Below are 115,343 nucleotides of genomic sequence, written 5' to 3' on the forward strand. Positions count from 1 at the left end.
GTAATTTCAGCGCACACGCTCGGGATTCTTGTTGAGCCCGAATCCCCATCTGCCTTGCGAGATGGCATTGAAGCCGCCTTAGGTTCAGACCTGCTCGCATACAGGGAAAATGCAAGGAGATATTCTGAATTATATTTAAGTAAGGAAAGCATTCTAAAACAATTAGAGGCGGATCTGACCGACATTGCAGCAGGCAAACAGGGCGCACGGACAACATTAACGATTTGAATTCATGAGGCAATTTTTATTACTTCTTCTTTCCATATCATGCACAGCGGCTTTCAGCCAACGTTATCAGGAGGACACGGCCGGTGCACGGAAACTCTATAATGCTGAACTTAGCCTTGCCGCCTTTGCAACGAGCAATGATCAGGTTCCATTTTGGATGCGTGCGAATCAGTTTGGCAGCATTCCACTGGACGGCACTTCCGCATCTGTCATCGGAAAACTAAGCAAATCATATAATTACGACGGCACCAAAAGATTGCTTGATTGGGGGTTCGGTCTGGACCTGCGTTTGAATGCTGGTAAAGACTTTGAGTTTATTCCCGTTGAAGCTTATGTAAAGGGAAGATTAGGTATTTTTCAATTAAAGGCAGGTCGTTCCAAAGACATTTCAGGATTGGTTGACAGCACGCTTTCAACCGGATCTTATGCGATTTCCGGCAATGCATTGGGCATCCCCAAAGTAGAGTTAAGCGTTCCGGAGTTCTGGAATGTGCCGTTTCTTGGAAAAGTTGTTGCATTTAAAGGTTCATTCTCACACGGGTGGATGGGCGACTCTCCCATTCAATATGGCGAGTTCAACGGATCTTCTGTAGAAACTTATTTTCACAACGCTTCGCTGCACGGCCGGTTCGGAAAGGTGGAATGGCCGGTTAAATTTTACGGCGGCATCAATCACGAGGTTATTTGGGGAAGTGATAAGCTGATTTTTGGGGATCAATACAGCCTTTCCGGTGCGGATGCTTTCTGGCATGTGATAACCGGGAAAAAATATGTTAAAGATGGACTAAAAAGAGACATTTCTAAAATTGGAAACCACCTTGGCGCAATTGACCTTGGTCTTGAGCTGGAAACCGAAAATTTAAAATTCTTTGGTTATCGTCAGCAGTTTTACGATAAAGGTGCACTTGCGTACCTTGCTAATGCTGAGGATGGGTTAACCGGGCTGTCGATCACTAACAAACGGAAGTCGGATAGCCCGTGGCAATGGCAGAAGTTTTTGTTAGAGGTTTTTTATAGCAAAGGACAGGCAGGCGAAGCAAATGTAAAGGAGACCCCGTCCGGGGTTGAGTATTATTACAACCACGCCGTATACACAGAAGGCTATTCTTACCGGGGATTGGGATTGGGTAATCCACTGGTCACCTCGGCGAAGCTCGCGAGAAGGGATCTCCCGAATGATCCTATAAATTATTTTATCAATAACCGTGTAGTTGCCTTTCATTTAGGAACACAGGGCGTTTTGCAAAACTGGTCTTATCAGATCAAACTGACTTACTCACAAAATTACGGAGAATACAGGGCCAGTGACATTCCATACTGGTATAATGGCAACCGTTACGAACGTGTGCCGGAATATGGGATTTTTCCAAAAGTCAACCAGTTCTCCGGATTCCTGGAAGCAAGCAGACCATTGAAAAACGGTTTGTTCCTGGGCGTCACACTAGCGGGAGACCAGGGCAAGCTGCTTTACAATTCATTCGGTGGTTCGGTTAAAGTATTCAAAAGGTGGTAGAAACGCGCGGTATGAAGTGTATTCAACATTGCCTCCTGATCTTGCTGACATTCATACCTGGCTTAGCCAGCGCACAGTTTTTCTCTTCTTATAGTTCGGCGGGTTCAGATCCGGGCAGCGCGTTGTTCAACCCGGCGTCTCTCCACCTGCCTTACAAAAGATGGTCGTTGAATGTACTATCCGTGCAAGGCTCCATCGGCGCGAATACTGCTTCCATTCCTGTCAAAGAGCTGGCTCACATTAATGGCAACTTTCTCAGACAGAATGTACTTGGAACCCTCGACATTTCCACCGGCTCAGGCGTCATCGATGTGCGTGGACCAGCTTTCGCCTATGGCGTTAACTCAAAACTCACGGTTTCGGTCGGAGTCAGGACCCGGATGCATGCCAACTATTGGGACGCTGATGGCCGGTTGATCAGTGAAATCGGCGAAATTGTAAAAGTGCCTCAGGAATATCCTTACACGATGACGAGGGAAAATATGACAATGACTGCTGCCGTTTTTTCGGAAATTAATGCATCAGCTTCCTATCTGCTTTTCAGTGATAAAAAACACTTGCTTACCGGCGGCATATCTGTAAAGTATATCAATGGCGTGGCGCATTCCTCCATTGCGCTTCCCGAGCTGAGCGGGACCATCAATCGGATCAATGAATATCTGACGTCACTAAGCACTGCCGAAGGGTCGGTTGAGACGAGGACGGCAGGAAAGCTGTATTCTGATTTTGGCGTCAAAAATTTGGTAAAGTTCCGCAAGCCAGGCATCGGCGCTAATCTGGGACTTAGTTATGAATACATAACAGCTCCAAACCAGCCCTATAAATTGCGCCTCGGCATTGCAATAAACGATCTTGGAAGGATCCGTTACCAGGCAGACTCTGCTTATAGCAAATCTTACAACATCCAGATTCCCAAAGGCAAGGGCCTTTATTTTAACAATAATTTCAATAACTCAACATTCAGTCAAACCACAGAGGTTTTTGACCGCTATCCTGAATTTTTCGAGCGAACCAACCGCAACAATCAAACATACTCGATCGCATTACCAACGTCGCTGGCTATTTCGGCAGACTACCGCATCAATGACGCTTTTTTTGCCAATGCGCAAGCACTGGTTAGTTTGCAAAAAAGCAATCGGGCTTCCAAGCTCTATAATTACTCCGGATTTCTCCTTTCTCCGAGATGGGAAAAAGGAAAAGCTGCCATTTCCCTCCCACTTTCGGTCCAGGAATATGCCGGCTTCAATGCCGGACTAAATTTCAAATTGAATGGATTCTTTATTGGCAGTAACAGCATTATCGGCAACATTATCGGCGGCAGCAGACAGCTCGACATATTTGCTGGCTTCGTCATTCTGCCTTAGCACTTTTTGCGAGTGCCTTCCAGGCCGCATCGCCATAAACGCCAGCAGAACGATAATCAAAAGGTTTGAACTTAATCTGTTTCGCTGTTGATAAATTTGTTATGCGGAAATTGCCAGCCATAGCATTTACAAAAGCCGGATTTAGCAATTTGCTATGCAGATCTTTACTTTTGGCCTGCCACTCAGAAAAATTCTGCCTGGCAAATTTTGGCTGGACTTTGTTTGCAGTCCAGTAGGCATTGGAATCAGCCTTAATGTCCGCAGCGCTCCAATTGGATAGAAAAATTTCCGGTTTTTCGGAGTAAACAATGTTATTAGTGAATAGCAGCGACCTGTGTTTTTCGACCCTGGTTAATTGCAACTCTCCCTGACCGTTCAAGGCAAAAATATTGTTTCTGACAACATTGTCTTTACCAAAATGCTGGTGAAAGCCTGCGCTTCCACATTTGTAAACGAGGTTGTTTTCGATTTCAATAAAACTTGACCCTTGATCGCAATAAATTCCCCAGGCACCATATTCATGTGCTGATATATCATGAATTACGTTATTTGAAATGACCGTTTCCTCAGATGCGCCCAAGGTATAAATACCTCCCATATCGCTCAGGACTTCCTGCCCTAGATTATGTATATGGTTGTACAGAATCTTATTTCCCTTGCTTGGACTCGATGCATATCCCCAGACCCAACCAACGGATATTCCGGTGTAATAAAAGTCCGATATTTCATTATGCGTAACGATATTTTCACTTGCTTTAAAAATGATTACTGCAACTGCACAAGGCAATACTCGTCCGCCAGATCTAATAATATTATTATCTACCCTAATATTTTTGGTCAGATCATTGTCGTCTTTCCTTGTCTCGGTTTCACCGATCTTCACGGCTCCCGCACCAAGGTCATGCAGATAACAATGTGACACGCGACTGTCTCTGCAAGCGCGTCTGAACCATATTGCGTTTGCACCTGTCTGAGAAATTCGACAATTCTTTATATTAATATTGCTGGCAGAGTCTATTTCAATTGCTGCGCCTGCTCGGTAAGCTGCTTGAGTCGGATCAAATATTCCGCCGGGCAAATTGTAATTAGAAGTTCTAAATTCAATATTTTCAAAGGAAATATTTTTAAGTCTTGCTTTCGTAGATCCTTTTAATGTAATGAACTGATTTGTTAGAGGTGCTATGCATTTTACGTCATTAATGATTTCACCTTCTCTCGGAAAATAGTACAAGTCACCTTTTTTGTTAAGATACCATTCGCCTGGCTCGTCAAGAAAGGCCATAGCATTCTCAATTTCCAGAAAAGACTTTTCGGTGATCTTGTTCCACATTTGCATACCTTTTCCATGTATGCTTACTGTACAATCCGCCGGATTTAAATTTATGAAAGGTTTAAAGGTGTTATCCCAAAAGTGATAAAACTTCAAAAGTATGCCTTCCCTTTCTTCGGATGAAGTTTTGGTAAGCAGCTCAAATATGTCTGGCGCAAGCTTTATCTTTTGCACAGCTTCTTCTGCAACGCGACCTGTACCCTGCTTGATGATGTCCTCCGAAACAGCGAGCGGGTGATAAAAACCGTCATTAGGACTTTTAGCTCGCTGACTACGCTTTCCGTTTATATACAGCTGTTCAAATTGTGTCCCCGGGGCCGCTGCTTGGGGAACATGGACTTTCCAAAGCTTTTCGGAAATCTTTACAAAACCTTTGATTTCATATCCTCCGATAAAAACGGGCTTTGCTGCGGCATTTCCTTTGAAAATGACAGGCACATTGTTGAAATCATTCACACCTGCTGTAATGCCAAGGGGCCTGGCTAATGGATAATGTCCTTTTCCAATCAAAATTTTGATGGGACCTTTTGCGTTTTTTGCACTGATTTCTCTTGCAATTTCGGCCGCTTTATGGATAGAAGCTACCGGAGATTTGAGGTCTCCGGTATTTGAATCACTGCCATTTACGTCCACATATATCTTTTGGGCCAGGGCAGTGGTGGTTGCAAGAATCAACCATAGGAATGTTGTGGCTATCGGATGAAGAGTACGCTGGCGCATAAAAAGATTAATTTAATAATAAGAATATAAGATTGGCGACATAAATAAACCTTGCCAATGTTGTAAAAAACAGAAAACGCGAGTGATCACAAAATAAATTTTAAAATCGTTTTTACGTCGTGATAGAAATAAAACACGCATTGGAGACGCGTTTGGTAGGTTTCTTCAAAAGTGCCTGTTTTTGAGCATTCGTTTTGAAAGTAAAAACTTATAAATATTTGATGACGATAATTGAATTTATTCTATATTTGTCTAACTATCGGAAAAGACAGCTTTTTTGTACAATAGAAAGAATAGCCTGGCTTCATACTTTGCACAAAACGAGATGTCGGGCAGCGTACGGGCTTATGTCTTGTAATAAATGATTAAATCACGTTCTTCACAACTGCAAACAGTCGCTTTCCAATATTATATTACCCATAATGTCTACTCATCGTTTACACATGAATTCGTTTCCGAAAATTTTTAAGGGTTTAGGGTTTGCTTCGTTATTCGTCATTTCTTGTCTCATCGCCGGAACCACGTCGTGTGTCTCTCCAAAGTCGATTGTATATTTCCAAGGGGATTCAGCCCGGTATTACAGCCAGGAAATTACACAAAGCTACATTCCAAAAATCCAGCCCAATGACATACTTGCTATCATTGTCGGAAGCTTGAACTCTGAGGCAAATGAAGTGTTTAACACGCCGAACTTGTTTACAACAGCAAGCACAAACTACAGCTCGAATGGTGCTGGTGCCAAAGTACAACCGCTTGGTTATCTGGTAGATTCTGACGGCTCGATTGAAATCCCGTTGGTTGGTCGCGTTAAAATTGCCGGTTTGAGAACTACCGATGCTGCCGACACCATCCGTATCCGCCTGCAAAGCTATCTTAAAGAGCCAAGCGTGATCGTACGTAACCTGAACTTCAAGGTGTCGATTCTTGGAGAAGTCCATACTCCAGCCGTTTACACAATTCCTGACGAAAAGATCACATTGCCGGAAGTATTAAGTCTTGCAGGTGACCTTACCATTTACGGAAACCGCAGCAATCTAATGATCATCCGTGAAGAGAATGGAAAAAGGGAATATGCGCGTATAGACATGACTTCCAGAGACATTTTTAACTCTCCTTACTATTATATACACAAAAACGACGTAATATATGTAGAGCCGGTGAAAGCGAAAATGCTTGATACGGACAGCCGGATCAGAACGGTGCCTTTAATCGTCACCATTGTAGGAGGATTAAGCACCCTGGGGATCCTTATCCTCAACCTAACAAGATAACAGCCTAAACATTATATTTTACTCAACACGCTTACAATATTACTATGAATTCAAATTCGATCAACGGAAACATGGCGCAACCAGAGTTTTTTGAGGAAGAAGAGAAAGACTTCAGCTTAAACGATTACATCCGTAAGTATTTCAGGTATTGGTATCTTTTTCCAATTTTCCTTTTCCTGTGCCTTACGGCTGCATTCTTTTACCTGCAGGTTACCTTGCCTATTTACAGCACAAAAACTACGTTGCTGATCAAGGACGAACAAAAGGGACTTTCAGGAACGCAGGGTGATATCCTGTCGGAACTTGGTTCTCAGTTTGGAGGAAACAAGCTGGTTGAAAATGAATTGGAAATTATCAAATCGCAGGCTTTGATGGAGCAGGTTATCAAGGAATTGAACCTTGATATTTACTTCACGGCCAAAGACGGTTTACGTACAATCAATTTGTATAAAACCAGTCCGGTTATCATTAAAGCTGAGGTGGTTGCACCATTCGCTTACACGGAGCCGATGACCATTCACATGGAAGACAGTACTCATTTTCGCTTCAATGATGAAAAACAACTTTTCCAATTCGGGCAGCGCTTCAACAATCCCTGGGGAGCGTTTGTCATCGAAAAAGGCGTAGACTCTGAATTTAAGGAAGTTCAAGTAAACTTTACTGATGCTAAAAACCTAGCGGAAAATATGCTTGACAGGCTTTCTGTTCAGCAGCCAAACACGAAAAGCACGGTTCTCGAATTGACATTTGAGGATTCAGAAGTTCAACGTTCGAAAGACGTTTTGAATAAATTGCTGGACGTGTATGTGCAATCGTCATTGAATGATAAGAACAGCGAAGCGAGCAATACATTGAAATTCATTGAAAACCGACTAGGTCTGATCACAGGCGAGCTTGGTGATGTAGAGAGAGATGTTGAATCGTATAAAACAACGCAGGGCATTACGGACATTAGCGCAGAATCGCAATTGTTCCTTGAAAACATTAAGGAAAATGATTCGAAGCTGAATGAGGTGAACACGAAAATCAGCATTCTTGAAAGTGTTGACAATTACATTCAGAATGCCGGTCAAGGTGCGGTCGCACCCGCTACATACATGATCGATGATCCCGTTTTGGTTTCTTTGCTGACCAAATTCAATGAGCTTGAATTGCAGCGTGAGCGCTACGCACGGACAACCACTGCGAAAAACCCTTTGCTTGAAACCATTAATACACAGCTTGACGGCACGCGCCAATCCATTCGTGAGAACGTGCAAAACCTGAAACGTGGGATGGCAGTTACCAAGAAAAACCTGGAAGGGATTAACACGCGTTTTTCTGCCGGACTACGAAGCATCCCGAAAAAAGAGAGAGAATTCGTTGGCATCAAGCGTCAGCAATCGATCAAAGAAGAGCTTTATCTTTACCTGCTTCAAAAAAGAGAAGAAACTGCACTTGCTTATGCATCGACAGTAACGGACAGCCGACTGATCGACGCACCGATCGCAACATTCAACCCGATCAAACCTAAGAGATCATTGGTATGGCTTGGAGCCGGTGCTGCCGGAATGTTACTTCCAATCTTGCTGATCAACCTGCTCTTTATGCTGAACAATACGGTTCAGCGCAGAGAAGAAATTGAAAAGGTTACCCATGCTTCTATTTTGGGTGAAATCGGATTGATGAAAAACGTAGGCGGACAGCCTGGCGAAGATGCGATCATTAAAATGACCAGCCGCAGCGCTGTTGCGGAACAATTCAGAGCACTTAGAACGAACCTTCAATATCTGGGAGATGGAACATGCCGCGTGCTGATGTTCACGTCTTCGATTGGTGGAGAAGGAAAGAGTTTTGTGAGTATCAACCTGGCTGCCAGCCTTGCTTACTCCGATAAAAGAGTATTGCTTATCGGTCTCGATTTGCGTAAACCAACATTGCACGAAAGGCTCGGTCTTCCTAATAAGACTGGTGCTTCCAATGCATTGATCGGCCAGGGAAATGTGGAGGACTTTATTCAGCCTACCGGCGTCCATCCCAAGTTTGATGTGCTTACGAGCGGCCCTATTCCTCCTAATCCTTCGGAATTGCTGAGCAATGGCAAGCTTCCGGTGCTGTTGGCAGAACTTCGTCAGAAATATGATTATATTCTGATCGATTCCCCGCCTTACGGCTTGGTGACGGACTCGGCCCTAATTGCAGAATATGTACATGCAACGCTTTACATTGTCCGTTTTAATTACACTGTGCTCGACCATTTGCGCCGGATTGGCGAATTGCAACGCGCCCGCCGCTTCTCCAACCTTTCTGTGATCTTCAATGGTGTTAACTATGGAGCTGGTTACGGATACGGGTATGGATACGGTGGTTATGGATACGGATATTATACAGAAGAAACCAGCAGTTCCAGCGAATTTGGTAAAAAGCTGAAAAAACTGGTTGGTAAAAGTTAATCGAAACCGGCTTTACTGGAGGTCCATCCAACATATTTCAACTCAACGTTAATCTCTCTTCAAAGTGTCAAAGATTATTCACGTCATATTATCAGGTGGAGTGGGCAGCCGATTGTGGCCAGTTTCCCGAAAATCAATGCCTAAGCAGTACATTCCCATGTTCGGGGGCAAATCTTTGTTTCAGCTGACAGCGGAACGGAGCAAAGGTCTCACGCATCATCTGCTTGTTGTTGGCAACAAGGATAATTTCCTCTTGTCGCAAGCTGACTTGCTTAGAGCAGACATCTCGGAGTCTTCCGAAATTATTGAATCTTCACCGAGAAACACAGCTGCTGCGATTGCTTTTGCAGCATTTACAGCAAATCCAGACGATGTGCTTCTAATAACGCCTTCGGACCACATCATCACGGACGAAGCAAAGTACGCCCAGGCCGTTAAGGAGGCCGTGAGTTTGGCAGAAACAGGACATCTTGTTACGTTTGGAATCAAACCAAGCAAGCCTGAGACGGGTTACGGATACATCGAGTTTGATGGCAACCAGGTTGTTTCTTTTCAGGAAAAACCAAGCAAAGACAAAGCGCAGGCATTTTTAGACGCCGGAAGCTATCTGTGGAACAGCGGCATGTTCTGTTTCAAAGCGGGCGTATATCTGGACGAATTGTGCGCTTTTGAACCAGAGATTTTCCGTACGTCTCTGGAATGCTATGAAAAAACAAACGAAAATTTCCTTCCTGAAACGGAGACCATGCTGATCCCTTCAAAAAGCATTGACTATGCTGTGATGGAAAGATCCGCTAAGATCAAAGTCGTGCAGGCAGATTTCGGATGGTCAGATTTAGGATCTTTTGAATCAATCTGGGATCACTGGCAGGGGGAAGGTGAATTGCACCGCTTCAAAGACAACAATTGTGTGGTAGGCTCCACCAAACATGTTGAATTTTTGGGTGTAACCGGCATTGTTCTGGTGGAAACCGAAGATGCTATTCTCGTGCTCAATAAAAACAACTCTCAGGATGTTAAAAAAATTTATGAGAGGCTGGAAAAAGAAGAACCAAATTTGGTCCAGTAGTTAAAGCCTTTCACCAATACAACCAACCACCTCATGGCTAAAATCGCATTAATCACAGGTGTAACCGGACAAGACGGCGCATATCTGACCGAACTTCTTCTAAGCAAAGGTTATACCGTTCATGGTGTCAAACGCAGAAGTTCTCTTTTCAACACCGAACGTATTGATCATTTATATGAAGATCCGCACGTTACCAATGCAAGGTTTATCCTGCATTACGGAGACCTGACAGATTCCATGAATTTGACTCGTATCATTCAGGAAGTCCAGCCGGATGAGATTTACAACCTGGCTGCCATGAGTCACGTGCAGGTTAGTTTTGAAATGCCGGAATATACGGCCAATGCGGACGGGATAGGTACATTGCGTATCCTTGAAGCGGTTCGCCTTTTGGGATTAACCAAAAAAACTAAAATATATCAGGCATCGACATCCGAGTTATACGGGCTCGTACAGGCTGTGCCTCAATCTGAGACGACGCCATTTTATCCGCGTTCCCCATATGCGGTTGCAAAATTGTACGCTTACTGGATTACGGTAAACTATCGCGAGGCTTACGGTATGTTTGCTTCAAACGGAATCTTGTTCAACCACGAATCACCGTTACGCGGCGAGACTTTTGTAACCCGGAAAATTACCCGTGCTGCTTCTAAGATCGTTTTAGGCCTTCAAGATTACCTTTACATGGGTAACATTGATGCGCAAAGAGATTGGGGACATGCCAAGGACTACGTTGAGGCCATGTATCTGATCCTTCAACAAGAAGTTTCTGAGGACTTTGTTATCGCAACAGGTGTTACAACCCGAGTTCGTGAATTCATCAGACAAACATTTGCTTTTCTAGGTGTTGAACTAACTTTTACCGGTTCAGAAGAAAACGAGGAAGGAGCTATCGCTTCTGTTGATCCTGCCCGTTTGGCAGCATTAGGCATCGCTGATGGTGACCATCTCAAACCTGGAACTGTTGTCCTGAAAATCGATCCAAGATATTACAGACCTACTGAAGTTGAATTGTTGATTGGTGACCCGACCAAATCGATGGAAAAACTAGGATGGAAACCGAAGTATACCCTGGAAACGCTTATTGAAGACATGGTAAGCTCAGATCTTCGCCTATTTCAGAAAGATCAATTGCTACTTAAAGAAGGCTTCGGCGTACTGAATTATTTCGAATAGAATAGTTCGAACCACCATAAAGACATTTTATGTCTACCGCTAAACGGTTGATTTCTGGCACAGTGGCTTCCTGGGCGAGCATCTTAGTTACGATGCTCACCCAGGTTGCTTTAGTTCCAATATTCCTCACCTACTGGGACATAAAGACATACGGGATCTGGATCGCTATTCAAGCGCTGGTGAATGTCCTTTCTACCCTAGACCGAGGTCACAACGATTTCCTCGAATATGAATTTCTGAAACTAGGACCTGAGCACCGGCCCAAAATCGCCTTTAATCTCTGGTCCGGGATCAGGATCGCGGCGATTGTAAGTTTTATTGAGCTGCTTCTTGTGTATTTGCTGTCCATGCATATAGACATGAATTTTCTTTTCGGGGAAGACAGCTCGGATTCACTTAACCTACGTTCTGAAATTGGCTGGGCAATTGTCATTCAGTGGATTGGCTGGTCGTTAACAAATTTACTCGGCTTGTTTTTCAGGGCTTTAAGTGCATTTGGATATTATCCCCGAATGGGTTGGTGGAATGTGCTGCTTGCTATGGTTACCTCCTTTATTCCTGTTCTTTTCGTGATCAACGGCGCCAATTTGCTTCAAGCGAGCGCTGGCGCGATCGGAGGTGTTGTGGTTTTGCTTGGTTTCCAGTTAGCCGATATCCTACGACTGCTTCGAAAGGAAGGAATAGCCAGCGGCGACTACTCCTTCAAACAAGGTTTCCAAAATTTCGGCGTTTCAATGACACTTTCGGGTCGCTATTTTCTTGATAATTTCAAACAGCAGGGTGTTCGCCTACTCATGGCACCATTGACAGGCGCGGCAGGTGTTGCTGCATTCTCAACCATTCGCACTGTTGCTAATGTTACGCAACAGGGACTTTTAACAGTCACCCATCCCCTGTTGCCTGAGCTTATGCGCTTCCTTCGGGAAAAGAATCAGCAAAAAATGGAAGTCTCTTTTGGAACCGTGTGGTTTGTTCTCATTGGTCTGCTTGCTCCTGGCGTGCTCATCTTACAGTGTATAGCACCGGCTTTGTTCTCAGTCTGGACTAAGGGTCAAATTGAATTTGATCCTATTTTGCTCGCAGCATTGTCAACCGGCGTGTTATTCTTTGCATTGGCTCAGCCTGCAATGGCTGTGACGGTCGGGAATAATTTGCTGAAAGTGCAGATTTTGATTTCGTTCATTTCTTCGCTGGTTGTGGTTGGCGGGATACTTTTGCTTGTTCCTTATCTGCATATTCTTGGCGCGGGTATTGCCTTGCTGATGGCCGAAATCGTGGCGGCAATCGGTTTTCTTCATTATGCCAAGATCTGGTTAAAAGAAAACGGATTAATATGGCCTGCGAAAGCGTCTGGAATTGCCACTGCTTCCGTATATATTGCTGCACTGAGTATGAGCTTAATGATCGTGTTCCCCCAATATCAGTGGGCATCATTAATTATCGGCTTATTGTTGTTATGCTTGAATATATGGCGCTATTGGAACAGTTTGTCATTACAAATCAACGATCGCATTCAATCCATGCTTGCCAGACTTCCTATCATCAATAAACTTTTAGGGAAAAGCAAACCACTCTCTCAAAGTTAGCCCGCAACACCTGACCCGTGTTTCAAGTTATACGAATAACCCTCGTTTCACCTCCTCTTTATGAACATACTATATCTTGGCAACAGCGACCTCCCCTCAACGTGCTACCACCGTGCCAAAGCTTTGGAAAGGCTTGGGCATCAGGTTATGCTCGAAGATCCTTATATGGCGGTAATTAATACTTCCCTTGAAGATAAAATTCATTTTCGTACCGGCTACTTTCTTTTACAGGGACGAATTAACCGCTGGCTGAAAAAGCGTATTCCTCAGCTTGCCAGCATGCCTGATCTGATCTGGATCAATGGCGGCGAACTATTCGGCCCCAAAGCAATGCAATATCTCAGGACCTTAAATGTGCCGGTTGTTCTATATAATAATGATGATCCTACAGGCGGTCGCGATGGCAGACGGTTTGCGATGCTCATGAAGTCCATTCCGCAATACGATTTGTGCACAGTAATGCGCGAAATCAATGTTCAGGAATACAAAGATCAGGGAGCAAAAAAGGTTTTGAAGGTTACCATGTCTTACGACGAAGCGGTTCACAAGCCACTGACCGATCTTTCCCTGATCCCAGCCGATTTTCGTTCTGACGTCGCTTTTATAGGAACCTGGATGCGCCACGAGAAAAGGGATGAGTTTTTGTTGAAACTGATCGAAAAAGGAATTCCGATAAGCATTTGGGGAAACAGGTGGTCCAAATCGCCGCACTGGCCACGGCTCGAGCCCTATTACCGGGGCGGTGCATTAGGGGGAGAAAGTTACGTCTCAGCGATCCAGGGGTCGAAAATATGTATCGGTATGCTGTCCAAAGGCAATCGCGACGAGCATACACAGCGGTCTCTTGAGATTCCTTATATAGGCGCATTGTTCTGTGCCGAGCGCACGCCCGAGCATCTGGCCATGTATGAAGAAGGAAGAGATGCTGTCTTCTGGGACAATGCCGATGAGTGCGCCCAGATTTGTGCCGATCTTTTACAGGATGATTCGAAGCGAGAGCAAATCCGCCTGAATGGCATGAAAAGGGTCAGAGACAATAAAGTCGGTAATGAAGACATTTGCAGGAAAGTATTGCAGGAATTGGCCATCGCCCAACCCATTTAAGAATCTTAACCCGTACACTATGCGCCTCAGTGCCAGTACTCAATGTGATCAGACGATATGACCGAGAGAACCAAAATACAATTTTTGAATCTTATTGGAAGTCAATCCCTGGTAGACCAGACAAAAAAACAAAGTGCCTTCCTGCAAACCTTCACCCGCTGGTCGTGGCTTGCCGTGTTTGCCGCAGCATTTTTGCAATTGCTTATATTCTGGAGCGTTGAGAATTTCTTTGCAGTCTGCTGCATTATTGCCGCATGGTCACTGACTTATATTTTCATTATTAGCAGTAACAATTTCAACAAATACTCTCTTTCCACCTTCCTTATTACCGGGTTTGCGCTTACTCAGTATGTATTCCCAACGGTGTTTACATTAATGGAAGGAAAGCCACTGGTTTACAACCTCAAGTATCCCTACGAAGTCTTTCTGCATTCACTGCTTGCGCTGGCGGTTCTGATCCTGACGCATTCTATCTACAAGAAAATCTACCCGTCCAGGGTTAAAAGCAGCATACAGTCTTTTTTGAGGAAAAGGGAATTTTTTAAGACGCCTGCCAATTCGGAGATATGGCTGATGGGTATTATTGGCCTCACATCCATGTTTGTTACGTATTTTTTCAACAAACAATCATACGAGCTAAAAACAGAAGGCGCTGGCAACCACTTTATAGAGGGCCTTATTCCTTTTTCCTACGCGCCTTACTTTATATTAATTAAAAAGCTTTATAGCGCGGAAGAACCTAACTTAAAAGGCTATGCCGTCAAAATAATGGTGTTTACTGCTATAATTTTCGCAGTGGGCGTCGGAGGAAATGCCAGGTCTCTGTTCATCACCGGAATTGTATCCGCAGCGATGGGCTGTTTCCTGGGAATGCTACTGGGAAAATTCCAGTATAAACTGGTGACGGGCAGGAATATCCTAATTGTAACCCTGGCTGTATGGCTTGTTACCGGCCCCCTCTCAGACATCGGGACTGCCATGGTTATTGTACGCCAGCAGCGCGGATCAATATCGAAAACTGAAATGTTGCTGAAAACGCTTGACGTTTTTGAAGACAAAAAGGCTCTACGAATTTATAAAAGGGCAAACGCCGCCACCAATCAGGACATCCTGTATGACGAACACTATTTCGACAACATATTCCTTGCAAGGTTTTGTAACCTAAAGTTCAACGATTCCAGTCTCGAACAGTTTCACAAGATCGGGGTAGCCGATAACCAAGTCCAAGAATATTCGATTGATAAAATTTATGCGGAATTGCCTCAGCCAATCCTGAATATGTTGGAAATTAACATTGACAAAGAGGCTATCATTGGTTCATCATTTGGCGATTTCCTCATTTATAGAGCTGGAGGTGGGAACGCTGTTCTTGGCGGTTACACGCTCGGACAATTTGCGGGAACCGGAATGGCCGCATTCGGATGGTGGTATCTGCTGTTTTTAGGACTCGGGATGCTCCCGATTTTTTTCCTGCTCGACTTGTTTGTTATTGTGGCTCGAAACCGGGGACAAAAAAGCGGCATCACGCTGATCAGTCTTGCGGGTTTGCTGCCTATCAGCACCATTTTTATGTTTTTGTCCCTTTCCACGGTGTCTGAAAGCGTTGCAAATTTATTCTCATTCATCGTGAGAGGCTGGATACAAATGGTCATTCTTTACTGGATCATGTATTTTCTGGCCCGGAAATTCAACTTCGTATTAAGCAAGATGTTTGCACTTCGCTAATCATTACTTCATGAAGATTATATTTTTTGCCCACCCAAAATTCGCAAATGTCCGCAGCATTGACCGCTACACTTACTGGCTTGCAGACGGCATGAAAGCACGCGGGCATGAAGTTGAGATCTGGGCTCCTAAACCTGCGTTTCATAACCTGCCATTTCCCGAAAATATGAAGAAGTGGCCTGGCTACATGGATCAATACATTGTCTTTCCCATGTCGGTAAAAGGCAAAATCAGCAAATTGCCGAAAGATACCTTGTTTGTGCTGTCAGATCACGCCTTAGGTCCGTGGGTAACGCTTGTTGCAGACAAAATGCATGTTATACATTGCCACGATTTACTCGCACAGCAAAGTGCTATGGGGCTGGTTCCCGAAAACCCAACGGGATGGTCTGGACAGCAATATCAGCAATACATTCGCAGTGGTTTTAGCAAAGGGAAAAACTTCATTTCTATTTCAAATAAAACGCAGTCCGATCTGCACGAGATTCTTGGCTCCGCGCCACAAATTTCAGAAGTGGTCTACAACGGACTAGCACTGGATTTTCTGTCAAACATTGACATTACTTTGACACGTATTGAACTTGGAAAGGACATTCATGCCGACTTTTCAAAAGGCTATATTCTGCACGTTGGAGGAAACACCTGGTATAAAAACAAAAAGGGCGTCGTTGAAATGTATCTGGCCTGGCGCAAAAAATCGCAGTTGAAATTGCCATTGCTGATGATCGGAGATCTTCCGGAAGAAAGCATCAAGCGGGCTGCGGAACATTCCGACTACAAAAATGATATCTATTTTTTGAAAGGAATGTCCGACACATTCTTAAAAAAAGCTTATGCTGCTGCGACAGTATTTTTGTTTCCGTCATTAGCTGAGGGATTTGGCTGGCCTATCGCAGAAGCAATGGCATCCGGGTGTCCGGTGATCACAACAAACGAGGCCCCGATGAACGAAGTGGCCGCCAATGCCTGCATTTACATTAACCGGCGTCCGCTGGACGTAGAAGCCGCTGCCAGGTGGGCGATGGATTCTGCCGATACTCTTGAAAGGGCTGTGAACATGTCTTCCAGTGAACGTGATCAACTGGTTCGCGCAGGGACGCTCAATGTGAAACGATTTGATTCAGATAAAGCGCTCGATGAAATTGAACGCATCTACAAAAAAGTGGCCATGCACCCCACAGTTCCAAACCACTCGTAAGCAGAAGTTATCGCGTAACGCTGAGATTTCGACTCTAAGCGAGGAGCCGGATTTCGCTTCACCTTTATTGGGTTTTTTAATCGGTTTTCGACAGAAAACTCGTAAATACCGGAACCATTAAAAAAACTCCCATAAAACTGAAAAACATGGCTACTTCCTGTACCAATGACGCATCTATATGCGATTCGCGATTATTTAACTTGCAAGCAATCCTTCAGACTGCCGAAGGTGCCTTAAAGTCGAATCTACGGACAAGGGAAATAATGACCAGTCCGCCAACGATCACTTCATCCTCAACCGTTCCCGCTGGCCTGACCAAATCCTATTTTCCGGTTGTCTCGGGAGCGCTTAACCCGGCAAGTCCGTTCCTGATCACAGGCGGTACACCCAAAGTATTGTCGGGAGCGATCGGCGTGGATGCTGCTACCATGGGACCCACCGGAGGGAATTTAGGAAATGGTGAGCAGGGCACACTTTGGCGCATTATTCTTAATTCTGATGCCACGCAAATCTCTTTTCTGGTGCAGGGGTATTCTATTCCCTATCGGTTCATTGTTAATGGCCAATATGTTACTGCAGGGACTTCTTCAAGCTCTGTGGGTGGTAATGAATATCTTACGCTAACATTCGCGAACTCACAAATGCGTGAAATTGCGATTGAATCAGGCCTTGGCTATCTGTTTATAGCCACATACGTCGGACCGACTTTTAGCATCTGGAAGCCAACAACTGGAAAGAGGGTTGTTTTTGTGGGCGATTCATTCACCGAAACCACAGGCGCTACTTTCGCTCCCAATGGCTATGCGCGGGTGGCGGGAGATTTTCTTGGCGTTAAGGACGTGGTGGCAAGCGGGGTTGGGGGGACAGGATATACGAATAATGCATCCACAAAATATACCTTTCTTCAGCGCCTGCAGGATTGGACCACAAATGATCCGGACATGGTTGTGTTTGCCGGCGGTATCAATGATGCAAATGATGCTCTTCTGGAACCGGCAGTTTCTGTTGTTCTAAGAGAAACGAGGCGCATTTTACCGGCTGTGCCGATCCTCGTTCTGGGTGCCTGGTCCGGAAGTTCAGGACCTAGCGCGACGATCATTGGTGTCGAAAATAAGATCAAGGCTGCGGTTACCGCTATAAACGATCCTTACATCAGATTTATTCCTGTCTCAACAGATACGCGTGGAGCCTGGATCAGTGGAACAGGAAGGGTTGGAGCCCCTAATGGAACCGGGAATTCAGATATTTACACTTCTTCTGATGGCATTCACCCAGCTAATGAAGGCCATTTTTACTTGGGTTACAGAGTTGCTGTATCAATCTACGACACTGTTTTTGCCATGGTGAAAGAATTGGTTACCACCTAGGAAGTGTGACTTAACAGTCTTCGCTCTTCCCTGAACTTTGTGAATTTTTATTCACAGGTTCAGGGCATTTTTTTACATCTGGTCCTTTTAACAAATGTTGTTTCACGATTGCAAAATACTTTTACAAGTAGTAAATTAGTTCGTTTTCAACTAACCCACGTTCATATTGAAAAAACAAATTTTACTACTCGCTCCTCTTCTATTCCTTGTACTGAACACGTTTGGACAGGTTAAACCGAAGACTACAAAACCTTCTGCCGCCCGCACCGCAGCAACTAATGAGATGAAAATCTTTTCCGTCCTGGATTATGGTGCATTGGGTGACGGCAATCACGACGACACGGAAGCATTCCAGGCCGCCATCAACGCCTGCAAGCAAGCCAAGGGGACACTGCTGATTCCAGCGGCCAATGTCTATTACAAGATTAAAAATACGCTCCGTATCGTACCGGAGCCCGGCCAAAATGAGGTTTACATGGATATTGAAGCGCACGGAGATCCGCGTTATCAGATTGTGTACTCCGGTCCGGATGACAAAGCCATATTTTACATTAAAGGTTTGCGTTTTGCCAGAATTTCCGGCGTGAAAGTCCGTGTTGAAAGCGGCATTAAAAATCTTCAGGTGTTTGACCTTGATACAGACAGTCCCTCCTATTCAACGTCACACATTACTTTCAAGGATTGCCACGCAACGCTTGGCAATGGCGTCAATAGTGTTGGCTGGAGAATGGGCCACGTTAGCGGCGGAGGAGCTGATATCAGTAATTTGCAGTGGGAAAACTGCAGTGTTTGGGGAAATCATGGAAGTGTTGTTTCAGGCCAGATAGGCTGGCTGATTGAAGGTCCAAACACATTGCAAAATACATGGATCGGAGGTTTTGGCGCTTACCTCGATAAGCTTTTCAGTAATGTGTCACGGGCTGGCGCAAGCGGAACTGGAAATGGGGCAGTCTATTTTTATGGCCTGGGCAGCTCTCACAATAATGTTGAGTATGAAATAAACAACTCGCAGTCGTACGTTATTTCCGGCGGAAGATATGAAACAGGTAAACGGTTCATGACCGTAACCAACTCAAATGACGCACCGAGCATTATGATTTCCGGGATAGAGATTAATGACTTCGATCCACAGGATGATATTCTATTTTACATTGACCGTCCCTGCTCTATCATTCTCCAGAATGTCAACATTTTAAAGTCGAACCGCGCGGCCGCTTATAATTCTTCCATGATTACCTGTTACGGCGGTGGAGAAGGCACGGGAAAAGGAACGCTGATTGTGGATGGCGGCTCATTTGAAGCGTCGGATCCATTTTATCGCATCAATTTAAATGCTACTGAATGGAATGTTTTTATTAGGGGTGTCGGCAGACTTGCAGGTAATGTGAGGTCCAATTTCATGTCAACAATATCAACGGGTAAAACAACAACTTCTGATAATGTTGATATTTATGTAAGTCCTAATATCTACGTAAGTCCTAACGGAACAAAGTTCAGGATTACGGTTAATGACGCAGGCGAGGTAATATCGACGCGCATTCCATAATGATCTTTTTGGTTTGACCCCGCAATTAATATCCTTTACCCCATTCATTTCACTTAGAAATAGTAATGGGGTATTTTTATAAATAGTTTGATCGCTTTTTTGATTTATGTACACTATTCATAAGTGTAAATTAATTTTCCGTAGGACTTCATCCGGCTTAAATCATTTCGCGTACATACTTAGTACGATATTTGCTTACATATATCAACTCTTCGATTACTAAAATTTAAACGTTTATTTCTATGAAACTAACTTACCCCATTAAAGTTTGGAACGAACAAAGCGTTTCCGCCACGCTCTCTGCAATTATTCACTCTGACACGACTCACTTTCAGGTAGTTAACAGCGCAGAAAAAGCAGATGTAGTAATATTTGAAAACGACACGCCAAGTTATATACGTCGAACTAAAGAATATAAGCAATACCCGGAAAAATGTGTGGTAATTGGTGAATTTGATGAACCAACTTATTTTTTACCAGCTTGTTATGCTTCAAATAAGAGCGGTGTATTAAGCCATAAAAGAATTAAAACTATTCCATATTTCCTTTCTCAACGAAAAGTACCTAATGCTTTTGTTGATCATTCGGTCTCTGAGGAGCCAAAGAAATTCCTCTATTCTTTTATGGGCGGTTCTACGAGCTGGGTGCGAAAAAAGCTTTTTAAGCTGAAAGTTCCGGCAAGCGACGTCCGCATCAAAGAAACCAATAATTATCAACATTGGAATTATGAAAGCGATTATGTAAACCGCAAGGAACTTTCGCAGCGCCAATATGCAGATATGCTGGCGCAGTCCGCTTTCTTCCTCTGCCCGCGCGGAGCAGGAATTTCAAGCATCAGGTTGTTTGAAGTGATGAAAGCAGGAAGGGTTCCTGTCATTATTGCCGACAATTGGGTGCCAGTGGACGAAATTCCCTGGGACGAATTTTCAATCACTGTTGCGGAAAGTGATCTTCCCCGCCTCGATGAAATTATCCGTGCAAGAAAGGATGACGCCGCTGCAATGGGATTGAAAGCCAGGGAGGCATGGGAGAAATATTGTCATCCAGATGTTCATTCCAAGATACTTGCGAAATTCATCCAGGAGATTCAGGCGGAGCGGAACAAACGGAAAGAGCTATTACTGCATTCCATTTTTCCCGTCCTTGAAGCAACTTCCTATCTGAAAGCCAATTTGAGAGCCCAGCTGAAAATGATGATCCTTTACGCATTTGATGTTACCGGGTTCAAATTCCAATATTCGCTGAACCGGCCCATTGAAGAGCAACTCGGAAAAGAAAACGCACCTGCTAAAGCCAAAACATGGCATCTTAAAACTGGAAACCTAGAAGCAAAGCAGGCTTAGTCAGCAATGAGCACTATTCCTGCTCATAATAGATATAGCGATTCCACATATCGGTTTGGGCAATAAAGCTGTCATTCAATCTGACACCCAAGTCATCGAGACATAGATTTTGGACCACATGCAAAGTGTCCGAACTGGAAAGATCTAGTGATGGATATGGGTTATGCTGAATAAGCAGCCGTTTCAGCCCTTCGATTTCGCTTATTTTAATGCATTCAATGTGGTCTTCAACTGCCTCGATCTCCACAGTAAACTCATTTGGACCAGCGATAGCAAGCATTCCAGGCTTGCCATCGCTGGTCAAATTCATGATACGCGCGATACACTTGACCGGTACGGCATCATTAAATGATGTCTGGTGGTTGAAGTGATAATAAATAAGGTTGCCAATGCGGTAGTTGTTAACATCGCTCATGCCATCGATAATATCAATTTTGTGGTTTGGGTTATTCATCTTCAAACATTACAATTAAAGAACTAGTTTAATTATCGCGTAAACTATCGGCTCAATGCTTATTCATCCATGCTACAATATATTAGAATTAATTTTATAGTCAAAATTTTACTTCAATTTTTTATCGTATTAATTGGAAAAAAGTTACAACTGATCGCTATAAATGGCATATTTAAAATACAAAATAGCGTAAATTGGTAGCGCTATTCACTTCAATTACTTCTGTTCAATTTTAATGCGCTTAAAATAGTTAATCACAAGTTCCAAATTAGGTCTCGCCATTTTTGCAATTATCGGTGAAGTAATATGCCATTAAGCAGCAGGATATTTTTAAATAAGCTAAATAAAACTTTGACCCCAAAAATCTAGGTTTTCACCACTTAGATTTCAGTGGATTATCTAAATAAAGTACTTTTGAATCGGCTTAAAAATAACGTCTGATAAGCTAATTAACCCTTAGCAGTATTATGCTGCGAATCCATAACTACAAACTCAACTTCCCATGAAACTTCTACACGTCGTATCCTCAATGGACCCAAAGTCTGGCGGTGTAAGTCAAGCAGTTAGAACAATTATCGAAGGCCTTTCCACTGAAAATCTCATCAATGAAGTAGTTTGCACTGATACAATGCAGACTTATTCTGTTGGCGATAATTTCAAAACTCATTTTGTGGGACCGGGCAAAAGTTCTTGGCATTATACATCAAAATTGATGAGCTGGCTGAACGAAAATGTGTACAACTATGATGCTATTCTTGTTCATGGATTATGGCAATATCATACCTATGCTGTTTACCAGGCTACGAGAAAAATTGATAAAAAATTATTCAGAATATTTGTAATGCCACACGGCATGCTGGACCCCTGGTTTCAGCGCGCCAAAGGAAGAAGAATTAAGGCAATCAGGAATTGGATATTCTGGAAGTTTATCGAAAACCGGATCATTAATAAATCTAACGGCCTGTTCTTTACCTGCGAAACAGAAAAACTATTGGCCAAGGAAACTTTCTTTCCTTACACGCCAAAAACCGAACATGTTGTAGGACTTGGCGTCCAGTCGCCACCTGCGTTCAGCAGCCAAATGGAAGTTGAATTCACAAAAAAATGCGATACTAACGGAAGGCCCTACATATTATTCCTCAGCAGAATCAATGTAAAAAAAGGCGTTGACCTTTTAATCAATGCCTATCTTTCGCTTAAAGCAGCCGGCTGGAACTTACCAGTCCTTGTGATAGCCGGGCCCGATCTGGAAACCCCGTATGGCCAGCAAATGTTACAGCTGGCTTCTGTCGACCAGGACATTATCTTTCCTGGAATGCTTGCAGGAGATGCCAAGTGGGGCGCATTTTATGGCTGCGAGACATTCATTCTGCCCAGTCACCAGGAGAACTTTGGCATTGCTGTTGTAGAAGCGATGGCGTGTAGTAAACCTGTTCTTATTTCTGACCAGGTCAACATTTACAGGGAAATCGAAGAAGGTCGTGCAGGAATTGTCGCCACTGACAGTTTGGAAGGCGCAAAACAGCTTATAGCTAGTTGGGTATCCCTTAACGCATTGGAACAGCTTGAAATGGCAGAAAATGCTAAGGAATTGTATACTACGCTCTATTCGGTGGCACCGGCTGCCAGAAGACTCAAAGAAGCCCTGTCCTAGACACACCGCCGACTGATCGACCTGGATCAAGATTCCCGGTAGTGTCGTCAGGCATTCATATCTCCCAAAGTCCATTTGCACACACTAAGCTAACTTTAAGTCGAGGCTGGAAAGCGCATATATCTATGCTATACGCCTCGATGCATTCATCTCAATAAACCGTGTAAACCCAAATTTACACTGAAGCTAAATGGCACAATCTCATGTTGCGTGAGACAATTGCCTTTTCGAATATGAACACAGATTCTTTTGACGTTCCCGTACTTCTTTTGGCGTTCAATCGTCCAAATACAATTTGCGACGTGTTTGATCAGATCAGGAAAATCAAGCCAAGCACACTTTATATTTTTTCAGATGCACCGAGAGATGATCAGCCCGAGGACAACGAATTAGTTGAAATATGCAGGCATTTGATGGACGAGTCGCAGATTAACTGGGATTGTAAAGTAGCACGTTGGTATGCAGATAAACACATTGGCAGGGCTGTTGGGACATCCTCAGCGATCAGTTGGGCGTTCGAAACCTCGGACAGGTTGATTGTTCTGGAAGAAAATTGCGTGCCACACCGCACGTTCTTTACGTTTTGCAGACAAATGCTTGACAAGTACCAATTCAACGACCGCGTCATGCACGTTTCAGGGCTACGGCGAGTAGGTGAGCTGGAAGAAAATAATTTTGACCACTTCTTTATTCATGTAGCTGATATTTATGGCTGGGCAACGTGGAAGCGGGCCTGGAACAGATTTGATTTCTGGATGGAACAATATACGGAACCGGATAGCAAGAAAATTTTACAAAAATTGCTTGGAAGCGGGAGCACAGCAAAGTACTGGAATGGGAAGTTTTGCGAGGCTTACCTGAAGGAACAGAAGCAAAGCTGGTTTTATCAGTGGCAGTACGCCATTTTCCTGAATAATGGTTTAGCCGTGATACCTAATGTGAACCTGATCAGTAAGCTTGTACCCGAAGGCAGTGATCATGCATACAGATCACATTTCGACAGGAACGTTGCTTGGCGGAACCGTCTGACCGACGCACCATCGGTCGTGAAGACATCGCACAAGCTTTACCTTGAAGAACCGAGGTACAGCAAAGACAACCAAAGCATTAGACGTATATTAAACTACGTTCGTTTTTCTCTAAAAAAGTATAAAACATTCTAAGACATTGTAGAATTAGATTTTGAGAGACATCATTAACTTCCACTAAGTCGAAAATGAGTTTTTTTCCACTTCCTCCCTTATATCATGAGAACTTTTTATACCCAAGTCTTATCCAGGTTCCATTTGTGGACTGATCTAGTTTCATTAAATCTGTCTTATGTACTTGCAAGTATCATTGTCTTAGGCGGCGTCGACCGATTTGTTGATTTCGATTATCTCAATTTGTTGCTATTAAGTAACCTGATCTGGATTGCCTGCATTTACGTATCGGGCCTGTACACTTTCAATAGTAAAACCTACGACCCCTTTATTCATTTATGCAAGTTGCTGATCACGATTGCAGCACACTTTATAATACTTGAAATCGTGTTGTACCTAAATGGGGATATGTTTAATAAAAGAGAGCATCTGGCTTTCACTGCTTTCGAAATATTCTTAGCATTCGAATTGGCGGCGAACATCTTGCTAATGATCGTATCTCAATACTGGCAAAAGCTGGTTTATCGCCGGAAACGCTATGCTGTTATGCTGAATGGAAGTCCTACACGAGCGTTTGACGATTTCCACGAAGACAGAAGAAGAAGGGGTTTCCAGTTATGCGGCGTCTTTAATCTGGCCGAAACTTCTACACAGTATCAGCAATTACACAAATTCATCCAGCAGGAACAACCGGATTATCTCTATTGCTGGCTTAGCGGTATACAGCCCGAATTGCTGCAAAATATCATTGACTTCTCCGAAACGCAAAAAACCCACGTCAGATTAATCCCCGACAACATGAATTTTTTGGATCCTGATTTCCAAGTTGAATACACAGAAAAGAGCCCATTCATGTTTATTAATACGTGCTATGCGTCTGACACACATAGCCTGCTAATCAAACGCTCTTTCGACGTGGTCTTTTCCCTGATGGTTCTGGTTATTGGTTTTCCTTTGTTTCTTTTTATTTGTGCATTAGTAATAATGGCTTTCAGAAAATCCGTATTTTCTATGGAACAAAGGGTGGGAAGATCGGGCCGGACCTTCCGTATCATCAAGTTCCGTACGACAGAGAATGACGGGTCGGACGAAGCGCATTGGATGAACTCACAGACGCATTACCTAAACGCGGTCGGTTATTTCCTCAGACGCAGCCGCCTCGAGGAGATGCCTCAATTCATCAATGTGCTGAAAGGGGATATGTCCATCGTGGGTCCACGGCCCCTGTTGATGCAAGAGGCCGAAATGTTGATCAAAGAATCAAACGATGATTTACGTAAAATACTAAGTGTCCGCCCGGGCATAACATCTATTGGTCAAATCGAAGACGAATATATGAGAAGCGTAAACGGTAAAATGGGTCAGATCAAACAAGATATGTGTTATCTGGATTCATACAGCCTTACGAAAGACCTTCAGTTGATTCTGCTTACCATCCAGTTGCTTTTGGTTGGAAAAGGAAGGTAAGGTGGATTCATTGTCTTGCACAGCGGTTGCTCTAGGGTATTTTTACCACTCTTTCAGTGAAGGAATGACCGTCATCACTAATAATCCGGAACGTGTAAACTCCCGGAGCCAGATGTTTCAACGAAACGCCTTTTGTCGGAAACTCGCTTTCAGAAAAGACCTGCAGACCGGTTATATTATAAATTTCGACTGCATTTCTACCTTGTAATTCTCCCGACAGGTATACGGCATCAGCAAAAGGATTTGGATATAAAAACGGGCGCGATAAACTTTCGAAAGTAACGCTTGCAACTTTACTGTATGTGTAGTAGGTATCCTGATCTATCATTTTAAGGCGATACAGATTTTGCCCTGGTCCAGGAACCGTATCCCGGAAAGAATATGAACGCTTGTCATTGCTTTCCCCGCTAGCTTGAACCTCTCCGATTTTTACCCAGTCCAAAGGAATTTTGAAGCGTTGTATTTCAAAATAGCTTGCCTCCGATTCACTGCTTGTAAGCCATTCCAATTGTGAGAATCCTTCTATTTTCGACGCAGTGAAAGAAGTAAGTATTACTGGCAGCGGATCATCGTTACACATGATGGTGCTTACCGATTTGTGCACTATCCCATCAAAGCTTGCATCATCAATAAGATTGGGAGAATTCACCAATTCGGAGCTGCATATGAAGGTGTTGTACGAACCCGGATTGAGGTAAATAGCATTTTGACAATTAATAGCTTTATTGCCTTCAATGATACTACCCTGAATTGCCGGGATTTGGCGGTCAATGTAATTGGAAACAGGGTGAAATTCTAGATAATTCAAAAAACCCTCAGGAAATGGTGCATCAACAATAGCAGGCGTATTTGGTTGTCCTGCAACAACTGTATTTCCCCGCATTTCAAAACCAATGACCGACGTCCCGAAAGTTTCAGACTGCATGTGTTGTACAGTATGAATTCCGATAAAGTTGCCATTTGTCCTGTCAGTGTTGGATACCGAATTACCAATGACCTGATTATTGAACATTGGAACGAACTTTTGCCCGTTGTCAAACAGCTGATAAGGCGTCAGATCTATTGACCCGCTATTCACCAGTGTATTCTTAACGATTGCAACATCGGTTGTAGCATTATGGTAAAGTGTGATGCCCCGGCGGTTACCTTCAAAAGTGTTGCCATACAAAAGCCAGTTGCGTGAGCCCCAGTTGAAGATTGCATAGTGGCTTCCCGCGGTCGGAACTACGTCCCATGCTTTGTCAATTTGCATTACATTACCAGTCCGGCTGGTAATATTTCTCCACTGCCCCACTCCCCTTCCACTTACGATGGCAACGACCGGTCGTCGCCGGAAGCCCTGCCAGTTTTTACTGTTATCAACGATAGTCGTAGCAGAGGCGCTGCTAACAACACCAGCTTCTTCATCAATTTTATCAATTCCGCCACCTTCACTGATAATGGCTTCTCCATCATTCCTGTTTTGAGCAGGGCCGTTGATTACTTTAAAAAGATTGTTTTTAACGGAGAGGTTCTCAGAGAAGTTTAAAATCAGCACGTGGTTGACCAGATGGCCAGGATACCGCGCAGCTCCATCACGACTAATTTTATTATTTTCAAAAACCCCGTCGTGCGCATCATTAAGGTTAATCCCCTCTACTGCGAAATTGATTATATTGTCTCTGATCACAAAATTGGTGCACCCGTTTAATTGCATCGGGCCTCGGTAATCGTGCCTAGCATTCAGTCCGTGGCTAAATTCAGAATTGGCGATCACCAACTTATCACTCTCTGCAAGCCACAACCAGTCGCCAAGATTCATCTTGAAACGAATGCGCTGGATAAATATCTCCGACCCCTCGCCCCGGCTGTTACTTAAATTTTCGCTGCCATAATTGTCAATGTTCTCCAGAGTAAGGTCAGCCAATCCTGCCTGAACGGTGGCTGGTGGCCAGTAAACGCCAAGGTGTTGAACGGCAAGCTCGTATCCAAACTGAATGATCGTCTGGTCTTTCCCGGCTCCCTGGACAACAACCCTAGACCGCATACGTATATATTCGAAGTATCTATATGTAAGCTTATATTTTCCTGCTGGCAAGTATACAATCCCGCCTCCTGCTGCAGAAGCGAGATCAATTGCTTGCTGAATTGCAGGTTGATCATTAGCATTGCCATCGCCCACGGCCTTTTCTGATAATCGGCTGTCGGTCTTTACATTATAAACATTTCTATAGAAGTTTAATTTCGACGCCCAGCCCACGCCAAGTTCAAAATAGTCGACGTCAGCGGCATGGATTGCTATTTTTTGCGCCATTTGCGTTTCTCCTTCGTTCCCACTTAAGCCATTCCGGACAAAAATCTTGTAGGTTTTCCCAACCTGAAGGTTGGCAGGCAACTTAACACTTAGCTCATAAGCGTCGCTTTTACCTGTATTAACAATTCCCTGGAACGAAGCCGATCCATCATCTTCCTGAAAACGAACGCCTGCCGCATTGTTTTGGAGCTGTAGGTTACGGCCATAAATGCGAAGATTGCCACCCGGAGACGCGTCAGGTGAATCGAGATGCATGCCCAACGCGCGGTTAACGAACACGATAGGGCTACGCTGGCCTTGATCTTCAATCCATACCTGATAGACATTCAAATCCATAGAGGTAGGAATCGTAGCCGTTGCCAGATTGTCATTTTTGATGAAAGCAGCAAGTTGGGCACCAGATCCCGATGACCCAACCTTTATATACGCCTTGGCATTTTTGCTAAAACTTCCTTGCAAGGCTATTGCCTCTCCCGGCATTGCGGTAGGACTGGAGTTGAAAATGAAAACCTGTGCAAACAACCTGTCGGTATTGCAGGTGATGAGAAGAAATAAGATCAGGGTACACTGCTTCATATGGCGACGAGCATTTGTTTATTCAAACCTAAAAACCTTCCAAAGCTTTATTGCAATAGTCGTTTAACGAGACAGATCTTTGTAAACAAACCTAGCATAAAGTATCCTTGCCTGCAAGATCAAAATGCCCAATTAGCAAGAAAATCGAATTTATTTGCGACAAAGTAGACCTACTACTACTTTTCCAGAAATAAACTTATATTTGTACTACAACTATAAGAATTACTTGCTTATGACCTCTTCATTACTAACTCCTATTTACGGTACATTATTAATTTTACTTTCAGCAATCGGTTCGTGCGGTGCAACATTTCCATCGCATTCTATATCAACGCAATTTGGTGCAGATGAACCGATTAGAGTAAAAAAACCATGGATCATTATCAAAGCAGGAGGCGCAGAGCTCCCTATTCAATTAGAAATAACGGGCAAGAATCAGATCGCTGCATTTCATCTTGGCGAATTCTATGGAATTGCGGACAGCCAAAAAAGCATATTCTTTAATCTTGATAAAGGAGTCGTTGTAAGTACTTTGGCGGTGTTCGGAACGCGAGCAATAAAAACACCGAGAACCGCTACGGCAGTAAATAGTGCCCTTCATTTCAAAAACGGCTCGACCTATCAGTTCCGGGCTGCACAATCAACTGGCTCCCGATCCTGGGATAATTTAAACGAGAATAATTTCGAAGGCACTATTGAGATTAGTCCAGGTTTACACCATGTGGATGGCTATGTGTCCTATGATGGATCCGGACCATTTACCTTTCCCTTGGGCAACGGCAGTAATCATTACTATCCACTGACTTGTAACGGAAATGACGGACAAGTGATCACTGCTTCCTGGATTTCCGGAGACCCCTCAAACGGTATTGATCCTACTGACGCAAATTCAGCTCATAATAGAAATCTGTTACAAAAAGGAATTAAAAGAGTTTACGCTTCGGGCCAGTGGGACTGGCATGTCCGTCAATCCGGAACACCATTAGTAGGAACCGCATCACCTGCTAATGTTGCACCAGCCGCACCTATAAAAATTACAGTAAAGATTCCGGATGATATTAGTTCTGTTACAGGAACATCCATTACTGAACTGGCGCTTGTAGGCTGGAATGGAACACAATGGGAGCCCTTACAGGACTCTCAGATGGAGTCAGGAATGATCTCGGCCTTTGCCAGCAAACCGTTCTCGGCTATTTCCTTTGGCAGTGTGGATGTGGACCCACTGCCGGTGAAACTTGTTCACTTCTCTGCACATCCCGAAGGCAAAATTGCTGTTTTGAATTGGACAACGTCATTGGAATCCAACAGCGGGTATTTCGATATCGAACGCAGTGTTAGCGGCAGAGATTGGCTTAAAATTGGTAGAGTCTCGGCGGCCGGGGAAAGTTCACAAATCTCCTATTACACCTTTTCGGATTTCAACGCAGCTGTTGGCAATAATCTTTACCGTTTAAAAATGGTTGACCAAGACTATTCTTTTTCTTATAGTCGCATTGAGTCTATTTTAATTGAGCAACCCAGTATGCTCACAGTGTACCCAAATCCAGCTAACGATATCCTAACCATTGTCCCTGGTAATAATCGGGATAAGATTGTTAATGTCATTATGTTCGATATCTCCGGTCGTACAGTGCACAGTTCTCAGCTAAATTCCATAGATGTAAAGAAATTTCAGCCAGGCATTTATACTTTGCAGATCACGGGACCAAAAAATGATATAATTTCTAAAAATGTAATAATAGAAAGATAGCATCCGCCGACTCAAAAGGAAATAATAAGCTACTTTTCTGAAAATGTGTTAGAAATCAGATAATTTGTCATATACTTGTATGAAGAGCTGTTGGATATTGCTATTTTAGCTGTGTTGAACAATATCAAGAATCAAGATTGCTTAATACTCAATGTTTATAAATATGAAAAATCACTATCCAGGACTTCTCCCTAAGGCACATTTATGGGCAGATGTTGTGCTTCTCAACTTATCCTTCTTTCTGTCGTATTTTCTCCGATTTAGTGACATGTCGGTTTTTTATAAAAACCAGTACGTTAATCTCTTATTAGTCGCAAATCTGGTGTGGGTTTTTACAATCTACATATTTAAAACCTATCATTTCACACGCCTCTCCTATCATTTTAATGTACAATTAGGCAATTACCTTAAAGCGTTGATGGTTCATGGCGCTGTTATGATGGGATTTTTGTACTTATCGAAGTCCGGCGAAGAATATTCAAGATATCAATTTTTGATGACATATGGCCTTTTTATTATTCTGTCAACAGCATCCAGAGCCACTGCTGTCCTCTTTTTGAAATTATACCGCAAAGCAGGATACAATTTCAACCGTTATGCTATTGTTGGTAGAGGCGATCTCGCGGGTTTAATCAGGGAGTTTTATAACGACCGGAAAGAGTTGGGATATCGATTTTATGGCATGTATCATTTTCAAGATAAAGAAAACGAAATTGATGCATTGGAATCAATGGTTAAGGAAAAGCAATTAGACTATTTATACTGTTGCCTTTCAGACGTGAATGACGACCAGGTAAGACAAGTGATCAAACTCGGAGAGCGCCTTAAAACACAAATCCGTCTTGTTCCAGACTTTCGCGGATTTATGACGAACATGGCCACTATCGAATACCATGATATGTATCCGATTATTCAGGTCAACACCAAGCCATTTTCAAGTTTCAATGAGCAAACTGTAAAACGCCTTTTTGATCTTGCGTTTTCTGCAATTGTAATGATTCTCGGAGCTCCCATTTTCTTTTTTGTATGGGCTGCAATTAAAATCAGCTCTCCGGGACCGGCCTTTTTCAAGCAGCAACGTTCAGGACGCTGGGGCAAAATGTTCTATATTTATAAGTTTAGAAGTATGTACACGGATGCGGATAAGATGGGCATGCAGCACTCGAAAGGTGACAGCGATCCACGCATTACACCTATTGGCCGGATACTTAGAAAATCGAGGCTGGATGAATTGCCTCAGTTTATTAATGTGCTAAAAGGTGAAATGTCTGTTGTTGGCCCTCGCCCATTGTATAAGTATGATGTAGATATGTTAATGGAAGCGGCTCCTCATGATTTCCAGCGTTTATTAACCGTGAAGCCTGGAATTACATCAATTGGACAGATTAATGTTGGTTATGCAGATACGGTTGCCAAGAATGTCGAGCGATTGAAATACGACCTTCAGTATCTTAAATCTTACAGCGTATTTGACGATGTTCAACTCATTTTTCGGACTGTTCAGGTTATGGTGCTGGGCAGAGGTCAGTAATACTTGGCGTTTATCTGTAAGCTGCATTTCTTACCACTATAGGTTTAGCAATAATGAAAAGGCCTGACTAACAAAGTCAGGCCTTTTCATTGCATATTATTTTATCATCATTACCTTTAAGTGGTTGTAAATATCTAATAATAATGAAAATTGTAGTGCTTGGCGCGTCAGGGCAATTAGGAAGCTGCCTCAAAAGAGTTGCTCATGAAAGAAATATTACCAGTATCTCATTCCCGCCAGAAGATGTTAGCGACATTTTAAATCCTCAGTTACTTGATACTTTGTTTTCTTTGGAAAAGCCTTCTTTCATTATTAATTGTGCCGCATATACGGCTGTTGACAAAGCGGAAGACGATATAGAGACATGCAGAAAAGTAAATCGCGATGGAGCTCGATACATTGCAGAGGCCTGCAAGAAGTATAATGCGGCATTAATTCACATTTCAACTGATTTTGTATTTAAAGGCAATATCCCAAGTCTGTTGAGTGAAAGTGACTTAGCCGAACCAGAAAACATTTATGGCATCACGAAACTTGAAGGTGAATATGCAGTAATTGGATCGGTCGATGAACATTTCATTCTCCGTACAAGCTGGCTTTACTCCGAATACGGTAACAATTTTGTTAAAACAATGTTACGCCTGGGTAAAGAGCGCGGAGAATTGGGTGTCATTATCGACCAAGTCGGCTCCCCCACCTATGCGATCGACCTGGCCGGGACAATTTTAGATATCATTGAGTCTGACAGCAAGTCGTATGGTGTTTACCATTACAGCAATGAAGGTGTAACTTCATGGTTTGATTTCGCTAAAGCGATTTTTGATATTAGTCAGACACAAGTTGAGCTTAACCCAGTTAAGACATCTGAATATATTACCAAAGCAGTTCGCCCGGCCTATTCTGTAATGGATAAGACAAAAATCAAAACAACATTCTCCACACAGATTCCTTATTGGAGAGATAGCCTTACAACATGTCTGGCGCGTCTCGCGCAGACACAGGCATAGACGGATCCGCCTATCCTGATTTCCTATTTTTATGCTAAACGACATAAAAAACCGTTCTATTTTTACCGGTGGTACAGTACTCGGTTGCATTGCACCCTAATTTTCCAATCCGTTCTAAATGAATGTAAACGATAATAATCCGAATGACCGCGACGGCTTACCCCCATTTGTCAGAAGCTGGAAACAGCTTTATCAGCTGCTTATTGGCACGCTCATTCTGCTGATTGTCCTCTTCTATTTATTTATGAAACACTTTCAATGAGCTCGCTGGACTGGATTGTACTCTCACTCACACTGATATTTGTTGTTGCCTACGGGATTTATCGCAGCCGCGAGAAGCATACGATGGACTCGTTTTTACTGGCCGGGCAGTCCATGCCCTGGTATCACGTAACGCTGTCATTGATGGCCACGCAGGCCAGCGCTATCACGTTTTTATCTGCTCCGGGTCAGGCTTATACGGACGGCATGCGGTTTGTGCAGTTCTATTTTGGTTTGCCGCTTGCTATGGTGGTGCTGTGCATCACATTTGTGCCCAAATTTGGCCAGCTTAAAATATTTACAGCCTACGAGTTCCTGGAAAGGCGCTTTGACCTTCGAACGCGGGCGCTCACTTCTTTTCTTTTTCTTTTGCAGCGCGGACTTTCCACAGGGCTTTCCATCTATGCGCCTTCGCTGATTCTTTCTGCTATCCTGGGGTGGGACATTATGTGGACCAACATTATCTCCGGAGGCATTGTCATGCTCTATACCATTGCAGGCGGCAGCCGCGCGGTTTCACACACGCACTTGCAGCAGATGGGCATTATCACGGTTGGAATGGTGATTGCGGGCGTAATGGTTGTTCGTTTTTTGCCTAATGATGTCTCCTTTGGTGATGCGCTGCATGTGGCCGGTAAGATGGGCAAGATTAATCTGATTGATTTTACTTTTGATTTAAACAACCGTTATAATGTTTGGTCCGGGCTGATCGGTGGTTTCTTTCTGCAACTCTCCTATTTTGGAACGGATCAGTCGCAGGTCGGGCGGTTTTTGACGGGAAGCTCGCAGGGGCAAAGCAAGCTGGGGCTGGCCATGAATGGTCTTTTAAAGATCCCTATGCAGTTTATGATCCTGCTGGTGGGCGTTTTGGTTTTTGCATTTTATCAGTTTACAAATCCGCCGCTGTTCTTTAACGAAACGGCCGTGGAGCAGGTCCGAAAAACGCAGTATGCCGCCGAATACCAAAAGCTCGAAACCCGCCACGATGCCATTCAGGCCGCCAAGCGCCCGCATGTGATGGAGCTGACGCGCGCGCTGAAAAAAGATGATGAGCCCGCCATTGAACAGTCCCGCACAGCACTGGCAAAGATCGAAACCCAGGTTCAGGATGTGCGCAAACAGGCTGGGGCCGTGCTTTCAAAAGCCAATGGAGCAGAGATCAATGATGTCAACTACATTTTTCTAAGATTTGTGATTGATTATCTTCCGGTAGGAATGGTGGGTTTGCTGATTGCGGTGATCCTGCTGGCGTCAATGGGATCAGTGGCATCGGCTTACAACTCGCTGGCCTCTTGCAGCATCGTGGATATTTACAAACGGATGGTGCATAAAGATGATGATTCACGCAATTATGTGGCAGCCTCCCGCTGGGCCACATTCTTCTGGGGCGTCTTCTGCATTGGCGTAGCGCAGTATGCCTCCCGGCTGGGCAGTATGATCGAGGCCGTTAACATTCTGGGTTCATTGTTTTATGGCGTGATCCTGGGCATATTCCTGGTCGCATTTTATTTTCCCAAAATCGGAAGCAGGGCTGTGTTTTTTGCCAGTATACTGGGTGAAATATTTGTGGTTCTCAGCTACTGGCTGGATCTGACTGCCTTTCTATGGCTTAACCTGATCGGCTGCGCCCTTGTTATATTCTTTGCGCTGATCCTTGAAAAGATCTGGCCCCAACCCGCCCAAGAGGTGAATGCGTTGTAAGTAACTGCCAGGCGCGCGCAGCAAGCTCCCCTGAATATTGCAATCCGTAGCACATTCCGGCAGATGGCAGGGTTTGTGCACAATTTCTTTTAAAATTTTGATTATTAGAAGAAGATTGCTTGGCAGCCCAAATTTTTACTGGTTACCGTGAAACTATTCCGGGTTTTAAATCCTTAATAAGTACAATCCAAGAACCCTGACGGGCTGTTTTTTACGGCTATTATGTCACCGTTTGTATACAAAATTTTTCATCCTGAACCTTTTATGTATCCCTTAGCCCACCCAGTGATTTTCCAGTCAGGCTTAGATTTTATTCCTACCGACAGCTGACGACCGGGTCCCGTTCTTTACCTCGGCGCTATTAAAGCGTCAATATCTATCTGTTTCATAAAATAAAAATCTACATGAAGTATTGGTCTAAGCCACAAAAAACAATGCGTTTGGCGCTTAGCTCGGCACTGCTTTCACTCACTTCTTTTTGCCCGATATTCTCTCAGGCTATTCAGGAAAGTTCCAAAGAGGCGCCCTTATTGGAGCAGGCAACTTTGCAGGCGGTTGTTGACTACGCCATTAAAAACCAGCCCATTGTTCAGCAATCGCTGATCGATGAGCGGATTACCGAAAATCAGATCCGCAGCAGGCTTGCCGACTGGTATCCGCAGATCAATTTCAATTACAACTTGCAGCACAACTTTATCGTGCAGACCAGCATCATTGCCGGTAATCCCGTAAAGCTTGGTGTCAGCAACATTTCAGCAGCGCAGTTCACATTATCGCAGCAGATCTTCAACCGCGATGTGCTGTTGGCAAACCAGACCAAAAGAGACGTGCTCTTACAGGCCAGCCAGAACACTTCCTTTAATAAGACCGACATTGCCGTCAATGTTTCCAAAGCATTTTATGATGTGCTGGCAACGACCCAGCAGATTGATGTAGCTCAGGAAGATATTCAGCGCCTGGAAAGAAGCTTAAAGGATGCAGAAAATCAATACAAGTCAGGAATTGCTGATAAAATTGATTTTAAGCGTGCGACCATTTCGCTTAACAACACCAAAGCCAGCAAGAAAAGCAATGAGGAGCTTTTGAAAGCCAAGCTCGATTATCTGAAATCGTTAATGGGTTACCCATCCGACAAGCAGCTAGCGATCGCCTATGACACATTGCAGATGGAAAGAGAGATATCGCTGGATACGCTGCAAAATCTGGATCTGAACTCGCGCATAGAATTTCAGCTGCTGAGCACGCAGAAAAAGCTTTTGGAAGCAAATCTTCAATATAACAAATGGAGCTATCTGCCTAATATTTCGCTCAACGGGGCTTACAACCTGAACTTTCAGAATAACCAGTTTACCGATCTTTACAACAAGAATTATCCCAATTCCTTCGGACTGCTGACGCTTTCGCTGCCCCTTTACCAAGGTGGTAAAAGAAAGGCCAACACCAAGGCGGCAGAATGGCAGATCAAACGACTCGATTGGGATATAAAAGGCCTTCAAATGAATGTGAGCGCCGAATACTCGCAGGCGCTGGCTAACTACAAAGGCAATCTGACGAATCTGCTTGCCCAGAAAGATAATATGGACCTGGCCCGCGAAGTATATGATGTCATCCAGCTCCAATATAAATCAGGCATTAAAACCTATCTGGAAGTGGTAACCTCGGAAACCGACCTGCGATTGGCACGCATCAGTTATTACAATGCGCTCTACCAGACTCTGGCCAGTAAGATCGATGTGCAAAAAGCCCTTGGGCAAATGAACTATTAAATCGAAAAATACCCCTATTATGTTCTCAAATAAATTACCATACTTTTCAGCAGCACTGTTTCTGGGCATTCTGAGCTCTTGCGGAGATAAAAAAGAGCAGCAGCAGCAAGCAGCAGCTCCCCCGGCCGTGCCGGTCTCACTTGTAGCTGTGACGACGGCAGACGCAACCTACTACGACGAATATCCAGGCACGGTAACTGCGCTGAACGAAATTGAGCTGCGGCCGCAGGTTACGGGCTTTATCACCGGCATTCATTTCAAAGACGGCTCCCGCGTAAGAAAGGGCCAGCTGCTTTATTCTATTGATGCCCAGCTTTATAATGCCAATTATGATCAGGCTGTTGCCAACCTTAATGTGCAGCAAGCCAATCTGGCCCGCGCTCAGAAAGATGCTGACCGCTACCATGAGCTTGAAAAAAACGATGCTGTGGCCAAACAGCTTGTTGATAATGCAGATGCAGCCCTGGAAGTAGCCAAAAGACAGGCTGAGGCGGCTAAGGCAAACATTCAGGCGGTTCAAACGAGTGTAAACTATACCAAGGTGACTGCTCCCTTTGATGGTGTGATTGGCATCTCGATGGTGAAAGTGGGCGCGGCTGTAACGGCTGGCCAGACCATTCTGAACACTGTTTCAACCGACACCCAATTGGCAGTTGATTTTAATGTAGACCAAAGAGAAATCTACCGGTTTTCGACATTGATGAAAAACGCAAAGGCGGCTGATTCCACATTCACTTTGAAATTTGGAAACGATATTTTTCCTGCGACAGGCAAAATCGCCCTGATCGACCGCGCTGTTGACCCACAAACAGGGACCATTAAGACAAGGCTTGTTTTTCCAAACAAAGATAACCGGCTGCGTTCTGGCATGAGCGGAACTGTGCGCGTGCTTAATAATGCTGCTGCCAAATCTGTGGTGATCCCCTATAAGGCAGTTACCGAGCAGCTGGGCGAATTCTTTGTATATGTAGCTGGCGACAGCAGCAAAGTAAGCCAGCGCCGGGTTGTGCTGGGAACATCCCTGGGAGCCAACGTAATCATTAAAGAAGGGCTGAAAGAAGGAGAAAAGATTGCCGTCGAAGGCGTTCAGAACCTGAGAGAAGGCGCAGTTATTAAAGAGGGAAAATAATCCTTCGCTCTTTTACTAATATTATAATCCAGTAAAAATGATTGCAGATATTTTTATAAAAAGGCCCGTTACAGCGATAGTTACGTCCATCGTGCTGGTCCTGGTGGGTCTTATTGCACTGACCATATTGCCTGTTGCGCAGTATCCGGATGTAACGCCGCCTACCGTAACAGTAAGCGGTAACTTTACCGGCGCCGACGCTCAGACCGTTGAGCAGACCACAACGACGCCTATCGAAACCCAGATCAACGGTACGCCGGGCATGACTTATATGTCCAGTAACTCGACCAGCAGCGGTCAAAGCAGCATTAACGTTGTTTTTGATGTTGGAACCAATGTCGACATTGCCGCCCTGGACGTTCAGAACAGGGTGAGTGTGGCAGAGCCTACCCTACCCGATGCCGTTAAACGTCTGGGTTTGACTGTAAGAAAACGCCAGCCAAGTATCATGATCGTGTTGGCATTGTACTCGCCCAATGGCACCCATGATGCCCAGTTCATTGGTAACTATGCCAATATTTATCTTAAAGACGCATTACAGCGCGTAAAAGGGGTTGGAGATATTATTTCCAGAGCAGATGATTTTGGTATGCGGATCTGGCTGAACCCCGAAAAGCTGGCCAACCTGCGTATGACGCCTTCGGATATTTCAGCGGCGCTTGCCGAGCAAAACCTTCAAGTTGCAGCCGGAACCGTTGGCGGTAACCCGCAGCCCAATACGCAGACATTTGAATATAATGTATTGACCAATAGCCGCCTGAATAGCAAGGCGCAATTCGAAGACATTATCGTAAGAAGCTCGCCTCAGGAAGGAAGTGTTGTTTACTTGCGTGATGTAGCCCGCGTTGAGCTGGGTAAATTCGATTACGGCGCCAATGCATTTGTTGCCGGAAAACCAGCAGCCTTTGTTTTGATCTATCAGGCGCCCGGCGCCAACGCGCTTGCCACCTATGAAGGTGTGATGAACAAGCTTGCCGAAATGAAAAAGACATTTCCCAAGGACATCGATTACGTGATCCCCAATGAAACGGCGACCGTTGTTAAGGTTTCGATCGAGGAGGTTTTGAAAACATTTGCCGAAGCGATGATTTTGGTTGTTGTCGTTGTGTTTTTGTTTCTTCAAAACTGGCGGGCAACATTGATTCCGATCCTTGCCATCCCCGTTTCGCTGATTGGTACATTGATCTTCTTTATTCCGTTTGGTTTTACGATCAACACCCTTACGCTATTTGCATTCGTACTGGCCATTGGTATAGTTGTCGATGATGCCATTGTGGTTGTCGAGGCCGTCCAGCATTATATTGACGAAAAGAAAATGTCGCCCAAGGAGGCAACCGTTCAGGCGATGAAGGATATCTCAGGACCTGTAATTGCGATTGCCCTTATCCTGGCTGCCGTTTTTGTTCCGGTGAGTTTTGTGCCCGGAATTGTGGGTCGGCTCTATCAGCAGTTTGCCATCACCATTGCCGTATCTGTTTTGCTTTCGGCTTTTGTTGCCCTTTCGCTTACGCCTGCGCTCTGCACGATCATGCTCAAACCTTCCAAAGGTGAAAATGACAAGAAGAACTGGCTGGAAAGATTCTTTGATCGCTTCAACCGTTGGTTTGACAAAGTCTCAAATGGCTATACGCGCGGCGTGGCCAAATGGATCAAGGCAACTCCGCTGGTGCTTGTGATGATGGTCTGCCTGTTTGTGGGTCTGTTTTTCCTTTTCAAAAACAAGCCATCGGGTTTTATCCCGGTTGAAGATGAAGGGCGTCTTTTTGTAACTTATGAGATGCAGGAGGCCACTTCAACGACGCGTAACATTGCTATGCTCAAAGAGGTCATGAAGCGCGTTTCTGCAATTCCAGAAGTCCGTGTAGCGGGTGGTTTGGCAGGACTTAACGTTTTAAGCTTTTCAAACAAGTCCAATGTAGGTACGCTCTTTATCAGCTTGCAGCCGTGGGCAGACCGTAAAGGCGCCGAGCATCACGTGCAGGCGGTTATCAAGCAGATACAGGCCCGTACGGCTGACATTAAGGAAGCAAGGGTGCTCGCTATTGCTCCGCCAGCGATTCCGGGTCTTGGTGCAACCTCTGGTTTTACATTCCAGCTGCAACAATCCACCAGCACCGACAACATTCAGCAGTTCGAAGGTGTCATGCGTAATTTCCTTGGTGAGGTCAACAAGCGTCCCGAGATTGCCATGGCCTATACCTTCTTTAATGCCAGAACGCCGAGTTACCAGATTGATGTGGACCGCGACAAAACCAAGAAATTGGGTGTTCAGGTCAATGATGTATTCAGCTCGCTTTCGACGCTTCTGGGAAGTAGTTATGTAAACGATTTCAACCTTTACGGACGTAACTTCCGAGTAATGGTGCAGGCTGACAGCAGTTTCCGCTCGTCGCTGGATAAAATCAAGCAGTTCTACGTCCGCAACCGCGAAGGAAATATGATCCCGCTCGGCTCGCTGGTGACAACCAAAGTGGTAGAGAACCCAGCTTTGATTTCCCACTATAATATTTACCGTTCTGTCGAAATCAATGGAACGCCTAAGCCGGGTTACAGTAGTGGTCAGGCCATTAACGCGCTGCGTGAGGTTGCCCAGAAACTACCCGCTGGTTATAGTTACGAATTCTCTGGTATGAGTAGTGAGGAGATTAAAGCGGGTGATAGTACAACATTGATCTTTTCGATCTCGATCGTTTTTGTGTTCCTGTTTCTGGCAGCATTATATGAAAGCTGGTCTATCCCTTTCTCAGTGCTCTTTGCCGTCCCTATCGGCGCTTTCGGCTCAATTCTGACACTTACATTCCTGCCGAATTTATCAAATAACATTTATGCACAGATCGGTCTGATCACACTGATCGGGCTTGCGGCAAAGAACGCGATCTTGATCGTTGAATTTGCCAAGGAACGTGTCGATGGCGGTATGGAGCTTGTAGCAGCAACCCTTGAAGCCGTTCGGCTCAGGTTGCGCCCCATCATTATGACCTCGCTGGCCTTTATTCTGGGTGTACTTCCGCTTGCATTTGCCAGTGGAGCTGCGGCAGAATCAAGAAAAACCATCGGCTGGACCGTATTCGGGGGGATGCTTGCAGCAACCTCGCTGGCCATCTTCGTGGTGCCTGTTCTTTTCGTTGCCATTGAAAAGATAGCCATGGGCAAGAAGAAACACGACCATACGCCGCCTGATGCGCCTGCTGCTGAGATAGCTTAGCATCAAGCACATCTACAAAAAACAGCTCACGGAAATAATATTTCTGTGAGCTGTTTTTTTATCGACTTGAGAAACCTGTTAAAGAAATCCATCTTTTTGTCATCAGGGACTTTCGTCACATTGTCTTATAAATACGTGATATACTTTAATTCAAGCTGCCTTTAAATATGGACGCAGGCAGTATTTATCGTATTTGCTTTTTTGCCACTTAGAATAGTATTCTATTTATATTTATATAAATTCTTAATAAATAACTTTTATATCAAAACTCATAAATCAGGATTCTAACTCCGGAATTTCAGCAGGTCGTCCCAAAAAATGTAAAGAGCAGATTTACTTGTGCAATTTTTGAAGGTAATTGTAATGAGTAGTGAGCAATAATTAAGATCTTTGTAACACTATTTCTGACAGTATAGTGCAGCACTAATTGTAACTATAACATTGATTTCAAAAATGATATCAATGTCAAAACACACCATAAATTTTTTTAAGGCATATGTCTCGGAAAAAATAGCTAACAAAAGGGAGTTCAAGCCGATGATTGTTGAGCTAATTAGTAGGGTGCTTACTTTACTGCATTCAGCGGAATTTCCATACTCACATAGAACTCAGACCAACTTACGACCTGACGAAAAAGGCAAAAAATCAAAAGCATTAATAAGTAGCACGGGCGACGTAGATGTATCAATATCCTTTAAATCAAAACTAGTAGTTTTCGGAAAAAATTATGTACATTTTTAGAACTGAATGTTCAATCAAATGCTTTTCATGAGAACTATTTGGCAAACAGTAGCATAGAAAAACATTAATCACATATTCAAATATTTAACTATGCAGTGTCCAAACTATCTTCGTCACATTAATAGCCTGTCTTACTGTTCAAGCTTTGATTTTGCATTTAGAATTAATGGGATCATGACTGGAGATGAATTTTAGGTTTTGTTGGCATCAGATAACAGCACTTTATGGTCAACGCAGATTATCAGAAAAACCAGTGGCGAAATGCAGTGGTATAGTAATTACCGGTCGTAATCCTAACTTCAACTTTTGAAGGCACGGTAATGATTATCTCTGCATCGGCGCTTTTTCAAAGATTGATAGAAAACCCTCCAATACACAGAAATACTATGAAGACCGATTTAGGTTTGCAAGCTTCAGGATTTAACCATACGCTAATTCACCAATTAATTGAGCCGGCATTTTATGCTCACCCGGAACGTATAGCGGTAATGTTCAATCAGACAGGCACTACCTATCAGGAGCTTGCCGACCGTTCAAATAATCTGGCCAACGCTTTATTGTTTGAAACCTCGGATGAAATCATCGGGATCAGTACAGCACGATCTATTGAAATGGTTATTGGGGTGCTGGCCATCTTGAAAGCCGGAAAAGCATATTTACCCTTAGATCCAACCTATCCGGCACAACGACTGGAGCAGATAATTGCGGATTCAGGAATTTCTTATTGTGTCGCTCTCGCTAAGGAAAAAACATTATTCGCAACGCTGAATCTACATGTGATTGCTGCAGACCAGAAATATGATTGCCCCACCCAGTCAGCAGCCTATCAGAACGGAAACGCCTGTGTATTGTACACCTCAGGTTCTAACGGGATACCCAAAGGCGTCAAGCTTGGACACGAGGGATTTGTAAATCTCATCAAATACCAGAAGCTTTATTCTTGTGCTAAACCAGGAATGAGGAGTTTGCAATTTTGTCATCTAAGTTTTGATGGCTCATTTCCCGAAATTTTTGTTCCCCTGGCAACTGGCGGAACGATTTACATTATTGATGATGCGTATCGCCTGGATTCGGGAAAATTACTGGAATTTATTTTCGAAAATGAGATCAACCGGGCATTTCTTCCTTTCGTTGCATTACAATATTTGGCAGAAGCTGCGGTTGCAGAAGAACGCTTTCCTGAAAATTTATTCGAGATCATTACCGGTGGAGAGTTGCTGAAAATCACTCCTCAAATTAGTGCTTTTTTTGCTGCATTACCGGAATGTACTCTGGTGAATGCTTATGGACCTACAGAGGCCAGTGTTTGGGTTACTGAACTACGCCTGAAAGGTAGCACCGAAAATTGGCCGTCGATCCCTACTATTGGTAAAACCATTGACAATGTCGAAATATTCTTTCTGGATGACGAATTAAATCTAGTGGAAAATGGCGAGACAGGCGAACTGTGCATTAGCGGAATCTGCCTGGCCAATGGCTATTTGAAACGTCCCGAACTAACGGCAGAGAAATTCACTAACTGGACCCATCCGGAGAAGGGTGAAATAAAGATTTACAGAACGGGCGATTTGGGCAAATATCGTGCAGATGGTGAAATTGAATTTTTCGGTAGAAGTGATAACCAAGTAAAAATTCGCGGTAACAGGGTTGAACTTGGCGAAATAGAAGTGGCCCTGAACCAGCAAAAAAACGTCAAGCAATCGGTTGTAGCGGCTAGGGAGGATATTCCGGGACAAAAAATCCTTGTTGCCTATCTGGTAACCGATGCCCAGAATTTCGATCTGAATGCCCTTCGCGCGACCATCAAAGTTGCGCTGCCCGAGTATATGATTCCGGCGCATTTTGTTTTGATAGATGACATTCCGAAAATGGTAAGCGGGAAGGTTGATAAAAAAGCACTTCCCAAGCCAGAAATTAAAAGACCTGAACTCAGCGTTTTATATATTAAGCCAAAAACGATCTTAGAAAAAAACCTAGCTGCGGTTTGGATCGAATTATTGCAGCTGGATAAAGTAGGTTTAGAAGATAATTTTTTTGAATTAGGCGGAAACTCTCTCCTAGCCCAAAAAACAGTTGCTATTTTAAAGCATCGTTTCAACTATTTGGTTCCGGTTACCAAAATCTATCAATTCCCAACATTAAGCGGGATTGTCGGATTTCTGGAACAAAAAGCCCGTCCGGATGTGCATCCAAAATCTGCCAAGAAAAAAAGTGAATCGAGCGACATTGCCATCATAGGAATGGCTGGCCGGTTCCCCGGTGCGGATACTATCAGCGGACTATGGAACGTGCTGAAAAGCGGAAAGGAAACAACCCGTTTCTTCAGCAATGATGAGTTGGATGAATCTATCCCCGCCGAGGTAAAGAATGATCCGATGTATGTGAAGGCAAGGGGTGTTATAAACGGGGCCGACCACTTTGATGCCGCATTCTTCGGATTGAACCCTAAGCAAGCCGATGCAATGGATCCGCAGCAGCGCCTTTTTATGGAAATTGCTTGGGAAGTTTTGGAACAAAACGGGCACATTCCACAAAAATACGACGGCTCGATCGGCGTGTTCGCGGGCTGTGGAACCAACACTTACTATTATAATAATGTACTTAATAATCCGCTTGTATTAAACACAGTTGGTGCTTTTCAGGCAACGACGCTTAATGAGAAAGATTTTATAGCATCGCGAACGGCTTACCAGCTGAACCTAAAAGGTCCGGCTGTCAGTCTTTTTTCTGCGTGCTCCACTTCTCTGCTGGCGATCGCTCAGGCGACAGACAGCATTAGAAATGGCCAGTGCGATGTGGCGATCGCTGGCGGCGCAAGTGTTACTGCACCAATCAACAGCGGGTACTTGTACGAAGAAGGTGCCATGCTCAGCAAAGATGGCCATTGCAACACCTTTAATGCGAACTCCACCGGAACAGTATTCAGCGATGGTGCGGGTGTAGTTTTGCTGAAAAGTCTGGAAGCCGCGAAGTCTGATGGTGATGTGATTTATGCAGTGATCAAAGGGTGCGGTGTCAATAACGACGGTGGCAGTAAAGGAAGCTTTACCGCTCCGAATTCCGAAGGACAGGCCGGAGCCATTACCATGGCACTTCACGACGCTGGTGTAGAACCATCCACGATCAGTTATGTTGAAGCGCACGGAACTGCCACGCCACTTGGCGACCCTGTTGAGATTGAAGGATTAAAAATTGCGTTTGGGGAACAAGCCGAAAAGCAATTTTGTGCAATAGGCTCCATCAAAAGCAATATGGGTCATTTGACCGCTGCGGCAGGAGTTGCAGGTCTGATCAAAACGACCCTTGCTTTATATCACAAACAAATACCGGCGTCCATAAATTATATACAACCAAATCCGAATATTGATTTTGCCAACAGTCCTTTTTATGTTAATGACAAGCTTAATACTTGGGAGTCTGAAACGTCAAGAAGAGCTGGCGTAAGCTCATTCGGCGTCGGCGGAACGAATGTGCATGTTATACTTGAAGAATTTGAAAATACAGCTGGCAAATCCGGAAACGGCAGACCATTCGAGCTCGTTAGCCTATCAGCTAAAACAGAAAATAGCAGGGACCTTTACGCGCGGAACCTGGTGGGTTACCTGCAAGAGCACGCAGGAGCCAATCTGGCAGACATTGCCTTCACATTACAAACAAGCCGGGCCGATTTTAACCATCGTCGTTTTATGGTGGTGTCAAATAATAAGGAGCTTGCTGAAAAACTTGAAGCTGATGCAGCAGCCTCCGAATCCAAGATTGTAAAGGATGCGCCGGGTGAAGTGGTCTTTATGTTTCCTGGTCAGGGCTCACAGTATCTTAACATGGGCCTAGAATTGTATCAGAATGAACCCGGCTACCGGAATGCTGTCGACGAATGCGCTGAAATTCTTCAATCGTTTTTAGATGCCGATATCAGGGAGATCATGTATCCCGAAACGGATTCCGCAGCAGCAGAGGCAAGATTAAAAAATACAAAATATACACAACCAGCCCTGTTTGTTACTGAATATGCATTGGCAAAGCTCTGGATGAGCTGGGGCGTGAATCCGTCCATTTGCTGCGGACATAGCATTGGCGAATTTGTTGCGGCTCATTTGTCTGGCGTGTTTACGCTGGCGGATGCCTTAAAACTAATCGCTACGCGCGGCAAAATGGTAAGTGAATTACCTGAAGGGAGCATGTTATCCGTGCGCATGGAGGCAGAAACGCTTGTGAAAATTTTACCGCCAACACTTTCTATATCAGCCATTAATACCAGCATAAGCATCGTGGTGGCCGGATCTGTTTCCGAGATTACCACGTTCGCGAAGCAGCTGGACGAACAAGAAATCCCTAACCGCACCTTGTTAACCAGTCACGCATTCCATTCTGCCATGATGGATCCGATCGTGGGTGATTTCGAAGAAGTGGTAAAGCAGGTTTCTTTGAACAGACCCAAAAAAGCGATTGTATCAACCGTTACCGGAAGCTGGCTTACCGATGCACAGGCAACCGATCCTGCCTACTGGGCCGGTCACTTGCGCGCTACGGTTCGCTTTGCTGATGCGATGGACTTTATATTAACGCAGGATAATCCGCTCTTGCTGGAAGTTGGACCCGGAAGCGTAACAGCATCTTTGGCCCGTCAGCAATCGGGAAGCAAAAATTTAACAAAACCGTTTGGCGCAATACTGTCGAGTTTAGACAACAAAAAAGGAGTGCAAAGTGAATATCAGTCGCTTTTAAAAAGTTTGGGTCAGCTATGGCTTAATGGAATAACGATCGATTGGCAGGCGTATTACAAAGAGCAAAATAGAAGTCAAGTAATGCTTCCTGCATATGCCTTCGATAAAAGAATTTGCTGGATAAAACCAGCACCTGTACACGTATCGCATCCGGTTACTATCACTCAACCACTGGCAGCAGAGCAGGCTGTCGAAGACGCTCAATTAAGAACTATGAGGAAAGATCTACTGATTGAAAAAGTTAAAGAAATTTTAGAAAATGCCTCTGGCATTGAAATGGATGGTGTTAGCCCAGACACAGCATTTCTGGAAGTCGGACTGGATTCGCTATTGCTGACGCAAGTCTCACTTGCGCTGAAAAAAGAGTTTGGGCTTCCCCTTACTTTCAGACAACTAAATGAAGATTATGCCACCTTCGAGCTGTTAGCCGGATATCTGGACGCTAATTTACCGGCTGAGCTTTACCAGCCCGCAGTGGCGCCGCAAGCAGCTGCACCTCAATTTGCTTCCCAGCCAGAAATGGCCCAACCCGCCAGCCCACCACAATCATACGGGTCTCCTGTTGAATTGTCTGGCAACGACACATCATTAGGTTTGATCGCCCAGCAGTTGTCTATTTTGGCAAAGCAGGTGGCATTGATGCAGGGCGGGAATCAGCTTCTGTCCGCTATCACACCCATTGCGCAATCAAACGGAAACAAGCAAGTTCCGGCTGATCGCAGCTCCGTTAAACCGGCGACGCTTGCGGCTTCCGAGCTGACTCCGGAAGACACTGAGCTTATCAAAAAACCTTTTGGCGCGATTGCCAAGATCGAGAAACATGCTACGGAGCTGAGCGAAGTGCAGAAAGCCTTTATCCAGCAGTTTACAGAGCGCTACAACAAAAAGACCAAAGGAAGCAAAGATTATACGCAGGAGAATCGCGCGCAGATGGCCGATCCGCGCGTGGTTTCCGGCTTTAAGCCTTATACTAAAGAGATTGTTTATCCGATCGTGATCAACAAGTCGAAAGGGAGCAAACTTTGGGACCTGGATGGTAACGAGTACATTGATATGCTCAATGGATTTGGGTCAACGATCTTTGGCTACCAGCCGGATTTCATGAAACGAGCCCTGCACGACCAAGTTGAAAATGGTTATGAGATCGGTCCGCAACATGAAATGGCTGGTGAAGTAAGCAAATTGGTTTGCGGGTTTACCGGCTTCGACAGGGCCGCACTATGCAGCACGGGCTCGGAGGCGGTTTTAGGAACCATGCGCATTGCCCGGACTGTTACCGGTCGTTCGCTGATCGTAGCATTTACGGGTTCGTATCATGGTATTGTGGATGAGGTGCTTATTCGCGGAACAAAAAAATTAAAATCCTTTCCTGCTGCTCCGGGAATTATGCCAGAATCAGTTCAAAATATGCTGATCCTGGATTACGGTACTGAAGAAAGTCTGCGCATCATTAAAGAGCGTGCTCATGAATTAGCGGCGGTTTTGGTTGAAACTGTCCAAAGCCGCAGACCGGAATTTGTGCCAGTATCTTTCTTAAAGCAGCTTCGCGAAATCACGGCCGAGTCGGGTACAGCTCTCATTTTCGATGAGGTGATAACCGGGTTCAGAATGCATCCCGGAGGTGCGCAAGCCTTGTTTAATATCAAAGCTGATCTTGCATCTTACGGTAAAGTCGTGGGCGGAGGATTGCCAATCGGTGTGATAGCAGGGAAAAAAGAGTTCATGGATGCGCTGGATGGCGGTTTCTGGAAATTTGGCGATGCGTCTATTCCGGAAGTCGGTGTAACGTATTTTGCGGGCACCTTTGTAAGACATCCGTTAGCGCTGGCTGCTGCAAAAGCTTCGTTGCTTTACATGAAGGAAAAAGGACCTGCATTGCAACAAAGCATCAGCAAAAAAGCAGAGCGGCTGGCAAATACATTGAACAGCCTATTTGAGCAAAGAAGACTTCCTTTTTACGTGGCCCAGTATAGCTCTTTATGGAAAATAAAATACCATGATGAGATTCCGTACAGCGAGCTGATGTTTGCATTGATGCGCGAAAAAGGGGTTCATATCTGGGACGGCTTTCCTTGCTTTACAACGGAAGCCCATACTGAAGAAGAGATCGACCTGGTGATTGACCTGTTCATGGAAAGCATTGATGAGATGGTAGCAGGTGGTTTTTTCCCGTCCAGCACGCCCGCAATCACAAATGAAAATAGCAAGAACGTTACAGAAATATCAGAACCACCTGTACCGGGAGCGAGATTAGGCAAGGATGCAAACGGCAATCCCGCATGGTTTGTGTCCAACCCGGATTTGCCAGGAAAATATTTGCAGGTAGAGATCAACTAGCCATGATAGATAACGTAAAAAATTTAAGGCTCATCCCCGTAGAGTTTGATCCTTTTGCAGGACCTGAAATAGAAATAATGGTTCCTGCAACAGAATCACAGTTAGAGATATGGCTCGCTTGTGCATTTGGCGGAGACGATGCAAACAGATCATACAATGAATCCGTTTCCCTGCGATTTCAGGGAGCCCTGGATTGCACTTACCTGGAAAAAGCCCTCAATTCACTGACCAGACATCATGAAGCGCTCCGTTCCACATTTAGTGAAGACGGTAAGACCATGTGCATATTCAGAGATTTTCCTATTAATTTGGATTGTAAGGACATATCTGCTGAAATGGCTTCAACGCAAGAAAAGATTCTGGCGGAAGTCATTCAGCAGGAAGCAATGTATGTGTTTGATCTCGCGGCGGGGCCATTGTTTAAGCCAAGTCTGATCAAACTCTCCGAATCAGAATTTCAGCTGATATTAACTGCCCATCACATCATATGCGATGGCTGGTCGATGGGAATTATCATGCAGGATTTGAGTGCATTTTATTCTGCGCATGTCAAACATAGTAATTCAGTGGTGCAGCCGTCTGTTCCTTTTCGTAAATACGCGAAGGAACAGATTGTATATACCAAATCGACAGAATCCGTTCAGACTGAAAAATTCTGGGTCGATCAGTATCAGGAAAATATCCCCGTATGCAAGCTGCCGACAGATTATCCCCGTCCGGCTATGCGGAAATTTGCCAGCGAACGGATTGATTTCCAACTTGAACCGGAGCTTATTGGCGCCGTTAAAAAGATGGGCGTCAAGGCAGGCAGCAGCTTGGTTACAACACTGTTGTATTCATTTGAAGTCCTGCTGCACAAAGTTACCGGCGAAAAAGATATCGTTGTCGGATTGCCTGCTGCCGGACAATCCGCAACTGGCAACCATCGCCTCGTTGGGCATTGTGTTAATTTGCTTCCCATTCGCAGTCACCTCGATTCGGAAGTAAGTTTTGCAGGTTATATAAAGAGTAGAAGAGGCTACATATTTGATGCTTTTGAAAATCAGCAGATCTCATTTGGCAGCATTCTTAAAAAGCTAAAAGTAAGCCGTGATCCATCAAGAGGGCCGTTGGTTCAAGTGATTTTCAATGTTGACATGGGCATCAGCGAAGGTGTCGATTTCTACGGACTGGATTATCAGATTAAAAGCAACCCGAAGGCATTTGAAAATTTTGAACTGTTTCTTAATGCCAGCGGCTCCGAAAAATCACTGATTTTAGAATGCACCTATAACACTGCTCTCTTCAAAGTGGAAACGGTTCGTGCATTGTTGCAAAGGTTCCAATCGCTTTTAAAACAAGTGGTTGCAAATCCTGAAATCCAGATAAAACATATTAACAGTAGTGAAGAAAAGAAGCAGGTTGATCATGCTGCCGCAGCTCTGGTCCCTCCAATCCTGGTTAATTTAAAAACCGTCCACGCCCTTATAGCCGCGCAGGCCAAAGCATTGCCTGATAAAATGGCTTTAAAATTTGGAAACACAATATTTACCTATCAGGAATTAGACCAGAAAGCAAATCAACTTGCACGTTATTTGCTCAAGAATAATGTGCAAAAAGGCGATCTGATCGGATTGTCGGTGGACCGTTCTGCAGAAATGGTAATTGCGTTACTGGCTATTTTGAAAAGCGGAGCAGCCTATATCCCACTCGATCCGGCCTATCCAAAAGAACGGATCGGTTATATGCTCGAAAACTCCCGGGCGAAATTTCTGATCACATCTGCACAGTATAATCAAGAAATTGCAGCTGAACAGGTTCACACATTGTTTCTGGAAAAAGCATGGCAGGAGAGCGAAACATTTCCTTCAAACGATCCCGAAATTGCATTGACAAGTTCCGATTTGGCGTATGTTTTATACACTTCCGGTTCAACGGGCAAGCCAAAGGGCGTGCAGATCTCACACGGAAATCTAAGCAATTTCCTGATCAGTATGAGCGAAGAGCCGGGCATCAAGCAAACAGACAGGTTACTCGCGGTAACAACCATTTCGTTCGACATTGCCGGTCTTGAACTCTATCTTCCGTTAATTGTCGGCGCAGAATTGGTGCTTGCCAACTCACAAATGGTTAAAGACGGCGGTTTTCTACTAGATCTCGTTGAAGGGGAACAAATCACTTTCATGCAGGCAACGCCCTCGACCTGGCGTTTGATGCTTGACAGCGGCTGGGAAAAGAAATTTCCGATCAAGATTTTGTGCGGCGGAGAAGCTTTGCCGAAAGATCTGGCAGGCAAGTTGATTGAAAGAAGTGAGTCAGTCTGGAACATGTATGGTCCGACAGAAACGACGATCTGGTCGACATTGAAGCGCGTTTCGGCCAATGACGATCTCATCACGGTTGGGAAACCGATTTTGAATACGCAGATCTACATTTTAAATGATGACTTGCAGCTGGTTAAAGATGGAGAAATAGGCGAGATCTGGATTGGCGGCGATGGCGTTTCAATGGGTTATTTACAAAACCCTGTGTTGACCGCTGAGCGTTTTATACCAGACCGTTTCTCGAAAAAACCCGGACAGACAATCTATCGAACAGGCGATCTTGGCAAAATACTGAACAGCGGCGAATTGCAATGTTTGGGCAGAACCGACGCGCAGGTAAAAATCAGGGGACACCGCATTGAACTTGGTGAAATTGAAACGGTCATTGAAAAAATGCCGGAAGTGAAGCAAGCATACGTAATGGTCCGTGAAGATCGTCCCGGCGATCAGCGATTGGTTGCTTATGTTGTTCCGGATTCGACGGCCGCCTGGGCTAATGTTCCAGGATGGCAGGAAAAATGGGACGTGATCTATGGCCTAGGCGTTCAGCAGGAAAGCAATCTTAACCTGGAAGACCAAAATCTGGATGCTGTGATTGCCGAACAGCTAAGTAATAATAAGGATATACGGGTTCAGGTAGACAACTGGCTGCAACAATCGGTTACCCGGATCAAAGCCTTGAAACCCCAGCATATGATGGAAGTTGGTTCCGGCGCCGGGCAGATACTTTTTGCCGTAGCACCGAAAACAAAGTCGTACATTGCCACAGATTACGCCCCGGCGGCCATTGATAAGCTGGTGGAAAAACTCACGAAGCAACCCGAAAAGTGGGGACACACCTCGGCGAAGACCGCCATGGCGGATGACTTTTCTTTTGTTGAGAAAGCGTCGCTTGATCTTGTGCTTATCCACAGTGTCGCCCAGTATTTTCCGGATTCAGCCTATTTATTAAAAGTGATCAAAGAAGCGACGAAAGTTGTTTCGAAGGGCGGTTGCATTTTCATTGGTGATATGCAGGGTATGAGCACTTTAAAAATGCATCATGCTTACGATCAGCTTCAACGCACGCCCAATCATACCATTGTAAGTGATTTTATCAAAACCGTTGATCGCCGGGTGAGTATCGAGGACGAGCTTCTGGCAGATCCGGCAGTGTTTTACCTGATCCCACATTTAATTCCTGAAATCGCTGCTGTCAACATTCAATTACGAAAAGGCGATTACCTGAACGAAACCACCAAATACCATTACGACATTTGGCTGTATGTGGGTGATGCACCGAAAGTTGTATCGGCAGAGAAGACGATTGAATGGACATCCGATTATTCTTTGGAGTATCTGGATCGTGATCTGCATAAGTCTGGCGGCCAGGTTATACACATTAAAAATATCGCCAATAAGCGCACAGCTAAGGATTATGCCTTGCAAAAGAAAATCCACGAGACTGCGTCAAACCTGCCCATTGAGCAGATAAAAGCAGAAGTTGCGCAAATAAACGACGGCATCAGCCCGGAATGCATCTGGAACGCCGGCGAAGCAGCCGGATATCAAACGCACGTCAGGTGGGTTACGGACGGAACGGACAATTTGTTCGAAGCTATCTTAATTCCCAATGCGTATGCAAATGCAATTCCTTTTAAACCCGAATTCTTGGACAAAAAGGTAATAGCGATTCAGGATTATATCAACCAGCCTTTCCAGGCTTCGGTACTTTCACCGAAAGAGCAGGTTCAAAAGTGGAAATCACAGGCCAAATCTGTGTTGCCGGATTACATGATTCCCGAATTTGTGGTGATGCCAAAGCTTCCGCTTACACCCAATGGCAAAACCGATCGCAATGCTCTGCCCAAGCCAGAGCAGGAAATCGTGCAGGAAGTCAATCAGTCTGATCTTCCCACAACGCATGAGGAAATTATGCTTGCCACAAAATGGAAAGAATTGCTGGGGTTGGACCACATCGGCATTCATGATGATTTCTTTGAACTGGGAGGTCATTCGCTGATTGCGGTCCAGATCATTACAGCCATTGGTAAAGAAACAGGCAAAAAAATCCCGATGTCCGCACTGTTCGAGTATTCGACCATTCACAAGTTTGCTTCGCTTTTACAGGAAAACAGCACCCCGAAACCGGCTAGCCAGTTTAAGGCACTCGTTCCAATTAAGCCGGAAGGAACCAAAAACCCGATCTATATGATTCATGGTGCGGGGTCCTATGTGATGAAACTCAAACGGCTGGCCATGCACATGGACCCGGATCAGCCCGTTTTCGGGCTCCAAGCCATTGGATTAAATGGAACAGACGAACCAATACCAAAAATGGAGGACATTGCGGCGTATTACATCAGCGAAATTCTGGTGCATAATCCCGATGGGCCTTACGCCATTGCCGGTTATTCGTTTGGGGGGACGATCGCATTTGAAATGGCCAGGCAGTTAAAGGCGCTTGGAAAAACGGTCAGGATGGTTGCTATGTTCGATTCCTTCGCACACCAGTCTGATTATTTTAAACCAAAAATGGTGCGTTTCTTAAATTACACCAGCTTGTATCTGCTGAACATCGGTTTTAAATTTTATATGTTCCTTAAAGATCCTAAGCTGATCGCAAAATACAAGCTCGATGCCTTGATGGGGAATAAGATCAATATGATGAACAACGTCGACCCCGATTTGAATGTCCCTCTGGAGGAATTTGCGGCTCTCCTGAAAAAGATTGACGATGCCAATAATATAGCTTATAACAACTATGTGCTTAAACCATATGCTGGTTTCATAGATTTGTTCCGGTCGAAGAAAAGGGTGTATTACATGAAAGATTTTAAATTCCTGGGCTGGAAACCTTTTGCTTTGGAGGGTGTTTTCGTTCATGACATCCCAGGCGATCACTTCGATCTTTTCGACGAACCCAACAATATAGAATTCGCACGTATCCTGCAAAATGTCCTAGATAAGCGTTAATCTCATTATATGCAATTATCAACCGTGCATTGCGAAACGGTAGATTCGATTATCTGGAAAGATTTCTCGGAAACCGTTCTGCAAAATAATGTCGTTGTGCTGAAAATATATCTTCCTGATTTTGAGCACAATATTGACCAGTTAGCTGTTTTGTTAAGTCATGATGAAACAATTCGATCTTTAAAATATCATTTCGAAAAAGACCAGCATCGTTTTATTATTGTCAGAGGAATTCTAAGGCTTTTATTAGGAACGGTCAGCGGGCAAGGATCGGCTGGAGTGCGGTTCACACTTTCTCAAAACCATAAGCCTGCACTGGCTAATTACCCTGATATTTGCTACAATGTTTCTCATTCCGGCAAGCATGCCTGTATTGCCCTATCCCCCAAACCTATCGGAATTGATGTTGAAGAATTGAATCGTTCATTCGGATTTAAAGAAATTCTCGAAACAAGCTTTTCAGAGGCTGAAAAAACCCAAATTTTAAAGAACAAAAACCCGCAAACCGAGTTTTACAGGTTATGGACCAGAAAAGAATCGCTTAGCAAAGCAACCGGACTAGGACTTGGAGATAGTCTGACGGTTTTGCCCGCAATCGATGGTTTAACTCAGATCAGCAACTCTCTTACTGCTTCTGAAAACTGGTATACCGTTAGCTTCGACATCGACAGCAAAGCTATTGGTTCGGTAACCTTTCTATCATCCATGAAAAAAGATCCGATTGAATTTAGCATCTTAAATTTGAACTGGCTACTGCATGATAGAACAGTCGTATCGCAATTGTAGCGGGCTTGCCAACCATTGACATGGCATTCTTTTTTAACAAAGAAACTTAAACAATACAAATTCCTCTATCATGTACGTTAAGCAAGTCTTTTCAATCTGGCGGCTGCTCAAAGGCATCTGGCACGGTCTGCTGGCCGTTACTGCCTACGCGACGCTGGTTTTTTACCTTTTCAGCTACCAGAACTGGCATTTTCTCTCTTTTCCCATATCCATCATTACCATTCTGGGAACGGCGATTTCGCTGCTGCTGGGTTTCAGGACCAACTCAGCGTATGATCGCTGGTGGGAAGGCCGAAAGGTTTGGGGCGAGATCGTCAACGACAGCCGCACGCTGATCAGGCAGTCTATCACTTTTATCAAGACCAACAAAGACGAAAAAGACGAAGTGGTCGCCAACATCACCCATTTGCAGATTGCCTGGTGCTATGCCCTGGCCAATTCTTTACGCAAAGAGCCGGTCTTGGTTTATGCCGATCTGCATCTGACGGCCTCCGAGCATGATTACGCAGCCAACCAGAACAATATTCCCAACGCAATTTTAAATCTGATACAGTTCAAATTCTCCGAGCTGCACCAGGATGGCAAGATCGAGACCCTGCTTTATCAGAACATTGATCAGACCCTGCAACGCTTATGCGATGCCATGGGAAAGTGCGAGCGCATAAAAAACACCATTTTTCCAACGCAATACAGCTTTTTTGTCGTACTGGTTATCTTCATATTTACGTTGATTCTGCCCATGGGTCTTGTCGAAAGCATCGGCCGGATCGCTATTCCAATCACATTCATTATCTCGTTTCTCTTTCTTTATATGGAATGGATCGCCTACGTCATGCAGAACCCATTCGAGAACGGGCCAAACGACATTCCCATGACCTCACTTTCGCGAACAATCGAGATTAATCTCTTAGAGCTCATCGGGGCAAGCAAAATCCCGGAGAAGATTTTGCCGAAGAATGGGGTGGTGATGTAAATTACCGTTGATTCACAGAATAGCTATCTCATTTCACTTGGTTTGGGCACATATGCTTATTCCAAGTTTCCCCTGCCACAGTGTTTGATAATTTTTTGGCTCAATCAACACCGGCTTAAAATCGGGGATTTTTGCGTTATCGAGCACATAATTTGCGTGAACGAAAACACCTAACCAGTAGATATTATAATGTATGAGATCTGAACACAAAAAGATCTATTGTAAAATCTAAGAATTAATAGATAAAAATTGCACTATTTCTCAATAGACAGTATTGATGGGCAGTAAAATTTGGGTTACTTTGCCGGGTAAACAAAATTTACTACTATGACAAAACCTAAGCCCAAACCAAAAAAATCCTTGTGGTTACCCAGAAAAAAGTCACTGCGCTATCCCCTTGCAATGATGATCGGGATATCACTTTTTGCCCCGCAACAAGGCAGTGCTTTGCCGCTGACGGCCTACCCCACTTTGCAGGTAAGCAGCCTGGACCGGACCGTAACGGGTAAAGTCAAAGATGAAAAGGGAGAGCCGCTTGTGGGGGTAACCGTTACCCTTAAGAACAACAATGCTATCGGTGCTGCGACCGATATGAACGGGGATTTTTCGATGAGCATCCCCGAAAATCTGGTTGCCAATGCTACGCTAATATTCAGCTACATCGGTTACGCACCCGTTGAGGCTGAATTAGGTCAGAAAACGGTGTTTGACATCTCGCTGAGCTCTTCAATCCAGGAGCTGGACCAGGTTGTGGTGGTGGGATATTCAGCCAAAAAGATGAAATACCTGTCAAGTTCTGTTACCACGATTAACAACGAAAAACTCAGAGATGTCACATCCAACGAGCTTCCCAACCTGCTTCAGGGTAAGGCGCCGGGCGTTGTGGTTTCGAGCGCATCGGGTGATCCTACCAGCGCAGGACGTATATTGATCCGCGGAGCAGGCACTATCTCTGCGGGAACATCCCCGTTAATCGTCGTTGACGGAAACATTGGCGGCAGTTACAATCCTGTCGATGTTGAAAACATTACGGTCTTGAAAGATGTTGCCGCAACAGGACTCTATGGTTCGCGCGCAGCCAATGGTGTTATCATTGTCAATACAAAAATGGGGAAAGCGGGTAAAACGCAAATCAGTTTTGCCAACACCATGGGATTTGCCCAGGCTACGACCGGAAATTTTCGCTTGATGAATTCTCAGCAGTTATATGATTTCCAAAGCACTTTTTACCCGCGGGATGCATCGGTGCTGCAAACCAACACAAACTGGTGGGATGAGGCTTTCAGGACGGGATTTGTCAATAACCACACCGTCTCTGCCTCCGGTGGAAGTGAGAAAACCACTTTTTACATTTCTGCCAACTATTACAAGGAGCAGGGAACGCAGATCGAAAATGATAAGACGGGCTACAACTTCCGCGCAAATCTGCAATCGCAGCTGACGAAAAGATTGACTGCCAAAGTGCTGTTCAATGGCGTCTTTAACAAGGATAATTATGCAAACAGCAATACTTTATACGATGCCTATAACAACCTTCCATTCGACCCAGCATATGATGGTGAGGGCCAACCCACAGACGGCAGAAGCTACCCCGGATGGCTGGGACGCGAGCGGGAAAATTTCCTGCATTCCGTTCAGTATAACTATGCGAAGGCCCAAAGCCTGAATGTTACAACCGATGTGGATCTGGACTATGAGCTGACAGATAAAATCACATTGTCATCCTATAACCGGATCAATTTTGGAAATGGCCTGAGTGCGAGCTATAATGACAAACGCACCAAACAGGGCGGGGCCAATGGTGGTGAGCTCTATAACGGAACAAGCTATTCCAACCGCTTGCTTACCTCGAACCGTATACGCTATTCCGAAGATTTCGGCAAACACGGACTTACGCTTCTGGGCGTTGCCGAAGCGGAAACGACTTATTCGAGCAGCACCAGCGCGGCAGGAAAAGGCTTGCCTCCCGGCCGTGACGTAATGTCGGTGGCTACGGATATCCTGACCAATCCTACCGGGCTCAATGAGCAGGTGGGTTTCCGTAAATTTCTGGGACAAGCCGATTACAACTACGACAATAAGTATTTTCTGATCGGATCTTTTGTAAACGAATTTTCTTCTTTGTTTGGAAAAAACAACTCTACGGCCAATTTCTATCAGCTAGGAGCATCCTGGATTCTGAGTAATGAGGAGTTTTTGAAAAACAACAAAACCCTGACTTTTGCAAAACTTCGTGCGAGTAATGGAACGGTTGGTAATGCAGACGGTCTAAGCAATTTCGCTTCATTGGGATTGTATACCATTTCTGCCGATGCATCCTACTCGGGACTTCCCGGCGCAGCTCCTTCGCAAAAAGGAAATCCGGACCTTACCTGGGAGAAGATCAAATCTTCAAACATCGGATTTGACCTGAGTTTTTTCAATCGCATTGACCTGGTTGTGGACGCCTATGTTAAAGAGGCCAGCGAGCTGCTATACCGCAAACCGCTGGCAGCAACGACGGGTTACAGCTACGTTTGGGTGAATGCAGGCTCTATCCGCAATAAAGGTATCGAGTTCAGTCTGACATCTACCAACATTAAACGCAATGGTTTTAATTGGGAAACCAACCTGAACATGGCCTTCAACCGCAACAAGGTTCTCGAACTGAGCGATGGTTCTACCGTATTCAACTCCGGCGCACGCCAGCCTATCGCTGTCGGGCATAATATGGATGAGTACAACATGCCGATCTGGGCGGGTGTAAATCCGGAAAACGGCGATCCGCAATGGGAGAGAATTGTAAAGGATGCTAATGGTAATCTTACCAAAGAACTAACGAGCACCTATAACCAGGCGCAAACGGCCGATTCACGTCAGTTTACAGGAAAAACGGCTGCTCCCAAGTTCACGGGTGGCCTTTCCAATACATTGACCTACAAGAACATTACCTTTTCTGCATTCTTTAATTTTGTTTACGGAAACTGGGTATATAATGAAAGCCGTGTTTATTTCGACAATGATGGTTTCTACGAGGCTTATAATCAAATGGTACCTGCCAAAGATTGGAACCGCTGGCAAAAGCCGGGTGACGTAGCTACGCACCCCAAAGCAATTGTGGGAGGTAACAAAGATTCCAACCAGTCTTCTTCGCGTTACCTGGAAGATGGTAGTTACGTCCGGCTGAGAAACGTTCGCGTGGGTTATTCGCTTCCTGACAATGTTTTAGGCAGAAGCGGCTTTTCGCGGGTTTCTGTTTTTGTAAGCGGTGATAATTTATGGACGGCAACCAAGTTTTCAGGCCCGGATCCGGAAGTTTCCTTATCACAGGTTGATTTAAGCTCCGGACTATCGAGTTTAAGATATCCAATCAGCAAAAAATATCTTATAGGGATCAACTTTTCATTCTAATAGTATATGAGACAATATTCAATATTTAAATTCCTATTAATGGGGTCGCTGACACTGGTTACGGTGTCCTGTGAGAAATATTACGAACCCACAACTTCCATCGACGAAGAGTCGGCACTAACCAATGCGGGAGATGTCGAGACGGCAACCATCGGCACTTACGCTGTGCTATTGAATGCAGCTTATGTGCGCAGCGTGCATTTTTTGATGGAATATCCCAGTGACGAAGTTGCACAGGGACAGTCATCAGGCGATGACCTTACGCGGGCATATCGTTACACGCATATCAATACTTCGGGTCATGCCACTAATTTCTGGGGCCAGGCTTACAAGGTGATTGCGGCAGCCAACAAGATTATTGCATACGTTCCCGATGAGTCCTCCATTACACTGCGCCAGCTAAAAGGTGAGAACCTTTACCTGAGAGCGATGATGCATTTCAATCTGGTGCGTGTTTTTGGTCGGCCGTATCCTCAGGAAAATGGCAATAACCCAGGCGTTCCACTGCTTTTGGACGGATTAAGTGATGATCAGATCAACACAATCACCCGCAGCTCAGTAAAAGACGTTTACGAATCCGTCATTCAGGATCTGCTCAAGGCAGCCGATCTGATGTCTGAAAATAAGTCAAATTCATTTGCATCAAAAGAAGTTGCTCAGGCGCTGCTTTCACGTGTATATCTGTACAAAGGTGAGAATGATAATGCGATCAAATATGTTGATCTGGTCATCAAATCGGGACGCTACAAGCTGGTTCAGGGCGGAGAATACAGCAGCTATTTTAAAACGGCTCCTGCCAGTAATCCTGAAACCATCTTTGCTATTCGCCATACAAAAGTGCAGGATAGAGCATTCTCCGCCATTGGATCCATGTATTTTAGCGCCGATGCATCCGGCACGCCGCAGGGACAAGGCGTAAGTGGCTGGGCAGAGATTTATGCCTCAAAAAAGTATGTTGATTTTCTCTCTAAAAATCCGGATGACCTCAGAAACAATTTCGTGTCTCCATATACGATCAATGGGGCTCTGCAGTACAATGTCAAGCTGTCGCCCTCAACGCCGATGTATTATGTTAACAAATACTCGATGCAGGAAGGCGTCATCAACCTAAGCTCACCGGTGTATCTGCGGCTTGCAGAAATGCACCTGATCCGGGCAGAAGCCAATGCGAAACTGGGAAAAACTGCCCTGGCACTGGAAGATGTAAATTTGATCCGCCAGCGTGCAGGTCTGACGGGTGATAAACTTTACACCGTTGCCAATCTGGGAACGAAAAAGGCCCTGGATGTAGTCATGGAGGAGCGAATGCTTGAATTGGCATTTGAAGGACACCGCTCTTATGATCTGTTCCGTAATAATCTGCCAATGGAAAGAAATTATCCAGGAACACATTCTTTGAACAATACGCCTACAACCAATGTAAATCAGAAAGTATTGCCCACCGACCCTCGCGTGATATTCTTTATCCCGCAGGCCGAAATCGATCGCAATGCAAAGCTGACCCAGAATCCCTAAACTGGATACTGCCCGATAACAACAAACGGCGCGAAAATTTTCGCGCCGTTTGTATTTTGTCAATGTGCTTATTTCTTTTCTGATACTATCAATTACTCGACTTTGCCGGACTTAAGAGCTGATATAACCTTTCTACATAGTCCTGATAATGAATGAAAACGTCGGGCTTTACAAGGAATTGGCGTGCGCCCATGGCAAGGCATTTATTTCGGGTGGCATCAACCGACGAAGTTGAGGTAGCAACCACGTCAATACCGCTATATTTTGAGCGCACCTCAGAGATGATATCATACCCGTTCTTGCCGGGCATGTTTAGGTCTGTGATCACCAATTCGGTAGTGGGATCCGCCTGCTTACCAAGCCAAGCCATCAATTGGTCACCATTTCCAAACTCACCCACCACTTCAAAACCGGCAAATGAGTTGAAGGCATCAACCATAAAAAACCGTTCATCTTCATCGTCTTCTACAATAGCTATTTTAAACCGCTTCATTTTCCTGAGTTGTTGCAGGCCAGCCCTGCGGGATAATAACATGAAAACTCGTTCCTTCGCCAGGCTTTGACTCGACCCAAATCCTGCCGTTATGGCGTTCAACCACTTTTTTACAGATGGCAAGGCCAACCCCGTTGCCTGGATATTTGCTGGCAAAATGCAGCCGCCTGAATACACCGAACACTTTCTCGAGGTGTTCATTGGGTATCCCTATGCCGTTATCCTGAACGACCAGCTCTATGTGCTCATCCTGGCTGAATGCACTAATAATAACCTCGGGTTTTTCTTTTTCGGTGAACTTTATAGCATTGCTTAAAAGGTTCTGTAAAAGCTGTACAAGCTGCACCCTATCTCCGTATAAGTAGTCAACTTGTTGATTTATAATAAGCTCGGTGCCACTCTTTTGGATGGCATCGTCCAAAATCTGCACTGCCTCGGCAATTACATCGCTGGCTTTAAGTTTCTGCTTCTGTAAATTTACATTGCTGATTTGGCTATAATACAGCAAGTTATCAATCAATTCCTGCATCCGTTGCACACCCCGCAAGCTTTTGGCAAGACTGATGGGAATGGTCTCAAAATTCTCCTGCTGCAGGTTTTGTTTCATTAAAAGCAAATGACTTTTGATGGTCCGAACCGGCTCCTTTAAATCGTGGGACACTACGGCTGTAAATTCTTCTAGTTCCCTGTTAACGACTGACAACCGGTCATTGCTTTCGGAAAGTTCTGTGGCTAGCTGGCGATATTGATTCGAGCTTTGCTGTAAAGCCTGCTCAGCCAGCTTACGTTCAGTCAAATCGCGGGTCACCTTTGAAAAACCCGTATGCCGGCCTTCGGGATCATACAGGGCAGTAATAACAATGTTTGCCCAGAAACGGCTCCCATCTTTGCGTAAACGCCAGCCTTCCTCTTCATATTTACCCGAAGCACGCGCGATTTGCAGCTCCCTCACCGGTTTGCCTCCGATGATTTCTTCTTCGGGATAAAAAACAGAAAAGTACTTTCCGATTATCTCTTCGGCCGCATAGCCCTTGATTCGTTTGGCCCCTTCGTTCCAGCTAACAATCCGGCCTTTGGTATCAAGCATGAAAATCCCATAGTCCCCCACCTGCTCAACAAGCGATCGGTAACGGATCTCACTTTGGCGCAATGATTCTTCGGCCATCATCTTATCTGTCAGATCACGGACCACCTTCGAATAGCCTATGTGTTTGTTATGCGCATCATATAGAGCCGTCAGTACCACACTCGCCCAGAATAATGAGCCGTCTTTTCTGACCCGCCAACCTTCCTCACGGTATGTACCCGTTGTTTTGGCAACTTCAAGCTCTGTTTCCGGCTTTTTTGCCAGCAAGTCGTCGTGCGTGTAAAAAAAGGAAAAGTAACGACCCAGCACTTCCGGAGCCGAATAACCATGCACCAGACGGCCGCCATCGTTCCAGGTCACAATGTGCCCCTGCGTATCGAGCATAAAAATGGAATAATCCCGCACCGCCTCAACAATCAACCGGTACCTTTCTTCGCTTTCCAACAGCGCGATTTGCTCCTGTTTCGTTTGGGTAATATCTTTTATCAATACAGAAAAACCCCAATGGCGGTCCTTCTCATCAAAAATCGGCCAGTATGAGGTCTCAGCCCAATACCGGCTGGCATCCTTTCTAAGCCCCCACCCTTCAATAAAAAAGCCATTCCTCTGTAATGCCTGATTAAGCTCGTATTGTAACTTGATCGTGTCTGGCTCCGGCCCCGACAAATTGGCTAGTGACAGAGTTTTTAACTCTTTGTCGGTATACCCGGTAAGCTTAGTGGCAGCGGCGTTGGAAGAAACGATCTGTCCGTCATTACCGGCCGTGAAAACAGCTTCGCCCAGGTGTTTTAACACCGCATCATCGCTTGGAAGCATAGTTTAGAATTCTTATTAGCTACTCGGAATAACCCATCGTTCAAAGATAGGCTTGCCTCCCAGTATTCTCCCAAGTTGTCAGACCGATTTTTCTAAATTGTCTTAAAAAAGATAACAAAAAAGGTTCTTCTGCAACCAATTTGCGTGTTACGGCTACATATTCACGAGGGCGATCTAGTCATTTGCGCTGAGCAGTAAAAACTCCCCTTCTGTGCTGGCCCCTTTTTCAACGACTGTCCATTTTTTTCGTAGGTAAAAATCCATTGCGCTTTGGTTAGCAGTCAGACATTTGAGTGTTGCCGGCCGGCCAATCACTTTCAAACAGGAATCCAACAAAGCAGTTCCTATGCCTTGCCCGTGAAAATCCGGGTCAACAAAAAGATTATGGATAAAGTTACCGGGTGCCCACCACGACACGAAGCCCACAGGCCTGCTCTCATGGACTGCCACCAACAGATTTTCGCCAACAATAGACTGATCAAAATCACCAAGTTGAAATTCCGAGGGATTTACCCAGTAAAACGCATGGCACCGCGATCTGGAAAAAACATCACGCAATGCTTCCGTGTGCTCGTTGCTGTAAGGTGTTATCAGATTAATATTTATCATTGTCTACCGCCGTTATTTTTCCGTAAGATCATGCTTATAGCCCTCAAACATGTCAAGTAATTTATTCAGCGCACCTTTGGAATGCAGCATCTCGGTCGCGTCAAGTGACATTTTCGTTACCGCCGCCGCTCGCGCAGACATTTGCTTTTCGAATGTTGCTATCGCCTCGGTGATGGTGGCATGCTCACCCGATAGCAGTTGTGTTGCCAGCTCCATAGCGTCCTGCATGGCCATATTTACGCCTTCCCCTGCATATGGAGGCATCCGGTGTGCCGCATCACCGATCATCGTCAGGTTAGGAAGCGGCTCCCAGTGCTGATTGGTGGGATAATGATACTGTGGACGCGCAACAAACCAAAGCTCGCCGCTGGCAAACAACTCCTGCCATACGTCGCTCCATAAGCCGAAGGCATTTTTAAACCAGTTCAGGACCTGTTCTTTATTTGAAAAGGAAATCCCACATTTGTCAATCCATTGCTCCGGCACTTTTATACCCGTATAAAAAGACAGGCTGCCATCGCCCTTGGCACTTAGTATTAAGGATTGTTCATTGCCCAAAGCAAATACTTTACCCCCTTTGGTCAGCTCACATAACTTCGGCGCGTTGGCATCTGCATCATACAGGTTTCCTTCCACAATAGTAATGCCTGAGTAAAGCGGCTTAATGTCTGTAATGTATGGACGTACCCGTGAATTCGCGCCGTCGGCTGCTATGACCACATCAGCGTAAGCGCTGCTGCCGTTGCTGAAATGCAAAAGCCATCCCTGGCCTCTTTTTTCCATAGATAGAAAGTGGCTGTTCCATACGATGGTCTGATCTGCCAGCGATTCAATTAATATATCTCTCAAAGGCCCACGATCAATTTCGGGACGATTTTCAGTCAGCTCGCCAGAGTCGTGGTCGTCAAAATGGATACTTGCGTGATGATCCGTAACCCGGAGCTTGCCGGCGTGGGGCCGGTAACTGGCGTAAAAAGCATTCATCAGGCCCGCCCGTCGCAGGGCTTCCAAGCCCGATTCCTCATGAAGGTCGAGTGTAGCGCCCTGAACGCGCACGCCCTTATTAAGGTCCCGCTCATAGACTTTCACCTGAGCGCCACCCATTTGAAGGAGTCGTGCCAGCGTTAAACCGCCCGGCCCGCCGCCCACGACTGCAATTGTCTTATTTTCTGTTGTCATTGTTTGTCTCTTTAATTATAAGACAAAACTAGTTGGGTGAAAGCGTGGAAAATTGTATAAATCGGTCGTTGGTGTTTTTGGCCAGCTCTTTGGGTACAACGCCAGCAAATTTTCGAATATCGCGGATAAAATGCGATTGATCTGCGTAATTTTCCTTTGGGAAAAGCTTGCCTGATTTGATATGCCCGAAAGAAGACCTGAAACGCAACACGCTGCAATAGGTTTTCAGTGACATACCAAAAGTATCCTGGAAGTAGCGGTTCATTTGCCTGGCGCTCCATCCGACATTTTCCGAAAGCGCTCTTACGCTCATGCCTCCGTGCGAGCTATAAATCAGATCAAACAGTCTTTTCTTTCGCGGATCAATATCTGCTGTGAGCATTTTTGATAGGACCTCTGTCAAAAGACCGGAAAACTCTCCGATGTTCTCGAAATCATTCAGGGTATCATTAAAATAGTTTGCCGGAAGCAAGCTTATGCTATCAGGCACAATCGGCAAAAAACTTTTAAAGAGATATTCGGCCGCCAGTGGGCGGAAGCTTATGCAAAACATGCTGAATCGGGGCGCTATCTCAACTTGCGAGGGCTGGGTTTCCAGACCATGCAAAAGGATACGCTGGTGATTTCTCGAAGTAAAGCTGACGTCCAACCGACCGTCCGGCAGGATGACGGCAGGTTTCTTATCATCAGTTTCATTTGCCAGTCTCCAAAAGCTTTCCACCAACGGTTCCAATGCCGGGATCGGCTGAACTGCTTCAAATTGGATACGATCCGTCATTTTTTCGAAGAGCTAAAACAATTGCAATATCGAGGATAAAACTTTATCAAAACCAGTTTTCAAGCGCCAGTTCTGTGTTGATTTAGCTCAAATGTATTACATTTCATGAGAGCAGGCAATGCGTGTTTTCAGGCCGATCAATTCTTACTGAATCCGTTTCCACAAGCGTGCTGCCCTTGTAAATACTAACTTTTTGTAAATATTCAGTGCTAATGCAACCAACCAATAAAATACCTGCTCTATATCAACCTCTGGCATCTTACATTCTGAGCAGACATGATATTGACCATGACAAACTTGAAAATATATGTTCATTCTTTCATCCCGTAAAAGCTGCCAGAAACCAAGTTTTGATCAGCTATAATGATACTTGCAGGGCCTACTACTTTATTAATACGGGATCTCTTCGGGTATTCACATTAAATAATGCAGGAGTTGAAACGTCGCGTTATTTTGCTTTTGAGGGCATGTTTGCCACGGCTCTGCCCAGCTTTATAGATCAGAAGCCGGCCTTGGAATATCTGCAGGCCCTTGAAAAATCAGAGCTGCTTGTAATATCACGAAAGGACTTTTTTCAGCTCGTAGATACCCTACCCGAGTTCAGTCGCATCTACCGGGAAATACTGGAATTAGGCTTTGTAAATGCTCAAAAACGTATTTACGGCTTCCAGGGTTTTGACGCGCTGGAAAAAGTAAAGTGGATCATTGCATCACAACCAAAATTTTTACTGCGGGTATCCAATAAGATGGCCGCTTCGTACCTGGGAATTTCTCCATCTACATTAAGCCGCGTAAAATCCCGACTCTAAAAACGTTGACTTAGGTCAACACTTTCGGCAAACCGGACTTGTAGCTTTGCAAGAAACAAACCTGAAAGCAATGAAAAAATTACTTTTTGTGCTGACGCTGATGCTAAGCACAACCCTGGCTTACCCGCAATCTAAAACGTATCAGTTATCAAGTCATATCCTTGATATATCCAAAGGAATGCCCGCATCAGACGTACCTATCCGACTGGAAAAACTGGACGCTGATAAAAAAACATGGTCAATCGTAGCGGAAAAAGTAACCGACTCGAATGGCCGGATTTCCGACTTTCTTAGCGCTGAAAGCTCTAATGAAGGTATCTACAAGCTGACGTTTTTGACAGCAGCTTATTTCAAAAAACAAAAAATAGAGAGCTTCTATCCGTTTATTGAGGTTGTCTTCGAGATCAAAGGCAGCAAACATTATCACGTACCAATCACACTGTCGGCATACGGTTATTCTACTTACAGAGGCAACTAGGTGGCAAATAATCAATAGTAGAGTCGGGCAAGGTAATTTGACTTGATACTGCGGCTATGCAACAACCAAACCGTTTAATTAACTTGCTGCTGAGATTTTCGGAAAGATTTAGAATACTCAATGATGAAACCAATTCGTATAATAGGTATTTCAGGCAGCTTGCGTTCAGACTCGACCAATACGCTTGTCCTGAAAACGCTGGCAAAATGTTTCCCTGAAAATGTAGATTACCAAATATTTGATGGTTTGGATAAAATCCCACATTTCAGGCCGGGACTTTCAGAAAATGAAGGTGTTATCAAATTTAAAATGGCCATCCAACATGCTGATGGCATTGTTATCTGCACACCCGAATATGCATTTGGCATCCCGGGAACATTGAAGAATGCACTCGACTGGACTGTGGCAACAGGCGATCTGAATGAGAAACCCGTGGCCGCCATCAGCTCTTCTCCGCTCAATACGGGCGGCGACAAAGCCCTTGCTGCCCTGCTGCTAACGCTGACGGCCCTGGGAACAAAGAAAAACCAGCAAAGCGCTTATTCCATTCCAAACGTAAATCTCAAGATCAACGCATTAAGGCAACTTGATGACGAATTAACGCAGACCGGACTGCAGGCGCAATGTGACAACCTGTTAGAAATTATCGGAAACGTGAAGCTCAACGGCTAAAAAATCAGGCGTGTACTGAGACCGATCCGGTCATTAATCTTGTCGATTTCTAAATCATAAATAGTATCAAAATGGAAGAATTCGTCAACTTTTTAAGAGGGGTGATATCGATTGATGACCTGGATCTTCAATTGGTGCTTTCCAGGTGTAACGAAAGGTTAGTTCCTAAGGGAAAGCTGATTTTGCGTAAAGGTCAAATCGCCAATCAATATTTTTTTATCGTATCAGGAGGGGTCCGCTTCTATTATCATCTGAACCAAGAGGAAAGAACGAGCTGGATTTGTTTCAAGGATGAGTTTTTTACAGAGATTTCCAGCCTTAATCCCCAAAAGCCATCCCGCTTTAACATTGACACCATCGAAGAAACCAGGCTGATTTTCATTGACAAAAAGGATATGGATTTCTTATATGCCCACGTGAGCGTCTGGCAAGAGTTGGGCCGCAAAATCTGGGAGGCAACCTCGGTCAGGATGATCGACCAGATCCTGAATTTCCAAACCCTTTCCGCCGAGCAGCGTTATTTGGAATTTATGAATAACCCTGAATTTTTACAAAAAGTACCAGTCAAACAGCTCGCCGAAGTCCTTGGCATTACACCGAATGCATTGAGCCGGATCAGAAAAAATGTCCGTTGATTACCGAATCTACCAAATGATAGATTCGGCGCATCCCTGACGCTTTACCTTTGAGCATTGAAAATCAAAACCTACTTGCTCAATGGAAAACACAGTGATCTCTCCAAATCAATATACAGAAGAAGAATTAATAAAGCACTTTCCTGGCTTTACCCATCAGCATGCAAACGTGAATGGCGTAGAGCTCCATTATGTCGATGGCGGCAGCGGAACGCCTTTGATTTGTTTGCCAGGTTGGCCACAGACCTGGTTCTCCTACCATCCGCTTGCCCAATCACTTGCTGAAAACTTCCGCGTCATTATCGTGGATATCAGAGGGATGGGCAGCTCAGAAAAACCTGCTGCCGGATATGACAAAAAGAACATGGCAACAGATATCCTCGAACTTGTAAAGCAACTTGGACTTACCAAAGTACATTTGATGGGTCATGATATCGGTGGAATGGTAGCGATGAGTTTTGCATTCAATTATCCAGATTTCGTCGACAAGCTGATTGTTCTGGATGGCTCTCACCCCAGTGAGGGCATGTTGCAAATGCCGCTGATTCCGCCAGCAGGAACATTTACAGAAAAGATGGATACCAATACGCCCTATGCCTGGTGGATGGGTTTTAACCAGATTAAAGCATTACCGGAAAAGATCCTGGAAGGACGCTTTCAATATTTGCTTGACTGGCTTTTCGAATACGTAATGATCGATGCCAGCAAAATGGGCACGCTCGACCGCGCTGTCTATGCTTCCGCATACAACGAGGCGGCAAGTATCCGGGCGTCCAATGCCTGGTACCAGTCATTTACCCAAGATATAGAAGACGCTAAACATTATAATCCCCTTGAAATGCCCGTTTTGGGGATCGGCAGCAATGTGAGCTACAACTACATGAAAATGGGTTTGCCTTACGTAGCCACGAATGTAAAAGTCGAAGGCATATTGGATAGCGGACACTATATGTTCGAAGAACAACCAAAAAAAGTCATTGAACTGGTGAACGGCTTTTTAGCATTCTAACCTCTTATTTCTATTTAACAGAAATGGCCTGCCACCCACGGCTTCCCATAGGCCTATTACTAATTAAAAATTATTATCTATAAACGCCAGCGACCCGCTCTAAAAGGGGCGTGAGCTTGTCACGCCCGCATCGTCTAATCATTTTGCATATGAGCAGCTACCTGCTCGCGGTGCATGTTACCCCAGTCGGACATGGAGGCAAGGACCGGCCTTAGGGTTTCGCCAAGTGCTGTAAGTCTATACTCGACGCGCGGTGGCACTTCCGGATATACCTGACGCTCTACAATGCCGTCATTTTCTAATTCCCGCAATTGTGCTACCAGCATCCGCTCGGAGATGCCTTCAATATCGCGGTTAAGCTCACCATAACGCATAGTCTTGTTGGAAAGTCTGCATAGGATCGCAGGTTTCCACCTACCCCCGATTAGGCCTAAGGCATAGGCCATACCGCAGCTATCAATAATTCGCTTTTCATTAAAAGCATTCGTAGAGTTCTCTTTTCTCATTTCTTACGTTTTTGTAAGTACCTAACAAATTTATAAGTACCATACAAATGTAAGGTATTTAGTAGAAATTTGATGCGTTAATTAATTACTGAATCAAATGAAAAAGTTAGAGAATAAAATAGCGCTGGTAACTGGTGGCAGCCGTGGTATCGGAGCAGCAATCAGCAAAAAATTAGCCCGCGAAGGTGCAACAGTCCTGTTCACCTTTTCGCATGCAACTGAGAAGGCCCAAGCAGTGGTGGCTGAAATCAAGGAAGCAGGCGGAAATGCAGTAGCGATTCAGGCAGATAGTTCCGACAGCCAACAGATCACCGATACAGTAAATGCCGCCATCGCAAAGTTTGGTCATATTGATATACTTGTGAGCAATGCAGGCATCTATATTGGAAAGGCATTCGAAGACCATACGCTTGAGGACTATGAGCGCATTATGTCCATCAATGTGCGTGCCGTCTACCTGGCTGCGCATGCGGTAGCAAAACAAATGTCAGCCGGTGGTCGCATTATCACCATCGGGAGCAATTTGGCAGATAATTCATTGAGCTCGCAGACAACTTTGTATACAATGAGCAAGTCAGCCTTACAGGGCTTCACCCGTGGTTTAGCGCGTGATCTGGGGCCAAAAGGCATTACGGTAAATTTGGTACAGCCCGGACCCATTGATACCGATATGAACCCCTCCAATACGGAACATGCTGAGTTTTTAAGGGGCAGGATGGCTATTCCCAAATATGGAACCGGCGAGGATATTGCAGGTTTGGTGTCTTTTTTGGCAAGTGAAGAAGGAAATTTTATTACAGGCTCCGCGCTGACCATTGACGGCGGTTTTAACGCCTGACCGGATTTCTGTGCTGTTGTCATTTAATGGGGCCGTCTCAAATCAAATTTGGGACGGCTCTATGCTTATGATACTTGCCAGCCAGCTCACCGTCCTTACTCCAACTAGCGGAAAAGCCAGCACTTTGGAAGTTATCCTGATACCCCACACTGTTGGCCATTAACACTGTAATTCCAAAATCACCGGCTATCTGAGCTAGCCGTTTGTACGCACGTACCACTCCTTTGGCACTTTTTGCAACGCTAGCAATGTAGATATCAGCACCATTTTGAATAACATTACAGGCATGTTCTGGTACAAAAACTTCATAACAGATTGCGAAAGAGATTGTTCTCTCCTTCCACCTTATCAAGACCGGCTTTCTACCCGGTATGAAATAAGGCTCTTCGTCAGCATGAAGATATTGTTTGGAGTAAACCTGTCTAGGCTGATTAGGAATAAAGACTAACAAGCTAATTAGGATACCCTGGATTATTGACTAGTTAATTTTTTATGACGATCCCCCCAATTTTCCAACTCTTTGATGACAGGTTTTAAGTCGTATCCTATTTGAGTTAATTCATATTCGACGCGGGGTGGCACTTCTGCATATACGGTTCTTTTGACTATCATATTTTCTTCAAGCTTACGGAGTTGTAATGTCAACATACGTTCGGTAATGTTTGGCAACTTCTTTTTCAGTTCCCCAAACCGAAGCTTACCGCTCAATAACCAGGAGCAGATGACCAGTGTCCACTGTCCGCCAATAACAGTTGAAGCATAAGCCTCCGGGCATTCGTCACTTAATGCACTCTTGTTGGAGAAATTGGTCGATGTCTGCTTAATCTTACTCATTACTTACATTTTTTATAGTACCTAACAATCGGTGGGTAATATACGACTTCGATGTAGTGCATGCTACCTTTGTGTAGATTATTATTGATACTACTATGAAGACTTTAATCATTATTACGCACCCTAACATAGGCGAGTCTACCATAAATAAAAGGTGGATGGAGGAGCTGCTAAAATTTCCAGAAGAGTACACTGTTCACCAGTTGTACGATGCATATCCAGACGAAAAGATAGATGTCCAGGCTGAGCAGCGCCTAGTTGAGCAATACGATAAGATTGTATTCCAATTTCCCTACTACTGGTTTAATATTCCATCATTGTTAAAAAAATGGTTCGACCAGGTTATGACACACGGCTGGGCGTATGGTAGTAAAAGTGGATACTGCATGAAAGGAAAAAAAATAGCACTGGCCATATCGTTGGGAGTTGAAAAGGAGGAGTTGAGTAACGCAGGGATATACAAATATCCGCTCAACGAACTCACAAGGCCATTCGAGCTAAGTTTTGAATATGTCAAAGCGGAATACCAACCGGCATTCGCTTTTTACGGTATGGAATTCAACGTTTCTGATAGCCACATCGAATTGGGTGTAAGATCATATATGAAATACTTGTCAGAATTTTAATAGCGATGCTATTGATACTAAAGTGAAGTAATTGAATTGTACTGATTTTTAAAAAATAACATGGAATTAAAAAGAAAACGGATCTTGATTATAGGCGGTTACGGAATGGTAGGTAGCAACATAGCCCGGTTGATCAGACGTGCAGATACCAGCATAGAATTGGTTCTCTCCGGCAGAAACCCTCAAAACGGTGAACAGCTGGCCGCTGAATTAAAGAACGCAAAAACAGCCTATGTTAATTTGGAGGAAGGACTTGATTTAAGCAAACTCGGTAACATTAATCTTATCATAACAGCGATGCAAGACCGGAGCAATATTTCAAGGGAGACTGCCATTTCGAATGGTATCGCTTGTATTACCGTCAGTGAATTAGCTGATCAAATCGCTCCGATAACATTTTTAAGTCTGCATAAACCGATTGTTGCCCCGATCGTCTTTGCTGGCCATTGGCAAGCAGGATTATTGACGCTTGCTGTTAAACACCTGGCCACCAAATTTAATTATATCACAAGTATTGAAATGGCAGGATTGTATGACACGAAGGACCAGGTAGGGCCGGAGGTTGCAAATGATGTCAACGGTTTTATAGGTCAGGCGCTAATCCGGCAAGATGGAGAGTGGCTATCCGTGCCCGCAAAAGATAACCCAAGAGAGATCTGCTTATACAATCGGTCTCTGGCCAAAGCTTATCCATTGAGTACGCTGGATGTCCCAAGTATTGCCGCTTTTACAAATGCTGCCAACATTCGATTTGATTTTGCTACGGGTGAATCCATAGGCAGCAGTAGAGGTTTAGAAGCCTCGCATGATCTGTATATCGATATGGAGGGTTTGTTGTTATCCGGAGAAAAGAAAAAGCTTCGAATGATTGTGTCTGGCAAAAAAGGAAACGCTCGAATGACCGCGGTGGGTGTCTATTTAATAACAGAACGGATATTGGGCTTTAATGGGAAAAACGCAACAATAGCCGGAGGCCTCTATCTTCCGGAAACAATCGTTCCGGTAGCTGATCTTATAAATCGTTTAAAGGATTTCGATATAGAATTCATTGACATTAATGCCTTTGGAAGTTTGATTCACTTTGAATCGCGCACCTAAACTGTACTTCCCAACGGCTCAAAATATAGTTCAAATGTAATTGATATAGCCGTTTCAGGCAAAGATGTGTACTGTGTTACTAATGTAGTGTATAACGGCAATACTAACGCCGCATGAATCTGGAAAAATGGTGTATCAGTAAAAACTACTAATGGTCGTACAAGCGCATTGGCTAGTTCAATATTTGTCAAAAACCCATAACTATGCTAAAATGTCCCTCACCAACGATAGGTGGCAAGATCACAAGTTTATTTTTATTTGATAAGTAAGCTAGCAGGAGCTTGCACTTGAGTAATTGCTTTCTCATATCGATTCGTCCATAAATTGAAATATGCAGACGAGAATAAAAAACTGCAGGCGGATGTTGGCAGATTTTCCGGCTTCTTTACTGTTGATGGTGGCTCTGTCCTTCAGCAATGATGTTTTTGCTTCCGGTTCAGAAGCAGCGTTGTTATCTTTTGAAGGTATTATGGTCGCCCCAGGTTCTGATTCAATCGTTTTACAAACACCAGATACGTATTGCCGTGATACTGATCCAATAATATTAACGGTCACTGGTGAGAATATTACATGGTATGCGGATGCAGCCCTAACAACTAAGCTTGCGCAGGGGAACACCTATTATTCTTCTCCGTTAAACGTCACCACAACCTATTATTTAACTCAAAATGTCAATGGACTTGAATCTCCGCCACAGGCAATCACTATTGAAATTGTTGAGTTTTTTTTGACCGATGTCACGACAACACCTGCCAGCTGTGGAAAAAACGATGGAACGATGATCATTAATGCCAGGGGAGGTTCCGTCAGCCACCCACTGCAATACAAGCTGAATGATGGAGATTTACAGCTTTCCCCCGTTTTTACTAGTCTTTCACCAGGTACCTATAAACTGTCAGTTTACGCAGCTAATTGTTGGGGCTCAATCGACATTAAAGTGGATCAACGACCAACGCCGGTCATTTCATTAGTTGATTCAATACTGCCTCATTGTGGTAACTCGAATGGCTCACTACGCATTGTCGCCTATGGTGGCTCTGGCCTATTAAGCTACTCCATAGATGGTATTAATTTCAAAACTGATAATTTGTTTGAAAATCTGAACGGAGGGGCATACACCGTTTTTGTTAAAGACGATAGCCTATGCGTCGCTTCCCGGCAGGTTTTCCTGAAAAATAGTGTAAAGCTCAAAATGAATACCATTGAAGTAATGCCAACAAGCTGTGGAAAATCCAATGGTCAGATAAGAGTTGCCGCAGCGGAAGGAAATGGAGCAGTAATGTATTCTCTAACGGGTCATTCCGATCAGTCACAAAACTCATTTGACAATTTGGAAGCAGGTAGCTATCAGCTATCAGCCAAGGACGAAGACGGCTGCAATGACACGCAAGTTGTGATAGTCGAAGGAAGCGAAGGGCCTGTGATTACGCGTATTGACACACAGATGCCAACTTGCAACTTGCCAGATGGTCAGGTGACTATTTCCACCGGTGGCATAGGTAATTATTATTATAGTCTTGATGGGCGGGCTTACCAGCGAGATTCTTCGTTTGCTGGACTTTTGGCAGGGACTTACTTGATAGCTGTAAAAGATGATTCAAACTGTATCGCTGAGCAAAGTATTGACCTGGGCGAGCCCTGCCGTCAGCTGTTTTACTTACCTACTTCGTTCACGCCAAACAATGACGGCATCAATGATGGCTGGGCTATTTTCTTTCCCGATGTCAGTCTGCAAATAGAGCAGCTAACCGTTTATAACCGCTGGGGTAATGCTATTTTTTCTAGCAAGCCAGGAACTGTACAAAGCGGAACAATTCTTTGGGACGGAATTTATAAAGGGGGCAGTGCAAATGGTGTATTCACTTATCGATTGCTGATGAAGATGCCCTCAGGTCAAAGCCGCGTTTCTAATGGCGCAGTCATAGCGCTATAAGATATTGCCATCTTCCAATCAGCCTAGCCGAAAACTTTTGGTTTTTAGTGAATTAATCCTGATCAAATTCCTCTTCGTCTTCTTCACCCCCTCTTTCCAGTCTAACGAATGCACCCCGACGCGGAGCAGGCATGATGCTGTTTTCGCCGCGTACTGTCTGCCATACTATTTCGCTAAAAACCAGGTCATCAATCGCGTCGGGAATCGAGAGATCAAACTGGTCTGTTTTTCGGGAGTTTTTGTTAACCGCGACATTTTTCTGATCCAGATCCACCCCAGCTTCTTTTGAAGTGAATGTGCCCGGATTAACCTTGTTATCAAAACACCTCCACATCGGTGTGGCCGCCGCATCGTACTGGCTCATGGGCTTGATCCCCAAAATCAACTCCATTGTACGCAGCATTCCGGAAGTCGAATACATCGTGTGGTCTACAAAACCTCTTTTGACAAAACCGCCAGCCACAAATGCAATGGAACGGTGTGCATCCACGTGATCGGGTCCATTCTGAGCATCATCTTCGAGGATGAATACAACTGATTCATTCCAAACCTTACTCTTGGAAAGGTGCTCAACAAAACGCCCAACTGCCAGGTCATTATCAGCCACAGCAGCAAACGGCGTGGGCTTTCCTACACTGGCACCCGATGTATGATCATTACCAAACCTTAATGTATTCAATCTTGGGAGTTTGCCTGCGGCAAGTAATTCATCAAAATCCTTTTCCCATGCAGCTTCCCGGTCAATATCCTTATAGCCCAGATTATAACCTTTGAAAGTCGGGCAATAATGTCCTTCAAGTGTTTTGATATTGGCTTTCCCCTCGTCTGCAAACCAGCCGTAGCTGCGGAATGTTAGCCCGGCACGCAAGGCATGGTCCCAGATAAATCCGTCCCTGGGATGCGCGATTTCTTTCTGGCCCTCGTAATCATACGTGCCACCGCGACCTCCATAGCTGGTTACCCAGTTTTTCTCCACATAGTCATTGGCATACGCAGCCGATGACCAGTTATGCCCGTCGGCACTCACCTCTGCATCGACGTAAAAGTTATCGAGTAACACAAACTGACGGGCCAATGCGTGCTGGTTCGGTGTGATCTTTTCAGGAAACAAACAAAGGGAAGCGTCGCCATTTCCTTCCTTCATATCGCCCAGGACCTGGTCGTATGTACGATTTTCCTTGATAATGTAAAACACATATTTAATCGGCGATTTATCACCCACTTTCATCGGGATCGGATTACCAGCCTCCCCTTCCGCATTCAGCTCCTTATTTTTGGTATAAGGCGTGTTGGCATATACCACACGCGAGTAGGCTGAAAGCGTTTGTGCCGAGGGTGCATCTATGATGGATAATGTACCTTTAAACAATCCTCCGATGTACTGCTCTCTGCCCGTGTATGCCTGCGGATTTGGCCCTACTTGTTGTGGAACTTTTGATAAATTCGGGTTTGGACCTTTTGGATTTGCCTTAGAGGAAAATCCTTTTCCATTAGTAACAAATATCTTTGAGCCAATTGTTTTTACAGCCGTCGGATACCAGCCAGTCGGGATAAATCCGATGGAACGGCTGCGACCTTTGGTTTCTACATCAAAAACTGCCAGGCAATTATTATCAGCATTGGCAATGTATAAGGTTTTCTCATCATCACTCAGTGCAAGCCCATTAGGCGTCGTACCCACAGGCGCATCCGGAAAAAGAGAAGTCGTTAATGTTTCCGACACTTGTCTTTTGGCCAGATCAATGAGCGCCACGGTGTTATCATTGCCGTTTGCCGCATATAAAAACTTGCCATCTCTGGTCAATAGCAGGTCGTTGGGATTTTTGTTGGTCGCAATTTCCGCTGCAATCTGCTGTGTTTCTGTGTTTACGATCACCACCCGCGAGCCGCCCCAAAGCGAAACATAAAGCTCTTTTTTATCATTAGAAAGCAAACAGGTGTAAGCCGCAGCACCTAAGTTTAGCTTACCAATGGTTTTTTTGGTCTGAGAATCACAAACATAAAGCGCGCTGTCTTCTTTTGTCACCACATAAATCCGCTTTTGAGCGTCGTCGACTGCTATTCCGGTAGGAGATATTTTGACGGGCCAGGGTTTGCCCAGCACAATCGGCTCAGCAGCAACAAGTTTCTGGTCTTCTATTTTGTATACCAAAATCTTATTGTCGTTTCCGCCCGAGGCATATATCATTTTCTCATCCTGACTGAATGCCAGACCAAGGTATGATTTGGCCACAATGGCAGTGTCCAGCACTTTCTCGGAAGCCGCATCAATCAATGTAATGCTTTGGGTGCTCTGCCCGTTGTTAGTGACAGCCAGGTATTTTTTTGAAGGGGAAACAACCAGGTTTAAAGGCAAGTCGTCCAGGTCCAGGCTACGGCCTACCGGTGTGAGTGACCAGCCATTGGGCAAGTCGATGCGTTTGGCCGAAAGTTGCTTATACAAGGCTAATTCCTCGGATTGACCGCCTGCATTCCTTTTACAGCCGTAGCAGATGATGCCCGCCAGCATCAGGTAAATTGCAAATTTCAGATTTTTTGTCATGGTGAGTTAGCAGAATTTTGAACTATATTTTTTAAAATTTTCCGGTCAAAGTAAGCCACAGACTGCGGCCGACGCCATTGATCCCTGAGCCGTGTGTACGGTAATCTTCATTGCTAATATTCTGTACAACAGCGTTTAATGCAAAATGTTTGGTCTCGTATCCCGTCATAAAGTTCACTATTAACCATCCCGGCGTGCCTCCTTTTGGGATGCGGTTATCTGCTGCGTCTCCCGCTGCCAATCTGGTTTGTTTCCCGGCAAACCATGCCTCCGGACGGGCAAACCATCCCTTATTGCGGTACTCCAGTCCAAACCTTCCGCTTAGTGGCGGAATGCGACGGACCGGCTCCTTTTTAGTTACATTTTCACCGAAATTATAAGCAGCTGAGCCGTATACTTTCCAATCATTTTCAAAGACATATTCTGCCTCAAACTCCCCGCCCCTGATGTATGCACGCTCCACGTTTTCCTTTCTATACACATCAATGCCATCTATTTTCTGACCATCAACTTTCACGCGGGCAATCAGGCTGCGCAGATTGTTTTGAAATAATCCGGCACACAATGCAAGCCCGCCAGAATGGTATTTGTAACCCGCCTCAAAATTGTAGGACGTTTCGGGTTTAAGATCGTATGCAGGTAACTCGTAGCGGAAATCCACGATTCCCAGCGTTCCCATATCATCAATATTCGGTGCCCTGAAACCAGAGTGGAAGGACGTGTAAAAATTGGAATTTTCGCCAGGCAGATAAGAGATAGAAGCATTTCCGACAAGTGCCTGCGGCTTGACAGAAACGCTACCAAGCGCTTCGTCTTCAACTTTTATATTAAAACCATTAAAGCGCCCGCCAAACGAAAACCGCCAGTCATCCAGCTTTACCTGATGAAGTGAATAAACGGCATAATTCAGGTATTTGCTATCATCAGGATAGAGCCCGCGGCTGGCTAGTGGCGCGGCATTTGCTATTTGATCGGTCTTACTGCTCCTGACAACATCATTATAGATTTCTATTCCGGAACTGGCGTTCCAGAAAGGAGTGATCTCAGAGATTACATTAAAGATCAGTCCGGTGGTTTGCACTTTATCAGTCTCTGTTCGCAAACTGTTACTGCCATTTTTTCGGCTGAGCCGACCTTCATTAGTCGATTGGAAAGAACCGGTCAGTGATAATTCGGATGCCCATTTACTGGATGTATTGCCTTTTAATTTAACATAGCTTAAAGACCGTCTTTGCGGATCAAATTCATTCAAGGCAAAGTTTTCGAGCTTGTAACGGTAGTATAGCGGAACGTGCTTTTGAGAAACCGATTGATGTGCCAGGGTCAGCGTCCACGAATCAGTGAATTTCAAAAGCAGTTTCGCATCAAAAGCCCGGTCTTTGTAGCCACTCGGCGTTTGTTTGCCGGTAGTATCTCCACCTATCAGATCTCCAAAATTACGGATGCTGATGCCGCCCGAGAATGCAGCACGCAAGCCCGAGAGCTCGACCCCTGCCCGTAATGTCTTTTCCATATTACCCGTCGCGTAGCGCGCTACTGCTTTGCCATGGACAGATATCTTTTCGGAAAATGCAGGAGTCGCAGTCAATAATTGAAGGGTGCCACCTAATGCATCCGAGCCGTAAGCTACCGAACCACCTCCGCGTAAAACCTCCATTTTATCAATACTAAAAGGATCAATGGTATTCAGGTACTGGTTGGGGCCATAGCGAAATGTGCTGTTGTTCAGCCGGATTCCGTCTATTAAGATGAGCGTCTGATTTCCGGTTAATCCGCGTAAAAAAGGCGATCCCGCTCCGTGCGTGGTTTTTTGCACAAAAACGCCGGTGGTCCCCATCAGGGCTTCCGGCGTTGTACGGGGCTGATATGTCTGAAAACTTTTAGAAGAAAAAACGGAGATAGAGCCAGCCGTTTGAAATGTTTTTTCATTGGCCCGGCTGGCCGTAATGTTAACCTGACTTAATAATTCGGTCCGAAGCGAATCATTCTTCTGTCCGCAAGCGGGAATACTTAAAAGAATAAGACCGTAGATTATTTTCATAGACGTGATGTGTCGATATTGAATTCACATCAAATCTAGGCGTTCTCTGCTGGTTAAATTCAATTGATAAATTAAGGAATCATTAAGTCAATCCTGTAAGTGTTAGACCATGAGCCTTTGCATATGTCCATCGATGAACGACAACCTGTCCGTTTTTGAACAATATTCAAGCCATCAAATCTGATAACTTCCAGTAAATGGGCACATTATTATCTAGGCACGGGATTTGATTTAACTTATTGTATATAATCAGGACGCCGACTTTTATGAAGAAAACAATCCTGGGAGAATTGGAAGAACTGGTGCTCCTTGTGGTAGCCGCAAGCACCGAGCAAATGTATGGGGTTCCTGTGATGGAACAACTTCAATTGCATGCGGGCCGCAGCTTTACCATCGGTGCTGTTCATACAACATTGTATAGACTCGAGGAAAAGGGTTTCCTATCCTCTTCTGTCGGAGGCGCTACAACGGACCGGGGCGGAAGACGAAAGCGCTTTTTTGCGCTGACGGCGGCTGGCGCCACTGTACTCGCTGAAATCCGGACAATGCGAGAAAATCTTTGGCAAGCCATTCCGGAAGGAAAGTTTAAGTTATTAGGCCAGTAACATAGCTCATCACAACGTGACCCGAAAGCCTCAAAATCAGCAACCGAAAGCCCAACCTCCCCGCTGGGCCGACAAGCTTCTCGAATGGTTCATAGCACCGCACCTGCTAGAATTCGTGCAGGGCGACTTGCATGAAGTTTTCTATAAACAAGTGGAAACCAACGGACTGTCCCGCGCTCGCCAGGGTTACATATCGGCCGTATTGCACTGTCTGACACCGTTCTTTTACAAGCGTAAAGCAACTTCGAAATACCCAAATCCATCCCTAACCGACATGCTTCAATCCTATTTTACCACCGCCCGGCGCAATCTTGCCAAGAATAAAATGTACACAGCCATCAATGTCTTTGGGCTCGCCCTGGGTATGGCCTGCGCGCTCATGATTGGTTTGTGGGTTCAAGATGAGCTTAGTTATAATCGCTTCATTACAGATGCGGAAAACGTCTTTTTTGTGCGGACCAACTCGACCAACCGAAATACGGGAGAAATCGGCACGGGTGAAGTCACACCCGGACCATTACAGGATGCGCTTTCCAAAGACATACCCGAAGTTGCCGCAGCCACAAAGGTCAATGCCTGGGCGGAGCTGCTGGTTAAGGTCGGAGAAAAAAGTGCCAAGGAGAAAGGATATTATGCGACGGACGACTTTTTTGGCGTATTCGAATTGCCTGTTTTGAAAGGCAACCCCCGCATGGCGCTTGCGCAAACCAACCAGATTGTCATTACAGAAAAAATGGCTGATAAATATTTTCCCAATACAGAGGCACTTGGAAAATCACTGCAGCTTAATAATGAGAAATTCTATGTCGTCGGTGCTGTGTTAAAGGATTTGCCAGACAATTCGACTTTGAAGTTTGGCTGGGTGGTCAACTGGAAGGAGCAGGAACAGCCCTGGCAAAAAACGTGGGGTAACAGCTCTTTTTTAACCTACGTCCGGCTGCGGCAAAATACGACCCAGGCCCAGGCCGAACAGAGCATGAAAGGTATTTACAAGCACTATACGGATAAGGATAACACTACGGTGCCAATTCTTCAACCGATAACGGACGTTTATTTGTATGGTGAATACAAAATGGGCAAGCCAGTCGGTGGGCGGATCGAATATGTCCGGGTGTTTTCTGTCGTTGCAGCGTTTCTTTTGCTTATTGCCTGCATTAATTTTATGAATCTTGCCACAGCACGTTCTGCTACACGGGCCAAAGAGGTAGGTGTGCGAAAAGTAGTTGGCGCATTACGTTCCTCGCTGATCGGGCAATTTTTAAGTGAATCTGTTCTCACCAGTGTGCTGGCCGTTGTCCTGGCGCTGGCTGGCGTGTGGCTCGCATTGCCTGGTTTCAACCAGTTGTTTGGAAAGCAATTGGCCCTAAACCTTGCCAGTCCGGCAATTTGGGCCGGGATTATAGCATTAACAATGCTGACCGGGCTTTTGGCAGGAAGCTATCCGGCGTTGTTTTTGTCAGCATTAAGGCCGATTGCGATTCTGAAAGGCAAAATACAGTTTGGCAATGGTCCGGCACTCTTCCGAAAAATACTGGTTACATTCCAATTTTCCTTATCCGTTTTTTTGATTGTCGGCATGCTTGCCGTCAGTAAGCAAATGCAGTATTTACGGACCAAAAATCTGGGTCTGGATCGTAATAACGTTATTTACCTGACCCTGGAAGGCAATTTTGCCAAGCCCGAAAAGATGGAAGCTTTCAGGCAGGAAGTAATCAGGCAACCAGCCGTAGCATCGGCGACGGCGACCGCTATGCTCCCAGTCAACATCCAGGCAACATCGGGCGATTTATCCTGGCCGGGAAAAGATCCGAGCCTGGAAACCAATGTGACAGCGATGACGGTTGGAGCTGATTTTGTCAAAACCATGAACATTAAGCTCGTCGACGGCAGGGACTTTCGTGCTGGCAGCGCCGCGGATTCATCTGCCTACCTGATCAACGAGGCAACGGCCCGGCTGATGGGCGAAAAAAATCCTGTTGGCAAGGAGATCAAATTCTGGAAAGGCACCGGGCGTGTGATCGGGCTTATGAAGGACTTCCATATGATCTCGCTGCACCAGGCTATCACCCCGCTCGTACTGACTTATATTCCTGAGAATTCGGGTTATTTATTAGTAAAAACGCAGACGGGGAAAACAGAGCAAGCCCTTGCAGAGCTTAAAAATATAGCTAAGCGGTTCAATCCAGATTATCCTTTCGACTATCATTTCCTGGATGATGAGTATGAGAATCTTTACCGGAGTGAGCAACAGGTCAATACGCTTGTCAATTATTTTGGTGTGCTTGCCATCCTGATTTCGTGCCTGGGGCTATTTGGACTCGCAGCATTTACTGCCGAGCAGCGGACGAAGGAAATTGGCGTACGAAAAGTGCTCGGAGCAAGTTCGGCAAATATTGTCGGTCTTCTTTCTTCTGACTTTCTGAAACTTATCCTAATCGCATTAATTCTTGCCTCTCCGCTGGCATGGTGGGCTCTCAGCAGCTGGCTGGGCACATTTGCATACCATACAAGTTTAAGTTGGTGGATTTTCGCCATATCCGGCGTGGTAACAACGTCCATTGCACTACTCACTGTCAGCTCTCAGGCGATCAAAGCTGCCTGGTTGAATCCTGTTTCTGCTTTAAGAACCGAGTGATATTTAACTGATATGACCACCAACAAATTAATTGTGTTATCTTTTTTGATAAGTCTGCCCATCACCGTAGCAGGCCAATCTTTTAAGGGAACGGTAAGTGATGCTGTCAATGCAAAACCGCTGCCTTATGCCAGCATAGGGGTGAAAGGAAAAAGCATCGGGGGAATAGCAGATGCAGATGGGCGCTTTGACATTGCCATAAACAAGGCAGCACCAACAGATACTCTCATTGTGAGTTATCTGGGATATGCATCTGTAAAATTTATAAAACGAGAAATTTCGCAATCAGCCTATCAAATTAAACTCAGCCCGGGCGCCCTGCAACTCCACGAAGTGATTGCACAAGGCAAACGGGAAATAATCCCGATCGGCAATCAGAAAGCAAGCGGGCAATACACGGGCTGGGGTGATTATAAGAGTTCCCGAGGACGTCTAAGGGGTGTTGCTATTGAGACCAACGAGCTACCGTTGAAGCTGGCCAAGTTTAAGATGCACATGGATGCGTGTGAATTTGACAGTGTCCGCTTTCGCTTGCATATTCTGCCTTTGGCCGGGGGCTACTCAGGCAATTTAAAGGCGGAATTAATTAATGAAAACATATTCTTTAATGTCAACAAAGGCCAGAAATGGGTCAGTGTCGATTTAGCTCCTTATAATCTTGTCATTGATGAGAGCATAGTCGTCGCCGTTGAATGGCTGGACGCATGGGTAAAAGAAGAAGAAAGGGATGAAAGTTATAAACTGACTATCTCGCTATCCAAAAAGGAAGGTTATATGTTTATCCGAAATACGCCCCAAGAGCCTTTTCTGCCAACAAAGTCCAAATTCAGTCCTACAATGTATTTTGAAACCTATAAACCGGGTAATGGAGGCGTAGAGTAAGTAATTAGAAAAAAACTGACGTATCAATACTTCTTCTTCACTATCACTAATTTTCCTTCGGCGCTATGAAGGCGTTGACAGCCGTGATGCCTTCCAGACTTTCCAGCCTGGCCATAAGGCCCCAGCCATAAAAATCGTTGGCTATGCCAATTAAAAGGTGATTTTCGCCTTCTTTGAGTTTGAGTTGCGTACTGCCATTTCGGATGGATATGCGTCCGTCTGGATACTTTTTCATGTTCTGAGGGAAGATATTCTTGTCCGTATAAGTAATCTGGTCGTTGAGATAAAGCCAGATTTCGTCACTAAATCCCAGTTGCAAATTCGTCTTTACGGGTTCGTGTGTTGTAATGGTAGCTTTCAGCCAAACGATTCTTCTTTGATCACTTCCGCCGAATTGCCTCGTAAGATTTATAAGTCCATACCGCTCCGCCTGCATTTTGGTGACAAACGATTCATTCTTTGGTATATCCTGCTGCCGGGTAGGTTCGGTCCCTTTCGCAAGATAAGCCGGCTGACTCACAGTCCAGCTTCTTATATAATTGGCTTCATGTTCAGTAATATCTGCCGCCTCATTTGCATCCAACCCTTCCGTTTCCCCTGGCCTGACAATAAGGTTTCGAATATAGGAATCCCCTTCGAAAGCAATGCTGCCCTCACAGATGCGTCCTTCCAATTTAGGAATATTCAATGCCCTTTGATTGTTGACAAATACGCGCATTTGCAGACCCGAAATAATGAGTTTGATGTGATTCCATTCGCCCGCTTTTGCCGGCGCAGGCGCTTGATACTGCGGATACATATCCCACATATTTACGCTATTTAAATATGGGCAGTATTGAATTGCTTCATTGGCAAATGGGTTGGATACCTTTGGAACCCGCAAATAGACAACCTCCTGTTCTTTTTGATTTTTCCTATGAAAATACACCGATGCAGCAAACTCTGTTTTGGCCGGATTAACGTCAAATTCAATCACACCGCTCTGAAAAACCACATTTTTTAGCACGACCTGCCCGGATCCTGATGCTATTTTCATTACAGGTTTTTTCTCGTATTGGGCAAATTCTACCTTCCCGGCTGAAAATTCCCAATGCGCCGGATCAAGGGGTATAACATGGGGGAGTGCTTTCTTTTGTGCATAAAGCTGGCAGCACAATAAAAATAAAAAGACAAGCGAGGAAATTATTTTTTTCATGACTGATTAAGTTTTTTTGACAAATTTGCCTGAGTTGCTTAAATGTTTATGCGCTGAAACCCGATCAAGTTCAATCAAAAATATTCACAGACTTAAAATGCTGCTAATAAGGTAATTATGATCGATACAATTGGTGTTAAGTCGATACTTCGTTTGAAGGGTTTAATTGAAGAACAGCTTGGATGGGGGCAAACAGAACAGTGGCGAAGCTATGATTTTGAAAAACTTTCCGGAAAAATTCATCAAAAAACCGGTGTTGTACTGAGCATATCAACGCTGAAAAGGATTTTTGGTAAGGTCACCTATGAAAGCTCGCCCTCGGTAACTACGCTGAATACATTGTCTCAATTTGTGGGCTTCGAAGACTGGCGTGCGTTCTGCAATTCTGATAGGGACAATAATCAATCAGCAGAAGTCCCCAATGAAGATTCGAAGCATCAAAGAATCGAGATCAATCAAAAAAAGTCTCGTCTGCTTTTAAAAGTCGTTTTGATGCTGGCGGTATCTTTGCTTGGCGGCTTAGCCATTTTTTATATTTTTTCAAAAAAGAAGGCGGCAAATCAGTATTCATTTTCTTCGAAAACTATCCAGACCCAAGGATTGCCTAATTCTGTCATTTTTGATTATGACGCTTCTGCCGCCGGCGAAAATGATTCTGTCTTTATTGCGCAAAGCTGGGATGTCCGTCGGAAGGTGCCTGTCAGTCGTACAGATAAACATCATTCGGCTATCTACTATTATCCGGGATATTTCAAGGCTAAACTAATAGTTGGTAACCAGATTGTTAAAGAGCATGATATACAAATTAAGACAAATGGCTGGCTAGGCTTAATTGCGGCCGATTGGGGTAAAGAGCCGTTTTATTTTAAGCAAAATGAAATTATTGGAGCAGGGGAAATTTTTGTCAGTGAGGCATTGCTGCAAAAGTACAACATCCCAACCTTGCCAGAATTGCCATCGGTACGCCTCTTTAATCAAAAAGACATCCACGGAATCCTGACGGATTATTTCACTTATGAAACCGAATTAAAATCTGAACATGGCGGCGGCAGCAATAATAGCTGTCAGCGCGTGGAAGTTTTATTACATTCAAAAAATGGCATCCTGATTGTCCCGCTGGTTCATCCGGCTTGCGTGGGGGATATTTCGCTGGCTGCCTATGGATTTTACACCGATAGCCAAAACGATGATCTAAGCGGGTTTGGTTGTAATTTGAATGATTGGGTAAAACTAAAAGTGGTGTGCAACAATCGCAGGATCCAGTTTTTGGTAAACGGGCGGGAAGCATATAAAACCATAATAACCGACCCGGCAACCGAAATTGTTGGTGTTCAGTACCGTTTAAAAGGCCCTGCTGCCGTCAGAAATACGAGGCTGCAAGGGAAATCTGCAAATCAGGTGATCTTCTAAAAGGATCAGCCGCAATCTAATTCCGATGGTTGTTTTTAAAGAAGACTTGAAGTAATGAGAAAATCTTATTCTCACTTTTAACTTGGGTGTATGGGTCTTCAATAAAGGAAAGCTTATCTTTTAATTCATCCATATTACGGGATGCAGGCGTGCTATAGCCCATTGCCCAGTTATCGAATGATCTGACACTTACAGGTCCTTGAAAAAGCGGGATTACCTGATTATGGCGGTCGTCCCGCTTTATCTTTTCAAATAAGGAATGTATGGCATCTTTCTCTCCTTCCAAAACCTGTATAATGCTGCCATTACAGTAAATCAAAACCCCCGTAATATCAGCCTCAGCATTATTTATACGGCTTTTTTCTACAATATTTCCCATTTCTCTCTCATCCAGCAGGACCCTTGATGAGCTCAGATATACAATTGAATGCATCATTAAAATCATTTAAACCCTACGCTAAAACACTCGTCTTAACGTATATACTATCAGTTACATAACCAACCAATATATCACAAAAACGTGCCAAAGCCCCGTTTTGAGAGGGTATTAAACAAAATTTTTAAATATTCTTTTCCATCAGCAACCACCTTTACCAGCGGCACGTTTATAGATAATTTTACCATCCCGTTCTACATAATCGCCCGATATAATCGGATACAGATACTTGGGGGCGTGCGATACACTATGGCTTCGTATCTTTATTTTGTCGTTGACTTTCAGCGTGTGCAATTGCCGGGATTGATTAATAGCATTCAAAGAATTCTTCTTGGATGGTTGGGCGCCAAAACTAAGAATGTAATCTTCATCATTAATCCTGACCATCACCCCAAAACCCAATCGGGAGCCAGCGGGAAGAGAAAGAGCGGTTACGGTAGCCTTCATATCGGTAAAAGCATTGATATGTTTGCGTATGTTAGCTTCCCCCGCATACACTTTTCTGCCTTCGGGTGACACTTTCCATTTTTCGTATCTTATAGCATCCGGAGTAGACTCCCATTTTTTCAACGAAGCTTTCCTTTCTGCATCAGAGCGTGAACCTGCGGTTGATTTTTTGGCAGCTTCATTTTTGATTTCACGATTCGCAAATACCAGTCCGCTTACTACAACCAGGGGCAAAAGCAGCGCATAAATGATTTTTTTCATGTTTTTGACCTGTTTAATTTGAATAAATCTCTTCGGCAAAGCTAAATGGTTGTATTCCCGCCGCTGTTAAGGAGCTGTAAAAGAATGTAAACGATAAGTAAAATCAGCTTTAACAGAGTGTCGCTGATTTTAAGGACAATGGATTTTTATAAAAAACTAAAAAAAAGTGCAACGGTTTAGCCAGCTTCATTTGTCTGTATTGAAGGCGATGAAGCCATTCTATAAACTACTCATTCCATGAAGAAACTCTTATTCTCTGCATTGATCCTGTCGGGTGCATTTTTCATCGGTTCCTGCACCGACGAATCGGTTGAAAAAAAAGAAGTTGTGGCCGAAGAATTCGACAAAGAAAGGTTTTATAGTCAAATCAGAACGGTACCTTTTTACATATCCAAAGCTTACCGGGTTGTCGGCCAAGACACCATCAACGTGCTGGCAGACTCGCTCAAAGTTCTCTACCGCGATGCTGTTTATGTAACCTTCCAGGCAAGCGGTGGTTCTGGCGAGATAGGTTATGTACATTATTATGCCGGCTCGGCCTGGACGAATCCACCGTTCGCACCGCCCGCAAAGGCTTTTAGTACTGAAATGAAGTTTTCCAGGCCTACCAATATGACCTTCAATTGGGATGATACAAAAAAAACCGTTGTCGTCACCTCTTCGGGATCTGACAATGCGTTCCGCCTGGTGCCTCCCGGAAAAAGCGCATACCTGGATACCAGCCGTTTTCATTACAAATATGATTTTGAGGCCGCCAAAGCAGGAGCCGACCAGAGTATGACCTGGATTTATGATGACTACACCATCGTGATGAAACCCATGTATGTCTTTTACAAACATCCCGACGAGACCCTTTTTTCAAGAGGCATTGTCGTTTTTTAAGCGCACACCGATGTCCGAAATCGCACAGTCAATGCTATCAAATAGCCGCTCCAATCCGCTGTAAGGCATTTTTAGCCTCGTGGAATGAAAATTGGGCCGTAAAGGGAAAAGTAGCTTTACAGACCTGACAATAATTTAGCGGTATATGATGGTGCTCAACTATATGAAAATTGCCTGGCGTAATTTGCGCAAAAACCGCGCGTACGCATTCATTAACATCACTGGTTTAGCACTTGGCATAGGCTGTGCATTGCTGATATTCGCACTTGTCCGCTATCATTATCAGACCGATCGTCACCACCGCAATTACGAGCGGATCTACCAGTTTACATCACGTTTTACCTCCTCTACCAGCGAGTTCAACATTCAGGGCATTCCGTATCCGTTCGGCCAGGCAGCGCGAAGCGACTACCCTGAAATTGAACATATTGCCATGCTGGAAGAGTGGTATTCACCGCTGGTAAGCATATCCGTTGCAAAGCGGGCAGATAAGAAAATAAAGGATAAAAATCACAACGGCGCATTTGTTCAGCCTTCCTATTTCAGCATTTTTGATTACACCTGGTTAGCAGGCGGGCCCGACGCTCTCGCTGAGCCGGGCACTGTGGTTATCAGTGCTGAAATGGCCCGCAAATGCTTTGGTACCACCACAAACATTATAGGCCGAATCCTTCGACTGGATGCCCGGATCCCTGCGCGCGTGGTAGGCGTATTTGCAGATTACAAGGACAATACTGATCTGGATTATTCTATCCTGGCTGCCTGGGGATCTGTTAAAGAGCAGCTAGGCTCCCGGCCAGAAGATCAGCCTTTTGATAATACCAACGGCAGCACGCACTGTTACGCATTGTTTAACGACAATTTCACGGCAGCTGACTGGCAACGGCAATTACCCTCTTTCGTCAAAAAGTATAATCCAGCTAAAATCAAGGAGACCTCCTACCCGGCCATACCTTTCAGCACCATGCACTTATCGGCTGAGTATGGAGGCGTAAGCAAGGGATTATTGCTGTCTTTGACGTTGATTGCCGCACTGCTTATAGGAACTGCTAGTATCAATTTTGTTAATCTTGCCACTGCGCAGGCACTCAACCGTGCACGGGAAGTGGGCGTACGCAAAGTGTTGGGCAGCACAAAAGCACAGCTGTTCTGGCAATTTATAGGTGAAACCGCGCTCATTGTCTTTGCTGCCCTGGCGCTGGCCATCGGTATCTTTCAGTACGGACAGACGCTGGCCAGTACTTTCCTGAATGGCCCCTTCCGGTTTACATTTTACTTTTCTACCTCGGTATTGGGTTGGCTGGCCTTACTTGTTGTTGCGGTTATTTTGCTGGCAGGTTTATATCCGGCCCTGGTTTTGGCTGGTTTTCGCCCGGTTGTCGCCCTGGCAGGACGGCTCACCACGCAGCAGGCAGGCGGTTTCAATCTAAGGTGTGGTTTGGTGGTAGCGCAGTTTGCCATATCACAAATGCTCATTATCGGCTTGATAGTTGTAGGCAGTCAGCTCCGGTATGTTCAGAGAAAGGACCTGGGCTTTCGAAAAGAGGCCATTGTAACTGTAAGCCTGCCAAACCTTCCAGCGCAGGATCTGGTTAAAATGCGTGCGTTCCGTAACCTGGCAACAGCCATACCTGAGGTAGGCCAATTTAGCTACTCGATGGGCGGGCCTCCTCAGTCGGGCTGGAGCAGCGAAACCAGGGTTCGCCTTGATGGCCGCCCCAGCGAGGAGCCATACGGACCACAACAAGCCTGGATTGATGCCGACTATGTGGGCTTATATGGTTTAAAATTAATGGCTGGTCGTAATCTCCAGGCTTCGGACACAGCCCGAGAGGCCCTTATCAACGAGACATTCATGCAGCGGCTGGGATTCTCCCGACCCTCGGACGTTGTGGGCAAGGTCTTGCATAAGGCTGGCTTTGCTCCTTTGGAAATTGTAGGCGTTTTAAAAGATTATAACCAATCAGATCTCAAACAGCGCATTAAGCCCTTATTTCTGACCACTATGGCTACTGGGTTTTACTCGGCAAATATTCAACTTCGCTCTGCCAACTACGCTCATGTGCTGGCTCGATTAGAAAAGGCCTACAATCAGGTGTATACCGACAGCTTTTTCGAACCAGCATTTGTCGATGAACAGATTCAGGAATTTTACCAGCAAGAGCAGACCATGGGCAAGCTCATTAACTTTTTCACAGGCATCGCCTTGGTCATAGGTTGCATGGGCTTATATGGACTTGTCTTATTTATGGTCACTCAGCGCACGAAAGAAGTGGGCGTTCGCAAGGTACTGGGTGCCAGCGTCGGGAGTATCCTTTGGCTTTTCAGCTGGGAGTTTATTCAACTGATTGGCATTGCATTTGTCCTTGCAGCACCTGCCGGGTGGTGGGCAATGAATAGCTGGCTGAAAAATTTCGAATATAAGATATCGATTAATCCTTTTGTTTTTCTGTTAGCACTTTTAGCAACAGTTGTCGTTGCACTGATCACTGTAAGTTTTCAAAGTGTCAGAGCCGCCTTAATGAACCCAGTGAAGTCTTTACGAAGCGAATAGATTCTGTGGCATAAATTTTTAACAACCTGACATTGTACACCAAATACTATAAACCATGGGAATCAAGCCAGGACCTAAAAAAACTGCCCAGTCTACCGAAGAGCCCGATAAGCGTCAAAGGGATAACAAGGAGTCACCCGGCAACACGCCTTCATTGAAGCCACATAAACATAAAAAAGGCGATTAATTTTGCTGTAAGCACGCAGTGCATGCTGCTACACCAGCAGATCCATTGCTTTGATGATGCTTGAAACTGTTCTTTTCCGACATTTGATCGTGCCGGTAAACAAAACGGAGCTGCCCTATAAAGAGCAGCTCCGTTTTTTATTTTCATATTTTAAATCCTTACCTGATAAGCCTTACCGGGTGTTAACCGAAGTATAATAAAGCTGCAATTTGACGCCCTTGTTGCTCTGTCGCTGATTGCCGATTACCAGACGCTGGGCGCTTTTGGTAAATTCCGTATCGTAGGTGGGCTGCGCGGCCGTCTCGCTGGTATTGAATGGTGAAGTTCTGAAAATCAAACCAGTTGTATTTTCACCACCGGCGGCTAAAACACTTGAAATATAACCGCCTACATCAAAAAGGTAAAAAGCAGTGTTATTAAGCAGATCAACCTGATACTTGCCAAAGACGGGCGTTCCCGCCAAAGTCCTTGCCGGCTCGGGAAAGCCCGTGCTTCCTTGAAAGTATTCGTTGTTTTTGTCAACCAGATAGGCATACAATGTATCAGGCGCGCGGTAAAAATTTGTCACCGAGCCAGCCAGCGGCGTTACGTGTAAAAATGCCTTATTAACAACCGTATAAGGGTTAATTTTCAAATCCATAATGGTTGGGAAATCAACGCGCGTCATCACACCCAGGCCCGCCTGAACAAAGGACATATTACCCGATTGCTCAGATGGCAGGGAAATTCTTTTCGTATTAGGAAGCTTAACCAGCTGCGTTCCTTTCCGGTCGCTCAGAATCTGATTATAGCCAATGCCGGACTTGATGATAGTTGAATCCCGCTTTACGCCATCATCCTCTGTTAAATGATAATGCAGCTGAATGGATGTGTGATCATCAAACAATCTGAATCCGACAAGTGGACCATTGTCCGAGGCTCCCGGTACCAGTACGAGCCCCTTAACAAGGTCGATCCATTCGGTGTTGCTGGGCAGCTGATTGTTTTTACTCATCGAAAAAATCTGCTTTCCCAAAACATCAGAAAGCTTGATTCTGATTCTTCCGCTGGATCTTGGCGTGGGAACTACCTTTACTTTGCCCAGTGGCGTCGCCTCGTAAGGCGTCGCATCGGTGTTGTAATAAGCATTTTTGTCAAGCATGTTGGCCAGCAGCTTGTGAACGGCAATGTTCATGGCAATCGTAGTATCGCCGTACGTATAATTATCGTATCTCAGAGAAAGTACAAGCGAATCGTAAACAGCAAGTTCAGGAACTACAAGCGCCGTTTGAATGGTTGGCTGGAAAAATGGAGTAGCCTGAAATTTACCAAAATAAGGATCAATATTTCTTCCCAGCAAAAGTCTTCCCGGGCCTCCGGTAAATACCGAGTCTGTTCCAACCGAAGAAAGTGAAACCGATGCCGTATCTGAAAACACCACGGAAAAGTCATCAACATTAGGCTGGACGATCGCTTCAATCTGATCACCGGTAGGTTCACAACCAGACATTGAGGCTGTTACACCCAATATAATCAGTAATCTAAAAACCGTTGAAGATCTTTTAAGAAAATGCGAATTGAATTTCATTTAGTGCAAGAACAGTAAAAAGTGCAAAATTATCATATGTAATCTTAATTACAACATCATTAGGATAAATGCGCCAATTTAAAAGTGCATTCACATGTTGCAACAAAAAGGCAAAGCGTTACGTAAGGGTTAAAAATAGCAGCAATCAGCGCCTGCCATCAGCGTGAACTACGCTGCCGATTGTAGTTACGCACCTAGGCAGCAAACAGTGGCAAACCTGATGATAAACGTAAAACAGACCAGCCTATTTTAAACCAAACACAACAAAGCCTTATGACAACATTACGGATACTACAAACGTTGAATGCAACAGAGAGGGCCAAACTTTTAGACAAAAAGTAACATATAATTTTACTTAGCAGTATCAAGATGTTATGTTTGCAAAAAATTTGAAATTGCGTTTGCTGTTTTTAAAGCACTAATCCTTCTGATAGGCATGATTTCAGGGCCGTGTTATTCACCAATATTCTTTTGTATCAATTAGTCAAACCATATTTTTTACATGTTTAATACCTTAAAAAAGACTTCATTAGCCCTTCTGGTTGCGTCAACCGCATTACTTTCGTTCAGTTGCAGTAAGGATGATCCCGAAGCAGATAAAATTGGAAACTGGTACAGAGCAGGCATTCCCAATTTTGGTGGATCTGCAAGGGCACGTGCAGTAAGCTTTGTCATTGGAAATAAAGGATATATCGGAACAGGTCTTACAAATGAGACTGTTCAAAGAGTAAAGGATTTTTGGTCCTATGATGCAACAACCAAAATCTGGTCACAAGTTGCTCCATTCGAAGGATCAGGAAGAAATGATGCTGTTGCCTTCGTTGTAAATGGAAAGGCTTATGTCGGAACAGGTTTCGACGGTGTGACCACAGTAGACGGCGGATACAAAAAGGATTTCTATCAATACGATCCTGCGACCAACAAATGGACGAAAAAGGCGGATTATGCAGGCGGAACGCGCCAGTATGCAACGGCTTTTGTTGCTGATAACAGAGCATATGTGGGCCTTGGATGGAATGGAAGTGGTTACTATCAGGATTTCTACGAGTATAATGTACAAACTGATAAGTGGACGGAAGTTGCCACTTTCACAGGTGGAAAACGCAGAGGCGCGTTGGCATTCACAGTGGGCGGTAAAGCTTATGTAGGCTTTGGCCAGAGCAACTCGGGCGCCGGATCCGAGCCAAAAGATCTTTACAGTTTCGATCCGGCTGGAAACAGCGGAACGGGCGCATGGACCAGAATGGAAACCAATACGGATGATAAATTCACCGGAAGAACTTACGCTTTGCCCTTGGTTATCAATGATAAAGCTTACATTGTTGGTGGAAATGCAAAGTCCGATACATGGGAATATACCCCCGGCACCAACACATGGACTGAGGTTGCAAGCTTCGAAGGTGGCCAGAGAGGTTTTGCCGCTGGTTTTGCAATCGGTAACACGGGTTATTTAGGAACAGGCGGAAACATTGTTGACGACTTCTGGGCTTTTGATCCTACTGCCGCCAAAAATGATGATGATAACCTGTAATTGTGAGTAGCAAGAAAAAACTCATTTTAATTATAAGCGTACTGGCCTTTGCTGCTGTAACTTATATCTTTCTTTACAAAGGAGATATCGGTGCAGACGGCAAAGGCCTTCGCCGTCTTAGCGTAGAAGCCTTCAAACTTGAATCAGGCTGGGGTTACCGCATTCTTGACAACGGCACGCCCATTATTGAGCAGCGCAGCATTCCGGGAATTGCAGGAAACAAAGGCTTTCAGAACGAGCAGTCGGCCCTTAAAACGGGGAATTTGGTTGAGCGCAAGTTGCAAAGCGGCATTTTCCCACCCTCGGTTTCAGCCGGCGAGCTGGATAGCCTGGGGATTCAATACGGGCAGTAGTCTTGATTGTCGGCTATCTTGCCGCGTCAATTATCATTAATCCTTTTTTGCTTTCTCAGTCGCTTTTGCACCCGCATTACTAAACTGGTAATGGCCCATTACCGGGTAATGATCTGAATAGTCGACGTTATTGAATGTAGTGAAGTCCTGGATTTGAAGCCTGTCGCCGCTATAAAACTGGTGGTCTATGCGGATAAAATAAGGCAGGTGGTTGAATGTAAAGCCAAAACCCTCCCCTTTTTCTTCAAACCCGTTTTTAAGCAAGCCACGCATTTTACTGTAAACATATCCGTAGGGAATCTCATTGAAGTCGCCGCATACAATGACCGGGTGCGGCGAAGCATTGATCCAGGATTCGAGTATCCCCATCTCTACCGATCTTCTTACAAAGCCATTGCGCATGCGCTGGAAAGTGATTTTCCCTTCCTTTTTGACGCCCTCGACCTGCTTTTGGCGCACCAATGTACTGAGCTTTAAAGTCATGGAATAAAGGTGCACGGCAATGATGCGCACCGTATCCCCCTTTATCTTGATATCCGCTTGAAGAAGACCGTTTTGCGCTTCAAAGATTGTATCCCTTTTTGCAATGATGGGGTATTTGGAAAAAATCGCCAGCCCGGCCGACTGCGTGGGGCTTCCTGATGTGTTCTTAGTGTAAAAGGCGCTGTGGTCATATCCGCTGCTGTCCAGGGCTCTGTTAATGTTAAAGAGGTTTCCGCGGTCACTGAAATATTCAGACATGCAGAGAATGTCCGCCTCCGAAGAAGTCATCCAGGCTTTCATATCACTTACGCTCTTTCTGACCTGGCGATCTTTTAAATCTTCGTTCCTTTGAAAGCTGTGTACATTATAGTTCATGACAGAAAATGACTTAGCCAGCACATCCGGATCCGTATCGTTGCCGAAAGAATAAGTCCTGGGCAGAAAAAGAACGGCCAGGCTGACCATAATCAGCGGCATCGAAGCCCTTTTTCTTTCAACAATAAACCAAATGGGGATACTGACCAGATGAATGATGACGACAACCGGAAAAGACATCATCATAAAACCAGCCACCCACCCTTGGAGCGGGATCCAGAGTATCATGATGTAAATCAGCAGGGTATAAGTCGCAAAACACTTGTAGAGGAACCAGAGGAAATTTTTAAACCCTTTCATTAAGTCAAATATCGCATTTTTTAACAAAAATAGGGGATCAAGATGAATTTAGAAGACATCTGCTTTAACTTGTACAAATGATAAAATATTTTTACCTTTGCAAATAATTCTATTTTGATCGATTGATTGAGGGGGTCTTAAATCCCCTTTTTTATTTGCAGTGAGCCGTACATGACAATAAAAGAGCAGTTGGAAGCTTTGCTGGAACCCCTTCTTGAGGATGGCAACTGTTTCCTTGTAGATATCATCATTAAGCCTTCCAAGGTAAGTCAAAAAGTTTCAATTCTTGTCGATAGTGATGAGGGGATAACCATTCAGCAATGTACATCCATCAGCAGAAGATTGGCAAAGCAGTTGGAAGAACTGGAAGTTTTTGCAGATGCCTACACACTTGAAGTTTCATCACCGGGATTAGACCAACCTTTGCTTTTGTTGAGGCAATATCAAAAAAACCTGGGCAGAAATTTAAAGGTCACATTGAAAACGGGAGAGGTAATTTCGGGGACATTGATGGAGGCAAATGAAGAAATTGTAAAATTACAGTTACCTGCACCTAAAAAGAAGACGAAAACGCCCATCGACCCAGCTGAGTTGATCCGGGATATTCCGTTTGACGATATTTCAAAGGCTTTAATAGAAATTTCTTTTAAATAAAGTTACAAGCCAGAGCCAGTTTTCTGATTTGTAATCAATTATATAATATGTATAACTTAGTATCAGCAAATATCTATAACATAAGCAATGGATAGCGGAATATTAATTGAATCATTTGCCGAGTTCGCAAGCTCCAAAAACATCGATCGTCCAACGATGATCAGTGTTTTGGAAGAAGTGTTTCGCACAATGATTCGTAAGAAATACGGCACTGATGATAATTTTGATGTAATCATTAACCCAGAAAGCGGTGACCTTGAAATGTGGCGGACACGTGAGATCGTTGACGACAACTCAGAGGACATTTGGGATTACAACAAAATACCACTTGCAGAAGCCCGCAAAATTCAGGGTGACTTTGAAGTAGGTGAAGAAGTTGCTGAAGAAGTTAAGCTGGTTGAATTCGGCCGCAGGCTGGTGCAGACGGCAAGACAAACTTTGATCCAGAAGATCAAGGACATGGAAAAAGAAATCATGTTCGAGAAATACAAGGATCAGGTAGGTGAAATGATTACCGGAGAGGTTTATCAGACATTACGTCACGAGGTGATCATCGTGGATTCGGAAGGTAACGAGCTTTCACTTCCACGCACCGAGCAGATTTCAAAAGACCGCTTCCGCAAGGGAGAATCCGTTAAATCTGTGATCCACAAAGTGGAAATGAATAATGGTTCTCCAAAGATCACACTATCAAGAACTTCACCTGTTTTCCTTGAAAGACTCTTCGAAGTTGAAATTCCGGAGATTTACGATGGAATTATTTCAGTAAGACGCGTTGTTCGTGAACCAGGGGAGCGCGCCAAAGTTGCCGTAGAATCCTACGATGATAGAATCGATCCGGTAGGCGCTTGCGTAGGTATGAAAGGATCACGTATCCATTCAATCGTACGTGAACTGGGTAATGAGAATATAGATGTTATCAACTACACAGACAACCTTGAACTGCTTATCAGCAGGGCTTTGAGTCCGGCCAAAGTAAGTTCGATGCAGATTGACCGCGATACCAAACGTGTTTCTGTTTTCCTTAAACCCGATCAGGTTTCACTTGCAATCGGTAAAGGTGGCCAGAACATTAAGCTGGCCGGTAAGCTGGTTGGAATGGAAATTGATGTTTTCAGAGATATTGAAGAGCAAAACGATGAAGACGTCGATTTGACCGAATTCTCCGATGAAATTGATGAATGGATTATCAGTGAACTGCACAAAATTGGTCTGGATACAGCCAAAAGCGTGCTGGCACTTAATAAAGAAGAGCTTGTCAGAAGAACCGATCTTGAAGAAGCAACGGTTGAAGAAGTTCTTGACATTCTTCGAAAAGAGTTTGAATAATTTACAATAACCGGCAGTTTTAATCCAGGGGTTAGATCTGCCAATGCAAAACTTTTTCTACTAATTGCTAATATGGCAGAAGATAAAATGATGCGCCTAAGCCAAGTGGCACGGATCCTGAACGTAGGAATTACTACGATCGTGGATCACCTGTCTGCCAAAGGGTATAAGGTGGAGAGTAACCCGAATACAAAGATTAATTCTGATCAGATTGAATTTCTTGCGAAAGATTTCAAATCTGATGATCTGAGATCATCCCTTTCCTTTAAACCAGCTCAGACTGAAACTCCGGTAGAAACCAGGGAAGAAAAAGTAAAAAGTGATGTTGATGGAATTCTATACTTCCGTAACAGTGCTTCTAAAACAGAAGAGAAACCTGTTGTTGAAGAAGCTGAATCAAATGCTCCATCCGCTTTTGAGAACCGCCTGCCTGGAATTAAGGTAGTCGGTAAAATAGATTTGGACGCAAAAAGATCTGCGCCGGCACCCGCTGCGCAAGAACCTAAAACGGAAGCGCCTAAGGAAGTTGTAGCTGAAAAACCAGCTACCCCAGCGCCAGTCGCTGTTGTTGAACCTAAGCCAGAGCCTAAATCAGAGCCTGTTGCAGAGGTAAAACAAGAGTCAGAGCCCGTTCAGCCAAAAGCTGTTGAAACGCCGAAAGAGCCGGTTAAAGAAGAGCCTAAGGCTGAACAGCCGCAGGAGACCAAGGCAGCTGAGGAGCAAAAACCAGCTCCTGCCCCAGCGCCGGAAGAAAAACCCCAAGCAGAAGCAGTGCAACCAGCGCCTGTGGCTGAAACGCCTAAGGCCCCGGAAACAGCCTCGGCTCCAAGCGAACCTGCGGCGGCGCCTGCCGAAGAAGCGGTTGAGTCGAACCTGATCGAGGCCAAAGGAGAGCAGCTCCGCGGTCTTCGCGTGATTGGTAAGATTGAGCTTCCCTCTGATAAGATCAAGAAAAAAGACCCTGTTGCATCCAGCAGTGATACAGCAGCAGATAAAAAACGCCGCAGAAAACGCAAGAGAATCCGTGATGGCGTTGTGGTTGCCGGTGAAAACCGCCCCGCGACAACAGCAGCAGATCCAAATGCACCTGCAAGGCCTAAGGAAGCCAATGTTCCACCAGCAGGAAATCGCACCGGAAACCGTCCGGCTGCACCGGGAGCACCAGCTGCCCCAGGCGCAACGCCGGCAGCAGGTAATGCATCTGCAAGAAGCGGCCCGGGTAACCGCAGTGGCGCAGCAGGCAATAATCGCCGCGGTGTTAAAAGAGAAGAAGTTTCAGATAAAGAAGTTTCAGATAACATTAAAGCTACAATGGCCCGCATGGGTGGTGGTAACACCAGAAATGTTGGTCGCGGTGGAAAAGGAACCCGTCGCAGGGACCGCGGAGATCAGAATGATCCGAACGGACTGGATTCGGACGAAACAAAAGTATTGCGCGTAACAGAATTTGTTTCCGCAAACGATTTGGCTTCACTGATGGACGTAACAGTTCAGGAAGTAATCTCGGTTTGTATGAGCATGGGAATGTTCGTTTCCATCAACCAGCGTCTGGATGCAGAAGCGATCACTTTCATCGCTGATGAATTTGGATTTGAAGTTGCCTTTATTTCTGCCGAAGAAGAAGTGCAGAATGATGTGCAGGAGGAAGTTGATGACGAAGAAAGCCTGAAAGAAAGAGCGCCGATCGTTACCATTATGGGTCACGTTGACCACGGTAAGACCTCGCTTCTGGATTATATCCGTCAGGAAAATGTAGCCAGTGGTGAAGCGGGTGGAATTACCCAGCACATTGGTGCATATAGTGTAAAAACCAAAACAGGCAAACAGGTAACATTCCTGGATACGCCGGGTCACGAAGCATTTACAGCGATGCGTGCCCGTGGTGCCAATGTTACCGACGTGGTTATCATCGTGATTGCAGCTGACGACAGCGTTATGCCTCAGACACGTGAAGCGATCAACCACGCGCAGGTTGCCGGTGCACCTATCGTATTTGCATTCAGTAAAGTAGATAAGGCTGGGGCCAACACGGAAAAAATCCGTGAGGAGCTTGCCAATATGAACCTTTTGGTTGAAGAATGGGGTGGAAAATACCAGACCCAGGAAATATCATCCAAATCGGGCATGGGTATAGACGAGCTGCTTGAAAAAGTATTGCTTGAAGCCGAGCTGCTTGAATTAAGAGCCAACCCGGACCGTCGTGCAGCAGGTGCCGTAGTAGAAGCATCCCTTGATAAGGGCCGCGGATATGTTACCACCATCCTTGTACAGACGGGAACCTTGAAAGTAGGCGATGTGGTCCTTGCAGGATCGCATTACGGAAAGGTGAAAGCCATGACTGACTATCTGGGAAGAAAGCTTAAATCAGCCGGACCATCCATGCCAGTGCAGTTGCTTGGTCTTAACGGTGCCCCGCAGGCAGGTGATCGTTTCAATGTATTTGAAAACGAGCGTGATGCCCGCGATATCGCAACCAAGCGTGAGCAGATCCAGCGCGAGCAGTCGATCCGGACGCGTAAGCACATTACCCTTGAAGAGATCGGTCGTCGTAAGGCAATCGGAAGCTTCCGCGAGTTGAACCTGATTGTTAAAGGTGACGTGGATGGATCGGTTGAAGCCCTTTCAGATTCGTTATTGCAACTATCAACATCTGAGGTGCAGGTGAACATTATCCACAAAGCAGTGGGTCAGATCTCCGAATCCGATGTCAACCTGGCCATTGCTTCTGATGCGATTGTGATAGGCTTCCAGGTTCGTCCTTCTTCGAATGCCAAGAAAATGGCAGAGCAGGATCAGATCGAAATCCGTCATTACTCTGTAATTTACCAGGCGATCGATGAGATTAAGGATGCGATGACAGGTATGCTTGCTCCTTCTATCGAAGAGATCATCACCGGAAATATCGAGATCCGCGAAGTGTTCAAGATCAGCCGGATTGGAACGATTGCAGGTTGCTATGTTACGGATGGTTATGTGAAACGCAGCAATAAAATCCGCGTAGTTCGCGAAGGAATCGTATTGCTGACGGGTGAAATCGACTCACTGAAACGTTACAAAGACGACGTGCAGGAAGTTAGAAACGGTTACGAATGTGGTTTGAGCATTAAGAACTTCAACGACATCGAAGTGGGTGACATCATCGAAAGCTTTGAGCTTCGTGAAGTGAAAAGAACACTTTAATAGTTTAAGCGAATATAAAAAAGCCCTGCTCCAAAACTGGATGCAGGGCATTTTGCTGTTTTACACTATAATTTACTTCATGTATTCTTTGTCAAGAAACAGATAACGTTCCCTGTCGCTTTCTGTCTGCTGCTCGCTTTTTACGTCAATGTTCATGAACTTAACAGGAGCCTTGCCTGTATTTGCATCCCACTGAGGAAGCCCTTTGCCATTGGGATTACCCGTTTTTATAAAATTGGCGAAATAATCTACCATTGTTGCAGATACTTTATAATCGTCCGGCGTCCATTCGTACACCTTGTTGCTAGCCAGGTTTCCTAATGCATACTCAATCTCAGAAGCGTGGGCTGCTCCTACTGCCGCGGGCGCCGCGGGTGCAGCTTTGGCAGCATCGCCCTTGATAACCCCGCCCGCAAGACCTGCCTTCGCATTACCCATCGCTGCCGACATAGCCGGGCGAATGCGTGAGAAAACATATCGATACACAGGTTTACCACCGGTTTGAATTTGCAGATCAGCCCATTTCCATGTGCTGTAAACAATGAAACGGTCACTGGAAAGGGCTGTTGCCGCTTTGACAACCTCAGCATCCGAGGCAGCCGGGTACAATTTCAGAACCTGCTCTGCTTTGTCATTATACAAACCGCTCACAGCTTTCTTGTAATTTTCAAGCGTTGGCGCATCGGCCTTTAAAACAACCTGGTAAGGCACTTCGGCGGAATTCCAGCCAACCAGGATGGGGATTTTTGCCTGCTGGCCAGCCTGGAAGATCTCAGGCAATGTTTTCGGAAGGAAATAACCATCAATCGTAGGCGTAGTAGCCGTGCGCGTCTGGCCGGGTGTGTAGGCTGCATCCAAAAGATCCGCGGCAGATAAAGCCCTGAGCTCTTTTAGCGAACTGCCCGTTTTCACGCCTTTGGCAAATGCCTCACCGATCTTTTCAGCTTCGGCCAAAGGAATAGATGCTAATGTAGGGTTAATTCCTGCCCCACTCTCTCCTATCGCTCCTACAATGAGGTCCTTAGATAAAGGCGAAGCCATCTGAACCGAAACCGAAATCGAGCCTGCCGATTCACCGGCAATGGTCACATGCTTGGGATCGCCACCAAACTTATCAATGTTTTTCTGCACCCATAGCAATGCTGCGTGCTGATCCAGGTAGCCGTAATTGCCCGAAGATTTGTTGGGAGATTCCTGCGTCAGCTCGGGATGTGAGAAAAAGCCAAAAATTCCCAGCCGGTAATTCAATGTTACTACCACAATGCCTTTTTTGGCCAATGTCTCTCCATCATACCGGGGCTCAGAACCATCACCGGCTGCAAGGCCTCCACCATAGAAATAAACCAGGACCGGCATTTTTTCTTTCATCGTGTTGGCGGGCGTCCAGACATTTAAGTAAAGACAATCTTCGCTCATGTCCTTCGAGCGGAAGCCCATATCCCCAAAAATCGGCTTCTGCATGGGCTTATTACCAAACTGGTCCGCTTTGCGCACACCTTGCCAGTTCTGGGCTGGCTGCGGTTCTTTCCACCGCAGCTCACCAACCGGCGGCGCAGCAAATGGAACGCCTCTGAAAATCAATAGCCCCGATCCGGCCTCCCTGATTCCCTCCAAAGTCCCATTCTCGACGGTTACCTGACTACTTTTTTGGGCAAAGAGTGTCATAGAAGTGGTTACGCAGAGCAAAAGTGCTAGTACTAACTGTTTTGGCATAATATAAAGGTTTGACATGTTGCAACATTTAAAGTATAAATCATACATTAATTTCATATTGTATCAATATGTTACAATGATAATTTAAATTCTGCCTGTTAGCAAATCTTTTCGTTACTTGCCCATATAATGCAGGCAAGCCATGGATCAGGAATTTAAAAAACAGGAAACAAACTTTACAGGAGCCGGTTATTTACAAGGCATCGCGATTGACACCGTCATTTTTGGTTTTCATAAAAATGAGCTGAAAGTACTGCTGCTAACCTATAAGAACACAGGTTTTTTTGCCTTGCCCGGGGGCTTTGTACATGAAGATGAAGACATTAATCAAGCCGCGCGACGCATCCTTTTGCACAGGACGGGACTGGAAGATATTTTTCTTGAACAATTTTACACGTTCGGGGAGAAAAGTCGGCATGATACTGAGCCGCTTAAAAAAATTATGGCTGCCCGCGGCTTTGTTCCGGACGACAAGCACTGGCTGCTGGCCCGCTTCGTATCGGTGGGCTATTATGCGCTGGTGGATTTTACCAAAGCGATTCCCACACCCGACAGCATTTCGGACAGCTGTGAATGGTTCAATCTAACCGAGCTTCCCAAGCTCATGCAGGACCACGAGCACATTCTGGCCAAAGCACTGCAAACCATTCAGCTGGATTTAGATCACAAACTGATCGGCTTTAACTTACTTCCAGAGCAGTTCACTATGGGCGAGCTGCAAGGACTTTATGAGACTATTTTAAACAAAAAGCTGCTCCGGGCAGCCTTCCAGCGCAAAATGCTGGGCCTGGGGATACTGGAACGAATCGCAAAAAAATGGACGGGAGGTGCTCATAAGGCTCCGTACTTGTACAGGTTTCTCCCCTATCCCAGCCCGGAGGCCCGATGAGCACGCCACGTCCGCTATAATAGATCCCGGTTACATTCTGCCCGCCGAATCCGTGGACATTGTATCTGTCCCCATTTCTGTCTGCATGGTATCCACACCTGTTGAATCCATATTTCCCTCAGTGCCTTCTGCGTTTTTGTTTCCATTACAAGCTGCCAGACTCAAAAGTGCACTCAGGCTCAGGAATGAAACTACTCTTACGATCGCTTTCATAAATTTCGGTTTTAGGTGAAAATTTCTGCTTTATCAAAAAACCGTTCCATCATCGCGCCTCCGATACTTTTAAATGTAGATATCTGCCTGTGAAAGAGCAAGATTAAGCTGCACGGATAGCGCGCGGGTGATAATGCTCAGCAAAAAAATTCTCAGCGCAGCCGGCCCTCTCTGAGCTCATTGAGCTCTTTAAGACCTAAATGCTAACAAACCATCCGATTGTAAGCCAGAACTGCTGGGCTTTTGAAGGATTGTCGAATTCGTTGACACGGTACTCGACTCCAAGCTCTATTTTGTTGTTGTCGGTAGCATTGTAGCCCAAAGCAAGTAATCCGCGAATTTCAAGATCCGCATCGCCCTCTGACCATATGCCCAGATACTCGTTGTTGACTTTGCTGTAGAATTCCCTGGGGTCGATTTGCCGGCCGCTTAATGGCAATTCCAGCCCCAGCCGATACCGCGCCCGAAACTCCGAGGATTCCGATGGTCTGAATGTTTCATCGGTAACAACCCGGTGGGCCAGGCTGATTACTTCCAGATTTTGAACATTACTGAACTGCTGAATGAGGCGGTGGGTGAATTCCTTGCCATCCCACCTGGCCAGATAGCCCGCTCCCAAGGTGTTGTCTGCCGAGATTTTCCTGGTGATTACCGTGCTTAAATCGGTTCTTTCATATCGCAGCCGGCGGCTGAGGGCTGTTTCAGGCTCTCTTTCGAAGAATATTTGCCTTGCTTCCAGCTTTGTATTCAGCTTCCAGCCAGGTCCAAGTTTTATATTCACATTAATTTGCGGAAGCGTACCGGTCCTGAAATTGCGTTGACCCAATACAGCCAAGGGCAACATTACCAGAAAAAGACAGTTAAGAGCGTATCTGTACATTAATAGATCAGATTATCCGTGTTGCGCTGAACGATCTGATGAATGCTCACAATCGCTCCGTTCTCTTCGGCCAGTACTTCAAAATAGCTTTCCAGTTTATCCCTGGTCCCTTTGACTACCAGCTCATATCTGGTCTGTACGCCCTTTGCAGCCACGTTTTCGAGCAGGGATTTTTTCAATGCGGCCACTGGCCCGTTCCAGTGAAGCTGCGTTTTCACGATCTTATAATGTGAAAATTCTTTGCCCAGATTATCCGTTAATGTGGCACTGCTACCTCCCTCCATAGCATCTATACTCGACACGATCTCGACGTCCTGGATATTTCCCGATTCATCGAATTCAATGCTATACCGCTTTTTTGAATGTTTCAGTTTCGCTTCGATGGAATTTCCAGTCAGGCTTTCTTCCCTGTACCAATGAATTTTTGATTTCGTAAAAACCGAATTGACAAAGTCAGCCGCCGCCTGCGGGACTGCGTCGGTTTTAATGCTGAATTCGCGTTCATACTTTTTCTGTGCCGAGCATGGATTCCACAGCACCCCCACCATCAGGACAAATATGAGATTTATGAAGGATTGTTTACTTTTCACCAGCGCATTCGTTTAATATTATTTTCTTATGCTTTAATAGTAACGTAAGCCTGAGCGAAAAAAGGTTCTGCAAACATGCTAATTACCGATCTTGATCCTGGACCTGGTAATGATAGGCTTTTTTGGATGGGATGCGGGAAAGCAGGATCAGTCCGAAAACGAAAATCACTAAAAGGGCCAGAATGCTGTTGCGCATGCTTCCCGTCAGGTATTCGACCGTGCCGTAGATGAATGTGCCTACGACGATAGCGAGCTTTTCGGTTACGTCATAAAAACTGAAATAAGAGGCTGTATCAGTGATATTTTCGGGGATCAGCTTAGAGTAGGTCGAGCGAGAAAGGGATTGTATTCCGCCCATTACCATGCCGACAGCGCAGGCAACAAAATAGAATTCCATGGCCTCAGTGGTGTAATAGGCACCTGTGCAGATTCCGATCCAGATAGAAACGCCAACCATCAGAGCGAAAATATTGCCGATTTTTCCCGAGAGCCAGGCGAACGCAAATGAGCCGATGATGCCCACGATCTGAATCAGCAGAACTGTCACGATCAGGCTCTGCGATGGCAGTTTCAGCTCGGTTGCCCCAAAGATCGTTGCCACATACATAACCGTTCGCAGGCCCATGGTGTAAATGAAAAAAGCGCTGAGAAATTTGGCCAGAAAGGGCTGTTGACCCAAATTAAAATACACCTTTTTAAGCTCGGCAAAGCCGTTGAAAATCCAGTTTCCAGGCTTTTGCTTTGCGGCTTTATTGGCGGGTAAATATTTAAATGGGATCTGGGCAAAAAGTATCCACCAAAGTCCGACTGTAAAAAAAGAAATCCTGGCAGGAAGCGCTTTGTCGGTAATGCCGTAAAATCCGGGCGCTAAGATCATGCTCAGGTTAAACAACAGCAGCAGCACGCTTCCCAGGTAACCCAGAGAGAAGCCCCGGGCACTATATGCATCAAACCGGTCTTCGGTGGCTATTTCGGGCAGGTAGGAATCGTAAAAAACAATGCTTCCGCTCCACCCGATCAGACTCAGGGCAAATAGGATGATGGAAGGCACCAGGGTGTCTTTGGTAAAAAAATAAAGCAGCATACAGCTGACAGCGCCCAGGTAGCAGAAGAACTTCATGAATCTTTTCTTCTTGCCACTATAATCGGCGACAGCAGTGCATAGGGGGATCAGCAGCGCAGTGATAAGAAAAGAGGCCGAAACGGTGTAGGTGAACAGCACCGAACTTTTGATTTGAAACCCAAAAAAATCAGTGAAAAGGTTTCCCGAAGCCTTTAAGGCAGTGGCGCTGAAATAAACGGGAAAAATGCTTGATACGATAACAAGGGCGTGAACCGAATTAGCCCAGTCGTACATATACCAGGCGTTTATAATTTTTGGGTCGTTCTTTTTCATTCAGGATTGAATTTGGTACAAAATAATAAAAGCGGCAGATTTAATCGGCCGCTTTTACTGAATTATACCAAAAAGTGAATTGTTTACTTGATCACAGGCTCGAAAACCATGATCGTTTCCTGCTCAACTTTGTCAACAGGCATTTTGCTTTTCAACTTCAATTTGCTGTTGGATATTTCCACCACACCAAATTCGCCCGAAAAGCCCGAAATCTTAATGTCAAGCATTTTATCATCATTTTTCAAATACCACGTCCCGCCGTTGATAACCTGCTTTGAGCCTTGGTCAATGGCTTTGGTAACATTGTTTTGAAGGAACTGAATGTCCATTACTTCCTTAATGGCGCGCGTCTGCGTGTTCAAAAGATTTAATGGGATGGTTTTACCGTTCAGGTCAGTTACGTCCGACATCCGCCATGGATAATTGATCAGGATCTTGTCCTTTTCAGATAGCTGCGGGTTTGGATCCGGGTTCTCTTTTTTGTCTTTATCACAAGCCACCAGAAATAAGGCCAGAAAAAGAGGGGCAATAAGCAGTAATCGTCTCATATCAGGTTTATATTTTATGTTCCAGGCAATTTCTTTTCTTACTTTGTCATTACTATGTTGAAATCTGAGCCATTCGCTGAAAGCGTTTCCCGGAAAGCGTTTCCCGGAAAAAATCAAATTTCAATGTTGCAAAAGTAACGAATTTGTCTGGTCAATTCTTATGATCCATTTTACCAATATGTATGTGAGGGTTTTTTACACCACTTTATTTTATTGTCTGGCCCAAGCTGTTGCTGTTTTAGCGCAGGATTGCCAGCCCGCTTATATACTAAATCCGGTCAAGGCAAATAACACGATCGAATGGGGAAAAATCCCTGAATTCACCCTGCCCTTTACGATCGTTTACAATGCTACGCGATTTGGCGATACGCAGTCGCAGCCGCTCAAACACGGGTTTAGCCATCTTGCCACATTCAGCGGATCGGAGCTGGCAACATTGCCTGTTGCCAAGCGCGCATTGATCTGGTATGGTGTTGCCACATCGAGCGGCAACCAGCCCTGGGCAGACAATGCCCTGCGCAGCCCATGGGGAAACGATACGGCTGCTTACCGCAGTTTTTGGGATAACTATGCCGAAACAGCCAAAGGAAGCGATATCATTTGTATGGACATCGAGCGCATGCAGCGTGAAGACCGCGACATTCTTGCCTTAAAATCCAATAGCCAGATCCCGCAGAATTACCGGAACTTGCCGGATGCAGACTTTCTGGCAACTTATAAAAGAGACATGCGCTGGTGGTATACAGAAGCTGCCAAAAGGCTCAGGGCCAAGGGTGTTACGGCTCCGCTGAGCAGTTACAGCGATGTTCCCGTGCGAAACACCTGGCTGAATATCACCTCCAACAGCTGGCAGGACTGGACTACCAACCCGGCTCGGACACATTATCTGGTGCAGGACAATGCTGGCAAAATCGGCGGCAGCTTTTACGATGCGCAGCAGTTTTTGACACCTTCGCCTTACTATTATTACGGCTACGATAACCCGATCGGCAAGGATTACCTGTCCTATCTGCTCTTTAACATTGAGGCCAACCGCGCTTGGAGCGATAAACCCATCATTCCGTTTGTATGGATGCGCATTCATGACAGTTATGATCCCAACACGCCGCTGATTGCGCCATTTGTGGCCGAAGCAACTGCTATTTTCCCCTTTTTCTCGGGAGCAAAGGGCTTATGGCTTTGGGAAAACCCCGGCTTTCCGGGCAGCCGCCAGGAAAACTACGAGCCTTATGAGCGCTTTATTTACGGACTTTACCGGCTTTCGGCCTTCAAGGATATGTTTGAGGGAACATATGAGCTGGTCATTCCGCAATCGGCGCGCGATCATATGGAGCGGCAAAACCCGATCTGGCGCGGCGTAGTAAAAGGCAGCAACATTCTCATCGCTGCCCAAAACCCCTATGCGGCTGATAATGCCGAAACCGAGATTGTGGTTTCGCATCAAAAGTGGCTTAAAAACATTAAGCTGAAAGGAAAAGAAGTCTTTCTCTGCAAGTTTGATCTTAATGATACGGTCACAGGCACCGAGCCTATCCTATCGGATGCTTATGTTTATGCCAATCCCGTCTCATTTGAAATGAATGTTGTTTTGAATGGCATGAATGGTGTTTCCAATGTGGCTTTTTCCCTGCTTAATACAAAAGGTCAGGTTGTGCTCACAAAGGAGCTCAAAGCCGTCGCGGGTGAAACGCGTGAGCGGATCGATTTGCCGCGGTTATCTGCTGGCATATATTTTGCCCGCTTTGTAACCCAAAACCGGACCATTACCAAAAAAGTGGTCATTCATCAATAGCACTTACAACTATGAACCGCCTGAGCCAGCAAACCAGCCCCTATTTACTCCAACATGCACACAACCCCGTTGACTGGTATCCCTGGGGCGACGAAGCATTAAGCAAAGCAAAAACGGAGAACAAGCCGATCCTGGTCAGCATTGGCTACTCGGCTTGCCACTGGTGCCATGTGATGGAAAGGGAATGTTTTGAAAAAGAGGACATTGCCCAGGTCATGAATGCGCATTTCGTATGCATCAAGGTGGACCGTGAGGAGCGTCCCGACGTGGATGCTGTGTATATGGACGCCGTGCAGGCCATGGGCGTGCGGGGCGGATGGCCACTGAATGTCTTTTTGTTGCCGGATAGTCGGCCCTTCTACGGGGTTACCTATTTGCCACCGCAAAACTGGGTGCAGCTGCTGAAAAGCATTAACAATGCATTTGACAAACATTACGATGAGCTGGCTGGCTCGGCAGAAGGTTTTGTGCAGAACATGCTGATATCGGACACAGAAAAGTATGGCCTTATAGCCAGCAGCAATGGTTATCAAACTGCCGAGCTCGATTCAATGTTCGAACATTTGCAGCGGAATTTTGATACAGAAAAAGGCGGGATGGACCGGGCGCCCAAGTTTCCTATGCCTTCTATTTACAAATTTTTGTTGCGCTATTATGATATAAGCCAAAATCCGGAGGCGCTTGCCCATTTGGAATTATCGCTGAACCGCATTGCATTGGGCGGGATATATGATCACGTTGGCGGAGGCTGGGCCAGATACTCCGTTGATGACGAGTGGTTTATCCCCCATTTTGAAAAAATGCTTTATGACAATGCGCAGCTGCTCAGCATTTACGCCGAAGCCTATTCGCTTACCCAAAACCCACTTTATGCCGATCGCCTTAACAGCACAATCCAATGGTTGCAGACTGAAATGCGAAACGAGCACGGCGGCTTTTATTCGGCACTGGATGCTGATAGTGAAGGCGTTGAAGGCAAATTTTATATCTGGACAAAAGCAGAACTGCAGCAAAACCTGGGTGAAGACTTTGAATGGTTTGCCAGGCTTTATAATGTTTCCGATCATGGCAACTGGGAAGAGGGCCACAATCATTTGCATTTGACCCGGCCTGTCTTGCAAACAGCAAGCGCTTTGCGGCTTGATGTGGTTGATCTTGAAACAAAATACCATGCGGCTCTTCGAAAACTGGCCGAAAAGCGCGCAGAGCGTATCCGGCCTGGTCTGGACGATAAGACGCTTACTTCCTGGAATGGGTTATTGATTAAAGGACTGGCGGATGCTTACCGGGCTTTGGGAGATGAGAATATTCGGGCGCTTGCCGTGTCAGCGGGTGTGTTTATCCGGGACAATATGATGGAGCAAAGCCGGCTTATGCATAGCTATAAAAGCGGTCAGGCCACGGTAACAGGTTTTCTGGAAGATTATGCAGCGGTCATCGAAGCTTACCTGGCTCTTTACCAGATCACATTCGATGAGCGGTGGATCACGCTGGCTAAAAACCTGGCTGATTATTCTATCCAGAACTTTTACGACGAGCAGGAAGGTTTCTTTTATTTCACCGACATTTCGGGAGAAACACTGATAACCCGTAAAAAAGAGCTATTTGACAATGTAATTCCGGCCTCCAACTCGATCATGGCGCATAATTTCTATCTGCTCGGAATGATGCTGGATGATGATCAATACAGCAAAATTTCAGATGCCATGCTCTCCAAAATGAGCAAAGTGATGCTTGCCGACGTGCAATGGGTCACCAACTGGGCCGCATTATACTGCATCCGGGCCACACCAACAGCCGAAATCATCATTGCAGGCCCGGAAGCAGACGAAATGCGCAAAGACTTCGACCGCTTCTTCGTCCCAAACAAACTCGTCATGGGAACCACAACCCGCTCCGATCTCCCCCTGCTCCAAAACAGAACCGACATTAACGGGAAAACGGCAATCTACGTATGCTACGACAAAACCTGCCAACTGCCCGTAACGGAAGTTGAATCAGCGCTCGATCAGCTGGCTGGGGTTTGATTTGGGGTTGTTGGCGTCAAAGCACCGGGAGAACATTTACAAAAATGTGCTTATCTAGAAGTAGGTTTTCACAGCGAATCTGAATTGCTCTATAAATATTTTCTTAAACTCGCTGATATTATTTTGCTCGTAAAAGATGAGCATCGCTTTTTTATATTCGACTGCGTCGACAGTTCGGAAAGAGATAGGACAATATTGGTGAGCAATCAGTATTGCGTTACTTACTATACGTGCTGTTCTTTTGTTCCCATCATTAAACGCCTGAATATAGGACAGTAACACCAACGCCAGCAGCGATTTCTCAAACACATTTTCTTTGCGGTTGATCAGCCGCCACATATCTTCCAATGCTTCTCTGATCTGATGTTCGTTATCAAGCGGCTTATAATTCGTACCGGAAATACCGACACGCCGCCTCCTGATGTTGCGTTCAACTTCAAGGTCCTTAATGAGCAGACTATGTATATCTTCTATGCGTGCAATAGATAATGGAACCACGTAGTCAGGGTTCTCGATGATAAAGTTGAGCGCGTCTTTATGATTTAGCAGCATGGTCGCGTCATCCTTAGGTTTACCTGCGGCCGTTTCCTTGTCTTTCAACAAGCGTTCGGTTTCCAGCAGAGAATAAGTATTTCCCTCAATTTGTGATGATTTCCAACTCAGATCAATCGCCAGCCTTTCCATCTCTTTCTGATAGGCAGCGGGACTCATATCATCTACATTGCGGCGAAACTCCTGCTGTAGTTGTCGCAAGTAATTTGCTTCGTCCGTAGTGAACAGATTAACACTGGACAATATCTCATTAATCAGCTGAAAATTGAATTCTTCCCGGATATTACGCTGGTCTATTTCCTGCTGAAAATAAACTGCCATGTCCAGGTGACTAAACAGCTGGTTGGCTGGACTTATGGTATACCTTGTAGCGCGAGTCTGCCCCGCAGCAAGAAGTTGCCCGGTTGCAACCAATGTTGCTATCGCTCTTTTGGTTGTTGCAAAAGAACCCTTTCCAACCGCCTGATGTATCTCAACAGATGAACACAGGGGATGATCCCTAACAAAGGATAAAACTTCAGAATCTATTCTTGGCACTATTACAGCTCATTATTAACATATGATTACAGCTCAAATCTAAACAAAAATGAGCTGTAATAAAATCAAAATTGAGCCGTAAATATCTTACAGCTCAAATGAAAGCGTGATACGGATCAGTTGTTTGTAATTCTGATCCGTATTTTAGTCGTATTTGTATCTTAACAGCCTATAAATTGGACGCCTACTAACCCAGAAGCGGATAATACCGCTCTTCAAGCACGCGCATATGGTGGATGGGGTGGCCGATGATGACGAAGCCTAGGGCGAGCGCGGAAATTTCGGATTTGAAGGCGAAGCCGGAGCGGAGCATCATTTCATCATTCATGCTTTTGTAAAGTGAGAGGGTGCTCTGCCTTACCTGATTGAATTCGACCATCAGGTCCTCAATGCTGCGTTGGTAGGCGATTGTGTTTGCTGCCAGAAGCTCCTCGTCGTAGCCCGGCAGGGTGGTTTTGTCGTTTCGGGAAAAACGCATAGCGCGGTAGGACATAATGCGCTCGTTATCAATAACGTGTTGTAGAATATCCTTCACGCTCCATTTTCCTTCGGCGTAAGCCCGGTCTTGAAGACTGGCTAGTTTTGTGATGTCAGTATACACTTTGTCTGGTGCATATCGGTCAAATGCTTCAAAAATGTTAATGTCTTCGACCAAATTGATATAGCGGTCAAAAAACTGGGGCATTGGGTTGATCATTGATTTTTTCATGGGCTGCAATCGCTTTTTTTTAAGCTAAAATATAAGAAAAATCCGCAGGATGCTTTTTACTGCACATTTGATACCATAGTATTTTAAACAACACTTGCAGAATTGCACTTAACTTGATTACATTTGGATATAAATCCTCTTGAAATTGAAAAGACTGTTACCAATCGGATTGTTGGTTCTGCTGCTCTACAACACGTTCGGGCTGACTTTCGCTGTACTTTTCTTTGATAATCATCACCTACAAGCACCCATCTCGTCCTTAAACGATGAAACGGTGGTTGTGAAAATGCATTTGCCATCACTTCCCTATTCGGGCGATCTGCAAATTACTGATCTGCCTCAGGGACTTATCCGCCAAAACGACCAGTTTTACAATCCCACCAATGTCCTGCATCAAAACGACACGCTTTACGTCACTTTGAAATCCAACCAGGTGGCCAGGGACGATTTTTTCGCATTAGCCAATGCCATGCAGATCTTGACGGATCCCAATGCAAAACTTCCTGAGGATCCGTATAGCAGAGCCATGAAAATGGTGGATCATCTGCTAAAAAACTATGTTTCCAACATCAATGAAATAAGCTTTCAAACCGCGTTATTTACCGAACAAGCGCCTTTATCGATGGCCTTGTATTCGAAAAATATCTATTCAGCCAACTTCATTCAGCTAACAAGCCCGCCTCCCGAGCTTAGCTGAATCTTAGCGGATCACTCATCTTCCTGCCGCAAGCCTTCTATTTCATTTATACCATTGCCCACAAAAACGCTGTGTCCTTTTTGGAGATCGCACCGGCGCGGCACTATTCCTTATTAAAACAAATGCAACATTCTTTACAGAAATTGAAGCAACTGGTCTTGTTGCTTTTTATAATCCTGCTGTGCGTGACAGGAAAAGCATTCGCACAAATGCCCAACGACGCCATTTATATGTCGAAAAACACGGCTTGCCTGGCTCTTTCCTACGGGCACAGTTCCTGGGACAAGTATTGGGAAAATCAGCTCAAACGCGAAAACCTGAACATTGGCACACACACAACGCAAAGTGCCATGGCTATGCTGGCAGTAGGTGTGACCAAAAACCTGAATGTGATCGTAGGCGTTCCTTACGTATGGACGCAAACCAGCGCTGGCAATCTAAAATGGCAGAAAGGATTTCAGGACGCCTCCCTTTGGCTTAAATTTCGTTTTATCAACAAAGCAGGATTCTCCCTGCACGCAATTGGCGGCGCCTCCATCCCTACGGGCGATTACATTGCCGATTTTATGCCGATGTCCATTGGTATGCAGTGTAGAACTGCAACAGCAAGACTACTAGCCAGTTACCGTCATCAGCCGACAGGCATTTACATGACCGCTTCGGGAAGCTACATTTTCCGCAGCAACATCGATATCGATCGCGACGCTTACCTGGCCGACGGAAAGCTTCATAACACTAATAAAGTTACCGTTCCCAATGCTTATGACGCATCTGTGAGACTCGGATACTTGAAAAGGGGCATTCAGGCAGAAGTTTTCGCTGAATACGGCGCCTGCGATGGCGGCGACAACATCCGCCGCAACGATATGCCTTTTCCATCAAATAATATGAAAAGCACTGTGGGCGGGGTTTATGCCAAATTCCAGCCGAAAAATATCGGCATTAATGCCCGGGCCGCTTACGTTTTAGACGGAGCTAATGTTGGCCAGAGTACATCTTTCTCTGTTGGCGTGCTGTACCAGTTCCGGTATATCAAAGCCGACAAAAACCCAAACATGCATCAATAACAATGAAAGTAAAATATATATCAAAGAGCAGACTGCTGATTGCGTGCGGATTGCTGATCACATTAGGGTTTTCTTCCTGTACCAAAACCATTGATGAACCGACGGCTTCGGTTAACAACCCTTCCAGTATGGATGCCGATGCAGGCAACTGGAAACCTTACGTGCTTACTTCGTCCAGCGAAGTGGAAGTAGCTGAGCCTAAGAATGCTGCGTCGGCCGAGTATAAAGCAGAAATTGAAAAATTAAAAGAGACGACGTCTAAAATCACGCCGCAGCAGCGGGATATCGTTAATTTCTGGGGAGCCGGTGCTGCTTTTCGCTGGAATGAGATTGGCCGTGAGCTTGCTGCCCGCTATAACACCCCGCCTGCATCCAACCAGGACGGCAAATATCCGCTGCCTGACCCGGCTAACCCATTGGCTGACCCTAAGTTTCCATTCGCTAACCCGCCTTACACGGCGCGCGCGCTGGCTTACCTGAGCGTTGCGCAGTATGATGCGCTGGTAAGTGCCTGGAATTATAAGTTCAAATACAACCGCAAGGCGCCTTCGAAAACAGATGCTTCCGTGCAGGCTATTTTGCCGGTTACCGATCTTCCTTCCTATCCTTCTGAGGATGCGGTTGTGGCCGAAGCCTCGTTTTTGGTTTTGAAAGCCATGTTTCCTGGGGAAGTGCCCTTTTTGGAACAGAAACTTGCAGAGCATAAAAACAGCCGTTTATGGGCGGGTATGAATGTGGAAAGTGATATTGCCGCTGGTGCAGAACTTGGAAAAGCGGTAGGCGCCAAAGTTATGGCAAGAGCGAAAACGGATGGTATGGGCACAGCAAACAACCAGGCAGCAACAGCTGAAA

At 45.1% G+C, this 115,343-nt stretch carries 83 protein-coding genes (2 of these 83 cut by a window edge); 57 read left to right on the top strand and 26 right to left on the bottom strand.

What is annotated here, in order from left to right; all coding sequences use genetic code 11:
* The 3 genes in view from LZG74_RS11920 to LZG74_RS11930 are tightly spaced (at most 11 nt apart) and all read left to right on the top strand, a layout consistent with a single transcriptional unit that may run on beyond the window.
* Positions 1-228, top strand: partial view of a WcaI family glycosyltransferase gene (locus tag LZG74_RS11920; protein WP_233796807.1) — the 3' end only. 1,035 nt of this gene lie to the left of the window's left edge; the window shows 228 of its 1,263 coding nt (coding positions 1,036-1,263); its start codon lies beyond the left edge, outside the window; it ends in the stop codon at positions 226-228.
* Between the two features lie 4 nt (positions 229-232).
* Positions 233-1,741, top strand: a complete 1,509-nt coding sequence (locus LZG74_RS11925) for a capsule assembly Wzi family protein (RefSeq protein ID WP_233796808.1) — start codon at positions 233-235, stop codon at positions 1,739-1,741.
* A gap of 11 nt (positions 1,742-1,752) precedes the next feature.
* Positions 1,753-3,105, top strand: a complete 1,353-nt coding sequence (locus LZG74_RS11930; protein ID WP_233796809.1) for a DUF5723 family protein — start codon at positions 1,753-1,755, stop codon at positions 3,103-3,105.
* Here LZG74_RS11930 and LZG74_RS11935 read toward each other — a convergent pair.
* The gene (locus tag LZG74_RS11935; RefSeq protein WP_233796810.1) at positions 3,092-5,155 is read right to left on the bottom strand and encodes a right-handed parallel beta-helix repeat-containing protein; all 2,064 of its coding nucleotides are present in this window, start codon (positions 5,153-5,155) and stop codon (positions 3,092-3,094) included. The two genes, LZG74_RS11930 and LZG74_RS11935, sit on opposite strands and share 14 nt — an antisense overlap.
* Positions 5,156-5,598: 443 nt before the next feature.
* Here LZG74_RS11935 and LZG74_RS11940 point away from each other — a divergent pair, with 443 nt between their 5' ends.
* From LZG74_RS11940 to LZG74_RS11990, 11 genes are all read left to right on the top strand, one after another.
* Positions 5,599-6,426, top strand: a complete 828-nt coding sequence (locus LZG74_RS11940; protein WP_233796811.1) for a polysaccharide biosynthesis/export family protein — start codon at positions 5,599-5,601, stop codon at positions 6,424-6,426.
* A 44-nt stretch (positions 6,427-6,470) separates the two neighbouring features.
* Positions 6,471-8,858 carry a tyrosine-protein kinase gene (locus LZG74_RS11945; protein ID WP_233796812.1) on the top strand — a complete coding sequence of 796 codons (2,388 nt, stop codon included), beginning with the start codon at positions 6,471-6,473 and terminating at the stop codon, positions 8,856-8,858.
* Positions 8,859-8,922: 64 nt separating this feature from the next.
* Positions 8,923-9,927 carry a sugar phosphate nucleotidyltransferase gene (locus LZG74_RS11950; RefSeq protein ID WP_310589318.1) on the top strand — a complete coding sequence of 335 codons (1,005 nt, stop codon included), beginning with the start codon at positions 8,923-8,925 and terminating at the stop codon, positions 9,925-9,927.
* Positions 9,928-9,960: 33 nt separating this feature from the next.
* On the top strand, positions 9,961-11,103 hold the full coding sequence (gene gmd, locus LZG74_RS11955) for a GDP-mannose 4,6-dehydratase (protein ID WP_233796814.1): 1,143 nt from the start codon (positions 9,961-9,963) through the stop codon (positions 11,101-11,103).
* Between the two features lie 29 nt (positions 11,104-11,132).
* Positions 11,133-12,689 carry a lipopolysaccharide biosynthesis protein gene (locus tag LZG74_RS11960; RefSeq protein WP_233796815.1) on the top strand — a complete coding sequence of 519 codons (1,557 nt, stop codon included), beginning with the start codon at positions 11,133-11,135 and terminating at the stop codon, positions 12,687-12,689.
* A gap of 60 nt (positions 12,690-12,749) precedes the next feature.
* A complete protein-coding gene (locus tag LZG74_RS11965) occupies positions 12,750-13,793 on the top strand; it encodes a glycosyltransferase (protein ID WP_233796816.1) in 1,044 nt (347 codons plus the stop codon).
* Positions 13,794-13,850: 57 nt separating this feature from the next.
* On the top strand, positions 13,851-15,518 hold the full coding sequence (locus LZG74_RS11970; RefSeq protein WP_233796817.1) for a hypothetical protein: 1,668 nt from the start codon (positions 13,851-13,853) through the stop codon (positions 15,516-15,518).
* A gap of 10 nt (positions 15,519-15,528) precedes the next feature.
* The gene (locus LZG74_RS11975) at positions 15,529-16,716 is read left to right on the top strand and encodes a glycosyltransferase (protein WP_233796818.1); all 1,188 of its coding nucleotides are present in this window, start codon (positions 15,529-15,531) and stop codon (positions 16,714-16,716) included.
* Positions 16,717-16,862: 146 nt separating this feature from the next.
* On the top strand, positions 16,863-18,083 hold the full coding sequence (locus LZG74_RS11980; RefSeq protein ID WP_233796819.1) for an SGNH/GDSL hydrolase family protein: 1,221 nt from the start codon (positions 16,863-16,865) through the stop codon (positions 18,081-18,083).
* Positions 18,084-18,249: 166 nt separating this feature from the next.
* Positions 18,250-19,629: a glycosyl hydrolase family 28-related protein gene (locus LZG74_RS11985; RefSeq protein ID WP_233796820.1), complete on the top strand. Its 1,380-nt coding sequence runs from the start codon at positions 18,250-18,252 to the stop codon at positions 19,627-19,629.
* 242 nt (positions 19,630-19,871) lie between these two features.
* A complete protein-coding gene (locus LZG74_RS11990; RefSeq protein WP_233796821.1) occupies positions 19,872-20,972 on the top strand; it encodes an exostosin family protein in 1,101 nt (366 codons plus the stop codon).
* Between the two features lie 13 nt (positions 20,973-20,985).
* On the opposite strand, the gene LZG74_RS11995 is transcribed toward LZG74_RS11990, so the two are convergent.
* Complete coding sequence (locus LZG74_RS11995; protein ID WP_233796822.1) at positions 20,986-21,426, bottom strand: hypothetical protein; 441 nt, start codon at positions 21,424-21,426, stop codon at positions 20,986-20,988.
* A gap of 502 nt (positions 21,427-21,928) precedes the next feature.
* Here LZG74_RS11995 and LZG74_RS12000 point away from each other — a divergent pair.
* The 3 genes from LZG74_RS12000 (at position 21,929) to LZG74_RS12010 (ending at position 25,689) form a co-directional block, all read left to right on the top strand.
* Entirely contained in the window at positions 21,929-23,080 is a 1,152-nt protein-coding gene (locus LZG74_RS12000) for a glycosyltransferase (RefSeq protein WP_233796823.1), read from the top strand.
* A 203-nt stretch (positions 23,081-23,283) separates the two neighbouring features.
* Positions 23,284-24,243, top strand: coding sequence for a hypothetical protein (locus LZG74_RS12005; RefSeq protein WP_233796824.1), 960 nt, complete (start codon positions 23,284-23,286; stop codon positions 24,241-24,243).
* Positions 24,244-24,630: 387 nt separating this feature from the next.
* Positions 24,631-25,689, top strand: coding sequence for a sugar transferase (locus LZG74_RS12010; RefSeq protein WP_233796825.1), 1,059 nt, complete (start codon positions 24,631-24,633; stop codon positions 25,687-25,689).
* A 31-nt stretch (positions 25,690-25,720) separates the two neighbouring features.
* Here the strand turns inward: LZG74_RS12010 and LZG74_RS12015 are convergent, their stop codons facing one another.
* Positions 25,721-28,558 (bottom strand): T9SS type A sorting domain-containing protein, encoded by a 2,838-nt coding sequence (locus LZG74_RS12015; RefSeq protein ID WP_233796826.1) that lies wholly within the window; start codon positions 28,556-28,558, stop codon positions 25,721-25,723.
* A gap of 232 nt (positions 28,559-28,790) precedes the next feature.
* Between LZG74_RS12015 and LZG74_RS12020 the strand changes: the two genes are divergently transcribed.
* The 14 genes from LZG74_RS12020 (at position 28,791) to LZG74_RS12085 (ending at position 60,632) form a co-directional block, all read left to right on the top strand.
* Positions 28,791-30,308: a T9SS type A sorting domain-containing protein gene (locus tag LZG74_RS12020; protein WP_233796827.1), complete on the top strand. Its 1,518-nt coding sequence runs from the start codon at positions 28,791-28,793 to the stop codon at positions 30,306-30,308.
* Between the two features lie 163 nt (positions 30,309-30,471).
* The gene (locus tag LZG74_RS12025) at positions 30,472-31,839 is read left to right on the top strand and encodes a sugar transferase (protein WP_233796828.1); all 1,368 of its coding nucleotides are present in this window, start codon (positions 30,472-30,474) and stop codon (positions 31,837-31,839) included.
* Between the two features lie 143 nt (positions 31,840-31,982).
* Entirely contained in the window at positions 31,983-32,846 is an 864-nt protein-coding gene (gene rfbD / locus LZG74_RS12030; protein ID WP_233796829.1) for a dTDP-4-dehydrorhamnose reductase, read from the top strand.
* Positions 32,847-32,964: 118 nt separating this feature from the next.
* Positions 32,965-33,108, top strand: coding sequence for a hypothetical protein (locus tag LZG74_RS12035; RefSeq protein WP_233796830.1), 144 nt, complete (start codon positions 32,965-32,967; stop codon positions 33,106-33,108).
* On the top strand, positions 33,105-34,808 hold the full coding sequence (locus tag LZG74_RS12040; protein ID WP_233796831.1) for a sodium:solute symporter: 1,704 nt from the start codon (positions 33,105-33,107) through the stop codon (positions 34,806-34,808). The genes LZG74_RS12035 and LZG74_RS12040 overlap by 4 nt, the downstream gene beginning before the upstream one ends.
* 404 nt (positions 34,809-35,212) lie before the next feature.
* Complete coding sequence (locus LZG74_RS12045) at positions 35,213-36,574, top strand: TolC family protein (RefSeq protein ID WP_233796832.1); 1,362 nt, start codon at positions 35,213-35,215, stop codon at positions 36,572-36,574.
* A 19-nt stretch (positions 36,575-36,593) separates the two neighbouring features.
* Positions 36,594-37,703 (top strand): efflux RND transporter periplasmic adaptor subunit, encoded by a 1,110-nt coding sequence (locus tag LZG74_RS12050; protein WP_233796833.1) that lies wholly within the window; start codon positions 36,594-36,596, stop codon positions 37,701-37,703.
* Between the two features lie 37 nt (positions 37,704-37,740).
* Complete coding sequence (locus LZG74_RS12055; protein WP_233796834.1) at positions 37,741-40,908, top strand: efflux RND transporter permease subunit; 3,168 nt, start codon at positions 37,741-37,743, stop codon at positions 40,906-40,908.
* Positions 40,909-42,035: 1,127 nt separating this feature from the next.
* A complete protein-coding gene (locus tag LZG74_RS12060) occupies positions 42,036-48,710 on the top strand; it encodes a polyketide synthase (protein ID WP_233796835.1) in 6,675 nt (2,224 codons plus the stop codon).
* 2 nt (positions 48,711-48,712) lie between these two features.
* Positions 48,713-53,968 carry a non-ribosomal peptide synthetase gene (locus tag LZG74_RS12065; RefSeq protein WP_233796836.1) on the top strand — a complete coding sequence of 1,752 codons (5,256 nt, stop codon included), beginning with the start codon at positions 48,713-48,715 and terminating at the stop codon, positions 53,966-53,968.
* Positions 53,969-53,977: 9 nt separating this feature from the next.
* Positions 53,978-54,754: a 4'-phosphopantetheinyl transferase superfamily protein gene (locus LZG74_RS12070; protein WP_233796837.1), complete on the top strand. Its 777-nt coding sequence runs from the start codon at positions 53,978-53,980 to the stop codon at positions 54,752-54,754.
* A gap of 70 nt (positions 54,755-54,824) precedes the next feature.
* On the top strand, positions 54,825-55,727 hold the full coding sequence (locus LZG74_RS12075; RefSeq protein WP_233796838.1) for a bestrophin family protein: 903 nt from the start codon (positions 54,825-54,827) through the stop codon (positions 55,725-55,727).
* A 327-nt stretch (positions 55,728-56,054) separates the two neighbouring features.
* The gene (locus tag LZG74_RS12080) at positions 56,055-59,117 is read left to right on the top strand and encodes a SusC/RagA family TonB-linked outer membrane protein (protein WP_233796839.1); all 3,063 of its coding nucleotides are present in this window, start codon (positions 56,055-56,057) and stop codon (positions 59,115-59,117) included.
* A 39-nt stretch (positions 59,118-59,156) separates the two neighbouring features.
* Positions 59,157-60,632, top strand: coding sequence for a RagB/SusD family nutrient uptake outer membrane protein (locus tag LZG74_RS12085; protein WP_233796840.1), 1,476 nt, complete (start codon positions 59,157-59,159; stop codon positions 60,630-60,632).
* Positions 60,633-60,720: 88 nt separating this feature from the next.
* Here LZG74_RS12085 and LZG74_RS12090 read toward each other — a convergent pair whose 3' ends face one another.
* From LZG74_RS12090 to LZG74_RS12110, 5 genes are all read right to left on the bottom strand, one after another.
* Positions 60,721-61,125 (bottom strand): response regulator, encoded by a 405-nt coding sequence (locus LZG74_RS12090; protein ID WP_233796841.1) that lies wholly within the window; start codon positions 61,123-61,125, stop codon positions 60,721-60,723.
* On the bottom strand, positions 61,112-63,028 hold the full coding sequence (locus LZG74_RS12095; protein WP_233796842.1) for a PAS domain-containing sensor histidine kinase: 1,917 nt from the start codon (positions 63,026-63,028) through the stop codon (positions 61,112-61,114). The genes LZG74_RS12090 and LZG74_RS12095 overlap by 14 nt, the downstream gene beginning before the upstream one ends.
* A gap of 174 nt (positions 63,029-63,202) precedes the next feature.
* Positions 63,203-63,637, bottom strand: a complete 435-nt coding sequence (locus LZG74_RS12100) for a GNAT family N-acetyltransferase (RefSeq protein ID WP_233796843.1) — start codon at positions 63,635-63,637, stop codon at positions 63,203-63,205.
* Between the two features lie 12 nt (positions 63,638-63,649).
* The gene (locus LZG74_RS12105; protein ID WP_233796844.1) at positions 63,650-64,816 is read right to left on the bottom strand and encodes an NAD(P)/FAD-dependent oxidoreductase; all 1,167 of its coding nucleotides are present in this window, start codon (positions 64,814-64,816) and stop codon (positions 63,650-63,652) included.
* Between the two features lie 28 nt (positions 64,817-64,844).
* Entirely contained in the window at positions 64,845-65,594 is a 750-nt protein-coding gene (locus LZG74_RS12110; RefSeq protein WP_233796845.1) for an AraC family transcriptional regulator, read from the bottom strand.
* Between the two features lie 212 nt (positions 65,595-65,806).
* On the opposite strand from LZG74_RS12110, the gene LZG74_RS12115 reads away from it, so the two are divergent.
* From LZG74_RS12115 to LZG74_RS12135, 5 genes are all read left to right on the top strand, one after another.
* Positions 65,807-66,403 (top strand): Crp/Fnr family transcriptional regulator, encoded by a 597-nt coding sequence (locus tag LZG74_RS12115; RefSeq protein WP_233796846.1) that lies wholly within the window; start codon positions 65,807-65,809, stop codon positions 66,401-66,403.
* A 70-nt stretch (positions 66,404-66,473) separates the two neighbouring features.
* The gene (gene uraH / locus LZG74_RS12120; RefSeq protein ID WP_233796847.1) at positions 66,474-66,881 is read left to right on the top strand and encodes a hydroxyisourate hydrolase; all 408 of its coding nucleotides are present in this window, start codon (positions 66,474-66,476) and stop codon (positions 66,879-66,881) included.
* Between the two features lie 120 nt (positions 66,882-67,001).
* Positions 67,002-67,553, top strand: a complete 552-nt coding sequence (locus tag LZG74_RS12125) for an NADPH-dependent FMN reductase (RefSeq protein ID WP_233796848.1) — start codon at positions 67,002-67,004, stop codon at positions 67,551-67,553.
* A 71-nt stretch (positions 67,554-67,624) separates the two neighbouring features.
* Entirely contained in the window at positions 67,625-68,188 is a 564-nt protein-coding gene (locus LZG74_RS12130) for a Crp/Fnr family transcriptional regulator (protein ID WP_233796849.1), read from the top strand.
* An 82-nt stretch (positions 68,189-68,270) separates the two neighbouring features.
* Positions 68,271-69,197 carry an alpha/beta fold hydrolase gene (locus LZG74_RS12135; RefSeq protein ID WP_233796850.1) on the top strand — a complete coding sequence of 309 codons (927 nt, stop codon included), beginning with the start codon at positions 68,271-68,273 and terminating at the stop codon, positions 69,195-69,197.
* Between the two features lie 134 nt (positions 69,198-69,331).
* On the opposite strand, the gene LZG74_RS12140 is transcribed toward LZG74_RS12135, so the two are convergent.
* Positions 69,332-69,703 (bottom strand): helix-turn-helix domain-containing protein, encoded by a 372-nt coding sequence (locus LZG74_RS12140; protein ID WP_304488684.1) that lies wholly within the window; start codon positions 69,701-69,703, stop codon positions 69,332-69,334.
* A gap of 97 nt (positions 69,704-69,800) precedes the next feature.
* Here LZG74_RS12140 and LZG74_RS12145 point away from each other — a divergent pair, with 97 nt between their 5' ends.
* Entirely contained in the window at positions 69,801-70,541 is a 741-nt protein-coding gene (locus tag LZG74_RS12145; RefSeq protein ID WP_233796851.1) for an SDR family NAD(P)-dependent oxidoreductase, read from the top strand.
* A gap of 37 nt (positions 70,542-70,578) precedes the next feature.
* Here LZG74_RS12145 and LZG74_RS26540 read toward each other — a convergent pair whose 3' ends face one another.
* Both LZG74_RS26540 and LZG74_RS12150 read right to left on the bottom strand, forming a co-directional pair.
* On the bottom strand, positions 70,579-70,992 hold the full coding sequence (locus tag LZG74_RS26540; RefSeq protein WP_409014472.1) for a nitrilase-related carbon-nitrogen hydrolase: 414 nt from the start codon (positions 70,990-70,992) through the stop codon (positions 70,579-70,581).
* A 20-nt stretch (positions 70,993-71,012) separates the two neighbouring features.
* Positions 71,013-71,375 carry a helix-turn-helix domain-containing protein gene (locus LZG74_RS12150; RefSeq protein WP_233796852.1) on the bottom strand — a complete coding sequence of 121 codons (363 nt, stop codon included), beginning with the start codon at positions 71,373-71,375 and terminating at the stop codon, positions 71,013-71,015.
* Positions 71,376-71,470: 95 nt separating this feature from the next.
* Here LZG74_RS12150 and LZG74_RS12155 point away from each other — a divergent pair, with 95 nt between their 5' ends.
* From LZG74_RS12155 to LZG74_RS12165, 3 genes are all read left to right on the top strand, one after another.
* On the top strand, positions 71,471-72,001 hold the full coding sequence (locus tag LZG74_RS12155; RefSeq protein ID WP_233796853.1) for an NAD(P)H-dependent oxidoreductase: 531 nt from the start codon (positions 71,471-71,473) through the stop codon (positions 71,999-72,001).
* A 60-nt stretch (positions 72,002-72,061) separates the two neighbouring features.
* Entirely contained in the window at positions 72,062-73,099 is a 1,038-nt protein-coding gene (locus LZG74_RS12160) for a hypothetical protein (protein ID WP_233796854.1), read from the top strand.
* A gap of 331 nt (positions 73,100-73,430) precedes the next feature.
* Positions 73,431-75,032, top strand: coding sequence for a gliding motility-associated C-terminal domain-containing protein (locus LZG74_RS12165; RefSeq protein WP_233796855.1), 1,602 nt, complete (start codon positions 73,431-73,433; stop codon positions 75,030-75,032).
* 52 nt (positions 75,033-75,084) lie between these two features.
* Here the strand turns inward: LZG74_RS12165 and LZG74_RS12170 are convergent, their stop codons facing one another.
* Together LZG74_RS12170 and LZG74_RS12175 are read right to left on the bottom strand one after the other, a co-directional pair.
* The gene (locus LZG74_RS12170; RefSeq protein WP_233796856.1) at positions 75,085-77,574 is read right to left on the bottom strand and encodes a bifunctional YncE family protein/alkaline phosphatase family protein; all 2,490 of its coding nucleotides are present in this window, start codon (positions 77,572-77,574) and stop codon (positions 75,085-75,087) included.
* Positions 77,575-77,605: 31 nt separating this feature from the next.
* On the bottom strand, positions 77,606-79,615 hold the full coding sequence (locus LZG74_RS12175) for a TonB-dependent siderophore receptor (RefSeq protein WP_233796857.1): 2,010 nt from the start codon (positions 79,613-79,615) through the stop codon (positions 77,606-77,608).
* A 266-nt stretch (positions 79,616-79,881) separates the two neighbouring features.
* On the opposite strand from LZG74_RS12175, the gene LZG74_RS12180 reads away from it, so the two are divergent.
* The 3 genes from LZG74_RS12180 to LZG74_RS12190 are packed head-to-tail and all read left to right on the top strand — an operon-like array spanning position 79,882 to position 83,737.
* Positions 79,882-80,220 carry a PadR family transcriptional regulator gene (locus LZG74_RS12180; protein WP_026631545.1) on the top strand — a complete coding sequence of 113 codons (339 nt, stop codon included), beginning with the start codon at positions 79,882-79,884 and terminating at the stop codon, positions 80,218-80,220.
* A gap of 16 nt (positions 80,221-80,236) precedes the next feature.
* Complete coding sequence (locus LZG74_RS12185) at positions 80,237-82,855, top strand: ABC transporter permease (RefSeq protein WP_233796858.1); 2,619 nt, start codon at positions 80,237-80,239, stop codon at positions 82,853-82,855.
* Positions 82,856-82,867: 12 nt separating this feature from the next.
* A complete protein-coding gene (locus LZG74_RS12190) occupies positions 82,868-83,737 on the top strand; it encodes a carboxypeptidase-like regulatory domain-containing protein (protein WP_233796859.1) in 870 nt (289 codons plus the stop codon).
* 46 nt (positions 83,738-83,783) lie between these two features.
* Here LZG74_RS12190 and LZG74_RS12195 read toward each other — a convergent pair whose 3' ends face one another.
* Complete coding sequence (locus tag LZG74_RS12195; protein WP_233796860.1) at positions 83,784-84,932, bottom strand: hypothetical protein; 1,149 nt, start codon at positions 84,930-84,932, stop codon at positions 83,784-83,786.
* A gap of 117 nt (positions 84,933-85,049) precedes the next feature.
* On the opposite strand from LZG74_RS12195, the gene LZG74_RS12200 reads away from it, so the two are divergent.
* Entirely contained in the window at positions 85,050-86,342 is a 1,293-nt protein-coding gene (locus LZG74_RS12200) for a hypothetical protein (RefSeq protein WP_233796861.1), read from the top strand.
* A 16-nt stretch (positions 86,343-86,358) separates the two neighbouring features.
* Here LZG74_RS12200 and LZG74_RS12205 read toward each other — a convergent pair whose 3' ends face one another.
* Both LZG74_RS12205 and LZG74_RS12210 read right to left on the bottom strand, forming a co-directional pair.
* Complete coding sequence (locus LZG74_RS12205; protein ID WP_233796862.1) at positions 86,359-86,778, bottom strand: BLUF domain-containing protein; 420 nt, start codon at positions 86,776-86,778, stop codon at positions 86,359-86,361.
* A gap of 141 nt (positions 86,779-86,919) precedes the next feature.
* Complete coding sequence (locus tag LZG74_RS12210; RefSeq protein ID WP_233796863.1) at positions 86,920-87,486, bottom strand: hypothetical protein; 567 nt, start codon at positions 87,484-87,486, stop codon at positions 86,920-86,922.
* A 237-nt stretch (positions 87,487-87,723) separates the two neighbouring features.
* Here LZG74_RS12210 and LZG74_RS12215 point away from each other — a divergent pair, with 237 nt between their 5' ends.
* Complete coding sequence (locus tag LZG74_RS12215; RefSeq protein WP_233796864.1) at positions 87,724-88,368, top strand: hypothetical protein; 645 nt, start codon at positions 87,724-87,726, stop codon at positions 88,366-88,368.
* 163 nt (positions 88,369-88,531) lie between these two features.
* Positions 88,532-90,922 (top strand): FtsX-like permease family protein, encoded by a 2,391-nt coding sequence (locus tag LZG74_RS12220; RefSeq protein WP_233796865.1) that lies wholly within the window; start codon positions 88,532-88,534, stop codon positions 90,920-90,922.
* 359 nt (positions 90,923-91,281) lie between these two features.
* On the opposite strand, the gene LZG74_RS12225 is transcribed toward LZG74_RS12220, so the two are convergent.
* Entirely contained in the window at positions 91,282-92,598 is a 1,317-nt protein-coding gene (locus tag LZG74_RS12225; protein ID WP_233796866.1) for a DUF4270 family protein, read from the bottom strand.
* 580 nt (positions 92,599-93,178) lie between these two features.
* Here LZG74_RS12225 and LZG74_RS12230 point away from each other — a divergent pair.
* Together LZG74_RS12230 and LZG74_RS12235 are read left to right on the top strand one after the other, a co-directional pair.
* Positions 93,179-94,207 (top strand): galactose oxidase, encoded by a 1,029-nt coding sequence (locus LZG74_RS12230; RefSeq protein ID WP_233796867.1) that lies wholly within the window; start codon positions 93,179-93,181, stop codon positions 94,205-94,207.
* A 2-nt stretch (positions 94,208-94,209) separates the two neighbouring features.
* Positions 94,210-94,560, top strand: coding sequence for a DUF4907 domain-containing protein (locus tag LZG74_RS12235; protein ID WP_233796868.1), 351 nt, complete (start codon positions 94,210-94,212; stop codon positions 94,558-94,560).
* Positions 94,561-94,596: 36 nt separating this feature from the next.
* Here the strand turns inward: LZG74_RS12235 and LZG74_RS12240 are convergent, their stop codons facing one another.
* Positions 94,597-95,646: an endonuclease/exonuclease/phosphatase family protein gene (locus tag LZG74_RS12240; protein ID WP_233796869.1), complete on the bottom strand. Its 1,050-nt coding sequence runs from the start codon at positions 95,644-95,646 to the stop codon at positions 94,597-94,599.
* A gap of 243 nt (positions 95,647-95,889) precedes the next feature.
* Between LZG74_RS12240 and rimP the strand changes: the two genes are divergently transcribed.
* The 3 genes from rimP to infB all read left to right on the top strand — a co-directional run bounded on the left by rimP (position 95,890) and on the right by infB (position 100,881).
* Positions 95,890-96,372, top strand: a complete 483-nt coding sequence (gene rimP, locus LZG74_RS12245) for a ribosome maturation factor RimP (RefSeq protein ID WP_233796870.1) — start codon at positions 95,890-95,892, stop codon at positions 96,370-96,372.
* Between the two features lie 87 nt (positions 96,373-96,459).
* On the top strand, positions 96,460-97,701 hold the full coding sequence (nusA, locus tag LZG74_RS12250) for a transcription termination factor NusA (RefSeq protein ID WP_233796871.1): 1,242 nt from the start codon (positions 96,460-96,462) through the stop codon (positions 97,699-97,701).
* A gap of 72 nt (positions 97,702-97,773) precedes the next feature.
* A complete protein-coding gene (gene infB / locus LZG74_RS12255; protein WP_233796872.1) occupies positions 97,774-100,881 on the top strand; it encodes a translation initiation factor IF-2 in 3,108 nt (1,035 codons plus the stop codon).
* 72 nt (positions 100,882-100,953) lie between these two features.
* On the opposite strand, the gene LZG74_RS12260 is transcribed toward infB, so the two are convergent.
* Positions 100,954-102,594: a carboxylesterase/lipase family protein gene (locus LZG74_RS12260; protein ID WP_233796873.1), complete on the bottom strand. Its 1,641-nt coding sequence runs from the start codon at positions 102,592-102,594 to the stop codon at positions 100,954-100,956.
* 142 nt (positions 102,595-102,736) lie between these two features.
* Here LZG74_RS12260 and LZG74_RS12265 point away from each other — a divergent pair, with 142 nt between their 5' ends.
* Positions 102,737-103,483: an NrtR DNA-binding winged helix domain-containing protein gene (locus tag LZG74_RS12265; protein WP_233796874.1), complete on the top strand. Its 747-nt coding sequence runs from the start codon at positions 102,737-102,739 to the stop codon at positions 103,481-103,483.
* A 30-nt stretch (positions 103,484-103,513) separates the two neighbouring features.
* On the opposite strand, the gene LZG74_RS12270 is transcribed toward LZG74_RS12265, so the two are convergent.
* The 5 genes from LZG74_RS12270 to LZG74_RS12290 form a co-directional block, all read right to left on the bottom strand.
* Positions 103,514-103,696: a hypothetical protein gene (locus tag LZG74_RS12270; protein WP_233796875.1), complete on the bottom strand. Its 183-nt coding sequence runs from the start codon at positions 103,694-103,696 to the stop codon at positions 103,514-103,516.
* A 196-nt stretch (positions 103,697-103,892) separates the two neighbouring features.
* Entirely contained in the window at positions 103,893-104,576 is a 684-nt protein-coding gene (locus LZG74_RS12275) for a DUF2490 domain-containing protein (protein WP_233796876.1), read from the bottom strand.
* The gene (locus LZG74_RS12280; RefSeq protein ID WP_233796877.1) at positions 104,576-105,166 is read right to left on the bottom strand and encodes a hypothetical protein; all 591 of its coding nucleotides are present in this window, start codon (positions 105,164-105,166) and stop codon (positions 104,576-104,578) included. The genes LZG74_RS12275 and LZG74_RS12280 overlap by 1 nt, the downstream gene beginning before the upstream one ends.
* Before the next feature lie 82 nt (positions 105,167-105,248).
* On the bottom strand, positions 105,249-106,562 hold the full coding sequence (locus tag LZG74_RS12285; protein WP_233796878.1) for an MFS transporter: 1,314 nt from the start codon (positions 106,560-106,562) through the stop codon (positions 105,249-105,251).
* An 83-nt stretch (positions 106,563-106,645) separates the two neighbouring features.
* Entirely contained in the window at positions 106,646-107,110 is a 465-nt protein-coding gene (locus LZG74_RS12290; RefSeq protein ID WP_026631566.1) for a hypothetical protein, read from the bottom strand.
* 160 nt (positions 107,111-107,270) lie between these two features.
* Between LZG74_RS12290 and LZG74_RS12295 the strand changes: the two genes are divergently transcribed.
* Positions 107,271-108,902, top strand: a complete 1,632-nt coding sequence (locus tag LZG74_RS12295) for a T9SS type A sorting domain-containing protein (protein ID WP_233796879.1) — start codon at positions 107,271-107,273, stop codon at positions 108,900-108,902.
* A gap of 11 nt (positions 108,903-108,913) precedes the next feature.
* Positions 108,914-110,929 carry a thioredoxin domain-containing protein gene (locus LZG74_RS12300; protein WP_233796880.1) on the top strand — a complete coding sequence of 672 codons (2,016 nt, stop codon included), beginning with the start codon at positions 108,914-108,916 and terminating at the stop codon, positions 110,927-110,929.
* A 54-nt stretch (positions 110,930-110,983) separates the two neighbouring features.
* Here the strand turns inward: LZG74_RS12300 and LZG74_RS12305 are convergent, their stop codons facing one another.
* Together LZG74_RS12305 and LZG74_RS12310 are read right to left on the bottom strand one after the other, a co-directional pair.
* The gene (locus LZG74_RS12305; protein ID WP_233796881.1) at positions 110,984-111,802 is read right to left on the bottom strand and encodes a Fic family protein; all 819 of its coding nucleotides are present in this window, start codon (positions 111,800-111,802) and stop codon (positions 110,984-110,986) included.
* Between the two features lie 403 nt (positions 111,803-112,205).
* Complete coding sequence (locus LZG74_RS12310) at positions 112,206-112,727, bottom strand: DinB family protein (protein ID WP_233796882.1); 522 nt, start codon at positions 112,725-112,727, stop codon at positions 112,206-112,208.
* 145 nt (positions 112,728-112,872) lie between these two features.
* Here LZG74_RS12310 and LZG74_RS12315 point away from each other — a divergent pair, with 145 nt between their 5' ends.
* The 3 genes from LZG74_RS12315 to LZG74_RS12325 all read left to right on the top strand — a co-directional run.
* A complete protein-coding gene (locus tag LZG74_RS12315) occupies positions 112,873-113,424 on the top strand; it encodes a hypothetical protein (protein WP_233796883.1) in 552 nt (183 codons plus the stop codon).
* Positions 113,425-113,546: 122 nt separating this feature from the next.
* A complete protein-coding gene (locus tag LZG74_RS12320; protein ID WP_409014473.1) occupies positions 113,547-114,491 on the top strand; it encodes a hypothetical protein in 945 nt (314 codons plus the stop codon).
* 2 nt (positions 114,492-114,493) lie between these two features.
* Positions 114,494-115,343, top strand: the 5' portion of a protein-coding gene (locus LZG74_RS12325; protein WP_233796884.1) for a phosphatase PAP2 family protein. It continues 707 nt past the right edge of the window; 850 of the gene's 1,557 nt are visible here — the first part of the coding sequence; its start codon is at positions 114,494-114,496; the stop codon falls past the right edge of the window.

It is taken from the genome of Dyadobacter sp. CY327 (assembly GCF_021390415.1).
GTDB classification, from domain to species: Bacteria; Bacteroidota; Bacteroidia; order Cytophagales; family Spirosomataceae; genus Dyadobacter; species Dyadobacter chenhuakuii.

Coding starts and splice junctions, on each gene's coding strand:
- LZG74_RS11925 (WP_233796808.1), top strand. CDS start 233: ATGAGGCAATTTTTATTACTTCTTCTTTCCATATCATGCACAGCGGCT.
- LZG74_RS11930 (WP_233796809.1), top strand. CDS start 1,753: ATGAAGTGTATTCAACATTGCCTCCTGATCTTGCTGACATTCATACCT.
- LZG74_RS11935 (WP_233796810.1), bottom strand. CDS start 5,155: ATGCGCCAGCGTACTCTTCATCCGATAGCCACAACATTCCTATGGTTG.
- LZG74_RS11940 (WP_233796811.1), top strand. CDS start 5,599: ATGAATTCGTTTCCGAAAATTTTTAAGGGTTTAGGGTTTGCTTCGTTA.
- LZG74_RS11945 (WP_233796812.1), top strand. CDS start 6,471: ATGAATTCAAATTCGATCAACGGAAACATGGCGCAACCAGAGTTTTTT.
- gmd (WP_233796814.1), top strand. CDS start 9,961: ATGGCTAAAATCGCATTAATCACAGGTGTAACCGGACAAGACGGCGCA.
- LZG74_RS11960 (WP_233796815.1), top strand. CDS start 11,133: ATGTCTACCGCTAAACGGTTGATTTCTGGCACAGTGGCTTCCTGGGCG.
- LZG74_RS11965 (WP_233796816.1), top strand. CDS start 12,750: ATGAACATACTATATCTTGGCAACAGCGACCTCCCCTCAACGTGCTAC.
- LZG74_RS11970 (WP_233796817.1), top strand. CDS start 13,851: ATGACCGAGAGAACCAAAATACAATTTTTGAATCTTATTGGAAGTCAA.
- LZG74_RS11975 (WP_233796818.1), top strand. CDS start 15,529: ATGAAGATTATATTTTTTGCCCACCCAAAATTCGCAAATGTCCGCAGC.
- LZG74_RS11980 (WP_233796819.1), top strand. CDS start 16,863: ATGGCTACTTCCTGTACCAATGACGCATCTATATGCGATTCGCGATTA.
- LZG74_RS11990 (WP_233796821.1), top strand. CDS start 19,872: ATGAAACTAACTTACCCCATTAAAGTTTGGAACGAACAAAGCGTTTCC.
- LZG74_RS11995 (WP_233796822.1), bottom strand. CDS start 21,426: ATGAATAACCCAAACCACAAAATTGATATTATCGATGGCATGAGCGAT.
- LZG74_RS12000 (WP_233796823.1), top strand. CDS start 21,929: ATGAAACTTCTACACGTCGTATCCTCAATGGACCCAAAGTCTGGCGGT.
- LZG74_RS12005 (WP_233796824.1), top strand. CDS start 23,284: ATGTTGCGTGAGACAATTGCCTTTTCGAATATGAACACAGATTCTTTT.
- LZG74_RS12010 (WP_233796825.1), top strand. CDS start 24,631: ATGTTTAATAAAAGAGAGCATCTGGCTTTCACTGCTTTCGAAATATTC.
- LZG74_RS12015 (WP_233796826.1), bottom strand. CDS start 28,558: ATGAAGCAGTGTACCCTGATCTTATTTCTTCTCATCACCTGCAATACC.
- LZG74_RS12020 (WP_233796827.1), top strand. CDS start 28,791: ATGACCTCTTCATTACTAACTCCTATTTACGGTACATTATTAATTTTA.
- LZG74_RS12025 (WP_233796828.1), top strand. CDS start 30,472: ATGAAAAATCACTATCCAGGACTTCTCCCTAAGGCACATTTATGGGCA.
- rfbD (WP_233796829.1), top strand. CDS start 31,983: ATGAAAATTGTAGTGCTTGGCGCGTCAGGGCAATTAGGAAGCTGCCTC.
- LZG74_RS12035 (WP_233796830.1), top strand. CDS start 32,965: ATGAATGTAAACGATAATAATCCGAATGACCGCGACGGCTTACCCCCA.
- LZG74_RS12040 (WP_233796831.1), top strand. CDS start 33,105: ATGAGCTCGCTGGACTGGATTGTACTCTCACTCACACTGATATTTGTT.
- LZG74_RS12045 (WP_233796832.1), top strand. CDS start 35,213: ATGAAGTATTGGTCTAAGCCACAAAAAACAATGCGTTTGGCGCTTAGC.
- LZG74_RS12050 (WP_233796833.1), top strand. CDS start 36,594: ATGTTCTCAAATAAATTACCATACTTTTCAGCAGCACTGTTTCTGGGC.
- LZG74_RS12055 (WP_233796834.1), top strand. CDS start 37,741: ATGATTGCAGATATTTTTATAAAAAGGCCCGTTACAGCGATAGTTACG.
- LZG74_RS12060 (WP_233796835.1), top strand. CDS start 42,036: ATGAAGACCGATTTAGGTTTGCAAGCTTCAGGATTTAACCATACGCTA.
- LZG74_RS12065 (WP_233796836.1), top strand. CDS start 48,713: ATGATAGATAACGTAAAAAATTTAAGGCTCATCCCCGTAGAGTTTGAT.
- LZG74_RS12070 (WP_233796837.1), top strand. CDS start 53,978: ATGCAATTATCAACCGTGCATTGCGAAACGGTAGATTCGATTATCTGG.
- LZG74_RS12075 (WP_233796838.1), top strand. CDS start 54,825: ATGTACGTTAAGCAAGTCTTTTCAATCTGGCGGCTGCTCAAAGGCATC.
- LZG74_RS12080 (WP_233796839.1), top strand. CDS start 56,055: ATGACAAAACCTAAGCCCAAACCAAAAAAATCCTTGTGGTTACCCAGA.
- LZG74_RS12085 (WP_233796840.1), top strand. CDS start 59,157: ATGGGGTCGCTGACACTGGTTACGGTGTCCTGTGAGAAATATTACGAA.
- LZG74_RS12090 (WP_233796841.1), bottom strand. CDS start 61,125: ATGAAGCGGTTTAAAATAGCTATTGTAGAAGACGATGAAGATGAACGG.
- LZG74_RS12095 (WP_233796842.1), bottom strand. CDS start 63,028: ATGCTTCCAAGCGATGATGCGGTGTTAAAACACCTGGGCGAAGCTGTT.
- LZG74_RS12100 (WP_233796843.1), bottom strand. CDS start 63,637: ATGATAAATATTAATCTGATAACACCTTACAGCAACGAGCACACGGAA.
- LZG74_RS12105 (WP_233796844.1), bottom strand. CDS start 64,816: ATGACAACAGAAAATAAGACAATTGCAGTCGTGGGCGGCGGGCCGGGC.
- LZG74_RS12110 (WP_233796845.1), bottom strand. CDS start 65,594: ATGACGGATCGTATCCAATTTGAAGCAGTTCAGCCGATCCCGGCATTG.
- LZG74_RS12115 (WP_233796846.1), top strand. CDS start 65,807: ATGCAACCAACCAATAAAATACCTGCTCTATATCAACCTCTGGCATCT.
- uraH (WP_233796847.1), top strand. CDS start 66,474: ATGAAAAAATTACTTTTTGTGCTGACGCTGATGCTAAGCACAACCCTG.
- LZG74_RS12125 (WP_233796848.1), top strand. CDS start 67,002: ATGATGAAACCAATTCGTATAATAGGTATTTCAGGCAGCTTGCGTTCA.
- LZG74_RS12130 (WP_233796849.1), top strand. CDS start 67,625: ATGGAAGAATTCGTCAACTTTTTAAGAGGGGTGATATCGATTGATGAC.
- LZG74_RS12135 (WP_233796850.1), top strand. CDS start 68,271: ATGGAAAACACAGTGATCTCTCCAAATCAATATACAGAAGAAGAATTA.
- LZG74_RS12140 (WP_304488684.1), bottom strand. CDS start 69,703: ATGAGAAAAGAGAACTCTACGAATGCTTTTAATGAAAAGCGAATTATT.
- LZG74_RS12145 (WP_233796851.1), top strand. CDS start 69,801: ATGAAAAAGTTAGAGAATAAAATAGCGCTGGTAACTGGTGGCAGCCGT.
- LZG74_RS12150 (WP_233796852.1), bottom strand. CDS start 71,375: ATGAGTAAGATTAAGCAGACATCGACCAATTTCTCCAACAAGAGTGCA.
- LZG74_RS12155 (WP_233796853.1), top strand. CDS start 71,471: ATGAAGACTTTAATCATTATTACGCACCCTAACATAGGCGAGTCTACC.
- LZG74_RS12160 (WP_233796854.1), top strand. CDS start 72,062: ATGGAATTAAAAAGAAAACGGATCTTGATTATAGGCGGTTACGGAATG.
- LZG74_RS12165 (WP_233796855.1), top strand. CDS start 73,431: ATGCAGACGAGAATAAAAAACTGCAGGCGGATGTTGGCAGATTTTCCG.
- LZG74_RS12170 (WP_233796856.1), bottom strand. CDS start 77,574: ATGACAAAAAATCTGAAATTTGCAATTTACCTGATGCTGGCGGGCATC.
- LZG74_RS12175 (WP_233796857.1), bottom strand. CDS start 79,615: ATGAAAATAATCTACGGTCTTATTCTTTTAAGTATTCCCGCTTGCGGA.
- LZG74_RS12180 (WP_026631545.1), top strand. CDS start 79,882: ATGAAGAAAACAATCCTGGGAGAATTGGAAGAACTGGTGCTCCTTGTG.
- LZG74_RS12190 (WP_233796859.1), top strand. CDS start 82,868: ATGACCACCAACAAATTAATTGTGTTATCTTTTTTGATAAGTCTGCCC.
- LZG74_RS12195 (WP_233796860.1), bottom strand. CDS start 84,932: ATGAAAAAAATAATTTCCTCGCTTGTCTTTTTATTTTTATTGTGCTGC.
- LZG74_RS12200 (WP_233796861.1), top strand. CDS start 85,050: ATGATCGATACAATTGGTGTTAAGTCGATACTTCGTTTGAAGGGTTTA.
- LZG74_RS12205 (WP_233796862.1), bottom strand. CDS start 86,778: ATGATGCATTCAATTGTATATCTGAGCTCATCAAGGGTCCTGCTGGAT.
- LZG74_RS12210 (WP_233796863.1), bottom strand. CDS start 87,486: ATGAAAAAAATCATTTATGCGCTGCTTTTGCCCCTGGTTGTAGTAAGC.
- LZG74_RS12215 (WP_233796864.1), top strand. CDS start 87,724: ATGAAGAAACTCTTATTCTCTGCATTGATCCTGTCGGGTGCATTTTTC.
- LZG74_RS12220 (WP_233796865.1), top strand. CDS start 88,532: ATGAAAATTGCCTGGCGTAATTTGCGCAAAAACCGCGCGTACGCATTC.
- LZG74_RS12225 (WP_233796866.1), bottom strand. CDS start 92,598: ATGTCTGGTTGTGAACCTACCGGTGATCAGATTGAAGCGATCGTCCAG.
- LZG74_RS12230 (WP_233796867.1), top strand. CDS start 93,179: ATGTTTAATACCTTAAAAAAGACTTCATTAGCCCTTCTGGTTGCGTCA.
- LZG74_RS12240 (WP_233796869.1), bottom strand. CDS start 95,646: ATGATACTCTGGATCCCGCTCCAAGGGTGGGTGGCTGGTTTTATGATG.
- rimP (WP_233796870.1), top strand. CDS start 95,890: ATGACAATAAAAGAGCAGTTGGAAGCTTTGCTGGAACCCCTTCTTGAG.
- nusA (WP_233796871.1), top strand. CDS start 96,460: ATGGATAGCGGAATATTAATTGAATCATTTGCCGAGTTCGCAAGCTCC.
- infB (WP_233796872.1), top strand. CDS start 97,774: ATGGCAGAAGATAAAATGATGCGCCTAAGCCAAGTGGCACGGATCCTG.
- LZG74_RS12260 (WP_233796873.1), bottom strand. CDS start 102,594: ATGCCAAAACAGTTAGTACTAGCACTTTTGCTCTGCGTAACCACTTCT.
- LZG74_RS12265 (WP_233796874.1), top strand. CDS start 102,737: ATGGATCAGGAATTTAAAAAACAGGAAACAAACTTTACAGGAGCCGGT.
- LZG74_RS12270 (WP_233796875.1), bottom strand. CDS start 103,696: ATGAAAGCGATCGTAAGAGTAGTTTCATTCCTGAGCCTGAGTGCACTT.
- LZG74_RS12275 (WP_233796876.1), bottom strand. CDS start 104,576: ATGTACAGATACGCTCTTAACTGTCTTTTTCTGGTAATGTTGCCCTTG.
- LZG74_RS12285 (WP_233796878.1), bottom strand. CDS start 106,562: ATGAAAAAGAACGACCCAAAAATTATAAACGCCTGGTATATGTACGAC.
- LZG74_RS12290 (WP_026631566.1), bottom strand. CDS start 107,110: ATGAGACGATTACTGCTTATTGCCCCTCTTTTTCTGGCCTTATTTCTG.
- LZG74_RS12295 (WP_233796879.1), top strand. CDS start 107,271: ATGATCCATTTTACCAATATGTATGTGAGGGTTTTTTACACCACTTTA.
- LZG74_RS12300 (WP_233796880.1), top strand. CDS start 108,914: ATGAACCGCCTGAGCCAGCAAACCAGCCCCTATTTACTCCAACATGCA.
- LZG74_RS12305 (WP_233796881.1), bottom strand. CDS start 111,802: ATGGCAGTTTATTTTCAGCAGGAAATAGACCAGCGTAATATCCGGGAA.
- LZG74_RS12310 (WP_233796882.1), bottom strand. CDS start 112,727: ATGAAAAAATCAATGATCAACCCAATGCCCCAGTTTTTTGACCGCTAT.
- LZG74_RS12320 (WP_409014473.1), top strand. CDS start 113,547: ATGCAACATTCTTTACAGAAATTGAAGCAACTGGTCTTGTTGCTTTTT.